Annotated in this window: 90 protein-coding genes, 4 tRNA genes and 2 pseudogenes (2 of these 96 only partly in view); 61 read left to right on the top strand and 35 right to left on the bottom strand. The window is 71.0% G+C overall.

The window, feature by feature from the left end; genetic code table 11:
- The 3 genes from ABZ471_RS06255 to fabF all read left to right on the top strand — a co-directional run.
- Positions 1–782 carry the 3' portion of a ketoacyl-ACP synthase III gene (locus ABZ471_RS06255; RefSeq protein WP_359062980.1) on the top strand. The gene continues 250 nt to the left of window position 1, outside the view, so only the last 782 of its 1,032 coding nucleotides appear in the window; its start codon lies off the left edge, out of view; the stop codon is at positions 780–782.
- Positions 783–888: 106 nt separating this feature from the next.
- Positions 889–1,137: an acyl carrier protein gene (locus ABZ471_RS06250; protein ID WP_359062978.1), complete on the top strand. Its 249-nt coding sequence runs from the start codon at positions 889–891 to the stop codon at positions 1,135–1,137.
- A gap of 87 nt (positions 1,138–1,224) precedes the next feature.
- On the top strand, positions 1,225–2,487 hold the full coding sequence (gene fabF, locus ABZ471_RS06245) for a beta-ketoacyl-ACP synthase II (protein WP_359062976.1): 1,263 nt from the start codon (positions 1,225–1,227) through the stop codon (positions 2,485–2,487).
- A 55-nt stretch (positions 2,488–2,542) separates the two neighbouring features.
- Here fabF and ABZ471_RS06240 read toward each other — a convergent pair whose 3' ends face one another.
- Entirely contained in the window at positions 2,543–3,037 is a 495-nt protein-coding gene (locus ABZ471_RS06240) for a DUF3145 domain-containing protein (protein WP_359062974.1), read from the bottom strand.
- A 255-nt stretch (positions 3,038–3,292) separates the two neighbouring features.
- Here ABZ471_RS06240 and ABZ471_RS06235 point away from each other — a divergent pair, with 255 nt between their 5' ends.
- On the top strand, positions 3,293–4,189 hold the full coding sequence (locus tag ABZ471_RS06235) for an SGNH/GDSL hydrolase family protein (RefSeq protein WP_359062972.1): 897 nt from the start codon (positions 3,293–3,295) through the stop codon (positions 4,187–4,189).
- Between the two features lie 15 nt (positions 4,190–4,204).
- The gene (locus tag ABZ471_RS06230; protein ID WP_359062970.1) at positions 4,205–5,212 is read left to right on the top strand and encodes an aldose epimerase family protein; all 1,008 of its coding nucleotides are present in this window, start codon (positions 4,205–4,207) and stop codon (positions 5,210–5,212) included.
- Positions 5,213–5,288: 76 nt separating this feature from the next.
- On the opposite strand, the gene ABZ471_RS06225 is transcribed toward ABZ471_RS06230, so the two are convergent.
- Complete coding sequence (locus ABZ471_RS06225) at positions 5,289–7,733, bottom strand: glycoside hydrolase family 3 C-terminal domain-containing protein (RefSeq protein WP_359062968.1); 2,445 nt, start codon at positions 7,731–7,733, stop codon at positions 5,289–5,291.
- Between the two features lie 105 nt (positions 7,734–7,838).
- Here ABZ471_RS06225 and ABZ471_RS06220 point away from each other — a divergent pair, with 105 nt between their 5' ends.
- Positions 7,839–8,420 carry a TetR/AcrR family transcriptional regulator gene (locus tag ABZ471_RS06220; protein ID WP_359062966.1) on the top strand — a complete coding sequence of 194 codons (582 nt, stop codon included), beginning with the start codon at positions 7,839–7,841 and terminating at the stop codon, positions 8,418–8,420.
- A gap of 3 nt (positions 8,421–8,423) precedes the next feature.
- Here the strand turns inward: ABZ471_RS06220 and ABZ471_RS06215 are convergent, their stop codons facing one another.
- Entirely contained in the window at positions 8,424–8,756 is a 333-nt protein-coding gene (locus ABZ471_RS06215) for a YrdB family protein (RefSeq protein ID WP_359062964.1), read from the bottom strand.
- Between the two features lie 121 nt (positions 8,757–8,877).
- Here ABZ471_RS06215 and ABZ471_RS06210 point away from each other — a divergent pair, with 121 nt between their 5' ends.
- A complete protein-coding gene (locus ABZ471_RS06210; protein WP_359062962.1) occupies positions 8,878–10,167 on the top strand; it encodes a pyroglutamyl peptidase in 1,290 nt (429 codons plus the stop codon).
- A 23-nt stretch (positions 10,168–10,190) separates the two neighbouring features.
- Here the strand turns inward: ABZ471_RS06210 and ABZ471_RS06205 are convergent, their stop codons facing one another.
- Both ABZ471_RS06205 and ABZ471_RS06200 read right to left on the bottom strand, forming a co-directional pair.
- Positions 10,191–10,982 carry an EI24 domain-containing protein gene (locus ABZ471_RS06205; protein ID WP_359062960.1) on the bottom strand — a complete coding sequence of 264 codons (792 nt, stop codon included), beginning with the start codon at positions 10,980–10,982 and terminating at the stop codon, positions 10,191–10,193.
- A gap of 71 nt (positions 10,983–11,053) precedes the next feature.
- Complete coding sequence (locus ABZ471_RS06200; RefSeq protein ID WP_359062958.1) at positions 11,054–11,491, bottom strand: MarR family transcriptional regulator; 438 nt, start codon at positions 11,489–11,491, stop codon at positions 11,054–11,056.
- An 89-nt stretch (positions 11,492–11,580) separates the two neighbouring features.
- Between ABZ471_RS06200 and ABZ471_RS06195 the strand changes: the two genes are divergently transcribed.
- Positions 11,581–12,582: an NADP-dependent oxidoreductase gene (locus ABZ471_RS06195; protein ID WP_359062956.1), complete on the top strand. Its 1,002-nt coding sequence runs from the start codon at positions 11,581–11,583 to the stop codon at positions 12,580–12,582.
- 106 nt (positions 12,583–12,688) lie between these two features.
- Positions 12,689–13,108, top strand: a complete 420-nt coding sequence (locus tag ABZ471_RS06190) for an organic hydroperoxide resistance protein (RefSeq protein ID WP_359062954.1) — start codon at positions 12,689–12,691, stop codon at positions 13,106–13,108.
- Between the two features lie 70 nt (positions 13,109–13,178).
- On the opposite strand, the gene ABZ471_RS06185 is transcribed toward ABZ471_RS06190, so the two are convergent.
- Together ABZ471_RS06185 and ABZ471_RS06180 are read right to left on the bottom strand one after the other, a co-directional pair.
- Complete coding sequence (locus ABZ471_RS06185; protein WP_359062952.1) at positions 13,179–14,342, bottom strand: serine hydrolase domain-containing protein; 1,164 nt, start codon at positions 14,340–14,342, stop codon at positions 13,179–13,181.
- 230 nt (positions 14,343–14,572) lie between these two features.
- On the bottom strand, positions 14,573–15,586 hold the full coding sequence (locus ABZ471_RS06180; protein WP_359062950.1) for a hypothetical protein: 1,014 nt from the start codon (positions 15,584–15,586) through the stop codon (positions 14,573–14,575).
- A gap of 327 nt (positions 15,587–15,913) precedes the next feature.
- Between ABZ471_RS06180 and ABZ471_RS06175 the strand changes: the two genes are divergently transcribed.
- The 10 genes from ABZ471_RS06175 to ABZ471_RS06130 all read left to right on the top strand — a co-directional run bounded on the left by ABZ471_RS06175 (position 15,914) and on the right by ABZ471_RS06130 (position 27,966).
- Positions 15,914–17,071 carry a mandelate racemase/muconate lactonizing enzyme family protein gene (locus tag ABZ471_RS06175; RefSeq protein WP_359062948.1) on the top strand — a complete coding sequence of 386 codons (1,158 nt, stop codon included), beginning with the start codon at positions 15,914–15,916 and terminating at the stop codon, positions 17,069–17,071.
- Positions 17,068–18,072 (top strand): alcohol dehydrogenase catalytic domain-containing protein, encoded by a 1,005-nt coding sequence (locus ABZ471_RS06170; protein ID WP_359062946.1) that lies wholly within the window; start codon positions 17,068–17,070, stop codon positions 18,070–18,072. The genes ABZ471_RS06175 and ABZ471_RS06170 overlap by 4 nt, the downstream gene beginning before the upstream one ends.
- A 114-nt stretch (positions 18,073–18,186) precedes the next feature.
- Complete coding sequence (locus ABZ471_RS06165) at positions 18,187–19,155, top strand: hypothetical protein (protein WP_359062944.1); 969 nt, start codon at positions 18,187–18,189, stop codon at positions 19,153–19,155.
- A gap of 37 nt (positions 19,156–19,192) precedes the next feature.
- Positions 19,193–20,302: a multiple monosaccharide ABC transporter substrate-binding protein gene (chvE, locus tag ABZ471_RS06160; RefSeq protein WP_359062942.1), complete on the top strand. Its 1,110-nt coding sequence runs from the start codon at positions 19,193–19,195 to the stop codon at positions 20,300–20,302.
- Between the two features lie 50 nt (positions 20,303–20,352).
- A complete protein-coding gene (gene mmsA, locus ABZ471_RS06155; RefSeq protein ID WP_359062940.1) occupies positions 20,353–21,903 on the top strand; it encodes a multiple monosaccharide ABC transporter ATP-binding protein in 1,551 nt (516 codons plus the stop codon).
- Positions 21,900–23,144 carry a multiple monosaccharide ABC transporter permease gene (mmsB, locus tag ABZ471_RS06150; RefSeq protein WP_359062938.1) on the top strand — a complete coding sequence of 415 codons (1,245 nt, stop codon included), beginning with the start codon at positions 21,900–21,902 and terminating at the stop codon, positions 23,142–23,144. Before mmsA ends, mmsB begins: the two co-directional genes overlap by 4 nt.
- Positions 23,145–23,202: 58 nt before the next feature.
- The gene (locus ABZ471_RS06145; protein WP_359062936.1) at positions 23,203–24,366 is read left to right on the top strand and encodes an aldose epimerase family protein; all 1,164 of its coding nucleotides are present in this window, start codon (positions 23,203–23,205) and stop codon (positions 24,364–24,366) included.
- Positions 24,367–24,486: 120 nt separating this feature from the next.
- Positions 24,487–26,277 carry a histidinol-phosphate transaminase gene (locus tag ABZ471_RS06140; protein ID WP_359062934.1) on the top strand — a complete coding sequence of 597 codons (1,791 nt, stop codon included), beginning with the start codon at positions 24,487–24,489 and terminating at the stop codon, positions 26,275–26,277.
- A 54-nt stretch (positions 26,278–26,331) separates the two neighbouring features.
- A complete protein-coding gene (locus ABZ471_RS06135) occupies positions 26,332–26,910 on the top strand; it encodes a TetR/AcrR family transcriptional regulator (RefSeq protein WP_359062932.1) in 579 nt (192 codons plus the stop codon).
- Positions 26,911–27,069: 159 nt separating this feature from the next.
- Positions 27,070–27,966: an SDR family NAD(P)-dependent oxidoreductase gene (locus ABZ471_RS06130; protein WP_359062930.1), complete on the top strand. Its 897-nt coding sequence runs from the start codon at positions 27,070–27,072 to the stop codon at positions 27,964–27,966.
- 241 nt (positions 27,967–28,207) lie between these two features.
- On the opposite strand, the gene ABZ471_RS06125 is transcribed toward ABZ471_RS06130, so the two are convergent.
- Together ABZ471_RS06125 and ABZ471_RS06120 are read right to left on the bottom strand one after the other, a co-directional pair.
- Positions 28,208–28,969, bottom strand: a complete 762-nt coding sequence (locus ABZ471_RS06125) for a hypothetical protein (protein ID WP_359062928.1) — start codon at positions 28,967–28,969, stop codon at positions 28,208–28,210.
- Positions 28,970–29,188: 219 nt separating this feature from the next.
- Positions 29,189–29,605, bottom strand: coding sequence for an ATP-binding protein (locus ABZ471_RS06120; protein ID WP_359062926.1), 417 nt, complete (start codon positions 29,603–29,605; stop codon positions 29,189–29,191).
- 171 nt (positions 29,606–29,776) lie between these two features.
- Here ABZ471_RS06120 and ABZ471_RS06115 point away from each other — a divergent pair, with 171 nt between their 5' ends.
- From ABZ471_RS06115 to ABZ471_RS06105, 3 genes are read left to right on the top strand one after another with little or no spacing between them, the layout of a single operon-like run.
- Positions 29,777–30,562 (top strand): helix-turn-helix transcriptional regulator, encoded by a 786-nt coding sequence (locus ABZ471_RS06115; protein WP_359063037.1) that lies wholly within the window; start codon positions 29,777–29,779, stop codon positions 30,560–30,562.
- Entirely contained in the window at positions 30,559–30,741 is a 183-nt protein-coding gene (locus ABZ471_RS06110; protein WP_359062924.1) for a DUF397 domain-containing protein, read from the top strand. The genes ABZ471_RS06115 and ABZ471_RS06110 overlap by 4 nt, the downstream gene beginning before the upstream one ends.
- Positions 30,742–30,752: 11 nt before the next feature.
- Positions 30,753–31,514: a hypothetical protein gene (locus ABZ471_RS06105; protein WP_359062922.1), complete on the top strand. Its 762-nt coding sequence runs from the start codon at positions 30,753–30,755 to the stop codon at positions 31,512–31,514.
- A 9-nt stretch (positions 31,515–31,523) separates the two neighbouring features.
- On the opposite strand, the gene ABZ471_RS06100 is transcribed toward ABZ471_RS06105, so the two are convergent.
- Positions 31,524–32,174, bottom strand: coding sequence for a DUF4360 domain-containing protein (locus ABZ471_RS06100; protein WP_359062920.1), 651 nt, complete (start codon positions 32,172–32,174; stop codon positions 31,524–31,526).
- Between the two features lie 183 nt (positions 32,175–32,357).
- Between ABZ471_RS06100 and ABZ471_RS06095 the strand changes: the two are divergent.
- Positions 32,358–32,551, top strand: a pseudogene (locus ABZ471_RS06095) (tyrosine-type recombinase/integrase); the annotation flags it as partial.
- A 136-nt stretch (positions 32,552–32,687) separates the two neighbouring features.
- On the opposite strand, the gene ABZ471_RS06090 reads toward ABZ471_RS06095, so the two are convergent.
- The 3 genes from ABZ471_RS06090 to ABZ471_RS06080 all read right to left on the bottom strand — a co-directional run bounded on the left by ABZ471_RS06090 (position 32,688) and on the right by ABZ471_RS06080 (position 34,716).
- Complete coding sequence (locus tag ABZ471_RS06090; RefSeq protein WP_359062918.1) at positions 32,688–33,011, bottom strand: hypothetical protein; 324 nt, start codon at positions 33,009–33,011, stop codon at positions 32,688–32,690.
- 512 nt (positions 33,012–33,523) lie between these two features.
- Positions 33,524–33,994 (bottom strand): NUDIX domain-containing protein, encoded by a 471-nt coding sequence (locus ABZ471_RS06085; protein WP_359062916.1) that lies wholly within the window; start codon positions 33,992–33,994, stop codon positions 33,524–33,526.
- A gap of 2 nt (positions 33,995–33,996) precedes the next feature.
- Positions 33,997–34,716 carry a helix-turn-helix transcriptional regulator gene (locus tag ABZ471_RS06080; RefSeq protein ID WP_359063035.1) on the bottom strand — a complete coding sequence of 240 codons (720 nt, stop codon included), beginning with the start codon at positions 34,714–34,716 and terminating at the stop codon, positions 33,997–33,999.
- A gap of 273 nt (positions 34,717–34,989) precedes the next feature.
- Here ABZ471_RS06080 and ABZ471_RS06075 point away from each other — a divergent pair, with 273 nt between their 5' ends.
- A complete protein-coding gene (locus tag ABZ471_RS06075; RefSeq protein ID WP_359063033.1) occupies positions 34,990–35,241 on the top strand; it encodes a hypothetical protein in 252 nt (83 codons plus the stop codon).
- Complete coding sequence (locus ABZ471_RS06070; RefSeq protein ID WP_359062914.1) at positions 35,229–35,474, top strand: hypothetical protein; 246 nt, start codon at positions 35,229–35,231, stop codon at positions 35,472–35,474. Before ABZ471_RS06075 ends, ABZ471_RS06070 begins: the two co-directional genes overlap by 13 nt.
- Before the next feature lie 583 nt (positions 35,475–36,057).
- Here the strand turns inward: ABZ471_RS06070 and ABZ471_RS06065 are convergent.
- Positions 36,058–36,927, bottom strand: a complete 870-nt coding sequence (locus tag ABZ471_RS06065) for a GntR family transcriptional regulator (protein WP_359062912.1) — start codon at positions 36,925–36,927, stop codon at positions 36,058–36,060.
- Positions 36,928–37,122: 195 nt separating this feature from the next.
- On the opposite strand from ABZ471_RS06065, the gene ABZ471_RS06060 reads away from it, so the two are divergent.
- From ABZ471_RS06060 to ABZ471_RS06025, 8 genes are all read left to right on the top strand, one after another.
- Positions 37,123–37,476: a hypothetical protein gene (locus ABZ471_RS06060; protein ID WP_359062910.1), complete on the top strand. Its 354-nt coding sequence runs from the start codon at positions 37,123–37,125 to the stop codon at positions 37,474–37,476.
- On the top strand, positions 37,473–37,661 hold the full coding sequence (locus ABZ471_RS06055; protein ID WP_359062908.1) for a hypothetical protein: 189 nt from the start codon (positions 37,473–37,475) through the stop codon (positions 37,659–37,661). The genes ABZ471_RS06060 and ABZ471_RS06055 overlap by 4 nt, the downstream gene beginning before the upstream one ends.
- A gap of 1 nt (position 37,662) precedes the next feature.
- Entirely contained in the window at positions 37,663–38,319 is a 657-nt protein-coding gene (locus ABZ471_RS06050) for a hypothetical protein (protein ID WP_359062906.1), read from the top strand.
- A gap of 3 nt (positions 38,320–38,322) precedes the next feature.
- Positions 38,323–39,060 (top strand): hypothetical protein, encoded by a 738-nt coding sequence (locus ABZ471_RS06045; RefSeq protein ID WP_359062904.1) that lies wholly within the window; start codon positions 38,323–38,325, stop codon positions 39,058–39,060.
- A gap of 36 nt (positions 39,061–39,096) precedes the next feature.
- On the top strand, positions 39,097–39,843 hold the full coding sequence (locus ABZ471_RS06040) for a DUF2637 domain-containing protein (protein ID WP_359062902.1): 747 nt from the start codon (positions 39,097–39,099) through the stop codon (positions 39,841–39,843).
- A 149-nt stretch (positions 39,844–39,992) separates the two neighbouring features.
- Complete coding sequence (locus tag ABZ471_RS06035; RefSeq protein ID WP_359062900.1) at positions 39,993–41,438, top strand: replication initiator; 1,446 nt, start codon at positions 39,993–39,995, stop codon at positions 41,436–41,438.
- The gene (locus tag ABZ471_RS06030; RefSeq protein WP_359062898.1) at positions 41,438–41,662 is read left to right on the top strand and encodes a helix-turn-helix domain-containing protein; all 225 of its coding nucleotides are present in this window, start codon (positions 41,438–41,440) and stop codon (positions 41,660–41,662) included. The genes ABZ471_RS06035 and ABZ471_RS06030 overlap by 1 nt, the downstream gene beginning before the upstream one ends.
- Positions 41,662–42,969 (top strand): site-specific integrase, encoded by a 1,308-nt coding sequence (locus ABZ471_RS06025; protein WP_359062896.1) that lies wholly within the window; start codon positions 41,662–41,664, stop codon positions 42,967–42,969. Before ABZ471_RS06030 ends, ABZ471_RS06025 begins: the two co-directional genes overlap by 1 nt.
- A gap of 114 nt (positions 42,970–43,083) precedes the next feature.
- Here the strand turns inward: ABZ471_RS06025 and ABZ471_RS06020 are convergent, their stop codons facing one another.
- Positions 43,084–43,473 (bottom strand): hypothetical protein, encoded by a 390-nt coding sequence (locus ABZ471_RS06020; protein WP_359062894.1) that lies wholly within the window; start codon positions 43,471–43,473, stop codon positions 43,084–43,086.
- Positions 43,473–50,177 carry a polymorphic toxin-type HINT domain-containing protein gene (locus tag ABZ471_RS06015; RefSeq protein WP_359063031.1) on the bottom strand — a complete coding sequence of 2,235 codons (6,705 nt, stop codon included), beginning with the start codon at positions 50,175–50,177 and terminating at the stop codon, positions 43,473–43,475. Before ABZ471_RS06015 ends, ABZ471_RS06020 begins: the two co-directional genes overlap by 1 nt.
- A 968-nt stretch (positions 50,178–51,145) precedes the next feature.
- Here ABZ471_RS06015 and ABZ471_RS06010 point away from each other — a divergent pair.
- Positions 51,146–54,616 carry a DNRLRE domain-containing protein gene (locus ABZ471_RS06010; protein ID WP_359062892.1) on the top strand — a complete coding sequence of 1,157 codons (3,471 nt, stop codon included), beginning with the start codon at positions 51,146–51,148 and terminating at the stop codon, positions 54,614–54,616.
- Positions 54,617–54,702: 86 nt separating this feature from the next.
- Here ABZ471_RS06010 and ABZ471_RS06005 read toward each other — a convergent pair whose 3' ends face one another.
- Entirely contained in the window at positions 54,703–55,161 is a 459-nt protein-coding gene (locus tag ABZ471_RS06005) for an Rrf2 family transcriptional regulator (protein ID WP_359062889.1), read from the bottom strand.
- A 73-nt stretch (positions 55,162–55,234) separates the two neighbouring features.
- Between ABZ471_RS06005 and ABZ471_RS06000 the strand changes: the two genes are divergently transcribed.
- Positions 55,235–58,204 carry a beta-galactosidase gene (locus ABZ471_RS06000; protein ID WP_359062887.1) on the top strand — a complete coding sequence of 990 codons (2,970 nt, stop codon included), beginning with the start codon at positions 55,235–55,237 and terminating at the stop codon, positions 58,202–58,204.
- 6 nt (positions 58,205–58,210) lie between these two features.
- On the opposite strand, the gene ABZ471_RS05995 is transcribed toward ABZ471_RS06000, so the two are convergent.
- Positions 58,211–59,725 carry an alpha-N-arabinofuranosidase gene (locus ABZ471_RS05995; protein WP_359063029.1) on the bottom strand — a complete coding sequence of 505 codons (1,515 nt, stop codon included), beginning with the start codon at positions 59,723–59,725 and terminating at the stop codon, positions 58,211–58,213.
- Between the two features lie 242 nt (positions 59,726–59,967).
- Between ABZ471_RS05995 and ABZ471_RS05990 the strand changes: the two genes are divergently transcribed.
- From ABZ471_RS05990 to ABZ471_RS05980, 3 genes are read left to right on the top strand one after another with little or no spacing between them, the layout of a single operon-like run.
- Positions 59,968–60,573 carry a toxin-antitoxin system, toxin component family protein gene (locus ABZ471_RS05990; RefSeq protein ID WP_359062885.1) on the top strand — a complete coding sequence of 202 codons (606 nt, stop codon included), beginning with the start codon at positions 59,968–59,970 and terminating at the stop codon, positions 60,571–60,573.
- Positions 60,570–61,808 carry an MAB_1171c family putative transporter gene (locus ABZ471_RS05985; protein ID WP_359062883.1) on the top strand — a complete coding sequence of 413 codons (1,239 nt, stop codon included), beginning with the start codon at positions 60,570–60,572 and terminating at the stop codon, positions 61,806–61,808. Before ABZ471_RS05990 ends, ABZ471_RS05985 begins: the two co-directional genes overlap by 4 nt.
- The gene (locus ABZ471_RS05980; protein ID WP_359062881.1) at positions 61,801–63,213 is read left to right on the top strand and encodes an FAD-dependent monooxygenase; all 1,413 of its coding nucleotides are present in this window, start codon (positions 61,801–61,803) and stop codon (positions 63,211–63,213) included. The genes ABZ471_RS05985 and ABZ471_RS05980 overlap by 8 nt, the downstream gene beginning before the upstream one ends.
- A gap of 36 nt (positions 63,214–63,249) precedes the next feature.
- On the opposite strand, the gene ABZ471_RS05975 is transcribed toward ABZ471_RS05980, so the two are convergent.
- Together ABZ471_RS05975 and ABZ471_RS05970 are read right to left on the bottom strand one after the other, a co-directional pair.
- The gene (locus ABZ471_RS05975; protein WP_359062879.1) at positions 63,250–64,095 is read right to left on the bottom strand and encodes an SMP-30/gluconolactonase/LRE family protein; all 846 of its coding nucleotides are present in this window, start codon (positions 64,093–64,095) and stop codon (positions 63,250–63,252) included.
- Positions 64,092–64,865: an IclR family transcriptional regulator gene (locus tag ABZ471_RS05970; protein WP_359062877.1), complete on the bottom strand. Its 774-nt coding sequence runs from the start codon at positions 64,863–64,865 to the stop codon at positions 64,092–64,094. The genes ABZ471_RS05975 and ABZ471_RS05970 overlap by 4 nt, the downstream gene beginning before the upstream one ends.
- Before the next feature lie 97 nt (positions 64,866–64,962).
- On the opposite strand from ABZ471_RS05970, the gene ABZ471_RS05965 reads away from it, so the two are divergent.
- Positions 64,963–65,553 (top strand): hypothetical protein, encoded by a 591-nt coding sequence (locus tag ABZ471_RS05965; RefSeq protein WP_359062875.1) that lies wholly within the window; start codon positions 64,963–64,965, stop codon positions 65,551–65,553.
- A 6-nt stretch (positions 65,554–65,559) separates the two neighbouring features.
- Here the strand turns inward: ABZ471_RS05965 and ABZ471_RS05960 are convergent, their stop codons facing one another.
- Complete coding sequence (locus ABZ471_RS05960; RefSeq protein ID WP_359062873.1) at positions 65,560–66,390, bottom strand: oxidoreductase; 831 nt, start codon at positions 66,388–66,390, stop codon at positions 65,560–65,562.
- A gap of 97 nt (positions 66,391–66,487) precedes the next feature.
- On the opposite strand from ABZ471_RS05960, the gene ABZ471_RS05955 reads away from it, so the two are divergent.
- A complete protein-coding gene (locus ABZ471_RS05955) occupies positions 66,488–67,417 on the top strand; it encodes a LysR family transcriptional regulator (protein ID WP_359062871.1) in 930 nt (309 codons plus the stop codon).
- Here the strand turns inward: ABZ471_RS05955 and ABZ471_RS05950 are convergent.
- Positions 67,414–68,292 (bottom strand): hypothetical protein, encoded by an 879-nt coding sequence (locus ABZ471_RS05950; protein WP_359062870.1) that lies wholly within the window; start codon positions 68,290–68,292, stop codon positions 67,414–67,416. The genes ABZ471_RS05955 and ABZ471_RS05950 overlap by 4 nt on opposite strands.
- Before the next feature lie 153 nt (positions 68,293–68,445).
- Between ABZ471_RS05950 and ABZ471_RS05945 the strand changes: the two genes are divergently transcribed.
- The 4 genes from ABZ471_RS05945 (at position 68,446) to ABZ471_RS05930 (ending at position 73,062) form a co-directional block, all read left to right on the top strand.
- Positions 68,446–69,519: a MerR family transcriptional regulator gene (locus ABZ471_RS05945; protein ID WP_359062868.1), complete on the top strand. Its 1,074-nt coding sequence runs from the start codon at positions 68,446–68,448 to the stop codon at positions 69,517–69,519.
- Positions 69,520–69,529: 10 nt separating this feature from the next.
- Positions 69,530–70,135: a class I SAM-dependent methyltransferase gene (locus ABZ471_RS05940; RefSeq protein ID WP_359062866.1), complete on the top strand. Its 606-nt coding sequence runs from the start codon at positions 69,530–69,532 to the stop codon at positions 70,133–70,135.
- A 118-nt stretch (positions 70,136–70,253) separates the two neighbouring features.
- Positions 70,254–71,708, top strand: a complete 1,455-nt coding sequence (locus tag ABZ471_RS05935) for an acyl-CoA synthetase (RefSeq protein ID WP_359063027.1) — start codon at positions 70,254–70,256, stop codon at positions 71,706–71,708.
- Positions 71,701–73,062, top strand: coding sequence for a carboxyl transferase domain-containing protein (locus ABZ471_RS05930; RefSeq protein WP_359062864.1), 1,362 nt, complete (start codon positions 71,701–71,703; stop codon positions 73,060–73,062). The genes ABZ471_RS05935 and ABZ471_RS05930 overlap by 8 nt, the downstream gene beginning before the upstream one ends.
- 1 nt (position 73,063) lies before the next feature.
- Here the strand turns inward: ABZ471_RS05930 and ABZ471_RS05925 are convergent, their stop codons facing one another.
- The gene (locus ABZ471_RS05925; protein WP_359062862.1) at positions 73,064–76,681 is read right to left on the bottom strand and encodes a S8 family serine peptidase; all 3,618 of its coding nucleotides are present in this window, start codon (positions 76,679–76,681) and stop codon (positions 73,064–73,066) included.
- A 208-nt stretch (positions 76,682–76,889) separates the two neighbouring features.
- Between ABZ471_RS05925 and ABZ471_RS05920 the strand changes: the two genes are divergently transcribed.
- The 6 genes and pseudogenes from ABZ471_RS05920 to ABZ471_RS05895 all read left to right on the top strand — a co-directional run.
- Complete coding sequence (locus ABZ471_RS05920; RefSeq protein WP_359062860.1) at positions 76,890–77,264, top strand: CU044_2847 family protein; 375 nt, start codon at positions 76,890–76,892, stop codon at positions 77,262–77,264.
- Positions 77,261–78,925 (top strand): trypsin-like peptidase domain-containing protein, encoded by a 1,665-nt coding sequence (locus ABZ471_RS05915; protein ID WP_359062858.1) that lies wholly within the window; start codon positions 77,261–77,263, stop codon positions 78,923–78,925. The genes ABZ471_RS05920 and ABZ471_RS05915 overlap by 4 nt, the downstream gene beginning before the upstream one ends.
- A 24-nt stretch (positions 78,926–78,949) precedes the next feature.
- Complete coding sequence (locus ABZ471_RS05910; RefSeq protein WP_359062856.1) at positions 78,950–79,987, top strand: MoxR family ATPase; 1,038 nt, start codon at positions 78,950–78,952, stop codon at positions 79,985–79,987.
- Positions 79,977–84,671: an SAV_2336 N-terminal domain-related protein gene (locus ABZ471_RS05905; protein WP_359062854.1), complete on the top strand. Its 4,695-nt coding sequence runs from the start codon at positions 79,977–79,979 to the stop codon at positions 84,669–84,671. The genes ABZ471_RS05910 and ABZ471_RS05905 overlap by 11 nt, the downstream gene beginning before the upstream one ends.
- A gap of 151 nt (positions 84,672–84,822) precedes the next feature.
- Positions 84,823–85,860 (top strand): rod shape-determining protein, encoded by a 1,038-nt coding sequence (locus ABZ471_RS05900; RefSeq protein ID WP_359062852.1) that lies wholly within the window; start codon positions 84,823–84,825, stop codon positions 85,858–85,860.
- A gap of 16 nt (positions 85,861–85,876) precedes the next feature.
- Positions 85,877–86,017: pseudogene (locus ABZ471_RS05895) on the top strand (histidine kinase); the annotation flags it as partial.
- Between the two features lie 282 nt (positions 86,018–86,299).
- Here the strand turns inward: ABZ471_RS05895 and ABZ471_RS05890 are convergent.
- Positions 86,300–87,295, bottom strand: coding sequence for a translation initiation factor 2 (locus tag ABZ471_RS05890; RefSeq protein WP_359062850.1), 996 nt, complete (start codon positions 87,293–87,295; stop codon positions 86,300–86,302).
- Positions 87,296–87,369: 74 nt separating this feature from the next.
- Between ABZ471_RS05890 and ABZ471_RS05885 the strand changes: the two genes are divergently transcribed.
- Together ABZ471_RS05885 and ABZ471_RS05880 are read left to right on the top strand one after the other, a co-directional pair.
- The gene (locus ABZ471_RS05885) at positions 87,370–91,875 is read left to right on the top strand and encodes a peptidase C14 caspase catalytic subunit p20 (RefSeq protein WP_359062848.1); all 4,506 of its coding nucleotides are present in this window, start codon (positions 87,370–87,372) and stop codon (positions 91,873–91,875) included.
- Positions 91,876–91,920: 45 nt separating this feature from the next.
- A complete protein-coding gene (locus ABZ471_RS05880; protein WP_359062845.1) occupies positions 91,921–93,351 on the top strand; it encodes a hypothetical protein in 1,431 nt (476 codons plus the stop codon).
- Between the two features lie 87 nt (positions 93,352–93,438).
- Here the strand turns inward: ABZ471_RS05880 and ABZ471_RS05875 are convergent.
- The 4 genes from ABZ471_RS05875 to ABZ471_RS05860 all read right to left on the bottom strand — a co-directional run bounded on the left by ABZ471_RS05875 (position 93,439) and on the right by ABZ471_RS05860 (position 93,919).
- Positions 93,439–93,512 (bottom strand) — tRNA-Ile (locus ABZ471_RS05875).
- 176 nt (positions 93,513–93,688) lie between these two features.
- Positions 93,689–93,761, bottom strand: a tRNA-Asn gene (locus ABZ471_RS05870).
- Positions 93,762–93,767: 6 nt separating this feature from the next.
- Positions 93,768–93,840: transfer RNA gene (locus ABZ471_RS05865), tRNA-Asn, on the bottom strand.
- 6 nt (positions 93,841–93,846) lie between these two features.
- A tRNA-Asn gene (locus ABZ471_RS05860) sits at positions 93,847–93,919 on the bottom strand.
- Positions 93,920–94,077: 158 nt separating this feature from the next.
- Between ABZ471_RS05860 and ABZ471_RS05855 the strand changes: the two genes are divergently transcribed.
- The 4 genes from ABZ471_RS05855 (at position 94,078) to ABZ471_RS05840 (ending at position 99,705) form a co-directional block, all read left to right on the top strand.
- Entirely contained in the window at positions 94,078–94,383 is a 306-nt protein-coding gene (locus tag ABZ471_RS05855; protein WP_359062843.1) for a YtxH domain-containing protein, read from the top strand.
- 83 nt (positions 94,384–94,466) lie between these two features.
- On the top strand, positions 94,467–95,921 hold the full coding sequence (locus ABZ471_RS05850) for an FGGY family carbohydrate kinase (RefSeq protein WP_359062841.1): 1,455 nt from the start codon (positions 94,467–94,469) through the stop codon (positions 95,919–95,921).
- A 122-nt stretch (positions 95,922–96,043) separates the two neighbouring features.
- Positions 96,044–97,777 (top strand): ABC transporter ATP-binding protein, encoded by a 1,734-nt coding sequence (locus ABZ471_RS05845; protein WP_359062839.1) that lies wholly within the window; start codon positions 96,044–96,046, stop codon positions 97,775–97,777.
- Entirely contained in the window at positions 97,777–99,705 is a 1,929-nt protein-coding gene (locus tag ABZ471_RS05840) for an ABC transporter ATP-binding protein (RefSeq protein ID WP_359062837.1), read from the top strand. The genes ABZ471_RS05845 and ABZ471_RS05840 overlap by 1 nt, the downstream gene beginning before the upstream one ends.
- A 50-nt stretch (positions 99,706–99,755) precedes the next feature.
- Here the strand turns inward: ABZ471_RS05840 and ABZ471_RS05835 are convergent, their stop codons facing one another.
- Entirely contained in the window at positions 99,756–100,973 is a 1,218-nt protein-coding gene (locus tag ABZ471_RS05835) for an RNA polymerase sigma factor (protein ID WP_359063025.1), read from the bottom strand.
- Positions 100,974–101,191: 218 nt separating this feature from the next.
- On the opposite strand from ABZ471_RS05835, the gene ABZ471_RS05830 reads away from it, so the two are divergent.
- Together ABZ471_RS05830 and ABZ471_RS05825 are read left to right on the top strand one after the other, a co-directional pair.
- A complete protein-coding gene (locus ABZ471_RS05830) occupies positions 101,192–101,818 on the top strand; it encodes a hypothetical protein (RefSeq protein WP_359062835.1) in 627 nt (208 codons plus the stop codon).
- Complete coding sequence (locus tag ABZ471_RS05825; RefSeq protein ID WP_359062833.1) at positions 101,815–102,801, top strand: nucleotidyl transferase AbiEii/AbiGii toxin family protein; 987 nt, start codon at positions 101,815–101,817, stop codon at positions 102,799–102,801. The genes ABZ471_RS05830 and ABZ471_RS05825 overlap by 4 nt, the downstream gene beginning before the upstream one ends.
- Here ABZ471_RS05825 and dnaG read toward each other — a convergent pair.
- The 4 genes from dnaG to ABZ471_RS05805 form a co-directional block, all read right to left on the bottom strand.
- Positions 102,798–104,690 carry a DNA primase gene (dnaG, locus tag ABZ471_RS05820; RefSeq protein ID WP_359062831.1) on the bottom strand — a complete coding sequence of 631 codons (1,893 nt, stop codon included), beginning with the start codon at positions 104,688–104,690 and terminating at the stop codon, positions 102,798–102,800. The two genes, ABZ471_RS05825 and dnaG, sit on opposite strands and share 4 nt — an antisense overlap.
- A 38-nt stretch (positions 104,691–104,728) precedes the next feature.
- Positions 104,729–105,994 (bottom strand): FAD-dependent oxidoreductase, encoded by a 1,266-nt coding sequence (locus ABZ471_RS05815; RefSeq protein WP_359062830.1) that lies wholly within the window; start codon positions 105,992–105,994, stop codon positions 104,729–104,731.
- Positions 105,995–106,098: 104 nt separating this feature from the next.
- The gene (locus ABZ471_RS05810) at positions 106,099–107,376 is read right to left on the bottom strand and encodes a deoxyguanosinetriphosphate triphosphohydrolase (RefSeq protein ID WP_359062828.1); all 1,278 of its coding nucleotides are present in this window, start codon (positions 107,374–107,376) and stop codon (positions 106,099–106,101) included.
- A 146-nt stretch (positions 107,377–107,522) separates the two neighbouring features.
- Positions 107,523–108,377: a sirohydrochlorin chelatase gene (locus ABZ471_RS05805; protein ID WP_359062826.1), complete on the bottom strand. Its 855-nt coding sequence runs from the start codon at positions 108,375–108,377 to the stop codon at positions 107,523–107,525.
- Between the two features lie 153 nt (positions 108,378–108,530).
- Here ABZ471_RS05805 and ABZ471_RS05800 point away from each other — a divergent pair, with 153 nt between their 5' ends.
- The 3 genes from ABZ471_RS05800 to ABZ471_RS05790 all read left to right on the top strand — a co-directional run bounded on the left by ABZ471_RS05800 (position 108,531) and on the right by ABZ471_RS05790 (position 112,358).
- Complete coding sequence (locus ABZ471_RS05800; RefSeq protein WP_359062824.1) at positions 108,531–109,208, top strand: ElyC/SanA/YdcF family protein; 678 nt, start codon at positions 108,531–108,533, stop codon at positions 109,206–109,208.
- A 103-nt stretch (positions 109,209–109,311) separates the two neighbouring features.
- Positions 109,312–111,471, top strand: a complete 2,160-nt coding sequence (locus tag ABZ471_RS05795) for a molybdopterin oxidoreductase family protein (protein ID WP_359062822.1) — start codon at positions 109,312–109,314, stop codon at positions 111,469–111,471.
- A gap of 56 nt (positions 111,472–111,527) precedes the next feature.
- The gene (locus ABZ471_RS05790; RefSeq protein ID WP_359062820.1) at positions 111,528–112,358 is read left to right on the top strand and encodes an arylamine N-acetyltransferase; all 831 of its coding nucleotides are present in this window, start codon (positions 111,528–111,530) and stop codon (positions 112,356–112,358) included.
- Between the two features lie 17 nt (positions 112,359–112,375).
- Here ABZ471_RS05790 and ABZ471_RS05785 read toward each other — a convergent pair whose 3' ends face one another.
- Both ABZ471_RS05785 and ABZ471_RS05780 read right to left on the bottom strand, forming a co-directional pair.
- The gene (locus tag ABZ471_RS05785; protein WP_359062818.1) at positions 112,376–114,280 is read right to left on the bottom strand and encodes an SPFH domain-containing protein; all 1,905 of its coding nucleotides are present in this window, start codon (positions 114,278–114,280) and stop codon (positions 112,376–112,378) included.
- 8 nt (positions 114,281–114,288) lie between these two features.
- Positions 114,289–115,343, bottom strand: partial view of a TIR domain-containing protein gene (locus ABZ471_RS05780; protein ID WP_359062816.1) — the 3' portion only. The gene runs 376 nt beyond the window's last position; 1,055 of the gene's 1,431 nt are visible here — the last part of the coding sequence; its start codon lies off the right edge, out of view; its stop codon occupies positions 114,289–114,291.

Genomic DNA, 115,343 nt, shown 5'->3' with positions numbered 1-115,343 from the left:
GTGCCGTGGTCGTCTCGACCGTCTCGCACTTCAGCCAGACGCCGGCCGTCGCCACCGAGATCGCCGACAAGCTGGGCACCGACAAGGCCGCCGCCTTCGACATCTCGGCGGGCTGCGCGGGCTTCGGCTACGGCCTCACGCTCGCCAAGGGCATGGTGGTGGAAGGTTCCGCCGAGTACGTGCTCGTCATCGGCGTGGAGCGGCTGAGCGACCTGACCGACCTGGAGGACCGGGCCACGGCCTTCCTGTTCGGTGACGGTGCCGGCGCGGTCGTGGTCGGCCCCTCCCAGGAGCCGGCGATCGGCCCGACCGTGTGGGGCTCCGAGGGCGACAAGTCCGAGACCATCAAGCAGACCGTCCCGTGGGACCGGTTCCGGATCGGCGACGTGTCCGAGCTGCCCCTGGACAGCGAGGGCAACATCAAGTTCCCTGCGATCACGCAGGAGGGCCAGGCGGTGTTCCGCTGGGCCGTGTTCGAGATGGCGAAGGTCGCCCAGCAGGCGCTGGAGGCGGCCGGAATCACCCCGGACGACCTGGACGTCTTCATTCCGCACCAGGCCAACGTGCGGATCATCGACTCGATGGTGAAGACGCTGAAGCTGCCGGAGCACGTCACGGTCGCCCGTGACATCCGCACCACCGGCAACACCTCGGCCGCCTCGATCCCGCTCGCGATGGAGCGGCTCCTGGCGACCGGGGAGGCGAAGAGCGGCGACACCGCGCTCGTCATCGGATTCGGGGCGGGTCTCGTCTACGCCGCCACGGTCGTTACCCTCCCCTAGGCACTCCGTGCCGGATCACGCGATCCGGTACGGGAGCCGCACCACCCCGCCGCTCACGCGGCGGGCGCCACAAACCGTCTGGAATATCGAAGAAGGAGCGCCTGACATGGCCGCCACCCAGGAAGAGATCGTCGCCGGTCTCGCTGAAATCGTGAACGAGATCGCCGGCATCCCGGTTGAGGACGTCCAGGTGGACAAGTCCTTCACCGACGACCTGGACGTCGACTCGCTGTCCATGGTCGAGGTCGTCGTCGCCGCCGAGGAGCGCTTCGACGTGAAGATCCCGGACGAGGACGTCAAGAACCTCAAGACCGTCGGTGACGCCACCGACTACATCCTCAAGCACCAGGCCTGAGCCACCCCTTAGGCCCTCAGGCTGCGAGGCCCCGCCACCCGGCGGTGGCGCCGTATGAATCCCGTATCCGTTGGAGAAAGAATTCCCGTGAGCCCGACCAATCGCACCGTGGTCGTCACCGGTATCGGCGCAACCACACCGCTGGGTGGCGACGCAGCCTCGTTCTGGGAGGCCCTCGTCGCCGGCACGTCCGGCGTCAGCCTTCTCGAGCAGGAATGGGCGGCCGAGCTGCCGGTCCGTATCGCCGCGCAGATCGCCGTCGAGCCGGGTGAGATCATCCCCCGCCCGCAGGCCCGCAAGCTGGACCGGTCCGCGCAGTTCGCGCTGATCGCCGCTCAGGAGGCCTGGAAGGACGCCGGTTTCACCGCCAAGGCCGGTGAGGACGCGTCCGTGAACCCCGACCGTATGGGTGCGGTCATCGCCTCCGGTATCGGCGGTGTGACGACGCTCCTCGACCAGTACGACGTGCTCAAGGAGAAGGGCGTACGCCGTGTCTCCCCGCACACCGTGCCGATGCTGATGCCCAACTCCCCGGCGGCCAACGTCGGTATCGAGCTGGGTGCCCGCGCCGGTGTGCACACCCCGGTCTCGGCCTGCGCCTCGGGCGCGGAGGCCATCGGGTACGCGATCGAGATGATCCGCACCGGGCGTGCGGACGTGGTCGTGGCCGGTGGTACCGAGGCCGCCATCCACCCGCTTCCCATCGCCGCGTTCGGCAACATGATGGCGATGTCCAAGAACAACGACGACCCGCAGGGCGCCTCGCGTCCCTACGACGCCGGCCGTGACGGCTTCGTGCTCGGCGAGGGCGCCGGTGTGATCGTCCTGGAGTCCGAGGAGCACGCGAAGGCCCGCGGTGCCCGGATCTACGCGGAGGCGGTCGGCCAGGGCATCTCCGCCGACAGCCACCACATCACGCAGCCCGAGCCGTCCGGCAACGGCATCGCGCACGCGCTGCAGAACCTGCTGGACAACACCGACCTCAAGCCGGCCGAGATCGTGCACGTCAACGCTCACGCCACGTCCACGCCGCAGGGCGACGTGGCCGAGATCAAGGCGCTGCGGAAGGTGTTCGGCGACGACGTCGACCACATGGCGATCTCCGCGACCAAGTCGATGACGGGTCACCTGCTGGGCGGTGCCGGCGGTATCGAGACCGTCGCGTCGATCCTGGCGCTGGTGAACCGGACGGCTCCGCCGACGATCAACGTGGAGAACCTCGACCCCGAGGTGAACGCGGACGTGGTGGTCGGTGAAGCCCGTCAGCTGCCCGAGGGCCGTATCGCCGCGCTGAACGACTCGTTCGGCTTCGGTGGGCACAACGTCGTCCTGGCGTTCCGCACCCTCTGAGAACGTGAATGAAGGGCCCCCACCAGCTGGTGGGGGCCCTTCTTCGTACGCGTGCTCAGACCACCTGGTGCAGCCAGCGCACCGGTGCTCCCTCTCCCGCATAGCGGAACGGCTCCAGTTCGTCGTCCCACGGCTTGCCCAGCAGCTTGGAGAGTTCCGCTTCCAGGTCGGTCTCTCCTCGCCGGCTGCGGAGGAGGGCCGCGCGCAGGCGGTCCTCGGGGATGAGGATGTCGCCGTGGATGCCGGTGACGGCGTGGAAGATGCCGAGGTCGGGGGTGCAGCTGTAGCGCTCGCCCTCGGCGGTGGGACAAGGCTCGGCGGTGACCTCGAAGCGCAGCAGGTGCCAGCCGCGCAGCGCGGAGGCGAGCTTGGAGGCCGTACCGACCTCGCCCTGCCAGGAGAACTCCGAACGCCAGGTGCCGGGGGCCGCGGGCTGCCGGATCCAGTCCAGGCTGACGCGCGTACCGAGCACCCCGGCAACGGCCCACTCGACGTGCGGGCACAGCGCGCGCGGCGCGGAGTGCACGTACAGAACTCCACGTGTCGTCACCGGAACCTCCGGGCAGAGCGGGACATCTTGCGGACTGGCTGGGCGGCTGTGGCACGACGGCCGCGTTGATGGCGAGGCTACCCTGCGGCGGCGCAAGGAGTGTGACGTACCGTCGCTCCCGGTGCCAGGAAACCCCCGCCATTCACCCAGGGGGACGCTTGTACGGGGGTGAGCCGTTCCCAGGTCCCCGGCCGGGAACTCCCGCGCGTTGTTATGGGAGGGAGCACTGCACGTCGAGCGAGGGGATCAGCAGGGATGCGGAAGCGAAGCCACCGAGCGCGGGTCGCCCTCGCCGTCGTGACGGCGGCCGTGCTGAGCACGGCGGGGTGCGATGCCTTCGGTGGCGGCGGCGGTACGAAGGACTCCGGGGCGGGCGTGTCCCGTCCTTCGGCCAGGCCGGCGCCGGTGTGGGACCGCAGCCCGGATTCGATCGCCGCGGTGGGCGACTCCATCACCCGCGGATTCGACGCGTGCGCGGTGCTCTCCGACTGCCCCGAGGTGTCGTGGGCGACGGGCAGCGACGCCAAGGTCGACAGCCTGGCGGTGCGGCTGCTGGGGGTGACGGGGGCGGCGGAGCGCAGCTGGAACTTCGCGGTGACCGGCGCCCGGATGTCCGATCTGCCGGAGCAGGTGGCGCAGGCGGCCACCCGGGGCCCCGCGTTGGTGACGGTGATGATCGGGGCGAACGACGCGTGCCGTTCGTCGGCCCGGGCGATGACGTCGGTGGCCTCCTTCCGCGCGGACTTCGAGGAGTCGCTGGCCACCCTGCGCGCGGCGCAGCCGAAGTCGCAGGTGTACGTGGCGAGCGTGCCGAATCTGAAGCGGCTGTGGTCGCAGGGCCGCTCCAGTGCGCTGGGCAAGGAGGTGTGGAAGCTGGGTGTCTGCCCGTCGATGCTGGGCGACGCGGACGACCTGACCAGCGCGGCCACGCGGCGCCGGGAGAAGGTGCAGCAGCGGGTGGAGGCGTACAACGCGGTGCTGAAGGACGTGTGCGCCAAGGACCGCCGCTGCCGTTTCGACCGGAACGCGGTCTTCGACTACCGCTTCGACACGGAACAGCTCAGCCACTGGGACTGGTTCCACCCGGGCCGAGGCGGCCAGGCCCGGCTCGCCGAGATCGCCTACCGCACGGTCACGGCAGAGAGGCCGTGACCTAGGGTTTCCCACATGAGCGAACTCTTCGGCACACTTTCCGACGGCACCCCGGTGCACCGCTGGACGCTGGAGCGTGCCGGGGTGCGGGTGCGGGTGCTGTCGTACGGCGGGATCGTGCAGTCGGTCGAGATCCCGGACCGATGGGGATCCCCCCGCTCGAGCGAAGCCGAGAGTGGGGGAGGGCGGGCAGCGAACGTGGTGCTGGGGTTCCCCGGGCTCGACGGCTATGTGCGGCACCCGGAGCCGTATCTCGGCGCACTGGTCGGCCGGTACGCCAACCGCATCGCGGGCGGCAGCTTCTCCCTGGACGGCCGGGCGTACACGCTGGCGCGCAACAGCGGTCCCAACTCGCTGCACGGCGGGGAGCGGGGCTTCGACAAGCGGGTGTGGGAGGTCGCGCCGCTGGAGCACGGGCTGCGGCTGAGCCGGGTGAGCCCGCACGGCGAGGAGGGGTTCCCGGGCCGTCTCGACGTGACGGCGACGTACACGCTGGATGCGTCCGGTGCGCTGCGGATCGCCTACGAGGCGGTCACGGACGCGCCGACCGTGGTCAACCTCACCAACCACACGTACTGGAACCTGAGCGGCTCCGGCAACGCGGGCGGCCATGAGCTGCGGCTCGCCGCCTCCCGGTACACCCCGGTGGACCCGGACCTGATCCCCGACGGAGCGCCGGCGGACGTGTCCGGCTCCCGCTTCGACTTCCGTACGGCCCGCACGGCCGGCTCCGGCTACGACCACAACTTCGTGCTGGACAAGGGCGTGACCGGGACGCCCGAGGAGGTGGCGGAGCTGTACGACCCGGCGTCCGGGCGGGTGCTCACGGTGGCCACGACCGAGCCTGGCCTCCAGCTCTACACCGCCGACCACCTGGCGGACCCCTTCGCCCCCGGTGACGGCATCGCCCTGGAGACCCAGCACTTCCCGGACTCCCCCAACCGCCCGGACTTCCCGAGCACCGCGCTGCGCCCGGGGCAGGTCTTCCGCTCGGAGACGGTGTACGGCTTCTCGGTCCGCTAGGGCCTGCGGACGCCACGAGCCCCGGTCCAGGGGTCAGGTCCTGGACCGGGGCTGTTCGTGGGGGGCTTGTCCCGGATCAGACGTTAATCGGCGCGGTCAGCCTGCGGTCCGCGATCGAGCGGCCGGCGGTGATCTCGTACGAACCCTTCACAAACGCCCACGACTTCGCCGTGTCGTCCCAGGCCTCGAAGGTGCGGCGGGGCAGTTCGACGGTCACCTCGACGCTCTCGCCGGGGCCGGCCTCGGCGCCCGCGAATCCGGCCAGCCGACGTGCCGGGCGCTCGGCGTCAGGGCCGGCCGGGGAGACGTAGACCTGGACGACCTCACGGCCGGGCCGCTCGCCGGTGTTGCGCAGGCGGATACGGGCGGTGGTGCCGTCGACGTGGAGGGACTCGTAGGTCCAGTCGGTGTAGCCGAGACCGTGTCCGAAGGGGTACGACGGGGTCCGGCCGGCCCGCTCCCAGGCCCGGTAGCCGATGAACACGTCCTCGATGTAAGGCAGTTCTCCGTCGACGGGGACGACCTGGGAGACGGGGGCGTCCGCGAGGGAGCCCCAGGTGGTGGGGAGCCGGCCGCCGGGCTCGTGGGCGCCGGTCAGCACGTCGGCGAGGGCTGCGCCGCCCTCCTGGCCGGGGAACCAGGTCAGCAGCACGGCGGCGACCTCGTCGCGCCAGGGCAGTTCGACCGGGGAGCCGGAGTTGACGACCACGACGGTGTTCGGGTTGGCGGCGGCGACGGCGCGGACCAGGTCGTCCTGGCGGCCGGGCAGGCGGAGGTCGGTGCGGTCGAAGCCCTCGGACTCGACGCGGTCGGTGGTGGCGACCATGACGACGGCCGTGTCGGCGGCGCGGGCGGCCAGGGCGGCCTCGGCGATCAGCTCGTCGGCATCGCGCTGCGGGGCGGCGTGGGCGAGGGCGAGGGCGACGACCTTCATGGGGATGTCGTCGTCGGGGAGCCGGACGACGTGGGTGAGGGAGACGTCGACGGTTTCGCCCGCGGTGAGTTCGGCCTGGGCGCGGGGTGCGGGAGCGGCGAAGAAGGACTCGAAGGGGTCGTCCCGGCCGGGGAGCTGGACGTCGTCGTAGTACGTCGTCCCGTCGATGGTGAGCGTGAAGGCGCCCATGCCCTTGATGCCGAAGGTGTGCGGGCCGGACTCGCGCGGGGTGAAGGTGCCGGTCAGCTCGACCGTGTGGAGGGTGTCGTGGGTGACGCCTTCGGGGAGGTCGGAGCCCATCCACTGGATCTGGCCGTTCGGTGCGGAGCCGGTGCCGATGACGTTGCCGGCGGCGTCGCGGCAGACCGCGCGGAGCGCGAAGCCCTGGCCGGCGACGGCGAGTTCGGTGGCCGGGTCGGCGCCGACGGCGTAGATGAGGGCGCCTTCGGGGAGGGCGGCGGTGAGGCCGTCGAGCGGGGAGACGATCCGGGCGGGGAAGACGGTGGCGGAGCCGCCGCCGAGGACGCGGGCGTCGCGGGCGGCGGCGCCGATCAGGGCCACGGTGCCGTGCGGCCCGAGCGGCAGGGTGCCCCGCTCGTTGCGCACGAGGACGAAGGAGCGGCGGGCGATCTCGCGGGCCAGGGCCTCGCCGTCGACCGGCGCGGGCGGCTCGGCGACGACCGGGTCGGCGCCGTCCAGGATGCCGACGCGGGCCGCGAGGCGCAGCACCCGGCGCACGGCCGCGTCGACGGTGGCCTCGGCCACCTCGCCGGCCCGGACGGCCCGGGCCAGGGCTTGGCCGTAGACGGTCCGGGGGCCGGGCATGGCGACGTCGAGGCCGCCCTCGACGGCGCCGACGGTGTCGCGGGCGGCCATCCAGTCGGAGACGTTGAAGCCGTCGAAGCCCCATTCGCCGCGCAGGACTTCGTTGACCAGGTAGTGGTGTTCGGTCATGGTCGTGCCGTTGACCGTGTTGTAGGCGGTCATGATTCCCCAGGGGCGGGCGTTCGCGACGATCGCCTCGAAGGGGGCCAGGTACAGCTCGCGCAACGCGCGTTCGGAGACCAGGTTGTTCACGGTGAAGCGGTCGGTCTCGGCGTCGTTGGCGACGAAGTGCTTGACGGTGGTGCCGACGCCGCCGGACTGGACGCCGGTCACATAGCCGGAGCCGATCTCGCCGGTCAGGTACGGGTCCTCGCTGTAGGCCTCGAAGTGGCGGCCGCCGAGCGGGGAGCGGTGCAGGTTGACGGTGGGGGCGAGCAGGACGTGGACGCCCTTGCGGCGGGCCTCCTGGGCGAGCAGGACGCCTGCCCGGCGGGCGAGTGCGGGGTCCCAGGTGGCGGCGAGCGCGGTCGGCGAGGGCAGGGCGACGGAGGGGTCGTCGGCGGTCCAGCGCACGCCGCGGACGCCGATCGGGCCGTCGGACATGACGAGGGACTTCAGGCCGATCTCCGGCAGGGCGGGCAGGGTCCACGTGTCCTGGCCGGCCAGCAGCCGCGCCTTGGCGTCGAGGCCGAGCCGCTTGAGCGCGGCCTCCACGACCGCCTCGCGGGCCTGGTCTGCGTGTGCCTTGTCCGTCTTCACCACGGCGGTACCTCCTCGTTGAAGTTCCCTGGGGCCCTCTCATCCTGCATCCCGCCACCTGTAGAGCGGTAGGTTTCGTTATCTTGCCGTTATATCGAGTGAAGGGGGATGTCGTACGGTGACGTCATGAACGCGAGGGCCAGGAGCGAGGAGCGGCGCGCGGAGATCGTGGGCGCGGCCCTGGAGGTGATCGCCGAACGCGGTTACCGGGGAGCGAGCCTGGCCGCCGTGGCCGAGCGGGTCGGGCTGACCCAGCAGGGGCTGCTGCACCACTTCCCGACCAAGGACGCCCTGCTGGTGGCCGTCCTCCAGGAGCGGGACCGATGGGACGCGGTGCCGGACACACAGTGGCGGGTCGACCTGCTGGCCTCGCTGGTCGAGTACAACGCGATGCGCCCGGCCATCATCCAGACCTTCTCGGCACTCCTCGGCGAGAGCGTGACCGAAGGGCACCCGGCGCGCGGCTACTTCACCGAGCGCTACGACAGGGTCCGCGCGAGCATGGCGGCGGTGCTGCGCGCCGAGTACGGCGACCACCTGCCGGGCGGCCTCACCCCGGAGCGCACGGCGCCGCTGCTCGTCGCGGTGATGGACGGTCTCCAGTACCAGTGGCTGCTGGACCCGGAGTCGGTCGACATGCCGGGCGCGTTCCGGGACTTCCTGCGGCTGCTGGGCGAGCCCGTGGAGTGAGGGTCACTGGTCCCAGGCGTAGGCGAGGGCCTTGGCGGCCAGGCACACGAGGGCGAGCGCGAGGGCCCACGCGTACGCTCCGGCGGCGTACAGCGCCACCACACCCAGGCCGAACCAGAGCGACTCGAAGACGCCCCGGGCCGCGCCCTGGAGCCTGAACCTCGCCTTCGACGCTCCGAACAGCCCCCACACCTCACCGAGGAGGGCCGTCCCGAAGACGGCTGTCAGAAGGCCGCTGGTGCCGCCACGCTCGTAGCCCCAGTACCAGACGGCCCCCAGGACGCCGAGCGTCAGCAGGAGTTCGACGCCGAGGTTCACGGCCTTCACTGTCTTCACGCGCGGCAGTATCACCTGCCGCGCAGCCGCCCCGCACCATGGCGTAGACCACTCACCTCACGCGATACTTCCGCCGTCCCCGCACCACGCGCCCCACAGCGACGGAAGGACCCGAACTCCCGTGACCTCGCTCCGCATACGGACCGCCGTCCTCGGCATGACCCTGCTGGCCGGCCTGTCGGCACCCACCACGACGGCCACTGCCGCCGGTACGGCCCCCTCCCCCACCGTCGAGGAACAGCGGCTCGACCGCACCGTGCCGCAGGAGATCCTCTCGCGGTCCGGATTCGACGACGTGGCACCGGACTTCACCCGGGAGCTGACGAGCGCCCGTTCCTACGCACAGGCCCACCGCATCGTCGTACGCGAAGGATCGGCGCTGTGGCGGCGGGCCGTGGCGCGGGCGCAGGGGCGAGGGCCGACGGGCGGCGACCTGAGCCGGGACGACGACCGGCCGCTGTACTGGGCGCGTCTGGGCATGACCAGGGAAGTGCATACCTGGCAGCCGGAGTTCCCGCTGGCCGACGGCCAACGCTCAGCCCTGCTGGACCAGTTGGAGCGCACCTCCCGCGGCCAGACGGACATCCGCTATCCCGGGCAGCGCTCGCACCTCAGGCGCGTGCTCCTCACCGGCTTCGACCCCTTCACCCTCGACCGGGACATCCGTATCTCCAACCCGTCCGGGGCGAGCGCGCTGGCGCTGGACGGCACGGTGATCGAGACGGCGCAGGGTCCGGCACGGGTGGAGACGGCCATGTTCCCGGTGCGCTGGGCGGACTTCGCTGGGGGCACCTCCCAGCCATTCGGCTCCGGGGGAGGGACGGTGGAGCGGACTCTGCGGCCCTACCTGCCGAAGGTCGACCTGTTCACGACCGTGAGCCAGGGCCGGGTCGGGCGTTTCGACATCGAGCGCACCAACGGGGCCTGGCGGGGCGGCTTCCCCGACAACGACAACGTCTCCCGCACCGAGACCGTCCCGGTCGCCGACCCGGCCACGCAGCCGCAGTGGACCACGACGACCCTCCCCTACGCTGCCGTCACGGCCGCGGACACGGGCCGGTTCCCGGTGTACGACCACACGGAGGTGACCGAGATCCCGGCGGGCGGCACCGGTCCCGTCGTCCGTCCGGACGGCCCGACCGCCGGCTCGACGGCCCGGGCGGGAGGCGGCGGCGACTACCTCTCCAACGAGATCGCCTACCGCGCAACCCTGCTCCGGGACCGCCTGGGACTGCACGACACGCTGCCCGGCGGCCATGTGCACACCCCGGTCCTGCAGTTCGGCGCGGGCAACACCGACCCGGCGACGGGGAAGGTGACCGACGCCGAGTTCGTGCGCAACCGGCTGGACATCATCGCGCAGGTGCGGTCGATCGTGGCGGTGGCGGCGGAGGCCACCTTCAGGAAGTGACCCGGCTCAGCAGGTGACCCGGTTCACCAAGCGACCTGCTCGCCGTCGTCCGCGGACTCCTCCTCGGCACTCTCCTCGCCCAGCAGCTCGCGGGCGAGGAGGGTGGCTCCCGCGACCGCGCCCGGCATCAGGAACACCGCGACGAACGGGACCAGGAAGGCCAGGCCGAGGGGCGTACCGAAGCCCCAGACCAGGGTCTTGCGCGAACGGAGCAGGGCGAGGCGGGCGCGGAGTTCGACACCGCGGCGCTGCAGGGCCACGGCGGCCAGTTCCTCGGTGAGGAAGAACCCGGTGACGAAGAAGCCGACCACCGGGACGACCGTCTGGCCGACCACGGGCACGAAGCCGAGCGCGAAGAGCAGGACGCCCCAGAGCAGGGCGCGGACGAGGATGCGGAGGCTGTCGCGGGCGGAGATCCACAGCTCGCGCCAGAGGGGCAGGCCGGACCGGGGTGCGGTGCCGTCGGGCGAGACGTCCTCGTCGACCTTCTCGGAGAGGCTCTCGTAGAAGGGCTGGCCGATCAGCAGGGTGACGGCGGTGAAGGTGAGGACGGACAGCAGCAGGCCGAGGGCGAAGAGGACGGCGGTGAGGAAGCCGCGGAACAGCCCCTGCCAGGGGCTCGACCAGTCGTCGGCGAACGGCGTCGCCCAGGCGACCCCGTCCTCGCCCCACACGCCGAGCGCGACGAGCGCCGCCGCGTAGAGGACCAGGGTGATCAGGCCGGGCAACAGGCCGAAGCCGTACTGCTTGCCGTGCCGGCCGACCCATCGCTGGCCCTTGAGGAGATAACCGAAACCCACCCCGAGATCACGCATGGGGGAACCCTATCGGGGCAACCGTGGCCGGCCGGTTCGGGACCTCGCGCGGTCGTCGGCCGCGGCGAGGGCTACGCGTCCAGCATCCGGCGCAGCAGGTCCCGCAGGGAGCCGCGTTCCTCGTCGGAGAGGCCGGCGAGGGGAGCGCGGGCGAAGCGCAGGCCCTCGCGCAGGTCGCGCGCGACCCTGAGGCCCTCGTCGGTGGCCGCGGCCAGCTTCACCCGGCGGTCGGCGGAGTCGGGGCGGCGCACCACCAGGCCGCGGGACTCCAGACGGTCCACGATCCCGGTCACGTTCGACGGCTCGCACTTCAGCTTCTGGGCCAGCTTCCGCATGGGCAGCGGCTCCAGCGCGAGCAGGCTGAGCAGGCGCGCCTGCGGGCCGGTCAGCGCGTGCTCGCCCGCCGCCAGCTCGTAGTCCGCGTAGAACCGGGCCACGACGTCACCGATCAGCTCGACGACCTCCATGGTCAGGGCGTCGGGCCGGCCGGGCTTCTCTTGGGTGGACATGCGCTCCAGGATACCGCGTTACTTGACATCGTGAAATATTCAGGCGCATGGTTGTTTTAGGTACTGAAGTAAATCCGAAAGGCACGATCATGATCAACCGTGAATGGCACCTGCTCAGCCGCCCGGTCGGCTGGCCGAAGCCCGAGGACTTCGCCCTCGTCGAGACCGAGGTCCGGGAGCCGGGCGAGGGCCAGGTGCTGGTGCGGAACAAGTACCTCTCCGTGGACCCGTACATGCGGGGCCGAATGAGTGCCGCCAAGTCGTACGCCGCCCCGTTCGAGCTGGGCAAGGTCATGCAGGGCGGCGCCGTCGGCGAGGTCGTCGCCTCCAACGCCGAGGGCATCGAGCCCGGCGACCACCTCCTGCACTTCTTCGGCTGGCGCGAGTACGCGGTGCTGGACGCGCAGCACGGCGGCGTCAAGGTCGATCCCGAGGCGGCACCCCTGTCGACGTACCTCGGCGTGCTCGGCATGACCGGCCTGACCGCCTACGCCGGCCTGCTGCGCACCGCCTCCTTCCAGGAGGGCGACAGCGTGTTCGTGTCCGGCGCCGCGGGTGCCGTGGGCAGCCAGGTCGGGCAGATCGCCAAGCTCAAGGGCGCCTCGCGGGTCATCGGCTCGGCCGGCTCGGACGAGAAGGTCAAGCTGCTCGTGGAGGAGTACGGCTTCGACGCCGCGTTCAACTACAAGAACGGCCCGGTGGGCGAGCAGCTGCGCGAGGCCGCTCCCGACGGCATCGACGTGTACTTCGACAACGTCGGCGGCGACCACCTGGAGGCGGCCATCGGTTCGCTGAACCAGGGCGGCCGGATCGCCGTCTGCGGCATGATCTCGGTCTACAACAACACCGAGCCCGCCCCCGGCCCGCGGAACCTCGCCCGCCTCATCCAGACCCGCGGCCGCATCGAGGGCTTCCTGGTCGGCGACCACTACGACCTCCAGCCGCAGTTCGTCCAGGAGGTCGGCCCCTGGGTCGCCTCGGGCGCGCTGAAGTACCGCGAGACGGTCGTCGAGGGCATCGAGAACACCCTGGAGGCGTTCCTCGGGGTACTGCGCGGGGACAACACCGGCAAGATGATCGTCAAGCTCTGACAAGCCCTGCCCTGGCCCGAGCTTTCCGGCATGCGGTAACTTCATTCCGAAATCTGCCGTCGATCGCGGGCGCGAGTCACGGCGGACCGAGGAGGAGGACAACCGCATGCCCATCCAGCAATCCGACGTCCTGTACACCGCCGTCGCCACCGCCGAGAACGGCCGCGACGGCCGCGTCGCCACCGACGACGGCAAGCTCGACGTCGTCGTGAACCCGCCCAAGGAGATGGGCGGCAACGGCGCCGGCACCAACCCGGAGCAGCTGTTCGCCGCCGGGTACAGCGCCTGCTTCCAGGGCGCGCTCGGTGTGGTCGCCCGGCAGGAGGGCGCCGATGTCTCCGGCTCGACCGTCACCGCGAAGGTCGGGATCGGCAAGAACGACGAGGGCTTCGGGATCATCGTGGAGATCTCCGCGACCATCCCGAACGTCGACGAGACCACCGCACGGGACCTGATCGAGAAGGCTCACCAGGTGTGCCCCTACTCGAAGGCGACCCGCGGCAACATCACCGTGACGCTGGCCTAGCACCGTCGTTGCGTACAACGGCAGCCGCATCCTTGGACGTGGGATGCGGCTGCCGTGTCCGTTCCGGGCGTCATCCGGTCGCCAGCGCCGCCCGGTGCGCCGCCGCCGCCAGGCGGTCGTTCTCCGGTGCCGCCCCGCCCGGAAAGGCGAACCGGCGCCGTGTGTAGCCGTAGGCCAGGCCGCTGCGCGGGTCCGCGAAGGCCTGGGAGCCCGCTGCGCCGCTGTGGCCGAGCGCGCCGGCGCCCAGGAAGGCGTACCAGGTGTCGGCCACGGCCTGGAAGCCGAGGCCGAACGACTTGTGGGCGCGGGCCACCAGGTCGTACCCGACGGAATGCAGCTGGCCGAACTCCGCGACCGTGTCCTCCTTCAGCAGCGGCGCCTTGCCCTCGACCTCGCTGATCATCGCCGCGTACATGCCCGCCAGGCCGCGCGCCGAGGCGACGCCACCCACCGACGCCGGGCCCTGGGCGCGGACACAGCGCTCGTTCGGCAGGCCCGCGAGGTCCGTCGGCTCGGGCGTGTGCCGGTTGAAGGCGATCGAGGTGAGGGTGTGCGGTCCGGTCGGCAGCGCGTCGAGCACCGCCTGCTGCTCGGGCGTCGGCAGCATCGGCTGGACCGTGCGGAAGCGGGACTCGCGGGAGACGGGCAGGCCCAGGTGGAAGTCCAGGCCGTAGGGGGCACGGACCCGCTCCTCGTACACCTCCTGGATCGTACGCCCCGTCGCCCGCCGGACGACCTCGCCGGTGAGTGCGCCGATCACCAGGGCGTGATAGCCGAAGGCCGTGCCGGGCCGCCAGAACGGCCGCTGGTCGGCGAGGCGTTCGGCCATCGCCCGGTCGTCGGCCAGCTCCGCCGCACTGAAACCGGTGTCGGTGCCGACCAGCCCCGCGCGGTGCGCGAGCAGGTCACGCAGGGTCAGCGCACCCTTGCCCTCGGCGCCGAACTCCGGCCAGTAGTAGGTGACTTTGCGGTCCAGCTCCAGCGTGCCCTCCTGCACGAGCAGGGCCACGACGAGATGGGCGGCACCCTTGGTGGACGAGAACACGCCGTACAGCGCGTCCCCGTCGACGCCCTCGCCCGCCCACAGGTCGACGACCCTTCTGCCGTGGACGTAGGCGCACAGCTGTCCCTCGTAGTCGTCCCGCTCCTCGGCGACGAAGGCGGCGAACTCCTCGCGCACCGCTTCGAAGCCCTCCGCGACCGTGCCGTGCACGGTGGTCTCCTGCGTCGTCATCCGCTCTCCTCAAACTGAGCCGCTGCTCGCTGCTCCCCCTGTGCACAACGCCCGTTCCGCCGTCGGGCGTTCCCGAGATCGTGTACGGCGAGATGTACCTGTCCGACTCAACCGCCAGAAGGGCGGGTTGGTGTCACCGATGCCCCGGATGGCCGATGGCGCAGGGTGGTGCGGGACGGCACGGAGCCGGCGGGGTGCTCAGCGGTGCGGCGCTCCGGGGAGCGGTGCGGCTACGTGCACCACCACAGGAAGCGGTTGCACGTCTTCGTCGGCGACGGCTGGGGCGTCGGGTCCGCGGTCGTCGGGGCGGACGTCGGCGTGGAGGCCGGCCGGGACGTGGCCGGGGCGGTGGGAGCCGAGGTCGTGGTGCCCGCGCCGGTGGTGGCCGACTGTTCGTCCTTGTCCGTGGCGGACGGGGACTTGGAGGCCTTGTCCTTCGGGGACTCGGAGGCGGAGGCCGAGGCCGAGGCGTCGGGGGAGGCGCCCGGCTTCCCCGTGGTGCCCGCGGTGTCGTCGATCGGGTCCGCCGTCCGGCCCGGGGACGCGGAGGCGCCGCCGTCCACCGACGTGTCCCCGGACGCCGCCGGCTTGTCGCTGGTGAACGGGGAGAAGGGGGCGTCCGTGCCGAGTTCGGCGATGCTGAGCCCGCCGGCCGCCAGCACGAAGCCGGCCGCGATCAGCACGGTACGGCGTCGGCGGCGCCGGTGCGCGGCGGCCTTGCGGTCACGCCGACTGGCGTCGGCGGCAGCGGGGCCGCTGCCTGCCTCACCGTCGCCCGTGGCCCCGCCGCGGCCCCGGCCGCGCGACTGGCGCCGGGCGGCACGGCCACCGCGCCCGTCCGGGTCGTCGTGGCCGTCGTGACCGTCCTCGTCGTCATGGTCGTACTCGCCGTACTCGTCGTCACGGCCGTCGCGATCCGCGTACCGGTCGTCAGGGGCGTCGCGATCCGCGTACTGATCGTCACGGTCGTCGCGACCCCCGCGGGCGTCGCCCCCGTCGGAGTAGTTGCCGCCTCCGTCGGCGTAGTCGCCGCCCCCGTCGGCGTAGTCGCCGCCCCCGTCGGCGTAGTCGCTTCCCCCGTCGGCGTAGTCGCTTCCCCCGTCGGCGTAGTCGCTTCCCCCGTCGGCGTAGGCCTCCGCATTTTCGTACGCGGCCCCGGACTCGGGGGCGTAGTAAGCGGCCTGCGGGCCGTAGGGGTGGCCCGGGTTGCCGGGGTAGGCCGCCTGTCCGTACGGATGGGCCACCGCACCCGCGTACCCGTGTGCAGCGGGCGCGTTCGCGCGCGCGGCGAGAGACTGCGCAGGAGCGCCGCACCCGGGACAGGCCAGGGCGCCGTTGAGGTGCCGTTGGCACGGGTGGCAGAAGTCCATGACGCCGGAAGACTAGATTCCCCGTCGGTCACGTTCCTAGGCGCCCTTGTGAAGGTTTCGTGCGGGACCGAAAACGTTCTCGAAAGCCTTGTCGAAACTGTTACCTGTTCGCCCCATTGACACCCCCGCCGCCCCGTCCTTACTGTCACGCCAGCATTTCGAACGTGTGACGAAATCTCGAACAGCTGAGGGGCAACTGCCGTGCGCATCACCGGAATCAGCACACACGTGGTCGGGACGCCGTGGCGCAATCTGACCTACGTCCAGGTGCACACCGACGAGGGGATCACCGGTGTCGGCGAGACCCGGATGCTCGGTCACACCGACGCGCTGATCGGCTATCTGCGGGAGGCCGAGACCAACCACATTCTCGGATCCGACCCGTTCGCTGTCGAGGACCTCGTACGCCGGATGAAGTACGGCGACTACGGACGGGCCGGCGAGATCGTCATGTCCGGCATCGCGGTCGTCGAGATGGCGTGCTGGGACATCAAGGGCAAGGCCCTCGGCGTTCCGGTGTGGCAGCTGCTGGGCGGCAAGGTGACGGACAAGGTCAAGGCCTACGCCAACGGGTGGTACACGACCGAGCGAACGCCCGAGGCGTACCACAAGGCCGCACAGCAGGTCATGGCGCGCGGGTACAAGGCGCTCAAGATCGACCCCTTCGGCACCGGGCACTTCGAGCTGGACCATCAGCAGAGCCTGTACGCCGTCTCCCTCATCGAGGCCGTGCGTGACGCGATCGGTCCGGATGCCGAGCTGATGCTGGAGATGCACGGCCGCTTCTCCCCCGCCACCGCCGTGCGGCTCGCGCACGAGCTGGCGCCGTTCAAGCCGGCCTGGCTGGAGGAGCCGGTGCCGCCGGAGAACCTCAAGGCGCTGGAGAAGGTCGCCGCGAAGGTGGACATCCCGGTCGCCACCGGTGAGCGCATCCACGACCGCATCGAGTTCCGGGAGCTGTTCGAGAGCCAGGCGGCGGACATCCTCCAGCCCGACGTCGGCCACATCGGCGGCATCTGGGAGACCCGGAAGCTCGCCGCCACCGCCGAGACCCACTACATGCTCGTCGCCCCGCACAACGTGGGCGGGTCCGTGCTGACCGCGGCCTCGCTCCAGGTCGGATTCACCTCCCCGAACTTCAAGATCCTCGAGCACTTCAACGACTTCGCGGACGCGGAGATCAAGAAGGTCGTGAAGGGGGCGCCCGAGGTCGTCGACGGGTACTTCCACCTCTCCGACGCGCCGGGCCTCGGCGTCGAGCTGGACACCGACGCGGCCGCCGAGTTCCCGCAGCAGCAGGCGCGGTTCGACCTGTGGGCCGAGGGCTGGGAGCAGCGCAAGCCGAAGGGCGCGAAGTGAGTTCCCAGGTTCTGATCGAGGCGCCGGGCGTGCATCGGGTCGAGGCCCACACGCCTCGGGACCCCGGTCCCGGCGAGGCGCTGGTCGCCGTGCACGCGGTCGGCATCTGCGGCAGCGACCGCGAGGTGTACCAGGGCAACCGGCCCGAGGGGTACGTGCGGTACCCGCTCACGCCCGGCCACGAGTGGTCGGGGACCGCGCGCGCGGTGGGTGCGGGCGTGCCGGAGAGCCTGGTCGGCCGCAAGGTCGTCGGCGAGGGCTTCCGCAACTGCCAGGTGTGCGACCGCTGTCACGCGGGCGAGACCACGCTGTGCACGGCCGGGTACGAGGAGACCGGCTTCACCCAGCCGGGCGCCATGGCCGCCACGCTGACCCTTCCCGCCCGGCTGCTGCACCCGCTGCCGGACGGCGCCGATCTCACCGCCGCCGCCCTCCTGGAGCCGGCCGCGTGCATCGCGGCCGCCGCACTGAAGGCGAAGGCCCAGCCGGGCGAGCGGGTCGCGGTGGTCGGTACGGGCACGCTCGGGATGTTCGCCGTGCAGTTCCTGAAGGCGATCTCGCCGGTGGAGCTGCTGGTCGTGGGCACCCGGGGCGACCGGGAGGCGCTCTCCCGGCAGTTCGGAGCGACCGACTTCCGGCTCAAGGACCAGGAGTTGCCCGACGACTTCGACGTCGTGATCGAGACCGCCGGGTCCGCGTCCGCCGCGCGCACCGCCGCCTCCCTGCTCAGGCGCGGCGGACGCCTGGTCCTGACGGGCATCCCGGCGCCGGGCGCGGACGGGCTCGACCCCACCGACCTGGTCGTACGGCAGCTGGAGGTGCACACCGTCTTCGGGGCGCCGCCGGACGCCTGGGCGCACACCGTGCGGGTGTTCGGCGCCGGGCTGCTCGACCCGCTGCCGCTGGTCACGCACGAGCTGCCGCTGACCGAGTTTCCGCAGGCCATCGAGCTGGTGGGAGCCGGCGATCCGAAGGTGGGCAAGGTGCTGCTCCGCCCCTGACCGTACGCCGGTCAGGGCGTGACCTGACGGCGCCCTGACCGGCGTACACCCAAGGCCTTTTTTCTGCCCCGAGCCGCGAACCTTGTCCGAAATACCGAACACAAAGGACAGCTTGTGACCGACGCTTCCGCCCCGGCAGCCCGCAGGCCCGGCGAGCAGGTGCTCGCCGAACTCGGCCTGGGCGCGCCCGCCCTCGACCCCGCCGACACTTCCGCCCACAGCTTCCCGGGCGGCGGCCGCTGGCGCACCGAGATCCCCTCGTGCGAGGGTCCCGAGGCGCTGGCGGTCGTCCTGAAGGAGGCCTCCCGCCTCGACGTGCCGATCCACCGGATCAGCCAGGGCAGCGGCGTGTGGATGCTCACCGACGACGAGATCACCGAGATGGTCGAGGCGACCGACGAACGTGACATCGAACTCTGCCTGTTCACCGGCCCGCGCGGCACCTGGGACATCGGCGGCTCGGTGCGCTCCGACTCGCGGGGGGCCGGACTGCGCGCCCGCGGCCACGACGCCGTCGCCGGATGTGTCGAGGACGCCGTCCGGGCCACCGAACTGGGCGTCAAGTGCCTGCTGGTAGCCGACGAGGGCGTGCTGTGGACCCTGCACCGGGCGCGCGAGGCGGGAATCATCCCGGCCGACACCACCCTCAAGGTGTCCGCGCTCATCGGCCCGGTCAACCCGGCCTCGTACGCCGTCTACGAGCGGCTCGGCGCCGACTCCGTCAACGTGCCCAGCGATCTGACGCTGGATCACCTCACCGAGATCCGCCGGGTGTCCGGCGCCCCCATGGACATGTACATCGAGGCCCCCGACGACCTCGGCGGCTATGTGCGGATGTACGAGGTCGCCGAGCTGATCCGGCGCGGCGCACCGCTCTACCTGAAGTTCGGCCTGTCCAAGGCTCCCGGCATCTACCCGTGGGGCACCCATCTGCGGGACGTGACCCTGGACACCGCCCGGGAGCGGGTGCGGCGCGGCCGGCTCGCCCTGGACCTGCTCGCCCGGCACGGCGCCGACGGCGAGATGGCGCCGCTCGGCTCCCGGCTGCCCGGCACCCTCAACCGCTTCCCCACCACCGCGTGACCCCTCTCGACGTCGAGAAGAACAAGGACGGATGACCATGCGCAACCGCAGAGCCGCACTCACCGCGATAGCCGGAGCCGCGTCGCTCGCCCTCACCCTGACCGCCTGCGGCCAGAGCGGCGAGGGCGGCAGCAAGGAGAAGGCGGGCGATGCCAAGGGCGGCACCATCGGCATCGCGATGCCGACCAAGTCCTCCGAGCGCTGGATCGCCGACGGCAAGAACGTCGTCAAGGAGCTCGAGGCCAAGGGCTACAAGACCAAGCTGGTCTACGGCGAGGACGACCCGGAGACCCAGGTCTCGCAGATCGAGAACCTGATCACGCAGGGCGTCAAGGGCCTGATCATCGCGGCCATCGACAACAAGTCCCTGAACAGCGTGCTCCAGGAGGCCGCGGACGCCAAGATCCCGGTCATCTCCTACGACCGCCTGATTCTCGGCACCAAGAACGTCGACTACTACGCGTCCTTCGACAACGAGAAGGTCGGCAGGCTGCAGGGCACGTACATCGTGCACAAGCTGGGCCTGGACAGCGGCAAGAAGGGCCCGTTCAACATCGAACTGTTCGCGGGCTCCAACGACGACAACAACACCCGGTACTTCTTCAACGGCGCGATGAGCGTCCTGAAGCCGTACATGGACAAGAAGCAGCTGGTCGTCCGCTCCGGCCAGACCGCGCTGAACCAGGTCACCACCCTGCGCTGGGACGGCGCGACCGCGCAGCGGCGCATGGACGACGTCCTCACCGCGTCCTACAAGTCGGAGCACGTCGACGCGGTCCTCTCCCCGTACGACGGCCTCTCCATCGGCATCCTGTCCTCGCTCAAGTCGGACGGCTACGGCTCGGGCAGCAAGCCGCTTCCGGTCATCACCGGCCAGGACGCCGAGCTGGCCTCGGTGAAGTCGATCATCGCCGGTGAGCAGACGCAGACGGTCTACAAGGACATCCGCAAGCTGGCCCAGGTCGCCGCGACCATGGTCGACGACGTGCTCGACGGCAAGAAGCCCGAGGTCAACGACACCAAGTCGTACGACAACGGGACCAAGATCGTGCCCGCGTACCTGCTCCAGCCGGTGAGCGTCGACAAGACCAACTACGAGGACGCGCTGGTCAAGACCGGTTACTACACCGACTCCCAGCTCAAGTGATCCCCGCCGACCGACCCACTCTCTGGCCCCACTGACTGGAAGGCACGACCATGGCGGGACCCGTCCTGGAAATGCGCTCGATCGTCAAGACCTTTCCCGGTGTCAAGGCGCTGTCGGACGTCACCCTGACCGTCCGGCAGGGCGAGGTCCACGCCATCTGCGGGGAGAACGGCGCCGGCAAGTCCACCCTGATGAAGGTGCTCTCCGGCGTCCACCCGTACGGCAGTTACGAAGGAGACATCCTCTTCGAGGGAGTGGTGTCCCGGTTCAAGGACATCCGGGCGAGCGAGCAGCACGGCATCGTCATCATCCACCAGGAGCTGGCACTGGTGCCGTACCTCTCCCTCGCGGAGAACATCTTCCTCGGCAACGAGCACGCCAAGGGCGGGCTCATCAACTGGAACGAGACCCTCAGGCACGCCACCGAACTGCTGCGCCGGGTCGGTCTGAACGACCATCCGGAGACCCGCGTCGCCGACATCGGCGTGGGCAAGCAGCAGCTCGTGGAGATCGCGAAGGCCCTGTCGAAGAAGGTGAAGCTGCTCATCCTCGACGAGCCGACGGCGGCCCTGAACGACGAGGACAGCGGCAAACTCCTGGACCTCATCCTGGAGTTGAAGAACCAGGGCATCACCTCGATCATCATCTCCCACAAGCTGAACGAGATCCGCAGGGTCGCCGACTCGGTGACGATCATCCGGGACGGCCGGTCCATCGAGACCCTCGACGTGAAGGCGCCGGAGACGACCGAGGAGCGGATCATCGCGGGCATGGTCGGCCGCGACCTCGACAACCGCTTCCCCGAGCGCACCCCGCACCAGCCGGAGGAAGGTGCGGCCCCGGCGCTGGAGATCCGCGACTGGACCGTGCACCACCCCATCGACCAGCAGCGCAAGGTCGTGGACGACGTGTCCCTCCAGGTGCGCCGCGGGGAGATCGTCGGCATCGCGGGCCTGATGGGTGCCGGCCGCACCGAACTCGCGATGAGCGTCTTCGGCCGCTCCTACGGCCGGTACGCGGGCGGCACGGTCCTCAAGGACGGCCAGGAGATCCGGACCAGGACCGTCGCCGAGGCGGTCGGTCACGGCATCGCCTACGTCACCGAGGACCGCAAGCACTACGGCCTCAACCTCATCGACACCATCAACCGCAACATCTCGCTGACCGCGCTGAGCAAGGTCGCCAAGCGGGGCATCGTCGACGAGCACGAGGAGCGGCAGGTCTCCGAGGGATTCCGCAAGACCATGAACATCAAGGCGCCGACCGTCTTCGAGCCGGTGGGCAAGCTGTCGGGCGGCAACCAGCAGAAGGTCGTCCTCAGCAAGTGGATCTTCGCCGGCCCCGACGTGCTGATCCTGGACGAGCCCACGCGCGGCATCGACGTGGGCGCCAAGTACGAGATCTACACGGTCATCGACCAGCTCGCCGCCGAGGGCAAGGCGGTCGTCTTCATCTCCTCCGAGCTGCCCGAACTGCTCGGCATGTGCGACCGCATCTACACCATGGCCGCGGGACGGCTGACCGGAGAGGTGCCGCGGGCCGAGGCCACGCAGGAAGTGCTGATGCGTCATATGACAAAGGACAAAGAGGTAACGCGATGAGCACGGATGTGACCGCCAAGAGCCCGGCCCCCGCGCCGCCGGGCAAGAGCGGATCGGCCGCCGAGGGGGGACTGCTCCAGCTGATGCTGGACGGCCTGCGCCGCAACATGCGCCAGTACGGCATGCTGATCGCGCTCGGCCTGATCGTGGCCCTCTTCGCGATCTGGACCGACGGGGACCTGCTGCTGCCGCACAACGTCTCCAACCTGGTGCTGCAGAACGCCTACGTCCTGATCCTCGCGATCGGCATGATGCTGGTGATCATCGCCGGGCACATCGACCTCTCGGTCGGCTCGCTGACCGCGTTCGTGGGCGCGTTCGCGGCCGTGCTGACGGTGCAGCACAGTGTGCCCTGGCCGATCGCCGTGGTGCTGTGCCTGCTGGTGGGCGCGGCGGCGGGCGCGGCACAGGGGTTCTTCATCGCGTACCTCGGCATACCGTCGTTCATCGTCACCCTCGCCGGGATGCTGATCTTCCGCGGATTCACGGAGATCCTGCTCAAGGGTCAGACCCTCGGCCCCTTCCCGGGCGGCCTGCAGAAGACGTTCACCGGCTTCCTGCCCGAGGTCGGCCCGAACACCAACTACCACAACCTCACGCTGCTCCTCGGCCTCGTCCTGATCGCCGCCGTGGTGTGGCAGGAGGTGCGGGACCGCCGCCGGCAGCAGGAGTTCGCCCTGGACGTCCTGCCCACCCGGCTCTTCCTGCTCAAGCTGGTCGCCCTGGTCGCCGCGGTCCTCACCCTCACGCTGCTGCTCGCCAGCTACAAGGGCGCTCCGATCGTGCTGATCATCCTGGGCGCACTGGTGGTCGGCTACGGCTACATGATGCGCAACGCGGTGTTCGGCCGCCACGTCTACGCGATCGGCGGCAACCTGCCGGCGGCCAAGCTGTCCGGCGTCAAGGACAAGAAGGTCACCTTCTACGTCTTCCTGAACATGGGCGCGCTCGCGGCCCTGGCGGGCCTGGCGATCGCCTCCCGCCTCAACGCGGCCTCGCCGAAGGCCGGCCTGAACTACGAACTCGAGGCGATCGCCTCGTCGTTCATCGGTGGCGCGTCCATGAGCGGCGGTGTCGGCACCGTCCTCGGCGCGATCATCGGCGGTCTCGTCCTCGGTGTGCTGAACAACGGCATGAACCTCCTCAGCGTCGGCACCGACTGGCAGCAGGTCATCAAGGGCTTCGCCCTGCTGCTGGCGGTCGGATTCGACGTGTGGAACAAGCGCAAGTCCGGTTCGTAAGTCAGATCGGGCCCCACCGGAAAGCCGGTGGGGCCCCTCCTTTGTGCAGGAGCCGCACATGGAACTGAACAGACGTACGGTCATCGCAGGAGCCGCGGCCGCAGGTGTCGCCGCCACCACCCTCGGCACGGGCAACGCCCAGGCCGCTACCGGTTCGGCCCCGGGAAGGAAGCCGGTGAAGGAACCCTTCGGCAAGCTCGCCGACGGCACGAAGATCTACCGCTGGTCGCTGGAGAACGGCGGCACCCGACTGAAGGTCCTCAACTGGGGCGGCGTCGTCCAGAGCCTGGAGATACCCGACCGGCACGGCCACTACGCCAACGTCTCGCTGGGCTTCGACGACATCGACGACTACGTGGCGAAGACGCCGTACTTCGGCGCCCTGATCGGCCGCTACGGCAACCGCATCGCCAAGGGCCGGTTCACCCTCGACGGCAAGAGCCACCAGCTGTCCGTCAACGACGGCGTGAACAGCCTGCACGGCGGCAGCCAGGGCTTCGACAAGCACGTGTGGGACGTGGAGCCGTTCACCAAGGGCTCCGACGTCGGCCTGCACCTGCACTACACCAGCGTCGACGGCGAGATGGGCTACCCGGGCACGCTCAGGACGAAGGTGACGTACACCCTCACCCGGCACGGCGAGTGGCGCATCGACTACGAGGCCACCACCGACAGGGCGACCGTCGTCAATCTCACCAGCCACGTCTACTGGAACCTGGCCGGCGAGGGCAGCGGCACGATCGAGGACCACGAACTCCGCATCGCCGCCGCCCGCTACACCCCCACCGACTCGGGCCTGATCCCCACCGGCGAACTGGCCGGGGTCGCGGGCACCCCCTTCGACTTCCGCCACGCCAAGCCGATCGGCCGGGACATCCGCGCCGGCCACGAGCAGCAGGTGCAGGCCAAGGGCTACGACCACAACTGGGTGCTGGACAAGGGCATCACCGCGAAGCCCGAGCACATCGCCACGCTCCGCGACCCGCGCTCCGGCCGCACCCTGAAGATCGCCACCGACCAGCCGGGCCTGCAGTTCTACTCCGGCAACTTCCTCGACGGCACCCTGACCGGCACCGGCGGCCGCACCTACCGCCAGGGCGACGCCCTGTGCCTGGAGACCCAGCACTTCCCGGACTCGCCGAACCACGCCGGCTTCCCGACGACCGTGCTGCGCCCCGGCCAGACGTACCGAACGACGACAATTCACACCTTCGGGGCCTGAGGATCACACCGGGAGTGAACTGGCTCACGTGCCCCGTGAGTTGAACACCATCTCCGCCGCCTCCGTATGCATGGGTGGCCCGTGCTCCCCCGCACGGGCCACCCTTCGACGGAGGTTCCCTTGCCCGACAACGTCACCTCGTTGTTCCGCGGTACCGCCGCGCACAGCCCCTCGATGGCGGCGCTGACGCGCGAGGGCGGCGACGGGTCGGGCCCGGTGGACTTCTGCATCCCGTGCAACCCGTACTTCCCCACCCCCGCCATGTTCGAGGACCTGGCGATCCGGCTGCGCGAGATCATCACGTACTACCCGAGCAGCGCCGACACCATCACGGCCGAGCTGTGCAGCCTCCTCCAGCTGCCGCCGCAGTGCGTGGCGATGGGCAACGGCTCCACGGAACTCATCACCTGGATCGACCACCTGCTGGTCCGCGAATCGCTCGCCATCCCCGTCCCCACCTTCGGCCGCTGGACCGACCAGCCGATGGAGACCGGCAAGCGGGTCGACATGTTCCCGCTCCAGGAGGCGAACGGCTTCGCGCTGGACCTGGCCCAGTACGCGGACTTCATCCGCGCCCGAGGCACCCGCGTGGCGGTCATCTGTAATCCGAACAACCCCGACGGCGGCTATCTGCGCAAGCAGTCGGTGGTGCAGTTCATGGACGCGATGGCCGATCTGGACCTGGTGGTCGTGGACGAGTCGTTCCTGGAGTTCGCCGACGCGGAGGCCGACCCGAGCGTCGTCCAGGAGGCGATGCTCCGCCCCAACGTGGTGGTGCTCCGCAGCCTCGGCAAGAACTTCGGCCTGCACGGCATACGCTTCGGATACCTGGTGGCGAACCCCGCCCTCGCGGGCCGCGTCCGCTCGATGCTCCCGAAGTGGAACCTCAACTCCTTCGCCGAACACGTGGTGTTCATGCTGAAGGAGCACGGCCCCGAGTACGCGCAGAGCCTGATGCAGGTACGCCGCGACCGCCTGGACATGGCCAGCCACCTCTCCGCCCTGCCCGGTCTGACGGTCTACCCCTCCCAGGGCAACTTTCTCTTCGTGCGCCTTCCCGTCGGCGCCGAGGGCACCGTGGTCCGGGACCGGATGCTCACCGAGCACCGGATCCTGGTTCGCGAGTGCGGCAACAAGATCGGCTCCTCCAGCCGCTTCCTGAGACTCGTGGTGCGCCCCCAGGTCGACGTGCGTCGCCTGGTGTCCGGCCTGGAGCAGGTGCTCTACGGGACCAGGAGGGGAGCCGCCGTACCCGAGCTGGGCACCGGGACCAGCTACAGCTCGGGTACGGCGGCGATTGACCGGCTGATGAGCGAGACCAACGGCGCCGGGATGCCGGGGCTGGCCGCGCAGGCCCTCGGCGCCGGCGCCGCCCCGGGCCTCGCCGCCGCTCCGGCCGCCGGCACCGGCATGCCGCTCCCCGCCGCCGCAGCGCCGACCGGCGGCGGGATGCCGATGCCGGCGGCAGCCCAGGCCGTACCGATGCAGCAGCCTGTCGCGGTACCGATGCAGCAGCCTGCCGCGGTACCGATACAACAGCCGATGGCGGCACCGGCCCAACAGCCGATGGCGGCGCCGGTCCAACAGCCGATGGCAGTACCGGTCCAACAGCCGATGGCCCCGGCCCCCGCACCCGCCCCGATGTCGGCCCCTGTCCCGTCAGCCTTCCCCACACCGGTACCGGCACCCGCACCAGCCCCTGCACCCGTCCCCGTCCCGGCCGCTGCCGCCCAGGTCGGGCCCACCCCGCCGGGCGTTCCGGCCCGCGGGGGCCTCACGGCCGCCCAGGTACGCGGTATGACCGCGCCCGGCACCCCGGTTCCGGCCACCGGTCTGGCCCCGGCCCCGGCTACCGGCTGGCCCAACGCGCAGAGCTGGCCGAACGCGGCGGGGATGGGGCAGGCGGGCTAGGGCGCGAGGGCCTCGCCGGCGGCCTGGCGCCGGCAGCCACTTATGCTGGGCCCCGTGACACCGAGAGCCGGGCAGGGGCCAGCGCTGCGAGCGGACGCCGCGCGCAACCGTGCCCGGGTGTTGCAGGTAGCCCGCGAGCAGGTGGCCGCCGGTGACGACTCGCTCCAGCTGAACACCATCGCCCGGCTCGCCGGTGTGGGCGTGGGAACCGTGTACCGACACTTCCCCAACCGCCATGCGCTGGTGGAGGCGCTGTCGGCGGAACGCTTCCGGGAACTGGTCGCCGAGGCGCAGGCCGCGGCCGACGAGGAGGACGCCCTCGCAGGCCTGCACCGCCTGCTGCGCTTCGCGCTCGACCGCGCCCTGCACGATCCCGGGTTCGCGGCCGTGCTGGAGTCCCCGCGCGATGCAGAGGCGCAGACCTCGGCGATGAAGGCCGAGCTCGACCAGGCCGTCGCGGACCTGCTGGGGCGCGCCCGCCTGGCCGACGCCATCCGGGGCGGCATCGAGGCGGACGACGTGCGCCGCCTGCTCTGCGGCGTCGAGCATGCCGTGCGCTCCGGCGACAGCGACCCCGCACGCATCGAGGTCTACCTCGACGTCCTTCTCGAGGGCCTGCGCCCGCCGCGCTGACGGCAGCACGCCCACTTCCCGCACCGCCCGGCACCGAGGACGCCGCCCCGTACACCACACCAACCGGATAGTTATCCGATTTCGCTAGCATGCCCCCCATCGAAACGGATAGTTATCCGATTTGCTATCCGATTTTCCTCGACTCGGGAGAGCAGAGCTGTGAGCGCACGAGCAGTGGTGACGGCGGGAACCGGGGGCATCGGCCTGGAGACCGCGATGGGGCTCGCGGCGCGCGGGTTCACGGTCACGGTGGTGGGCCGCAACGCCGAGCGTGGCGCCATCGCGGTCGACCGGATCGCGGAGGTCGCCACCGGTGGTCCCACCCGGTTCGTGGCCGCCGACCTCGCATCGCTCGACGCCGTACGCGGGCTCGCCGCACACCTGGCGGCCGAGGGTCCGCTGAAGGTCCTGGTCAACAACGTGGGCGCGATGTTCGCGGAGCGGCAGCGGACGGTCGACGGCATCGAGGCGTCCTTCGCGGTCAACCACCTCTCGCCGTACCTGCTGACCGAGTTGCTGCTCGACCGGCTCCGGGCCGGCGGGCCGAGCCGGATCGTGAACGTCAGCTCCGGCGCGATCAAGGTCGCCAAGCGCACCTTCGACGCCGTCGAGCCGCCGGGCGGCTACTACGGCTTCCACTGGTACGGCCGGGCCAAGCTCGCCAACCTCGCCTACACCCTGGACCTGGCCGAGCGCCTGCGCGACACCGGTGTCACGGTCTTCGCGGCCGACCCGGGCGGCGCGGCGACCGACATGACCAACGGCACCATGACCTCACCGAAGATCGTCTCCCCGGGGCTGCGTCTGATGTGGCCGCTGGTCCGCCGGGCCTTCGAACGCTCCACCGCCGGCCCCGCGTTCCTGGCCGCCCGCTCGTCGATCGTCGCGGCCACCGACCCCGCACTCGACGGCCGGACCGGCCTGCTCATAGGCCCGGAGGCCCTCCCCGTCCCCGCCTTCCGCGGCTCCACGGACCCCCGGATCGTCGCCGACGTCCTCAGGCTCAGCCGCCGGTCGGCACCCCTGCACGGTCACGCCGACGCCCAGCCGGGGTAAGCCCCCGAAGGGGGCACGGTGGTCGTTCGGCCGCTGGTGAACGTTCCTGCTCCGGCAGGCCGTTCCCGCCGACGCTCCCGGCATGACCGATCATCACTCGGTCGACGTGGGAGGGGCCCGGCCGATCCGTCAGGTGTCAGGGGGCCACCGGATGCTCCGCCGCTCGTCCTGGACGACGTGCCGTTCCCCCGGGGCCCGGAAACGCGGCACGAGGACCCCGGGAACTCGACCGGCGGGAGGCTCAGGACAGGGGCAGGGCCTTGACGCCCGAGAGGAGGGGGATGGGGGCGAAGGCGGTGGTTCCGGTGCCGCAGACGGGTGCCGTGTCGGCGGTCCCGGAAACGTTGGTCCCGGCGCGATACGGCCCGCTGTCCCCCTCCACCGTGGTGAAGTGGTCGGTGCTCGCGGCCGAGTAGTAGAGGCACTGGTGCAGGTTCACGTACGTCCCCGAGGTCAGGTCGAGTGCCTTGGCGAAGGACAGGGCGGGCACGAGGGCGTAGTTCCCGTCGCCGCTGCCGCAGGAAGGTGTGCGGTCCGCCGTGCCGGAGACGTTCGTGCCGGCGGCGAAGCGGCCGTCGCTGCTCGTCACCACTGTGTTGAAGTAGTTGTTGGCCGATGGCGAGTAGTACGTGCACTGGTGCAGGTTCAGGTACCGGCCGGCACGCAGGTCCAGCGCCTTGACGCCCGACAGAAGCGGGATGAGGCCGAAGTTTCCGTCGCCGCTGCCACAGGTGGGTGCGCGGTCCGCCGTGCCGGAAACGTTCGTCCCGGCGAGGAACCGGCCGTCTCTGCTCGGCACGAATGTCGTGAAGTGGTCGGCGGCGGACCCGGAGTAGTACAGGCACTGGTGCAGGTTCAGGTACGGGGCGGCGGCAACACCCCGGGCGGCGGGGACGGGGGTCGGGCCGGCTGCGGCGACGGTGACCGCACCCGGCCCGAACGACAGTGCGACGGCGCTGAGGGCGGCGGTGAGCCACTTCCGGAGGTGTCCCTGGTGAGGCACTGCTGTCTCTCTTTCTCGGTGGGGCCCTCGGCAGAGCGAGGAGCGAGGCGGAGGAGCAGGAGTCAGGACAGCACATGACGGTGAGCGCAGGGACGGACACGGCCCGAAACCGTCCGAAGGCATGGCGCGGGTGCACGCGCGCCGCCCGCACGGCGCTGATGCGCGGCCCGCGCAACACATCAACTCACCTGTCTCAACTGCTCCTTGACGAGCGACGCCCTATCGAGGTCGGGACGGCGGCAGGTCGACCTCGGCCCGCACCGTCTTCCCGGGTGGCTCCCGGTCGACCACCTCCCACCGGTCGGCCAGCGCATCGACCAGCACGAGCCCGCGCCCCACATCCGCGAGGGGCGCGGGCTCGCGCACGTCCCGGGGACCGGGCGGCCACCTTTCGGCACGGGTGTCGGCCACCTCGATCCGCACGCTCCCCACCAGGAGCGCGAGCCGCAACTCGAAGTCCCGTCCGGGTACGCGCCCATGGGTCACGGCATTGGCGGCCAGCTCGGCGACGATCACAGCCACGGCGTCCGCGGTGTCGGTGCCGTGCGGGATGCCCCAGGCGTCGAGCTGAGCGAGGGCGAGGTGCCTGGCCAGGCGGGCGCCGCGGGGAGTCGGGCTGAGGCGTTGGGTGAGCATGAGCCCAATGTGGGGTGCGTGAAGGGGGCTCCACCAGGTGCGGCGCGCGTACGCTGCGCGAGCGTACGCGGTGACGGACTGGACAGTACTCATTACTGACCGTGACCATGGGTGCGGGAGGTGACCGCGGTGGTCGACGGGCGGGTGGGCGAGCCGGAGTCTTCGGACAGCATGCGGACGTTCGGGGCGGTGGTGCAGGCGCTTCGCGAATATCACCGGCTGAGCAGGGAGGAGTTCGGCCGGCATGTGGGGTTCTCCAAACACACGGTGGCATCGGTGGAGTTGGGGAGGCGAATGCCGGACGTGGGGTTCGTGGAGGCGGCGGAGGGGGTGTTGGGGAACACGGGGGCTTTGAGGAGGGCGGCGGGGTTCCTGGAGCGGCAGCCGGGCCTGGCTTCCTGGTTTCGGCGGTGGGCAGCATGGGAGAAGCTGGCAATCACGCTCTACACGTACGAGTGCCGCATGATTCCGGGACTGTTGCAAACGGAGGCGTACGCGCGACAGCTGTTCATCGACGAGTTGCCACCGCTGACCGACGAACAGATCGAGACCAACTGGACCGCGAGGGCAGAACGTCAGCGGCTCTTTAGGGAGCGGCCGAACACCGCGTTCAGCTTCATCATCGAAGAGCAACTGTTCCTGCGCCGGACCGGCGGCAGGGAGGTCACGCGCGAGGCCATCGCCCACCTGCTGGACGTCACCCAACTGCGGAACGTCGAGGTCCAGATCATGCCGCTGGTACGGGAATCACATGCTGGGCTGCACGGACCCATGCAACTCCTGGAGAGCCCGGACAACAAATGGTCTGCCTACATGGAGGCCCCAGAGTGCGGTCAGCTCGTCTCCGACCCAAAGGTGGTCAGCGTTCTCAACCGCCGGTATGCCAGGATGCGTTCACAGGCTCTATCGGCCGAGGACTCAGCGAGCCTGCTGGAACAGATGCGAGGAGACCTATGAGCACCTCCGAACTGGCCTGGGTCAAAAGCAGCTACAGCAGCAGTGGTTCCGGCGACTGCATCGAGGTCGCCCACACCCCCACCACCGTCCACATCCGCGACTCGAAGGCCAAGCAGGGCCCCCAGCTGACCCTCTCCCCCACCACCTGGGCCGACTTCCTCACGTACGCCGTGAAGTGACCATGGGGGGCATGATGATCAACACGGTCCTCGCCGACATCCTCGACCGTGGCGCCGCCGCGACGGAGTCGCAGCACCTGCTCGCCGCGCTTGCCGACCACGGCGTCCACATCCCCGTACAGGCGAACGGCTCCGTGCTGTTCCTGCGGAACAGCGAGGACGGCTCCCCCGTTCTCCCCGGCTACGTCAGCGAAGCGTGCTGTGCCGAGCGATTGCCTCAGGCCGCCGGAGCGGTTCACTGCGACCCCCTGCGGCTGCTGGACATCTCCCAGCAGACCGGCGTCGGCGTCCTTGCGCTCCACTCGGCCGCGAACTGGGCGCGCGTGCCGCTGCCGTTGCTGTCCGAGACGCTGCGCGAGCGAGGCCAGCAAGCCGGAGGGCAGCAGCTGAAGCTCACCTGGTCGACCCAGCCCGTCGCCGTGGCGCTGCGGAACGCCCTCGCCCGACGGATACGGGAGTTCCCGGCTGTCCGTACGGTCTGGGTGTCGCAGGCGCGCCGCACGGACACCGGGTTCGAACACCTGATGCTGCACATGGCCGTCGATGAGCCGCTGCCCTCGGCCTCCGCACACCGGCTGACAGAGCTGCTGCTCGGCGAAGAGGTGGTGCTCGGGGAGGGCAGCCCACAGGTGGGCATGCTCGCCCTGAACACCACCCTGCACGCGGGGACGCTCGCCGAGCTGGAGCGCATGGGCCTGGACACCGTGCGGTCCGACCCTGCCACCGGGCGCGTCGAAGTGGTCTCGCGAGAGTTCGACGCGCCACGGCGGTAGCCGGCTACGTCACTTGGCCGGGCAGTGCTTCCAGGCCATGTGGTACACGGTGCTGATGTCCCCGTCGGTCGAGTCCATCGTCATGAAGCTGACCTTGCTGGGCGTCGAGCTACCCGCGCTCACCCGCAGCTCGGTGTTGATGTTGAAGTTGCGCAGCACCCCGCAGGGCGCCCAGACCATCTGGGCCCAGTCGGTGCTGTCGGTGGCCTGCCAGTCGTCGTTGTAGGGACCGTTGAAGGGGTGGGTCTTGGACGCGGTGTTCGGGGACCCCTGGAAGTAGTACGACGCCTTCTGCGTGCTGGTGGCGCCGGACTGGAGCGAGAGGAAGCCCCGGTAGTCCGCGCTGGCGATGGCGTAGGTGAAGCCCTGCGGGACGTGGACGACCAGGTTGAGCTGGCAGTTCTTGCGGAATGCCGTGGGGTCGGAGTTGCCGCCGACCTGGGCCAGGTAGTTGCTGTAGGTCACCGTGAAGGCGGTGTTGTCCGGGGAGACGGCGACTGCGGCCGTGCCCTGCGGACAGCCTGAGCCATTCACGGTGGCGACGTCGATGACGATCTTGTCCGGGGGCGGGTCGTCGAAGACGGGCGAGGAGCTGGAAGCGGGTATCGCGGTGGTGAGCAGAGCGGCTACGGCGCCGCTCAGCAGGAGTCCACCAGCCATGGTTTCTCCAGGTTGTCGAGTGGGGGGTTCAGCCTCCGACCCGTCCGTTCAACTTTGAAGGATCTGTGTGGAACCTGTGAAGGAGGAGGAGGCGAGGGAATCGTAGGAAGCCCTACTCCCACCCGGGAGGGCGAACTCCGGCCATTCACACCGGGCTTTTCACGACTTCGATCCACCCCCGCCCGCCGCACCCGCTTCCACGACCTCCGCCACTCGACCGCGCCCCTGCTCCTGGAACAGGGAGTCGACTCGTCGTGATCAAGGAACTCCTCGGCCACGCCCACATCGGCGTCACCGCCGGCGTCTACGCCCACGTACGCATCCGCCTTCAGCGAGACGCCATCGACCTGCTCGGCCACGCGCTCGACCGCCCCTGACAGCCAGACGGCGGCGGACACCACTGTGTCCGCCGCCGTTGCCGTCAACTACTGCCGTCAGGCGGCAAAACGGCCCCTGCAGTGACATCCGCAGGGGCCGCATCTTTGCGCCTGAACGCGTAGTGAATCGGAAGCCTTAAATCGGCTCTCCCGCCACTCCGCTAAACCCGACGAGGCCGTTCCTCTTCGCCATGTCAAGAATCTCGGGGAGGTAATCCAGTTGGCGAACCGAAAGGGTCAGGAGGACGTACTTTCCTGCGTCATCCGGTTCCTCTTCAAGGTCGAACCGTGACGGCTCCAGAACGTCTTCGACATCCGGCCACCGAGTCAGCAATTCCTCCCGGAACCGCAATACGTCAGGGCTCACGACAAGGTCGCCGGTGTCACCTTCAGCGATGTTGTCGAAGACTTCCTCAGGGTCTCCGGTGCTGCGCTTCCAGAAACCGAAGTCGCTGCTCACGGGCCGTCCTCTCAGGTTAGGGGTTGCAGATTGGACACTCTGTGCCGCGACGGACGACTGACGTTTGGAACCCGTACGTCTTCGCTAGCCATTCGTCCTTCCTGCGCTGACCCTTCGTGTAGTTCGATTTGTTCACCTTCACCTCGTAGAGGTGAAGATTTCCGTCTGGATTCCTAACTGCGATATCTACTTGACGAACGCCATAAGGGGTCCAGAGCTCAAGCCCGTTCCCATAGCTCTCGCTATAGATATCAGACTTCTTGTAGAACTTCTCAAACGTCTCCGTCATTTCATCTACGCCTGCAGCACCCCGGACTTTGTCATGCTTCCGAATGCCGCAGTTGCTGTTGTGAACGAGTACCGGTGTCTCGCCCGCAAGCACATAGTACGTGTGCTACGCGAAGCCTTCGACCTGCTTTTTCGCAGGTCAAGTACGGTTTGCTGGTCCGGTGAGGTGCGTGGGTGTCCGTGGTTGTGCGGGGTTGTTGCCGTCGCTACTGCCGTCAGGCGGTTCAGCCCAGGTACGGCTTCTCGCGCTGTTCCAGGAAGTGCTGGAGCCTGAGTCGTTGGGTGTGGTGCATCGGCAGCTGTTCGATCTCTTCCGGCGGCACGAACCGGAGTTCGGTGGACTCGTCGGAGATCTCCAGTTGGCCGCTGGTGATGCGGGCGGTGAAGCAGACGTTGAACTGGCGGCGGACCTCGCCGTCGGTGTAGGCGATGATGTGTTTCGGGTCGGTGTAGGTGCCGACCAGGCCGGTGATCTCGACGTCGAGGCCGGTCTCTTCCTTGACCTCGCGGACGGCCGTGCCGGGCAGGGAGTCGGTGAGGTCCATGCCGCCGCCGGGCAGGGCCCATAGGTCGTTGTCGCGGCGGCGCTGGAGGAGGATGCGCCCGTGGTCGTCGGTGACGACGGCGGATGCGGCGACGACCATGCTGTTCGGCTTGGGCGCGTTCGGGTCGTCGTAGTACTCGGTGCGAACCACGGTCAGCCTTCCTCTCGTACGGGGGTTGCCGTCGCCCACACGGCGTCGAAGCTCTCGGCGTAGGTGTCGAACATGCCGCCTGTCTCGTGTCGGCGAAGATGCCATACGGGGGCGGCGTACGCGTTGACGCCCCAGACATGGGCGTTGACGAGTTGCTGGTCGTCGGCGCGGTAGAGGGAGTTGTAGAGCGTGGTGCCGTGGGTGCGGACTTCGATGCCGGGGGTGCCCGTGAGTGGCCTGTAGTGCATGAGGGCGAGGCGGCAGCGGGATTCGATGCCGTGGCCGAACCGCTCCTCCTGACCGCGGGCTTGGACGTTGTCGCTGCCGGCGTCCCCGATCGCGACGCGGACGGTGCAGCCTTCGGCGGCGCGTTCGGTGAGGAGTTCGTTCAGCCGCGGGTAAGCCTCGTGGAGGAAGACGGCCGCGTAGACGAGGATGTCGATCCGTTCCCGGGCCTGGGCCATCAGGTCGGTGAACGCCGAGACGGGGATGTCGGCCCGCTGCTCGTAGAGCGCCACCAGTTCGGGGCTGATGGCGCGGGCGGGGCGGGCCTGGCGGAGCGCCGGCCAGAGTGCGTGCACATCTTCTCCCAGGGCCTTGGCCGCCTGGAGGGCGGTGGCACGACGTGGGATACGCCCGAGGTTCACCCAGCGCTCGACCGACTTGGGGTCGACCTCAACCTGCTGAGCGAGTGCGGCGTACGTCCAGCCTCCCGCCGCCATGACGGCTCGTAGTCTCTCGTTCGGCACGAGTCTCCCCCTTCGTCTCAGGACGGCACTAGGGACGTTCTACACGGTGCAGGACGTCCCGAAGTGGGGTTTGGTGGAGGTTCCTTCGTCCCGGTGACCGGCGTGAGGATCGGTGCCCACCCTGCGGCACCAACAGGCCCAGGGGCACGCATCAACGCCGCCGAGGAGCGTCACCGTGCGAATGAGCGCCACCCCATGTGTTCCCGCCCTGCGACTGGACGCCCGGTCGCGCACCGCCTCGCCGGGGTGGTCACGTTGACGGCCCCCACCCCAGATACCGGCGGGCAGACCGTCTCGCCCGGTACCGGTGCCCTGGTGGTCGACCGGCGGAGCGGCAAGGTGGGCGTGGTGATGGGGCATGTGGGGCCGTACGTGCAGCTTCGACCGCCACGCGGTGGCCTGGAGTGGGACGTGCCGCCCGAGGACGTTCGCCTACCGACTCCGACGGAGGAGTTAAGCGCGAAGGTGGCCGTGGCCAACCGGAGGTGGGGACGGTGACCCCTCGCTCGGTCCTGCGGTACGAGACCTGGACGCTCCAGCCCGACCGCGAGCCGGACGCGGAGCCGGTCCTGTACGCGATGCAGTGCGCCGTGGACGGCGAGACGTCTCCGGCAAGTGAGGACTTCGCCGACCCGCAGGACTGGGTGCTGCGGCACTGCGGCCAGAACCCGTCCCACCACACCTACCGGGAGATCATCACCCGGCCCTGGCGGGCCTGGCGGCGGACGTGACCCGTCCCGCTCGCTCAGGAGCCGCACCGCGCTGACCTACCCAACTCCCGTCCCTGCCGGGCGCGGCCGATCGAGGCTCCCCCTACTCGTCAGCCCTGGCAGGGGCGGGCCTTACGTGCGTGCCGTGCCCATGGCCATGAGGTTCTGGCCTCAGCCACAGAAAGTCAGCCACGACGGCGGGCGCGCCGACCGATCACCCGTCACGTGTGTCTCGCTCAACCCCGCACCGGCATCAGCCCAGTTATCTCCATCGTCACGGCCCCAGCCAGGCACCACGGCCGGTGTTCCGGACGACAGCGCCGCCGCACGGTACGAGCTTGCCGGACGGCCTCTCGGGTGCCCGGCCGGTCTGCTGCTGAGTGGTCGGACAGCGGGGCTCTCGGTTGGCAGTCCGGCCTATGCTCCCGGCTCTGCGCGCCGAGTGGTCGGCGGCCGTCGCCAGCGGGGCGGCAGACAGGAGCGGGCGGCGGTCACCGACCGCCGGCGCGCGGCGGCCCGCGTCAGCGGGACGCCCTTGATCAAGTAAAGAAACTCTGAACAGCTCACCCCGTCGAACCCACCGGCCGGGCTGCCGGGTCGAGGGTCACGGCCGCTGTTGCCGGCGCTTCTTCGATTCGGCCAGTGCGGTCTTCAGCTTCTCGCTCGGCGATACGTCCGGATCGGCTTCGTCGTCGTGGAGGGGTGGCAGGAACAGGCCGCGGCGGCTCTTCTCTCGCTTGACCTTCCGGCGCTCGTTGAAGAGCCGCTGATGCTCCTCCCGGACCATGACCCATCGCCGGTCCAGGTCTGCTTCTCGTTCCAGAAGTTCGTCATCGCTGAGGTCGGCGAACTCGGTGGCGGCTGCGCGCGCCTCGCGGTCGATCTCCTCGCGCAACAGGTAATTCGTGATGGGCCCATAATGCTTGCCCGGTTCCGGCACTTGACGGACGAAGACGCCGCGTCCCTTGACCGCGTACGCCAGCCCGTCCTGCTTGAGGCGTCGATAGGCGTTCTGCGCGGTGGAGTTGGCGACTTTGAACCGCTCTTGGATCTCCCTGGCGGGCGGGAGCTGGGAACCCGGGGGGTAGGTGCCTTCCACGATTTCCCGGCGGAGGATGTCGGCGACCTGGGCATACGGCGGTCGGGCGTCGTCGTTGCGGATGACGTCGAGTGGCCAGTCAGGCCCCTCGCCGTCGGCTTCCTCCTGATCGCTCTCGGCCTCGCCGTCGCCCCCTTTGACGGAGGTGCTGACGTAGCTGCCCCGGCCGAGCTGGGAGTAGACCAGGCCCTCTTGCTTGAGCACGCGCAGGGCGTTCTGGACGGTGGAGCTGGAGACACCGAACCGGTCACCCAGCACGTTGGCCGATGGCAGCCGCTCGCCGGGGCGGAACTCACCGTTCAAGATCGCATCCCGCAGTGCCTCAGCGGCCTGGAGGTACGGCGGCCGAGAGTCCTCGTCCAAGGGCAGGGTCATGCCCCCACGGTATCGCCAGCAGGCCGTAGCGCTACAGGCACATCCCCAGGTTCTCCACCTGACCGCCCACCAACCTGACCGCCCACCAACCTGATCGAAGTCGCAACCTAATCGCTCTTGCAAGTTGAGCGATTATCTCCCTATGCTCCATGTCGAGCCGATCAAGCGGCTCTATCGAACAAGGGGTGTGACGGCATGGCCATGACTCGAATCCGCGTTGCCCTGCTGCCGTCGGCGGTGTGCATCGCGGGCACCGAACCGGCACTGAAGATCAAGGACCAGCAGACCGGGGAGGTCGCCACCGACCGGGAGACCGGTGCGTCGCTGTACACGGTGACCGTGATGCTCATGGAGGACGGCCGGGCCGAAGTCCTGAAGATCACCGTCCCGGAGACTGGCCTGGCGACTGGGCTCAAGTCGGGGGCGATGGTACGGCCGGTCGAGCTGTTCGCGACACCGTGGGCGCGGATCTTCAACGGTCAGCTCTCCGACGGTGTCGCCTACCGGGCTTCCCGCCTGGAGCTGGTGACGGTGGAGGCGGCCCAGTGATCCGCCTCGAACACCGCACACCGGAACGGGAATTGCACCCGATCCGTCCCCTCCCTGGGACCGAGGACAAGGCCACGTTCGCCGTCTCGGCGGCGGTACTCGATCTACTCGGCCTGAGCCCGGAACAGGCGGCCCGCCTCGACCTGGGCGATGTGTTCCGCCGGATACACGAAGAGGGGGCCTGACGTGGAAGTTGTGACGGAATACGCGTCGTACGCGCTGCCGATCGCTACAGCGCTCATCGGTGTGTGGCTGCTCGTGACGGTGGTGCGCTACGTCCGGGCCGACCGGGGCACGCGGGTCAGCATGCGGCAGGCCGTCCGGGTCCGCTGGGGCTGGGTACGACTCGCGAGGATGGCCGGGCTGACGGTCACGGACAAGACCCCGAGCCTGCTCGCGCAGATCACTGCCCAGAAGGACAGTCCCCCGCCCGCGCCCCGGGTGCTGACTCCGAAGATCAAGGTCAAGCCCGACCAGTTCGGCGTGATCGTGCGGGCGCGGACGCTGCCGCAGGTCGGGCTGGAGGAATATCAGAAGGCGGCGCGGTTCCTGGCGGACGCCTGGCGGTGCACGCGGGTCTCCGTGCTGCCGGACGGCCCCGGCAAGGTGGTCATCCGGGGCGTGCGCTCCGACCCGCTGACCACACCGACCGCCCACCGGCCCACTGGCCGCCCACTCGCGGACCTGACGCGCTGGGAGCTGGGCGTGGACGAGTACGCCGCCCGGGTCTGCGTGTCCCTGGCCAACGTGCCCGGGGTGACGGTGGCCGGCGTCCCGGGTGCGGGCAAGACCTCGGGGGTCAACAAGTTCATCTGCGACTTCGCACCGTCGGCCGCCGTGTAGATCGTGGCGGCGGACGGGAAGGTGTCGCGGGCCTCGGAGGGCGACTACGCCGACCTGGTCGAGCGGATGTTCGCGTTCTGTGGTGACGACCTCGACGAAGCGAACGCGCTGTTCAAGCGCCTGGTGGAGCTGCGCAAGCGGCGCTCGGCGACCATCCGGGACGTGCTGGGCGTGAAGAACATGTGGCACCTCGGCCCCTCGCCGGAGTGGCCGCTCACGGTCCTGATCATCGATGAGGCGCACACGTACTTCCGCGAGTACAAGGGCAGCGACGCCACCACCAAGCAGCTCGGCGCGCTGACGGCGGAGAATGCGCGCTTGGTGGAGGACCTGGTCAAGAAGGGCCGCAGCGTCGGCATCCTGGTGATCCTGATCAGTCAGAAGACCACCGGGGATGCCATCCCGACCTTCATCCGCGACGTGTGCCCCATCGGGCTGTCCTTCGCGCAGAAGACCGTGGAAGCCGCGGTGGCCGCGCTGGGTGAGGACATCCGCAACTGGCCCGACGCCAGCCCGGTCACCTTGCAGGACCCCGCCTACGTCGGCGTCGCGGTGATGGCGATGCAGGGCCGCCCCGGCTACACCCGCATCCGCACCCCCTACGTCTCCGACACCGACGCCGCCCGCATCGCGGACGCCACCTCGCACCTGACCGCCGATCCCGCCTTCCTCCTGGACGCCCTCCTCGACACCGCCGGCCGTACGGCACCCGACGACACCCCGGTTCCGCTCAACAAGTAGCTCCGAACACCCTTTATCCGAAAGCAGGTTGAGATCATGGCGGAGGAACAGTTCACCCGGCGCACCGTGACCGTGGTCATGGCGGTCATCGCGGGCCTGGCCTTCGTCTTCTCCTTCGGCAACGTCTGGGCGCTCGCCCTGCGCCTCGGTGTTCCGCACCCGATCGCGCCGCTGATCGCACCCATGGTGGACCTGTCCGTCGTCGGGTTCCTGGTCGCACTCCGGTTCCTGGCCCTGCGCGGCGTGGCCAAGGCGGAGTTGCGGGCCGGTACCCGGCTGCTGCACCTGTGCGGGCTGCTCACCCTCGCCCTGAACACCGCCGACCCCCTGCTGACCGGACGATACGGCCGGGCCTGCCTGGACACCGTCGCCCCGCTCCTGCTCCTCGGCTGGGGCCACGTCGGCCCCGCCTTCCTCGCCCAGTTCCACACCCTCACCCACCCCACTCCGCACCTGGAGACCACGCCCACCCCCGTCTCCGAACCGGTGCCCGACGAAGCACCCACACCCGAAGCGACACCCGCCCTGGTCGTCGGCGACTCCCGGCCCGAGGAACCACAACCCGCTCCGACTCCGACCCCGGCCACTACCCCGCCCATCACCGTCGCCAGGACGATCCGACCCGCCTCCGGTCCGGCCTTGCCCGCTGCCCTGCTGGACGCGGCCCGGCGCATCGCGGACACCCACCGCACCGAGCACGGAACCCCCATCACCGCCGCCCATCTGGGCACGCGCATGGGCGTTGCCCTGCCGGTGGCCACCGCCGCACTCGCTCAACTCTGAGCCCCGCGCCCACGCGGTCCGCATCACCCCTCGCTGAACCCACCCCCGCCCATGGGCTGGTTCGTCATGCCCCGAGCAGCACCAACACGCCTTCCTGTCTGGCTGGTTGCTGCTCGGAGCCCCCACCCGACAGAAGGGACACGCCCCGAATGGTCACCCTGGACCTGCGCCACGTGGCAAGCCCCGCCGTGCGGGATCTGCTCCACCTGGTCAACCACCCCGACTTCGACCGCGCACAGCAGCAGATCGAACGCCTCGGCGGCTGCACCGAACCCATCCGCCTGACCGGCCACACCGCCACCGTGGACACCACGACCGGTGAGGTGCTGCGCTCCTACGCCACGTCCGACGAGCCTGCGGGCAGCCTGCTCACCGGGTGCGGCAACCGCCGCTCCTCGCGCTGCCCGGCCTGCTCCCGCCTCTACGCCGCCGACACCTACCACCTCATCCGCGCCGGCCTCTCCGGCGGCAAGACCGTCCCCGACACCGTACGCACCCACCCCCGCGCCTTCGCCACCCTGACCGCTCCCTCGTTCGGTCCCGTCCACAACCGCCCCGCCACCCCGGGCGGCGATGTACTGCCCTGCCGCTGCCGCAAGCTCCACGAAGCCACGGACGCCCTGCTGGGGATGCCGCTGAACCCGGCGACGTACGACTACGCGGGCGCGGTCCTGTTCAACGCCCACGCGGGAGCCTTGTGGGCCCGCTTCACCACCTACCTGCGCCGGGAACTCGCCGCCCGGCTCGGCATGACCCAGAAGGCCGCCCGCTCGGTCCTGCGTGTGTCCTTCGCGAAGGTCGCCGAGTACCAGAAGCGCGGCCTGGTCCACTTCCACGCCGTGATCCGGCTCGACGGCCCCGACGGCACCCACCAGCCCCCACCTCCGTACGCCACCGTCGCCGTACTCGCCGACGCCATTAGGGCCGCCACCTCGCGGGTCCGCGTCAGGATCGAGTCGGACGCGGTCGGAGAACGCGAACTCGCCTGGGGCGAACAGCTCGACGTACGCGAGATCGCCGCCTTCGGCACCGACACCGAACTGACCGACCAGGCCGTGGCCGCCTACGTCGCGAAGTACGCCACCAAGTCTGCCGACGCCTCCGGCACCCTCGACCGCTCCCTGTACTGCCGCCCCTGCCAGGGACGCGGCGCCACCCTCCTGCCCCACGGCACCTCGCTCCCCTGCACCGCCTGCGACGGCACCGGACAGGCCCGGCCACTGCCCCGCCTCGCCGTCGCCCGCCACGTGCGGCAGATGATCCGCACCTGCTGGGAACTCGGCAGGCTGCCCGAGTTCGCCGACCTGAAGCTCTGGAAGTGGGCGCACATGCTCGGCTTTCGCGGCCACTTCTCCACCAAGTCCCGCCACTACTCCGTCACGCTCGGCGCGCTGCGCGACGCCCGCCGCACCTGGCGCACCGAACAGGCCCGCGCCCACGCCGGCCTCCCCGAACCCGACCCGACAACCACGCTCGTCGTCGGCCACTGGGACTACCTCGGCTCGGGCTACAGCCCCGGCGCAACACTCCTCGCGGCCGCCGTCTGGCACCGCAAGGAACAGGAACGGCAGTTCACGGCCGAAGGGGGCAGCTGATGACCTCGCCCCCGCTCACAGCCTTCCACGCAGAGGCGGTCCCGGCGCTGGATCTGCTCACGGTCCCCCAGGTGATGGCCCGCCTCCAACTCGGCCGCTCCGCCGTCTACGACCTGCTCCGCACCGGCCAGCTCGCCTCGATCACCCTCGGCCGCGCCCGCCGCATCCCCACCCACGCCCTCACCGACTTCATCCGCACCCGCCTCGAACAGGAAGCCGCCTGATGACCACGCCCCGCGACACCCCCGCCTCCCGCCGTACCCGCGCCAACGGCGACGGGACCGTCTACCAGCGCAAGGACAGCCGCTGGGAAGCCGCCGGATACGTCCTCGCCCCCGGCAACACCCGCAAGCGCGTCCGCGTCTACGGCAGCACCCGCAAGGAAGCCCTGGCCAAGCTCACCGAGAAGATCGCTGCCAGCAACCGCGGACTCCCCGTCCCCTCCGCACAGGGCAGCCTGGCTGCTTACCTGACGTACTGGCTGGAGAACGTCGCTGTACACCAGCTCCGTGAGAACACCCACACCCGCTACACAGCCTGCGTCCACCGGTATCTCATCCCCGGCCTGGGCAAGAAGAAGCTCACCAAGCTCACCGCCAAGGACGTCCGCACCTGGCTCAACCAGCTCCGCGTCACCTGCCAGTGCTGCACCCGCGGCCTCGACACCGCCCGCGACCAGCCTGTCTGCTGCGCCACCGGAAAGTGCTGCTCCAAGCGCCTCTCGCCCCTGACCCTCGCCTACGTGCACTCCGTCCTCAAGTCCGCCCTGGAGCACGCGGTACGCGAGGAGGAGATCCCCCGCAACATCGCCCGCAACGTCCGCACCGGCACATCCCGCCCCCGCCGCTTCGAACCCCTCACCGCCGACGAAGCTCACACGTTCCTGGCCGCCACCAGCGGGCACCGATTGCAGCCGCTGTTCGAACTCGCTCTGCACACCGGGCTCCGCAAGGGCGAACTCCTCGGCCTGCGCTGGGAAGACCTCGACCTGGCCGGCGGAACCGCCAGCATCCGACGCACCCTCCAACGCACCAACTCCGGCGGTCTGACCGCCTTCCCGACCAAGACCCAGAGTTCCGAACGGCGCATCGCCCTACCGACGCCGTGCCTGCGCTCTCTCAAACAGCACCGCGACCGACAACTCCAGGAACGCGAGGCAGAGGGGACGGGCTGGAAGGGCAGCGGCTATGTCTTCACCCGCCCGGACGGTGCTCCGATCGAGGGGTCCACCCTCACCCGGCACTTCAACACCCTGCTCCATCAGGCCAGACTCCGCCGCATCCGGTTCCACGACCTCCGCCACTCGACGGCGACCCTCCTCCTGGAGCAGGGAGTGGAACTCGTCGTGATCAAGGAGCTGTTGGGCCACGCCCACATCGGCGTCACCGCCACCATCTACGCCCACGTCCGGCTCCGCCTCCAACGCGACGCCATCGACCTCCTCGGCCACGCCCTCCGCAACCCCGCCGAGACCACCAGCAAGCCCGACGACGGCGACGAACCACCCCTCGTCGGAGCCGCTGTCCGCTGACGTTGCCGTCAACTACTGCCGTCAACCACCCCAGAAGCCCCGCCAGGACGCACCTGACGGGGCTTCCGCTTTGCTGAAGCTATCCAGCAAAAGGGTTACGGAATCGGGCAGAGTTCACAGGCTCGGCCGCTTGCCAAAGTACGGTCTTACCACTCTGGCCAACTTGAACTGGATTGCACGCAGAGTCCGAATGCTCGACTCGTCGCTAAATCCTGTGGTTGTCGTCCATTCGCATCCCGAACCTGCAAGATCGCTAACGAAGACAATCTCTACGGCCAGCAATACGCGCGCCCAATCGACCGGGGCTATCGGAACGCTTTCTCCGAGTTCGGCACGCAACCTGCCGCATTGGTCGAGCAGATCCTGCACACCTTCGAACCCCATGCCAATAGCGAGCTCATCGCCGCATCGAGCCGGACCACCCCATTCCAGGAGTGCGCGCCGCAGCCAGGCGACCTCGTCCGCGGTGAGCAGGTCACTCGCCGCTACAGGAGTTTCAGGCATCAGTTCAACCCGTCCCAGTAATCGTCAATCGTCGTCGGATCTCGGCGGAAGATAGTACCGCCATCCGGATGCATCGGGTCGTGAATCACGATCGTGGACCCGTCCTTCCCCTGATACGCTCTCCGCCCGCCGCCCAGCGGTTTCGTACGGGCCGGATTCTGCATCACGTCCCGGGCGAGGTCGCCAATATCCTTGGGCGACTGTCCCGGAAAGTCACCGGCATGCTTGCTTCCCGCGTGACCGTTACCGATGTCCGCAGCATCTTCGATGCGTTCCTCAGGGGTGCACCAGTCTGAATTGTGAACGAGGACCGGCGTCGACCCAGCGAGTACATAGTACGTGTGCAGATCTTCAACCGTGAGGTTGTACGTACGCGTACGTGCCGAATAAGACCGGTTCACCGTGACTTCGACGGTGGTGCCGTCCGGCTCACGCAGGTGCATGCCGGCCGTCAGGTCACCTGCGCTCACCCACTGGCCGAGTTCCGGCACCCAGAAGGGGTGCTCATGTGTGGCCGTGAGCTTGCGCTCGCCCGCCGGTGTTTTGATCGTGAGTTTGTTGAAGTGCTTGTCGTGGTCGTTGACGATCAGGCGGGTGACCTTGTGCGGTCCGGATTCTCCTGTCTTCGGATCCGTGGCCAGCACTTCGTCGCCGACCTTCATGTCCTCGATGTTCTTCGAGGATTTGTCCGCCAAGAGAACCTTGGTGCCGGCGAGGAAGCAGTTGCAGCCACCGGGCTTTTGGCGCAGGCGCAGTCCGCCGAGCCCGATGCCTCCCGGGCCTTCTCCGCCGTCGGCGGCGAGGGCGACCCCGTCCGCCATGGCCGCGCCTTCGCCCCAGCTGAGCCCTGCGGGGCACTTCCCGCCTACCGCAAGACAAGCGGCGCCCTTTGAATTATTGACATTCGACGAGTTCACAGGGAAGGACTGGTCGGTGCAGGCGTCGCGTCCGTACAGGTCGCAGAGGAAGTCGAGCTTTTTGTAGAACGCGTTGATATACGCGGGCGCCTTGCTCCAGTTGGCCTTTACCTTGACGGTGGGGAAGACGGATATGTATCCGTCCCCGTCGTAGTCGTACTGGGCTGTGCCTTCGTCCTTCCAGGTGACGCTAGGGCGTTTGTCGGTGGCATCGCGTACGCAGCCGCCGGGTTTGGTGCAGGGTGCCGTACCACCGGATTCAGCGTCCAGGATCAGACCGGTCGGGTCCGAATGGGAGACCGGGCCGTTGTTGCTGTAGGTGTACCCGTTGATCTGGAGCGGGTCCGCGATGTCGATGATCGGGTCCGCGGAGAGGAAGCGGCCGGAGTTCTGGTCGTACTCGCGGGCGCCCATGTGGGTGAGGCCGGTAGTGGTGTCGTCGATGCCGACGCCCAAGTAGCCGCGCTTGTTGGGCCAGTTCGACGCCTTGGGTCCGCGCAGTTCTCCGTAGGGCTTGAAGGCGCGGCGAGTGACCGGCTGGGAGCCGGACAGTTGGACTGTCGTGTTGGCCGTGCCGAGGTTGTCCGCGATGAGGGCGTTGAGCTGGTGGCCGGTCGTGGCGCCGTTGCTCGTCGTGCGCACGACCGTGGGTGCGCCGGCCTGTACGTAGGAGCGTGAGGCCTGGGTGATGGTGCCTGTCGCGTTCGTCGTCAGTTCCGTCTCGCCCAGGTACAGGGTGGACCCGGACGGGGAGTTCTCCAGCAGACGGTTGCCCGCGGCGTCGTAGACGTATGTCGTCGTCTTGCCGTCGCCGGTGATGGAGTCGAGTTTGTTCTCCGGGGACCAGCGGAGGTCTTGGGTGGTGTTGGGCAGGACACGGAGCCGGGTGTTGCCGGTGTTGTCGTAGGTGTAGGTGCTGCCCTTGCCCGACAGGGTGGAACTGATGCTCGTGACCGTGTGCGGCTGCTTCAGGTAGGACGGCGTGGTGCCGTTTCCGGTGACCGTCTTGCCGTAGCTGTAGGTGTAGGAGACGTTCTTGGTCGCGTCTGCCGTTGCCGTGTCGTGCTCGGTCATGGCGGCGCGGTTGCCGAGCCAGTCGAAGGTGAAGGACTGGCGGTAGGCGATGGCGCCCGTGGAGACGGTGGTGGTGTCCGGGGCCGCTGCCTTGAGGGTGGAGGTGAGCGACGTGTCCGGGCTCGTCGGATCGGCTGCGTCGTCCGAGGCGTCTGCGATGGGGCCTGAGGACGGCGCGTAGTCGGTGCGGTAGCCCCAGGTGGTGCCGTTGGAGGCCTTGCAGCCGGTGCCGCTGCCGGTCGGCGTGATCTTCGAGGTCCAGGCGTGGACCAGTTCACCCATAACGTCGTAGGTGAAGCACTGGGTGTCCCAGGTGTCACCGCTCGCCTCGCTGAGCTTGCGGGCGTTGGACGTGATGGTGCCGGACGTGTCGTAGGCGTAGTAGCCGTCGGCGATGCGGTGCGGGCCTGCTGTTTCGCGGTCTGCCACAGTCCGCTGGAGACGGCCGGTGTGCGGGTCGATGAAGTTGGTTGTCCAGACCCGGGACGGCTGGGATCCCGAGACGGTACGCAGGGGCTCGCCGTAGGGCGAGTAGGTGGCGTCGGCTGCGTACCAGGTCAGGCCGGAGGTCGATTCGGGGAGGCCGTCGGAGTTGTAGCGGGTGACGACCTTTTCCTTCGCCAGACCACCCGCGGCGGGCAGCGTGACCGACTGCTGCCGGCCGGTGGGCGTGTAGGCGTAGCTGTAGGTGTAGGTGCCGGTCAGCCCGGTGGTCATGGAGTTGGCCGGGATGACCGTCTCGTTGCCGGTGGGGTGGTAGTCGGCGTCGTAGCCGGTGACTCGGGTGACGTAGTCGCCGCCGTCGGTGTGCCGGGTGGCACTCCCGGGCCGACCGATTCCTCCGGGTGCGTCGTCGTAGCTGTATTCCGTGACCGGTGAGGAGGCGGCGGAGCCCTGGCGGACGTACTTCACCCGTCCGAGCAGGTCGTACTCGGTGAAGGTCTCCTGTTCGCGGGCGTTCTTGGTGTGGTTGGGCCGGTCTGCGTCGTCGTACCAGGTGTACGTCGTGCCTGTGTCGGGGTCAGTGGAGGAGGTGACCCGTCCCCGGGCGTCATAGGTGTAGGACCAGACGGTGCCCGCTGGATCGGTGACCGTGCTGCGCTTGCCCCGGGTGTCGTAGTCGTACCGCGTCGTACGGCCGGCAGTGGCGTCGGATGCCTCCTGCGTGTAGTGCTTGACGGAGGTGACCCGTCCGAGCGCGTCGTAGTACGTGCGGGTGGTGGGTGCGGTCGAACCCGCGGGGTTGATCAAGGTACTGGTGAAGCTGTAGCTGGTGGATGTCGCGTATGTGTAGTCGCCACCGTGGTACGCGGCGGCGCGGACCTCGCGCTCTCTGCCGTCGTAGCCGTATTTGACGGAGCTGGGGATCAACGCCTTGGACCGGGGAGCGAACAGCTGCGCCTCCGGTTCGCCCTTGGCCAGGTAGCCGCTGGTCTGCTCGTCGGCCAGGCCGTGGTCGTCGTAGGTCGTGTCGGTGATGATCCGGCCGGGTCCGTGGGCCTCGGACTGCGTCTGGACCGCTCGCGCGAGGCCGTCGTAGAGGGTGACCTGGCTGCCGTAGGTGCCGTCGTCCTTGAGCGTCCTGACCGCGACGGCGGCAGGACGGTTCTCCTTGCTCGTGGCGGTGGCCGACTGGTAGTCGATCACGACGTTCGGGGATGTGCCGCCCGATGCCCGAGAGGCTGACCAGCCCTTGATCAGGCGGCCGAGACCGTCGTACTCGTTGCGGGTGACACGGCCGTTGGGATCGGTGACGGTGAGCGGGAGACCACGGCCGGGGTCGAACGTCGTCGTGGTGGCCTGCTCCTGGGCATTGATCGCCTTGCTCTGGGTGACCGGGCCGCCCGTCTCGGGGGTGTACTGGGTCTCGCTGGTGCCCTCGCCGGGCTTGCTGACCTTGCGAACCCGGCCCAGATCGTCGTACTCGGTCTCTGTGACGTGGGAATAGGAGGTACCGGCCCCGTCGATCTCCGCCACGGAGGTGGGCCGGCCCTTGGCCGGCGCCGCCCCGAAGGCGAGCTTGTCGTAGCTGGTCCGCTGCGCCGACATCAGCTGGGTGGCGAGGTCGGCGTTCTCGTAGCCGGCGCACGACGTGCCGGTGGTCCGCTGCTCCTTCGGCAGGCCGATCAGCCAGGCGGTCGTGTTGTGGACGTACGACGTCACCGTGCAGGTCTGGTCGGTGAGTGTCTCGCCGCTGCCGTTGGGCTTGACGACCGCCGTCTCGACTTGGAGGGGCAGGCCGTAAGTGTCGTCGACGGTGGTGAACGTACGGACGGCCTGCCAACCGCCGGCGTCATCGGTGGTCTGGATGTCGTCCGTGCGCTTGATGCCTGTGCGGTGGGCGAGGAGCGGGTCCGACTCCGTCCCGTCCTCGTTCTCCCGGGCGCGGGACGCGGTCTGCTTGGACCAGGGGTAGTTCAGCGTGCGCCGGACGACGGGGCCCGCGGAGTCGCGGTAGGTGAGGGTCTCCGCGGTCATGCCCGCGTACTGCGGGGCGTCGTCGGCGAGCAGTGTGCGCTCGTTCTTGGAGTCCTTGACCTCGCCGCCCGTGCCCTGGAAGTAGCGGGTGACCGAGTACGACTGAGGGTTGACCCCGCCCGGTGCCGGGGCAGTCTTGCTGCCCTTGGTGACCGAGATCTTCCGATAGCCGCGCCAGTCGCTGTACGTGCGCAGGGACGGCCGGGTGAACTCGTCGTCTCCCTTGGACCAGGCCGGGGCGTCGTAGGCGTACTTGGTGACGACGGGCTTGCCGTGCGAGGTGACCTTGTCGGTCTCGATCACCGAGGCGACGACGTACTTGTTGAACCACGCCTTGGCGGGGGTCTTCTCGTCGCCGTCCGGTGACCAGCGGACCGGGTAGCAGGTGCCGTTGGCCTTTCCCTTGTCGTCCGCGGGTTCGGTCCGGCAGCCGCCCGTGTACTCGACCTCGATGTCACCGCCGTACTCGGTGGAGACGGTACCGATGCGTGGGCGGGTGAAGCCCGGCCGCTGGTCGTTCTTGCCGGAGAGCACCAGGTTCGGCAGCTGGCGGTCCTTCAGCCAGGCGTGCAGAGGCGAAGTGGAGCCAACGGTGTACCTGGTGAAGCTGATGCCGTCGGCGGACTGCAGAGTGCCGCTGGTGTCGCCGGGGCCGTAGCCGGTGCGGGTGATCGAGTTCAGCCACAGGCCGGGTGAAGTGTCGTACCAGTCCTCCGGGAAGGACTGGTGGAGGGTGTAGACGTCCACCTTGCCCAGACCCTGCTGTCCCGCGCGGGCGCCCTTCGTGGTGATCGTGTCCAGACGCATCTGCGTCCAGAAGGACGGGAAGGCCGGGCAGAGCTTGGAGGTGGACTTGCAGTTGAGGTTGCCGGGGGTGTCCCACCAGGGCCGGTAGGCGCCCGGGTCGCTTGTCTTGTCGAAGTTTCCCGCAGCACACGCGGTCGCGGACTTCAGGCAGCGCTGCTGGGCACCGAACTCCACAACGGCGGACGGCTTGGTGAGGCTGTCCGGGCGCATGCCGTACTCGATGGTGGTCGGGTACTGCGCGCGGTCGTACTGCTCGGGCGACTTGTACTTCTTGCGGACGGCGTAGTAGTTCGTCTCCTGCCTGTAGTTGACGATCATGAGGTTGCCGTTGACGTCGATGACCTTGTCCAGGCCCCAGCGCCACGCCTGCTGCTTTCCCGCACCGCAGCGTGAGTCCGCGAAGGAGTCGGCGTGGCAGGGCTCGCCGGGGTGGTTGCCGAAGACAGGGACGGTGGAGACGGAGTTGGTGTCCGCGTGACCGCCGCCGACCTGGTTGACGCCGTAGTAGTACTGGGTGCCGTCGCGGGTGGTGACCACCCAGTATTCGCCGTTGTTGTCGTCGTTGCCGCCGCCGACGCGGTGTTCGATGCGGGTGCCGTCGTCCTGTTGCGGCCGATAGAACTCGCTGTCCTTCTCCGGATCGCTTCCTGAGGCCGGCACCCGGACCAGCTCGGTGGTCTTGCCCGCCAGGGACATCACAGCGTTGTACGACACCCAGCACAGGTCTGTTGTCTTGTCCTTCTTGGCCGTGTTGTTGGGTGTGCCGGCGTTCAGCTTCTTGCGGTCGTCCTGGCAAGGTCGGTAGCGGCGCTCGATGTAACCCGGGTCGTAGGACCAGCCCTCACCGATCCACGACGACTGCCCGGAGGAGACGGCCGTCCGCCCGTCCACCGTCTGCGAGTTGTAGCTGAGCGAGATCTCGGGTGCGGGGCCGGCGGGTGGACTGGGCACAGTCAGCGGGTAGGACCAGGTGAACGCGCCCGATGATCCTCCCGCTTCCCACTTTCCGTCGGAGGCGAGTGGCGTCGCCTTGAACGTGCCGCCTGCCCCGGCGCCCGAGTCGACGGCGGCGACGACCGCGGCACTGGGGCCTGCCGCCACGGGAGTCGCGGACGTGGTCCTGCGGTAGGCCGCCTGAACCACACCGGAGCGCTCGGACCGCGCGGATGTGGTGGAGGCCTGTGTCACCCCGGCTTCGGCCGCGGGGTCGACGGTCGCAGTCAGAGTTTTCGACGCTGTGTCGTTGGTCGTGTCCAGTTCCTCGTAGGCCTGGCACGCCTCGTCGTCCGGCGTCGTCAGATAACAGTCGGGAAACTGGACGAGCCGCAGCCGCGAGGCCCAGTCGGCGCCGTAGAGGCTCTTGAACTTGGAGTAGTCCAACTTCACCGACACCGGAACGGAGCCGGTGTCGGGGGCCTGGACCACCATGACGGCCCCGTCGATTCCCTGGCTCACTGCTGCCGCACGGTCGGGAATGGAGACCTGCCAGGTGCCGGTGGGAGCCGGCTGATCCTGGGCCTGGCCCAGGCTGACCGGCAGAGCGCCGACGGGGCTCAGACCTGCCTGGTCGGCCGTCACGACGGCCGTGTGTGCGGAGGCTGCCGAAGCCGTGGAACCGAAAGTGACCGAACCGGAGAGATTCGACGGCGGAGAGACCGTATTCGTGGCGGCGGACAGCTGTTCCTTGGGAATCTCCGCTCCGAGGCTGACCACCTTGGGCTTGACCGTCTGGCCCGGCACCGGCTGATCACGTTCCAGCGCCTCGAGGTCCAACGACTCGCGCGCGACCTCCGCCTTCGCCGGGTCCGGCGGCAGCGCCACCGCCTGAGCGGGCAGCAGACCGATCAGCAGCGCCGCCGCAGTGACGGGCACCGACGTTCGCACGATTCGACGCTTACGGACCGTCAAGAAGCGATCGAACACAGCGAGATCCCCCCGGACCACTTGCAGCGGGACCGGGCATGGGCCACGCGTGACGACATATCAAACAGCGGAGATTCTGTGATCAACCTGTGAGTGAATGCCAGCGACCAGCAGGCGATGTGAGGATCATCACGGTGCGTAACGACTCGCTACGCATTGAATGCAACCTAGCCGAAGGAAAACCCCTGAGAGGGAATTGATCGGGCGACCGAGAAGTATTGGACATTATGTACACAGGCCTTCAAATAGGGCATCATTTTCCCCTCCCTTGATGCCAGTTAATCCAATTTATTCCCTGGAAGCGGCTCACTCGTTTTGTGCGCCTGGCCACGAGGGATTCAAGAGCGGCGTCCCGTCAGCCCGCATGCCCAATTCGTTCACAAGATGACGACAGATTGCTCATAGGTCATCATCGGCTCGCCCGGCCGCGCGCTCTCATGCGATGGCCGCGAGGGGGAAGGGGAACCCGGTCGATGACACTCAACTGGCGCCGCAGATTCGGCCGTCGGACGAGCGCTGTACTTGCCGCGAGCGTGCTGGCCACGTCCGGGATCGTCTACGCGGGGCTACGGCTGGACGCCGACACGGGGCCCGCCGATGGCCACGACCGCCACCCCGCCAAGGCCGTCTCCGAGAGCGCTGCCCTGGCGCAGGCTGCGCGTACGGGGAAGAACGTCGAGGTCACCGCTGCCCGCACCGCTTCGTCCACCACCTGGGCCCGCCCCGACGGGCGTATGCAGAAGCGGCTCTACTCGTCCCCCATCCGCGCCAGGGTGGGCGGCGAGTGGAAGAAGATCGACCCGGGGCTGCACCGTACGAAGGCCGGGTGGGAGCCGAAAGCGACCAACACTCGGGTGGTCTTCTCCGCCGGCTCCCGCGGAGGCGGCGAGCAGCACAGCGGCCGTTCCATTGTGCGCCGCGTCTCCCTGTTGAAGGGGTCGGCCGCCGACTCGGGAACGCCCCTGGTGACGTTGCACGTCGGTGACCATGACATCCAGCTCACGTGGCCGGGTGCTGTCCCGACCCCGGTCATCGACGGCAACCGCGCTCTGTACCCGGACATCTTCCCGGGCGGTGACCTCGTGCTCACCGCCGACGACGACGGCTTCGCCCAGCTCGTCGTGCTGAAGAACCGCCAGGCGGCCTCTGATCCTCGCGTGCAGCAGCTGGCCTACGGCCTGAACTCCGCCGACCTCACCTTCCGGCTGGACCCTGTCACCGGCATCGTCAGCGCGGAGGACGCGGGCGGCGATGAGGTCGCCATGTCGCCCACGCCGCTGATGTGGGACAGCAACGGCACGCCCGCCGTCACGGACGGCACCGTGGGCGCAAGCTCCCAGCCGACCGAGCCCGAGACGCCCGACCCGACGGACTCAGCCTCCGCCACCCCCAGCGACAGCCCCGCTCCCACCGACGAAGCGCCGGTCCAGTCCGACGAGCAGAGCGACACCGACGTCGAGACGCTGCCCCCCGCAAGTGACGGCCCGGCGCCTTCGGTATCCGAATCCCCCCTGCCCTCCCCGCCGGCGGAGCCGTCACCGGCGCCCTCGCAGCCGGGCTCGGCGGCGACGCTGCGCCTACCTCTGCTGGACGGCCCTTCGCCCGACTCCCATGGAGCGCTGGTCGACACCGACTTGTCCCCGGGACAGTGGACCCTCACCCCGGACCAGGACTTCCTGGCCGATCCGGACACCACGTACCCGGTATTCATCGACCCGTCGGTCAAGAAGCACATCCAGCACTGGACCACTGCCTACGATCGCTTCCCCAAGGCCACGTTCTACGACGGCAAGGGCTTCAACAAGGGCGGTTCCCACGAAGCCCGCGTCGGTTTCGAGTCCGACACCTGGGGCACCTCCCGGTCCTTCTTCAACATCTCCTTCGACAAGGACCTGAAAGGCACCCAGATCACCGGCGCGAAGCTGCGTATGCTGGAGACCTACTCCTGGTCCTGCAGCAGCCGCTCCATGAGCGTGCACCTCACCGGAGAGATCGACTCACACACCAACTGGAGCAACGCGCCCAAGCTCCACGACGGCAACAAGCTGGCCACGAAGACCTTCGCACACGGCTGGAAGGCCTCCAGCTGCCGCGACGCGTACGAAGCCTTCGACGTCAGGCATGGGGCGCAGGAGGCGGCCGACGACGGCGACGACACCATCACCTTCGGGCTGCGCGCCCGCGACGAGGACTCCCAGTACGCGTGGAAGAAGTTCCAGGCCGACGGTGACAACGCCCCTGTCCTGGAACTGATCTACAACCGCAGACCCACCATCGTGTCCAACTCCCTCGATCTGGGACCGGACGCCCGCTGCACCACCACCAAGCCCTACGCCCGTATGGGGTCGGGCGACCTGACCTTCACGGCCAAGGCCACGGACAAGGACAAGAACCTCGACTTCCTCGACTTCGACCTCTGGCCCATGGGCAAGTGGGACACGACCGGTGACCTGCTCCGCTCCGCCGGCAAGAAGTCCGTCGGCGGCGACACCGACACTGCCCTGGAAACCGCCACCTTCTCCACCAGCAGTCTGACGAACGGCACCGTCTACTCCTGGCGCGTGCGGGCCCTCGACGACGACGGCAGCTCGTCCTCCTATGCTCCGGCCACAACCCCCTGCCGGTTCGTCCTCGACACTACGGCGCCGAAGCCACCCAAGGTCACCTCCACCGACTTCCCGGACGCCGATGGCACCGACGACGGCTTCGGCAATGAGGGCGAGGACACGAGCTGGAGCACCAAGAAGTTCGGCACTCCCGGCTCCTTCACCTTCCGTGCGCTCAACACCGACGTCGTCCGCTACGAGTACGGGTTCAACACCACCAGCTTCCCCTTCTCCCTGGACCGCAAGACGGGCACCGCCACCTCGGTCAGCGCCGCGATCACCAACGCCAAGCCTCCGGCCGCCGGCCCCAACGTGCTCTACGTCCGCGTCGTCGACGGCGCCGGAAATCCCTCTGAGGCGACGAAGTACTTGTTCTACGTGAGCCCGAGGGACCAGGCCGACAAGCCCGGTGACTTCACCGGCGACGGCATGCCCGACCTCATGGTCGTCAACGAAGACGGCAACCTCGCCCTCTACCCCTCCGAAGCTGACAGGAACGACCCCACCAAGCCGATCGGCGACCTGGACTTCGCCATGCCCGGCGCCTACCGGTCCAACCCCGACAAGGACCCCAGCGGCGACGACCTGCCACCCTTCACAGGACTTCCCTCGGGCCACTTCAAGGGCGCCCTGATCACGCACAACGGCGACATCTACGGCGGTGACGGCCTCCAGGACCTCGTCGTACGCGTCGGCGGCAAACTCTGGGTCTACCCCGGAGACGGCTACGGCGCCGTCAACGCCGACAAGCGCCGCGAGATCCTGCTCCCCGATGGAGCGCCCAGTCCCGCTGACTTCACCCAGATCATGAGTGCCGGAGACGCCACCGGCGACAGCCGTAGCGACTTCTTCGCCACCGTCAAGAACGGCACCGACGACGAACTCTGGGTCTTCACGGGCTATCACGGGGCCACCGTCGACCAGGTCGTCCGGCTCTCCGCCTCCGCCTGGAAGGACCGCGACCTCGTCACGGCCCAGGACATCAGCGGCGACGGCGTCACAGATCTCCTCTACCGCAGCAACACCTCCGGCCGCCTCTGGCTCCGCAAGGGCATCACAGACGGCAAAGGCGGAGTTGACCTCGACTCCCTCACCTACGGGGTCAATTCCGCAGGCGGCGCCGATACGGAATACGCCGCGTCCGGTTGGCTCACCAGCGACGTCCCGCTTCTGATCGGCATACCCAGCGCAAACGGAGACACCATCCCCGACATCTGGGCCGTCCGGTCCGACGGATCCGTCCGTTTCTACCCAGGCGGCAAGACCACCCTCAGCAGCTCCGGAACGGAAGTCATCCCGCCCAGGGACTACTGGAAGACCCGCATCGCCATCGGCTGAGCGGCGGACGGTGCGCTACCGGCCTTCGCGGTTGGTTCCCGATCGGTACGCCACGCCCCAGCCGGCCGTGCCGATCGGGGCGAGACTCACGGGTTCTCCCAAGCCGCCGGCTCCGCCGCCAGTGCTCGTACCGGCTCGGGCAGTGTGTCCGCTGCGAGGTCGGCGATCGTGACGCCCTCCAGGATCCGGCGGACGTTGGCACGGAGAGCGATCCAGAGGGGGAGGAGGGGCTGGGCCGTGCCCGTGTAGGACAGGCCGGTCGGGCGTTCGCCGCGTACGGAGACGATCGGGCCGTCCACCGCCCGGATGACGTCCGCCACGGTGATCGCCGCCGCGGCCCGGGCCAGCCGGTAGCCGCCGCCCCCGCCACGCCGGCTGTCGACGACTCCGGCGCGCCGGAGATCGCCCAGGATGCCCTCCAGAAACTTGTGCGGAATGTCCTGCTCGGCGGCGATCTCCTCCGCCTTGACCGGGCCGTCACCCTCCCGTACGGCCAGCTCCAGTACCGCCCGTACCGCGTAATCCGCCCGCGCCGAGATCCTCATACGTCCATTGTGGGGCGTACCTCCATGGACAATGGCCGCACCCGCGCCCCGTAAGATCGCCCGGGAGGAACCCTTGGCGCTCAGCAGACGTACTTTCAGTGGCCTGGCCGGCTCGGCCGCGCTCGGCTTCGCCCTGGGCGGCAGCGGCGGCCCAGGAGCCTCTTCGGCCTACGCGGCACGCAGCGTGCCGACCGGCCCGGCCCCCGCCCCGCCGCGCGCGGACGGCGCGACGCACACCATCGGGTACGACCCGTACTCGCTGCTGGTCGACGGCCGCCGGCTGGTGGTGTGGTCCGGCGAGATGCACCCCTTCCGGCTGCCGAGTCCCTCCCTGTGGCGGGACGTGCTCCAGAAGATGCGGGCGCACGGGTACAACGCCGTGAGCATCTACGTGTCGTGGAACTACCACTCCCCCGCGCCCGGCCGGTACGACTTCTCCGGCGTCCGGGACCTCGACCTGTTCCTGCGTACGGCCACCGAGACGGGTCTGTACGTCATCCTGCGGCCCGGCCCGTACATCAACGCCGAGATCGACGGCGGCGGCTTCCCGGGCTGGCTGACGGCGACGAAGGGCACGGCCCGCACCGCCGACCCGACCTATCTGTCGCACGTCGACGAGTGGCTGACCCAGGTGAACCGGATCGCCCGCCGGCACCTGTTCACCCAGGGCAGGGGAACCGTCCTGCTCTACCAGATCGAGAACGAGTACGACGCCCACGTCAAGGAGGCGACCGGGCGGGACTACATGTCCCACCTGTACAAGAAGGTCAGGGCGGACGGGATCGACGTACCGCTCTTCCACAACGACAAGCACCGCAACGGCTACTGGGTCCCGGGGTCCTTCGACACGGGCGGGGAGCGGGGCGGCTGGCTGTACGGGTTCGACGGGTATCCCTCGCCGTCCGAGGTGCCGCCGGACTGGGGGGACTTCGGGCGCGGCGGTGCGACGGGCGGGGCCACCGCCTCGCCGCACACGCCCGGGTTCGTACCCGAATTCGGCGGCGGCTGGTTCGATCCGTGGGGCGGGGCCGAGTTCGACGGCAAGGGGTACGCCGAGTCACGGCGCACCCGGGACGCGGCCTACGAGCGCCGCTTCTACCTCACCAACCTGGCCAACGGCCTCACCCTGCACAACGTGTACATGACCTTCGGCGGGACCTCGTGGGGCTGGCTGCCGGCGCCGATCGTCTACACGTCGTACGACTACGGGGCGGCGATCGACGAGGGACGCAACGTCACCGGCAAGATCGCCCCGATGCACCAGCTGGGGCATCTGCTCCAGCGCGTGCCCGACTTCGCCCGTCTGGACCGGGCGGCGGAGGTCAGGGCCGAGGGGCTGAAGGTCTACCACCTGACCAATCCGGACACCGGCACCCATGTGTACGTGGCCCGCAACGACGGCGCGGACCCGGTCACCACCGAGCTGCCGACGGACGCCGGGAAGCTGCGGATCACCGTGCCCGCACACGACGCCCGCCTGCTGACCACCGGGCTCCCCCTCGGCAAGCGGACGCTCAAGCACTCCACCGCGCAGCCCATGATGTGCCTGAAGGTCGGGCGGCAGGACGTCGCCGTGTTCACCGGGCGCCGGGAGGACATGGCGGACCTGGTCCTGAAGTGCCCCGTGGAGCCGTCCGTCATCCGGCTCGACCCGGAGGCCGCGTGGGCGTACGACAGGAACGAACTGCACGTCGACGCGCCGCTCGGGCAGGGCGGTCTCACCCGGGTGCTGGTCGACAAGGGCGAGAGCGACACCCCGCTGCTGCTGCTCTTCGCCGACGACGCCACCTCCGTACGCCTCTTCCCGTACGACACCCCGTCCGGCACCGTGCTGGTGTACGGCCCCCAGTTGCTGCGCCACGCCGAAGTGCGCGGCTCCGAGGTGCGTCTGACGGGTGACATCACGGGCGCGACCAGCGTGGAGGTGTGGGGGCCGCGCGGGATCACGAGCCTGGTGTGGAACGGGCGGAAGGTGGCGACCCGGGTCACCCTGTCCGGAAGCCTGATGAGCACCGGGATGCTGCCCTCCGTGCCGGAGGTGCGGCTGCCCGCGCTGGGCGGCTGGCGGATGCGGACGGAGAACCCGGAGGCCGGTCCGGGCTTCGACGACTCGTCCTGGAGGACGGCCGACAAGACGTCGTCGTACAGCGTCACCCCGGTCCCCGAGGGGCAGCCGGTGCTGTTCGCTGACGACTACGGCTTCCACTACGGAGACGTCTGGTACCGGGGCGCGTTCAGCGACTCCTCGGGCGTCGAGGAGGTCTCGCTCGCCTACACCACCGGCACCCAGGGCCTGCTGATGGCGTGGCTGGACGGGGAGCCGCTGGGCACCCACCGGATGCCCGTGCCCGACAAGACCACCACGACCAGGAAGGGCAGCTGGGACGCCACGGCCGTCTTCCCGGTACACGAGCGACTGCGCTCGCCCGGCCGGCACGTGCTGTCGGTCCTGGTCCGGCGCATGCAGCACGACCAGGATGGCAAGGCGCAGGACACCCACAAGGTGGCCCGCGGCCTCACCGCCGCCCTCTTCAAGGGGGCCGCGCCGAAGGTGAGCTGGCGCATCCAGGGCGAGGCGGCGCCGGACCCGGTGCGCGGGCCGCAGAACAACGGCGGTCTGTACGGGGAGCGGCAGGGCTGGCACCTGCCCGGCTTCCCCGACCGGGACTGGGAGGCGGTGACCTTCCCGCGGGCCGAGCGGCGCCAGGGCGTGACCTGGTACCGGACGGCCTTCCGGCTGTCCGTGCCGGGCGACATCGACGCCTCGGTCGGCCTGACCCTGGAGGACGACCCGTACCGGGCCTACCGGGCGCAGATCTTCCTCAACGGCTGGAACATGGGCCAGTACATCAACAACGTCGGCCCGCAGCACACCTTCGTCCTGCCGAACGGCATCCTGCGCACCCGCGGCACCAACTCCCTGGCGCTGGCGGTCCTCTCGGAGTTCACCACGCTGTCCGGCCCGGGGAAGGTCCGGCTGACCCTGCTGGGCCGGGCGACCGGAGGGGTACCGGTGACCCCGGTGCCCTCCCCCGGCCGCTGAGACCGCTCAGGCGAGCCTGATCACGTTCCAGGACAGGGGCTCCAGTACGGCGGTGAGGGTGCCCTCCTGGAGAGCGGTGCCCTCGACCGGGTGCGGGGCGACCCGCTCGGGGTCGTCCAGGGTGTTGCGGGCGCCGGGGTCGGCGTCCGCGAGGGCGCTGTGCTCGGTGACGGTCGTCAGATCGAGCCCGTGGAGGGCGACTTCGAGCGGGAGCGGCTCGGTGCGCCCACGATTGACGGCGAAGACGGTGACCGTGCCGTCGGCCGCGCGGACGGCGGTGGCGTGCAGCAGGTCCGTCTCGCCGTACTTCTTCGTCCCGTACGTCGGCGAGTCCACGCGGACGTCGAGGACCTCGCCGCGGCCGTACCGGGAGGCCTGCGCGAACGGGAAGAACGTGGTCTGCCGCCAGGCCGGTCCGCCCGGCTCGGTCATGATCGGGGCGATCACGTTGACCAGCTGGGCGAGACAGGCGACGGTGACGCGGTCGGCGTGCCGGAGCAGCGCGATGAGGAGCGAGCCGAAGACGACGGCGTCGGTGACGCTGTAGTTGTCCTCCAGCAGCCGCGGAGCCTCGGGCCAGCCGGTGCGCTCGACGGTCTTCGCGTACTTCTCCCACCGGGAGAGGTACCAGACGTTCCACTCGTCGAAGGAGAGGTTGATCCGCTTCTTCGACTTGAGGCGGGCGCCCACGTGGTCGGCGGTGGCCACCACGTTCTCGATGAAGGACTCCATGTCGACGGCGGAGGCCAGGAAGGAGTCCAGGTCGCCGTCGACGGGCTCGTAGTAGGCGTGCAGGGAGATGTGGTCGACCAGCTCGTACGTCTCCTGGAGGACGGTCGCCTCCCACGCGGCGAACGTGGGCATGGACTGGCTGGAGGAGCCGCAGGCCACCAGTTCCACGGACGGGTCGAGCTGGCGCATGGCCCTGGCCGTCTCGGCGGCGAGGCGGCCGTACTCCTCGGCGGTCTTGTGGCCGGTCTGCCAGGGGCCGTCCATCTCGTTGCCCAGGCACCAGAGCCTGATGCCGAAGGGCTCCTTGTCGCCGTGGGCGGCGCGGAGGTCGGACAGGGCCGTACCGGAGGGGTGGTTGGCGTACTCCTGGAGTTCCAGGGCCTCGGCGACCCCCCGCGTGCCGAGATTGACGGCCATCATCGGTTCGGCCTGGGGGCCGATCTTCTTCAGGAAGGCGATGTACTCGGAGAGGCCGAAGCGGTTGGTCTCGGTGGAGTGCCAGGCGAGGTCGAGGCGGCGGGGGCGGTCCGCCACGGGGCCGACGGAGTCCTCCCACCGGTAGCCGGAGACGAAGTTGCCGCCGGGGTAGCGGATGGTCGTGACGCCGAGTTCGCGGACGAGGTCGAGGACGTCGGTACGGAGGCCTTCGGCGTCGGCGGTGGGGTGGTCCGGCTCGAAGACGCCGGTGTAGACGCAGCGGCCCAGGTGTTCCACGAAGGAGCCGAAGAGCCGGGGACTGACCTCGCCGACGGTGAAGGCCGGGTCGAGGGTGAAGCGGGCGGTGCGCATGGTCGCCTCTCGGGGTGGATGGCCGTGATCGTCCGGCATCTCGAACGATGCGCGCAACTTCGAACGGACCGTAGAATCGGAGCACTTGGCGCGTCAATGGGTCGGACACACGGTTTCCCCCGCCCGGGTCCGGCGGAAGCGATCGTTCCCTGTTGAACAACGGTCGTCGGATCGCATGACGTGAACACACCCGGGCGCGTAGGCTCGGACGAGCCGCACACCGGCGGTGAGAAAGGGGAACGATGGTCATCGGGGGCGTGCGACAGCGGGCGGCACAACTGGCCGCACGACTGAACCGCTCCCGTCCGGGCTCGGCGAGGCGCTCCCTGGCCGCCGACCTCGCCGCCGCCGTCCACGCCCGGCCCGAGGCGCCGGAAGGCGTACGGGACCTGTGCCGGGTACTGTGCGAGGAGATGACCGCGCGGCGGGCCGGACGACGCGTGGAGCTGCGCTTCGAACGCTTCCCGGACGAGATCGAAGTCACCGGCCTGTGGGTGGAGTTCCAGGACTTCGATTTGGTCATCGTGGAGGAGCGAGCCGAAGCCGTGCAGCAACTGGTCATCCTCGGCCACGAGTTGTGGCATCTGCACGCCGGGCACCGGGACCACCACCTGGCCGGCTCCGCGGCCGCCCGCGCGCTCGCCGGCGAGCCCCGCTGGCGGGACATGGCCCTGACGGTGGCCGCCCGCGACGGCTCCCGGGAGACCGACGAGGCCGCGGCCGACGACTTCGGCCACCGCCTCGCCACCCTGTTCCGGCCCTACCTCGCCGGCCCCGGTCCCGGCGCGCCCCTCGACCCGGTCCAGCGCACCCTCGGCTATCGCGGACGTGGCGGAGCCGCGCGGTGACCCAGTCGGCCCTGAACCCCTCCGACTTCCTCAGCGAGTTCTACATCTCCTTCTGGATCCCGACGGCGGTGCTCACCGCTGCCCTGGCGATCAAGCTGCCCACGATCATCCGGTTGTGGCGGGACCCGCTGCTGCGCGCGGTCGGCGGACTGCTGCTGCTCGCCTGCGCGGTGTTCGTGTTCTGCACGCCGTCCACGATCGCCGCCGTCAACCGGCTCACCGGCGTCCCCAACGTCTCGGCGCCCTGGTGCTATTCGCTGATCACCGCGTTCTGCGGGTCCTGTCTGCTGCTGATCATCACCTGGCGCAACGGCCTGTCCGACCGCTCGGCCGCCACCCGCCGCGCGATGCGCTGGGTGATCTCGGTCTACTCCGGGGTGATCGTCGCGCTGTGGGTGCTGTTCCTGCTCGCCGACGCGCCCACGGAGCGGCTGCGGGACCTGGACACCTACTACGCCACCACCCCGTTCATGCGCGAGGAGATCCTGCTCTACCTCGTCGCGCACGCCGTGGCCTGTCTGATCACCTCCCGGCTGATCTGGAACTGGGTGCGCACCGAGGGCCTGGACGCCTGGCTGCGCTGGGGACTGAAGCTGCTGGGCGCCGGCTATGTGCTGAACCTGATCTTCGACGCGACCAAGCTGATCGCCGTCACCGCACGCTGGTTCGGGCAGGACCTGGACTGGCTGAGCACCAACCTCGCCCCGCCGGTCGCCGCGCTGTCCGCCATCGTGATCGCGGTCGGGTTCATCCTTCCGCACGCCGGCCAGTACCTGCACGACCGCTGGCGGGTCCGGCTCGCCCACCGCGAACTGCGGCCGCTGTACCAGCTGATGCGGTCCGCGAGCGGGGAGGGCGTGCCGTTCGTCCTGCGGGCCACGCCCGAACTGCGGCTGACCCGGCGCGAGACGTTCATCCGGGACGTGCTGCTGCCGCTGGCCCGGCACCTCGACACCGGGCTGGGCAGGCGGTCGTACGACGCCGCGCTCGGCCTCGGGCATCCGCCGGAGCGGGCCCGGGCGCTGGCGGCGGCGGTGAGCATCCTCGACGCGATCGAGGCGAAGGGCCGTACCCCCGAGCCGCCCGAGCCGCCCGAGGACGACGCCGGGCCCGACACGACGAACCTGCTCCAGGAGATCGGGGCGGTCTCCCGAGCCCTCCGCCGTCCCGACGACATCGAGGCGGTCCGCGCGCGTGCGGCCGCCCCTGCAGAGAGCGTTGCCGTACATGAGTGATCGGAAGCCCACCGCCGTCGTGCTCGGCGGCTCCCTCGCCGGCCTGCTCGCCGCGCGGTCCCTGGCCTCCACGGGTGCCCGGGTCACCGTGGTCGAGCGGGACGCGCTGCCCGCGGGTCCCGAACCGCGCAAGGGGCTGCCGCAGGCCCGGCACGTGCACCAGCTGTGGTCGGGCGGCGCGCGGGCGCTCGAGGAACTGCTGCCCGGGGCGATCGGGCGGCTGCGGGCGGCCGGTGTGAGCCGGGTGCCGATGACCACGGACATGGTGGCACTGTCGCCGCACGGCTGGTACCGGCGCTGGGCCGAGTCGGCGTTCATGCTGCCGGCCAGCCGTGACCTGCTGGACTGGGTGGTACGGCAACTCGTGCTGGCCGAGGGGGACATCGAGCTGGTGGAGCGGGCCGAGGCGGTCGGTCTCGCGGGGACGGACGCGGTGGTGACCGGCGTACGGATCCGGGCCCGGACGAGCCGGGAGGAAGACGCCGCCGAGCGCACCCTGGCCGCCGACCTGGTCGTGGACGCGACGGGCCGCGGCTCCCGGGCCACCCGCTGGCTGACCGAGCTGGGGCTGCCCGGGCCGGAGGTGCGGGAGGTCGACTCGGGGCTGGTGTACGCCAGCCGGCTGTTCCGGGCGCCGGAGGCGGCGCGGAAGGGTTTCCCGGTCGTCAACATCGAGCCCGATCCCCAGGGTGCGGGGACCGGCCGTGGGGGCGTGCTCATGCCGGTCGAGGACGGCAGGTGGATCGTCACGCTCTTCGGTGGCAGAGGCGATGAAACACCCAAGGACGCCGATGACTTCGCCCGGTACGCCCGCGAGGAGCTGCGCCACCCGCTCATCGGCGAGCTGCTGGCGAACGCGGAGCCGCTGACCGAGGTGGCGATCACCCGGACCACCGCGAACCGCCGCTCCTTCTTCGAGCGGATGCCGGCGTGGCCGGAGAACTTCGTGGTGCTCGGGGACGCGGTGTGCGCGCTGAACCCGGTGTACGGCCACGGAATGGCGGTGTCGGCCCAATCCGCCCTGGCCGTGCGGGATGTGATCCGCCGTCAGGGCCCTCTCGGCGCGCCGGGCCTGTCGCGGCACATCCAGAAGGCGGTGGGGCGGACCGTGCGGGCGGCGTGGGACCTGGCGATCGGGGCGGATGTCTTCTACCCCGGCGCGACGGAGGCGGGCCCGACCCTGCGGGACCGTCTCCTGTCCGCCTACGTCGGCCGCCTGCTGTACACCGCGACGGGGAACGGCCGCGTGGCCCGACGGGTGACGGACGTGACGGCGCTGCAGCGGGGGGCGGAGGCACTGCTGGCCCCGAGCGTGTTGGTCGCTGCCGCGGTGGGGCCCCTGAAGCCTCCGCTCACTGCCCCGCCGCTGACCGTGGAGGAACGGAAGGCGGCGGGGGTTCCGTAGGAGGGTTCAGGTCGGCTGCCTGCGACACACCGGCGGTCAGCCCTCGAACGCCGGCTGCGGCAACCCCTTCCCCGCCCCCGGTACCACCAGTACCGAGCCCGACATCGGATGGGGTGCCGACAGCCCGACGCGGGCCGTCGTGATGTACAGGTCGGTCAGGTCCGGGCCGCCGAACGTACAGGCCGTGGTGCGTGGAGCGGGCAAGGAGATCACCCTGTCCAGCTCACCGGACGGCGTATAGCGGCGCACTGCTCCCCCGTCCCACAAGGCCACCCACACACACCCCTCCGCGTCGACCGTCAGTCCGTCGGGGAAGCCGACGCCCTCCTCGATCTCCGTCAGGGTGCGGCGGTCGTGGATGCCCTCGCCGTCGTGGTCGAAGACGTCCACGCGCCGGGTCGGGGTGTCGGCGTAGTACATCAGGCGGCCGTCGGGACTCCAGCCCGTGCCGTTGCTGACCGTGACGTCGGGGAGGACGACCCGTACGTCTCCGTCGCCGGTCAGGCGGGACAGCGTGCCGCCGCCCGTCGCCTCGTCGTAGCGCATCGTGCCCGCCCACAGGGACCCGTCGGGGGCCACGGCCGCGTCGTTCGCGCGGCGGCCGGGCACCGGCTCGTGGTGCAGCCAGCGGAAGGCGCCGTCGGGGTCCAGGAGGCCGACGCCGTCGCGCAGGTTCAGCACCAGGCCGCCGCCCGCACGGGGCTTCGCCGCGCCGATGTGCTGCTCCGTCGTGCGCACGGTCCGGCGGCCGGAGGCGGGGTCGTACGTGTGGATGCGCATGCCGAGGATGTCCAGCCAGACGAGGCGGCCCGTCGCCGGGTCCCACGTCGGGCCCTCGCCGAGCGCCGCCTGCGCCTGTACGGCGACCTCGTAGGCCGTCATGCCGGGCTCCGGTGGCCCAGCAGCTCCGACAGCTCCGCCGCCCCCTTCGCGGCCAGTTGCTCCAGCTCCGCCCGCCGCTCCTCGCTCCAGCGGATCATGGGGACGGAGATGGACAGGGCGGCGACGACCTGGCCGGCCCGGTCGCGCACCGGCGCCGCCACACAGGACACGTCCGGGTTGGACTCACGGTTCTCCACCGCGATGCCCCGCTGCCGGATCTCCGCCAGGGCCTCGCGCAGGGCGGCGGGATCGGTGATGCTGTTGGGCGTCATCGCGGTCAGCTCGGCACCGTCCGGGATCCGCGCCGCCAGCTCCTGCTCCGGCAGCGAGGCCAGCAGCATCTTGCCGACGGAGGTGCAGTGCGCGGGCAGCCGGCGGCCGGCGGCCGAGACCATGCGCACCGCGTGCGTGGAGTCGACCTTGGCGATGTAGATGACGTCGGTGCCCTCGAGAATGGCCACGTGGACCGTCTCGTCGCAGGTCTCCGCCACCGAGCGGGCCACCTGCTGTCCCTCGGCCGCGAGGTCGAGCTGCTCGGCGTAGCGGCTGCCGAGCTGGTACGGGCGTACGCCGAGCCGGTACCGTCCGGGCTGTCCCGGCACCTGCACGATGTACGAGCGTGCGGCGAGCGTGGTGACCAGCTCGTGCACGGTGGTGCGCGGCAGCTGGAGCTTGCGCACGATGTCGGGGGCGGAGAGCGTCCCGTCCCCGTCGAGGAACAGCTCAAGAATGTCGAGAGCCCGGGTCACGGCAGGCACGAGGCGTCCCACGTCGGCCCCCTCCCTTGGGTCTAAGCGCCTGCGTTCGATATTTCAACAGGCGATCGGCATGACGAACACAGGCTAGTCATGGACGGTAGCGCGGGCAATGGCCGGGAGCGAGCCGGGCACCATGGGTGCCATGCCACTCGACTTCCAGCTGGTGCTGCTGCGCCGCATGGCCGACCACAATCCGGACCTGGTCGAGGACGCCCGGCGCGCCCTGGGCGTCTCGATCGCGGACATGCGGGAGGCCAACAAGCGCTGGCAGGCCATGGTCCGCTCGCCCCGGTCCCGGTCCGCCGCCGCCCGCTACCGCTCGCTCCTCGGCGAGCCGGCGGCCGTCGTGCCGCGCCGCCTCGGTGACGTCGACTGCGAGGCCCGGCAGTGGACGCTGCCCCTCTGGCCCGGCCTGCGCTTCGAGGTGCTGGTCTCCCCCGACGGCGCCGTCTGGAACGAGTGGCTGGTGCGCGCGCCGGGCACCCCGCCCCCGGCGCTGCACACCCTGGACGACCTCACCCCGTGGTCCTGCACCGTGGACGAGGCGGCCCGCGCCTTCGCCCCCGCCCGCCCGCTGGAGGGCACGGCCCCCACGCGCTGGGGCCTGGCCTTCACCGCCCCTGACCGGGACGGCGTACGGCACGAGGTCGTCGCCGAGTTCACCTGGGGGCTGCTCCAGCGGACCGCGATCCGCGCGTAAAGGGCCTTACGCGTCGAAGGCCGTGGCCCTGGCCTGCTTCTCCCAGGCGGCGACGTCCTCCCGGACCTGGTCGAGATGGGCCAGGACGGCGCTCACCCCGTCGTCGCCGAGCGGCAGCCGGAGCGGGGTCTGCTCGGCCTCCAGCGCGGCCAGGATGAGGGCCGCCGCCTTGGCCGGGTCACCGGGCTGCGTACCGTCGCCGTCGGCCACGAACCCGCGGGTCACGCCCACCTTGGCGTACACCCCGCTGTCGGCGCTGACACCGGCCCGGCCGGGGTCCATCAGCGAGGTCCGGAACCCGCCCGGCTCCACGATCAGCACCTTGATGCCGAACTCGCGCACCTCGTCCGCGAGCGCCTCGGACAGGCCCTCCAGCGCGAACTTCGTCCCGCTGTACGCCCCGAAACCCGCGAAGGACATCTGCCCGCCCATGCTGCTCATCTGCACGATCGCGCCCGAGCGCCGCTCCCGCATGTGCGGCAGCACCGCCCGCACCAGGGCCGCCGGACCGAAGAAGTGCAGGTCGAACAGGTCCCGCAGCTCCTGCTCCGTGGTCTCCTCGACGGCGCCGACGTGGGTACGCCCCGCGTTGTTGACCAGCACGTCGATCCGCCCGTGCCGGGCCACCACATCACGTACGGCCTCCTCCACGGCGGCCAGGTCGGTGACGTCGAGCCGCAGCGCCTCCACCTGGTCGGGATGCGCGGCCACCAGCTCGTCCAGCGCCTCCGGGCGCCGTGCCGCGCCGACCACCACGTCCCCGGCGGCGACCGCCGCTTGCGTGATCGCCCGCCCGAAGCCGCTGCTCGCACCGGTCACCAGCCATACCTTGTTCACGGCAACTCCCCGTAAGTCCTGTGCTCTTTCCTGACAGGAACCAGCCTGCCGCCGAATGCCGTTGCCCGTCCAAGACCCTCGGTGATAGCCAACGGTTATGACGAGGGACGTACACGCCCGGGACCTGCGCTACTTCGTGGCGGTCGCCGAAGAACTGCACTTCACCCGCGCCGCCGAGCGGCTGTACGTGTCGCAGCCCGCGCTCAGCAAGCAGATCCGGGTGCTGGAGCGCCAGTTGGGGGCCGAGCTGCTGCACCGCGACCAGCACGGGGTGGCGCTGACGGCCGCGGGCGAGGCGTTGCTGCCGCACGCCCGGCAGGTGCTGGCCGCGTGGGAGGCGGGCGCGGCCGCGGTGGAGGCCGCCAAGGCGGCGCAGCGCAGCACGCTCGTGGTGGGCATGAGCACCAGCCCGGGCCGGGGCGGGCTGCTCCCGGCCATCCGCTCCCGCTTCACCGCCGCCCACCCCGGGGCCACTCCCCGGCTCCGCCAGGTCAGCTGGGAGGACCCCACGGCGGGGCTGGCGGACGGCAGCGCGGACGTCGCCTTCGTGTGGCTGCCGCTGCCCGACGAGGAGCGCTTCGCATGGACGGTGATCGCCGAGGAACCCCGCCTGGTCGCCCTCCCGGACACGCATCCGCTCGCCGCCCGCACCGAGGTCGACTTCGCCGACCTGCTCGACGAGCCGTTCCTCGCCCTGCCGAGGAGCGCGGGACCGCTGCGCGACTACTGGCTCGCCCTGGACGCCCGGGCGGGCCGCCCGCCGCGCGTCGGCGCGGAGATCGCCGGGGTGGAGGAGACGTACGAGGCGCTGGTCGCCGGTCTCGGCGTCTGCCTGGTCGCCACGGGCAACGCCCCGCTGATCACCCTGGGCGGCGTCACCACCCGCCCGGTCCGCGGCATCGCCCCCAGCCGCTACGCCCTGGCCTGGCGCCGCGAGGACGGGGAACGCCCACTGGTACGCGCGTACGCCGAGGCCTGCCGGGCCACGGTGGCCGACCTAGGGCCTGTCCGGCGGATCAGGCCCTAGTCTTCTGCGGCCGCCGTCAGGATCGCCTGGGTGACGTGCGGCAGTGAGGCCGGGTGCAGGAACAGGAACAGGTTGGGCTCCACCAGCTCCAGTTCCATCACCCGCGGCTGCCCGTCCTCCCCGTCGACGAGGTCCACCCGCGCGTACAGCAGCCCGGACATGCCGCCGGGGACGGCGGCCAACGCCTTGTCGGCGACGGCGCGTTCGGCGTCCGTGGGCTGCCAGGCCTCCAGATCGGGGTGGGCGACCTTCTCGGCGTCGTACGGGGTTCCGGAGGAGAGGACGGCGCCCTTGCGGCTGGCGTGCAGCAGGCGGCCGCCGAAGAACTGCAGCGCCCGCTCCCCGCTGACGTCGATGCCCCGCACATACGGCTGCACCATCGCGGTGAAGCCCTCCGCGTGCATCCGCGCCAGCTGCCGTACGGCCGTCTCGTGCTCGGCGGGTGTGTAGCGGGCGGCGAACCGGGCACCCGCGCCGGAGGTCGGCTTGATCACGTACTCGTGGCCGACAGGCAGGTCGGCGGGCTCGCCGGGGGCGATGTAGCGGGTGGGGACGGTGGGCACACCGGCCGCCGCCAGCTCACCGAGGTAGCGCTTGTCGCTGTTCCAGCGGACCACGGCGGGCGGATTGGCGAGGCGCGTCACGGCACCGACCCGTTCCACCCACGCCCCGAACTCCTCGGCGCGCCAGCTGTAGTCCCACGTCGACCGGATGACGACGAGGTCGTAGGCGCCCCAGTCGGCGTCCGGGTCGTCCCAGTACCGGCTGACCGCCTCGGCCCCCGCCTCCCGCAGGGCCCGCACCAGCACGGGCAGGTCGCTGTCCATGCTCGGCTCGGCTCCGGGGTCGTAGGTGGCGAGAGCGATACGGGACACGGCGGACTCCCTGTCGTACGACGGTTCGATCACCGGCGAGGCTAACAATGGCCCGCGGAACCGGGACAGCACATTTGACCTTCACCTTTGGTGAAGCCCCAGCATCGGTGGCGGAGGCGAGGAACGCGAGGTTTCGATGACGCCGAGGTTTTCATGGAACTGCTGACGATCGGGGCCTTCGCCAGGGCGAGCAGGCTGTCGCCGAAGGCACTGCGGCTCTACGACGAGCTGGAGTTGCTGCGGCCCGCGCGGGTCGACCCGGCCACCGGCTACCGGTACTACGCCGTGCGGCAGCTGGAGCAGGCCCGGCTCGTGGCCTGGCTGCGCCGGCTGGGCATGCCCCTGGCCGGGATCCGCACGGTGTGTGCCCTCGACACGGAGGGTGCCGCGCGGGAGATCCGGGCGTACTGGGCGCGTGTCGAGGCCGAGACCGCCGTACGACGGGATCTCGCCGCGTTCCTCGTCGACCAGCTGACCGGCGAATCGAGAAGGGACCACACCACCATGCTGGAACTGCGCTATTCCGCCCACTCCGACCGTGGGCACGTCCGCCCGGCCAACCAGGACACCGTGTACGCGGGCCGCAGGCTGCTCGCCGTCGCGGACGGTTGCGGGCCGGCGGGGGCGTCCGCGAGCGGCGCCGCCGTGGAGGCGCTGAAGTTTCTGGACTCGGGAGAGGAGCTTGCCGCCGGCAGCGTGCTGAACGTGCTGGAGGATGCGGTGCGGGAGGCGAACGAAGCCGTCCAGGAGCTCGCCGGGGGCGGCGAGGAGACCGGCACCACGCTGACCGCGCTGCTGTGGACGGGGTCCAAGCTGGCGCTCGTGCACATCGGGGACTCGCGGGCGTATCTGCTGCGGGACGGTGAGCTGTTCCGGATCACCCATGACCACAGTGTCGTCCAGTCCCTGATCGACGAGGGGCGGCTGACGCCGGAGGAGGCGTCGAGTCATCCGCAGCGGGCTCTGCTGCTGAAGGCTCTCGGCATCGGTACGGCGCCGGTTGCGGATCTGCGGCTGCACGAGGCTCGGGTCGGTGACCGGTATCTGCTGTGCTCCGACGGGTTGACCGGGGTGGTGGCGGACGAGCGGATCAAGGAGCTGCTCGGTGGGGAGGATGCCGTTCATGCGCTGATCGACGAGGCCAACGCAGCGGGCGGTCCCGACAACGTGAGCTGTGTCGTCGCCGACGTCGTCCCGTCCGCCCGCCCACCCGTATCCGTGGGATAGAAGTATCCCCATGGCGACCCTCGGCACCGACGCGTACACCGGCATCGACGAACTCCCGCCCCTGGTGCGGGATGCTCTGACCGCCGCCCGCGCCTCCGGCTTCCCCTACTCCTGCCGCCCTGAACAGGGCCGTCTGCTGCACGCGTTGGCGGCTGGCGCCCCGGCCCGGATCGGCGAGACCGGTACCGGGCTCGGGGTGGGGCTCGCTTGGCTGGCGTCGGGGGCCGGGCCGGGGGTGCGGCTGTACAGCGTGGAGCGGGACCCGGAGCGGGCCCGGCTCGCCGCCGGGGTGTTCGCAGGGCGTCCCGACGTCACCGTGCTCACCGGCGACTGGCGGCGGATCGAGGAGTACGGGCCCTTCGACCTGCTCGTGCTCGACGGCGGCGGGCAGGGCAAGGTGCCCGGGGACACGCCCGCCGCCGTCGAACGGCTGCTCGCGCCCGGCGGGACGGTCGTCGTCGACGACTTCACCCCGGCGACCGGCTGGCCGCCGCTGCACGAGGGCGCCCCCGACCTGGCCCGGCTGCACTGGCTGGAGCATCCCGCGCTGCGGGCCGCCGAACTGCGACTCGCCCCCGATCTGAGCACGGTCGTGGGGACGAGACTCCTGGTGTAGGAAGGGTGCTGTGGGTCCACGGCAGTTGTCGCCCGACAGCTTCCCCGACAGCCAAGGAGTGCGCCGCGTGTCCTCCCTCTTTCCCGCCCTGGCGGACGGTCCCGGCGAGCGCAGCGAGATGGGGGTCCCCCCGGACGAAGTCCGGGGGAGGGTCGCCCTGCGGTTCGGCGAAAGGTCGTTGACGTACGGCGCACTCGCGGGCGCGGCGGGCGCGCTCGCCGCGCGGATCCGCGGTGCCGGCCGGGTGGCCGTGTGGGCGACCCCGGAGCTGGAGACCGCTGTCGCGGTGACGGGCGCGCTGCTCGCCGGGGTGGCCGCGGTGCCGCTGAACCCGAAGTCGGGCGAGAAGGAGCTGGCGCACATCGTCGGCGACAGCGCGCCGGACCTGATCCTGGTTGCGCCCGGTGCGGAACTCCCCTCCGTCCTCGCCGACCTGGCCCGGCTGGACGTGGACGCATCCGCCGCATCCGCCGCGTCGGCCACCGGTGCCGCTCCCGCGGCGGAGGTCTCCGACGCCGACCCGGCGCTGGTCGTCTACACCTCCGGCACCACCGGCCCGCCCAAGGGTGCGGTCCTCCCGCGCCGGGCCCTCGCCACGACCCTGGACGCGCTCGCCGACGCCTGGCAGTGGACCGCGGACGACGTACTGGTGCACGGGCTGCCCCTGTTCCATGTGCACGGGCTCGTGCTGGGCATCCTCGGCCCGCTGCGCCGCGGCGGCTCGGTGCGGCACCTGGGGCGGTTCGACACCGAGGGTGTGGCCCGGGAGCTGAACGGCGGGGCGACCATGCTGTTCGGGGTGCCGACGATGTACCACCGCATCGCCGAGGCCCTGCCCGGCGACCCGGAGCTGGCCAAGGCCCTGGCCGGGGCCCGGCTGCTGGTCTCCGGCTCGGCCGCGCTGCCCGTGCACGACCACGAGCGGATCGCGGCCTCGACCGGCCGACGGGTGATCGAGCGGTACGGCATGACCGAGACGCTGATGAACACCAGTGTCCGGGCCGACGGGGAGGCACGCGCGGGCACGGTCGGTGTGCCGCTGCCCGGGGTCGGGTTGCGGCTGGTGGAGGAGGACGGCACGGAGGTGGCCGGGTACGACGGGGAGACCGTCGGCGAGATCCAGGTGCGCGGCCCGAACCTGTTCACCGAGTACCTGAACCGGCCCGACGCGACGGCCGCCGCCTTCACCGCCGACGGCTGGTTCCGCACCGGCGACATGGCGGTCAGGGAGCCCGACGGATACGTCCGCATCGTCGGGCGCAAGGCCACCGATCTGATCAAGAGCGGCGGCTACAAGATCGGGGCGGGCGAGATCGAGAACGCCCTGCTGGAGCACCCGGGGGTACGGGAGGCGGCGGTCACCGGCGAGCCGGACGCGGACCTGGGCGAGCGGATCGTGGCCTGGATCGTCCCGGCCGACCCGCAGTGCCCGCCGGCCGCCGCGGAGCTGGCCGACCATGTTGCCTGGCGACTGGCCCCGCACAAGCGTCCCCGCGTGGTCCGTTACCTGGACGCCCTCCCCCGCAACGACATGGGCAAGATCATGAAGCGGGCACTGGTGGCCGATGCCTGAGCGACTGTCGGCACGGGAGTTCCTGACCCTCGTCACGGACGAGGAGACCTTCCGTGAACTCCCTTGCGACATAAGGCGCCCGACCGTCGACGGCCCCCTCGGCTGGCAGGGGTACGACGCCTCGCGCGCCCGTGCCGCCGAACGCACCGGCGAGGAGGAGTCCGTCGTCTGCGGCACCGCGAGCGTCGGGGGCACCCGAGCCGTGCTGATCGCGTTCGAGTTCGGCTTCCTCGGCGGCTCCCTGGGCGAGCGCACCGGCGACCGCCTGGAGTCGGCGTACCACCACGCCCGTGCCCACCGGCTGCCGGTCGTGCCGCTGGTCGCCACCGGCGGCAGCCGGATGCAGGAGGGCATGCTGGCGCTGACCCAACTGCAGCGCGTGGCCCGTGAGTCGGCGCTCACCCGGGAGGCGGGCCTGCCGCAGATCGCGGTCCTGCGGGACCCGACGACCGGCGGCGGCTGGGCCACCCTCGGTGCCGGGGCCGATGTGATCCTGGCGCTGCCGGGCGCCCAGGTCGGCTTCGCGGGTTCCCGGGTCCGGCCCCCGGACGCGGATCCGTCCGCGTACACGGCCGAGGCGCAGCTGGCGGCGGGTTCGGCGGACGCGGTGGTACGGCCCGAGGAGCTGCGGGAGACGCTGGGGCGGTGGCTGCGGCTGCTCACCGCGCCCGCACCGGAGGCCCCCGCGCCCCACGCCCTCGGCGCCGCCGGCCTCCCGGCCACCGGCTGGGAGGCCGTCCGCCGTGCCCGCTCCCCCGAACGCCCTCGCGCGCACGCCTACTTGGACGCGTACTTCGAGCACCGGGTCGCCCTCGACGGCGACCGCTGCGGCGGCAGGGACCCCGAGGGCATGCTGTGCGGGTTCGGTGAGCGGGGCGGCCGTACCGTGGCGTACGCGGCGCAGACCGGGGCAGCGACCCGGCCCGCCGGGTATCGCACCGCGGCCCGGCTGATCCGGCTCGCGGACCGGCTCGACATCCCGGTGCTGACGCTGGTGGACACGCCGGGCGCGGCCAACGACGCCGAGGCGGAGCGGCAGGGCACCGGGGCCGCGATCGCCGAGGTGTTCGGGGCGGTGGCCGCCGCGCGGGTGCCGATCACCACGCTGGTCATCGGCGAGGGCGGCTCCGGCGGGGCGCTCGCGCTGGCCGCGCCCGGCAACACCTGGGCCACGCCGGACAGCTACTTCTCGGTGATCGCCCCCGAACTCGCGGCGGCGATCCTCAAGCGGCCGCCCGAGGAGGTGGAGGCGACCGCTGGGCAGCTGCGCATCCGGCCGCAGGACCTGGTGGAGCTGGGGGTGGTCCGGGGCATCGTCGACATGACGACCGCCGCGGACCACCCCAGGACCTGAGCTACTTCACTTCGACCGCCCGGATGATCTCCTGGGTCACCGAGCCGCCCTTGTCGTCGTGGGCCGAGGCCCGCAGGGAGACATGGGCGGCATCGCGGGGCACGGTGAGCGTGCCGTGCCAGGAAGCGCCCCGGCCGACGGTCAGGGGAACCTTGCGCCAGGTCGTGCCGTCGTCGTACGACACCTCCAGACGGCCGCCGCCGAGGATGCCGGCGCCGGCCGCCTTCGCCACGTACTCGGCGCCGAGCCCGACGGGTATGCGCTGCCCGCCGCGCACCTTGCCGGAGAGGTCGGTGTCGATGTCGAAGGCGAGGTTGATCAACGGAAGGTAGGTCCAGCGGTCCTCCGGGGTGGCCGCGGACCGGAAGGTCCACTCGCTGTGGCCCCGGGTGGCGGGCTGCCAGTGGCCGGCGTCCAGGGCGGTGTCGGTGACCACCTTGTAGGTGTGCTCGTCGGCGGGCGCGTCCCAGACGTAGGCGGCCGAGCTGGTGCGCCGGTCCACCAGTGTGCCGTCGAGGTAGACGGCGGTGGTCTGGCTCATCCCGCTGCCGTCGCTCCACACGTCGCCGAAGCCGGTGTGGTCGGGCCCGGAGTCGCCCCAGCCGGGGGTGTTCAACTGGATCTGGTTGCCGGCGCGTTGCTGCCCCCAGCCCAGCCCGGTGCCCAGCCACGGGTGCCACACCGGACGGAACCAGTCCAGCTCGGGCCGTGACCCGCCGTCGTACCGGACCAGTCCGCTGCGCTCCTCCAGTGCACCGTCGCGGGCGGTGACGGACTCGTGCCACAGCTGGCCGGGGCCGGTGGAGACGTAGTCGGTGCGCTCGGCGGGCAGGTCGACGCGCTCCTGGAAGCCGAGGCCGATCGGGAAGGTGTCGGTGATCGAGTACCGGAACTCGCCGCCACCGACCGGCTGGGCGGCGTGGAACCTGACGCCCACGGCGGCGAGTCGGCGTCCGGAGGGGGCGTAGGTGAGGTCCCGGTCCGGTATCGCGTCCCGGTGCCCCTCCGACAGGTCGTACACATAGGGCGAGTTACGGGTGCCGGTCATGTCGACGCGTCCCGCCGCCCGCAGCCGTGCCGCGTCCGCCCTGTTCACCGTGGCGATCTGGAGCGGCCGGTCGGCGTTGTCGTCCGTGCCCCACCAGGCCATCAGCCGGCCGGGCGCGTCGTCCGTCACGAACAGCGCCCTGGCGCCCGCGTCCTGGGCGGCCCGGGCCAGCGCGGCCGGGTCGGCGCCGTCGGCGAGGTGCGCGAGCACCGCCTTGCCGGACACCCCGGTCAGCGGCCCGTCCCCGACGTCGACCAGCGGCAGCCTGGTCCTTCCCCCGATCAGCGTGCCGCCCGCCTGTACGGTCGCCTCGCCGACCCCCTTGACCTCCAGCAGAGGCTTGGCCAGCCGCCACACGGTCCGGTACTCGAAGCCGCCCCGGGTGACCTTCTCGGTGGGAGCGGCGAAGATGCTGTCGTAGGTCAGGGGCACCTGGACCGCGCCGAACAGGTCGGCTCCGTTCGCCTTCCTGTCGTACTCCATGAGCAGTTGGTGCGTCTCGGTGCGCCGGTCGACGTCCGCCTTGATCTCTCGCAGCTTCCGTCCGTCGAGGGTGACGTCGCGGTCCCGGTCGAGGGTGATCTCGGGGGCCGCCAGGAAGCCGAGGCCGAGCGAGTCGGCGCCGTGGCTGCCGCGCACGTCGAGGAAGGAGGCCAGGCTGTAGCTGCCCGGCTTCAGACGCAGCTTCAGGGTGCCGGAGTCGCCGACGTGGGCGGGCTGAGGGTCCTCGCCCGCTGCGAGCCGCTGCACGACGAGGTCGGCGGCGGTGGGCGTGCCGTCGCGGTCCTTGACGTGGACGGTGAGCGTGTACCGCTCCTCCTCCTTGACCAGCCCGAACGCGGTGTGCGCGACCGCCGTGCCGTCCGGCCCGGTGGCCACGATCTGCCCGCTGCTCTCCCCGACCGGCGCCTTCGACCCGTCACCGGTGACGGTGGTGGACGCGGTGCCGTGCGCGGGAACGGTGAGGGAGGAGTCGGCGAGGGTGGCGACACCGGCCGGTCCGCCCTGCACGGAGAGCTTCAACTGCAGGGCTTCGTCGGACGAGTTGCGGTAGCCGAGGGTCCGGGTGACCGGCTGGTTCGCGTCGTAGGGCCAGCTGTAGAAGCCGAGATCGGCGCTGCCGGTGGCGGTGACGTCCGCCTTGACGGCGCCGGGCACGCTCAACCGGCCCGCGCCCAGCACGTAGGCGGAGGCGTCGAGCTGCTTCGAGCCGGACATCAGCGCGTCCTTCAACTGCGCGCCGGTCCAGTCGGGATGCTCCTCGGCGAGCAGGGCGGCCGCTCCCGCGACATGCGGGGTCGCCATGGACGTGCCGCTCATGGAGGTGTAGGGGCCGCTGCCCGGGACGAGCTGGGAGCGGGCGGCGAGGATGTCGACACCGGGCGCCGAGAGGTCCGGCTTCAGGGCGTTGTCGCCGTAGCGGGGCCCGGCGCTGGTGAAGTAGGCCGCCTGGTCGCCGGAGTCGACCGCGCCGACGGTGAGGGCCGCGTCGGCGGCGCCGGGCGAGCCGATGGACGACGGGGCGCCGGTGTTGCCGGCGGCGACGACGAAGAGGGAGCCGGTCTCTTCGGAGAGGATGTTCACCGCCTGCGCCATGGGATCGGTGCCGTCGCTGGCCTCGGTCGAGCCCAGGCTCATGGAGATCACCCGGGCGTGCACGTCCCGCGCCGCCCACTCCATGCCCGCGATGATCTGGGACTCGCTGCCCGAGCCCTGGTCGCTGAGCACCTTGCCCACGGCGAGCGTGGCGCCGGGCGCGACCCCCTTCTCCTTGCCGTCGGAGGCGGCGCCGCTGCCGCCGACGGTGGAGGTGACATGGGTGCCGTGCCCGTTGCGGTCGGCGACCTCCTGCCCGTCGATGAAGCTCTTGGTGGCGGTGACCCGGTCCTTCAGGTCGGGGTGGCTCAGATCGGCACCGGTGTCCAGGACGGCGACCGTGACGCCCTTGCCGGTGAGCCCCGCGTCCCAGGCGGCTTGCGTGCCGATCTGCGCGTTGCTCTCGGCCATGTCGGCCCTGACCCGCCCGTCGAGCCAGACCTTGCCGACACTCCTGCGCCGGGTGAAGGACCGCCAGAAGGTGCGCCCCCGGTCCGCCTCGACGGCGGCCCCGCCGAGACTCGGCAGCGCCCGGGTCCGCTCGGCACCGGCGGGGGCGGCGGCGCGGGCGCCCTTCCCGTACGTCACGATCAGCGGCAGCGCGTCCACCTCGGCGTCCGTGAGCCCCTGCCGGATCAGCCCGCTCACGTCGAACAGCCGCCGGTCCAGGGTGCCGGCCCGCAGATACGGCAGCGCCTCGTCCGGTACGACGGTGATGTCGCCGTCGCTCACCTGCGTCCGTACGGCACCGGTGGCCCCTCGGGGCCGCTGCACGGCGACCGTCCTCCTCCCCTGCCCGAGGCCGGTGACGGTCACCCGGTCGCCCGTGACGAGGGTGACGGTGGTGGCGGTGTCCGGGGTGCGCCGGTCCGCGGTGGCGGCCGTTCGCGCGCCCGCCGGGGCCGTCGGCAACAGGGCGATCACAAGCCCCGCCGCCATCAGCGCCGCCCCGCGACTGACTGGTCCTCTGGTCATCCACGCCTCTTCTCGTGTCGAGCGCGTCGAGTGCTGGGACGAGTGTCATGTGCCGTGTGTTGCAGGGGTGTTGACCGTCGGTGGCGGGAAAGCGCCCTGGCGGCTTTCCGCCAACGGCCGTACGGGGCCGGGGTCGAACCGGGGACAGCCCCACCCCCCGTCCGCCACAATGGACCTGGTCGTGGATCAGAAAACGGGGGACTGCGCCATGAACAAGCTGATGGAGTTCACCACGGAGGACGGCGCCGTCGTGGCGGTGGAGGCCACGGACGGCGCGAGCGGCACCCGGCTCGTCGGCCGCGGCGAGGGCGGCCCGGCGGCCCAGGCCGCCCGCACCTTCGAGGGCACCCTGGACGGCGTCCGCTCCGCGGCCCAGTCCGCGCTCCGTGTCTTCCGCGACGGCAGCCTGCGCCCCGACTCCGTGGAACTGGAGTTCGGCGTGAAGCTGACCGCGGAGGCCGGGGCGGTCATCGCGAAGGGGGCGGCGGAGGGTCAACTGGTCGTCAAGCTGAGCTGGTCGTCGAAGGACGCGGCACCGGCGGTCACGGACGACACGGATCCGGAGCCGGCCCCCCGGTCATGAGCGGCGACGCCTGGCATGCCCGGATCGAGTGCGGGGGCGCGGTCGCGGGTGCGGGCTTTCTGGTGGCTCCCCGTACGGTGCTGACCTGTGCGCATGTGGTGCGGGACAGCGAGCCGGGGCTGCTCACCGTGTCGTTCCCGAACCGCCCGGATCTCGGCGTGCTGCCCGCGGTGGTGTCCGCGCACGGCGGCTGGGCGGGCGGCGCCACCGACCCCGGCGACCTCGCCGTACTCGAACTGGCCGGTGAAGTGCCGCTGAGCACCGCCCGGTTCGCCCCACCGGGCGAGGACCTCGGCCTCGTCTCCCAGGTACTGGTCGCCTACGGCTTCCCGGAGGGGTACGACGAGGGGCAGCTGGCCGAGTACCGAGCCGTGTCGGCCACGCGGATCGCCGACGAGTGGGTGCAGCTGGAGGCCGTCACGGCACACGGGCAGCCGCTGACGCACGGCTTCAGCGGCGCCGCGGCCACCCTCCCGGACGGCAGGGTGGTCGGCATGGTCGCGCAGGTGGCCGGCGAGCACGGCGTACGGGTCGCCCGGATGCTGCCCACCGAGGTGCTGGCCCGCCACTGGCCCGGACTCGGCGAGCTGGTCCCGGCCCACGGCGACGCCCCCGACGCGGCGAGCCGGCTGTACGGGCTGGTACGACGGGCGGCGGACGCCGGTCTCGACTGCGACCCGAACCGGCTGTACCGGGATGCCGTGGGCCCCTTCGGTCCGCCGCTGCCCCCGGAGGGCTTCGCCTCGCTGCGGTCGGCGGCCGGATACGTGCACTGGGAGGTCGAGGACGCGGACGCGATGACGAGGTTCGCCGACCGGCTGGAGCAGCTGCTGTCCGCGCCTTGCGCCTCCGCTGCCGTCTCCTGGTCCCCCATCCTGGTCGAGCTCGACCGCAGCGGCGCCGGCGCCGACCAGGTCACGGTCGAGGTGTCCGCGTACCGCGACGGACTGCGCCGGCCCGTGGGCGCGGTCCGGCTGCCCCGGGCCCGCGTACGGGCCTACGTCCAGGGGTGTGTGGACGAGGCGTTCACCCACCTCGCCCCCGGAGCCGACGAGTTGATCACCTTCGTCCTGCCGCGTGAGTGGCTGAACGAGCCGGTGGCCCAGTGGGAGTGCGGCCCCGACGACTCCACGCCCCTGGGCTGTGCCCACCCCCTGGTCGTCGCGGACCGGTCCCGGCACCGCAGTGCCCGCCTGCGTCACCAGCTGAGCAAGAAATGGCAGAAGTCGGGGACCGGATTCACCTCCCCCGCCCTGCACCGCGTCGACTGCGGCCGCCGGGAACGCCCGGCCGGCCTGCGCAAGCGGTTCCGGGACAAGGAGGCCGAGCTGGCGGTCTACGCCACCCCGCCCGAGGCTGCGCCGGACCACTTCGAGGCCGGCCTGAACACCCCGGTCCCGGTCCTCCTGTGGCCGCGCACCGGCTGCCCCGGCACCGACCACGGCACACCCTGCACCGGTACTGCCTTCCTCGACGGACTCGTCCCGTACCTCCACGGCGCCCCGCCCGCCGAACTCCCCCGCCTCATCCAGATGTTGCGGGAGGAGGTGGAGGCCGCCGACGACCCGGACCACCACTGGGCCCGGGACGTCCAGCTTCTGTGGGACGACCCGCGCTGCTTCCCCGAGCCCCCGGCCAGCCTGCACACCCCCGTCGCCTGAGCAGCCCCAACGGAGAAGGAACCCATGCCCCTGTGGCCCGTGTACACCGGCACGAAGGAGCCGCACGACGGCATCACCGAGCTGCCCGCTCCCCCGCCCTGGCGGGCCTTCGACGGCGGCCCCGCGCTGGACACGCCCGCCGCCGACGCAGACACCGCGGCCACGTCCCCCGACCGCACCCACCGCGCCGCGTCCTACCGGGCCACCCCGCAAACCGTCCAACTGGTCAACGCGGCCCTCTACCTGCGCCGCCCCCTGCTCGTCACCGGCCCGCCCGGCACCGGCAAGTCCTCCCTGGCCTACGCGGTCGCCCGCGAGCTGCGGCTCGGCCCCGTCCTACGCTGGAACATCACCAGCCGCAGCACCCTGCACGACGGCCTCTACCAGTACGACCCCCTCTCCCGCCTGTACGCGGCCCGCCAGGCGGCGGCCGACCGGATGCCCGGCGCCCCCGCGCCCGAGTCCGGCATCGAGGACCATCTGCGCCTCGGCCCCCTCGGCACCGCGCTCCTCCCCTACGCCCGCCCGCGCGCCCTGCTCATCGACGAGATCGACAAGAGCGACCTGGACCTGCCCAACGACCTGCTGAACGTCCTCGAAGAGGGCCAGTACGAGATCCCCGAACTGGTCCGCTCGTCCGGGTCCGGCGACGAGAACACGCGGGCCATGGTCATGGTCGACGGCACCCGCGAACGCGTCCCGGTCGCACGCGGCCGGGTCCGCTGCCGGGCCTTCCCCTTCGTCGTCCTCACCAGCAACGGCGAGCGCGAGTTCCCGCCCGCCTTTCTGCGCCGCTGCGTCAGCCTGCACCTGCTCCAGCCCGACGACTTCCAGCTCGCCGACATCGTCCGCGCCCACTTCGACGGCGAACCCGACGTCCGCGCACGGGACTTGATCGACCGGTTCCTGTCCCGGGCACGCGGCGGCGAACTGGCCACCGACCAGCTTCTCAACGCGATCTACCTGGCCCGTTCCTCGGACCTGTCCGCGGACTCCCTGGACGAACTGGCGGAACAGCTCATGCCGTACCTCGGCGAGGCCCAGCGCCCCGATGCCTTCTGACCTCCCCCACGCTCGGCTCCGCTCGCGCGGGGGGACCCCCACCGGCTCCCCGGACCCGCTCGCCCGCCTGGCCGCCATACTGGCCGAGGCGTCCGGCGGTGTGCGCCCCACCCCGCTGGAGCTGGCGGAAGTACTGTGGCTGGCAAGGCAGTTGGAGCCGGTCGACGAGGAGCGGCGGACCTCATCTCAGGAGCCCGCACCGTCCGTCCCGCCCGGACCATCCGCCACGCCCGGCCCTGACGTACCGCCGGAACAGCCCCAGACACCTCAGGAGGACCCCCCGACCGTCCGACCGGCGCCGGATCCCGCCCCGGCCGTACCCCGGGAGTCCTCCCGCGCCCCGCTCCACCTGCCCTCCCCCGCCCCCTCCGCACCCGGCACGCACGCCTCCCTCCTGGCACCGGCGCCCCCGATGCTCCGGCACCCGCTGGGACTGCAACGCGCCCTGCGCCCCCTCAAACGCCGTACCGACGCCCCCACCGGTCACCGGCTGGACGAACCCGCGACGGCCGACCGCATCGCCCGCCTCGGCGCGGCACCCGAGTGGTGGCTGCCGGTACTGCGCCCCGCCCGGGAACGCTGGCTGCGCCTGCACCTGGTGTACGACACCGGTCCGACGATGCCCGTCTGGCGCCCCTTGGTCCACGAACTGCACACGGCGCTGGCCCAGTCGGGCATCTTCCGCACGGTGATCCCCGCGCGCGTCGCACCCGACGGCACGGTCCACGGCCACGGCGCGCACGCTCCCGGCGACGGCCGCACGGTCACCCTCGTGATCAGCGACTGCATGGGCCCGCAGTGGCGGCCGGGCGAGGCGGGACGGCGCTGGAACGGCACCCTGCACCGGTGGACCCGGCAGATGCCCGTCGCCGTCGTCCAGCCCCTTCCCGAACACCTGTGGCGCGACACGGCGCTGCCCACCGCATCCGGCCTCTTGTCGGCGCCGTATCCGGCCGCCCCCACGGCTGCCCTGACCTTCGCACCCTACGACGCGTACGACGACGAGCCCGCCGACGGCGTGCCGCTGCCCGTGCTGGAGCCGGACCCGAGGTGGCTGGCGAACTGGGCGGGCCTGCTGACCTCGGCGGGCGGAACCGCGCACCCCGGCTCGGCGGCTCTGCTGGGCCGGCCCCTGGACCCGGAGACCCGTACGGACGTGTCACGGCTGTCCCCGGAGGAACTGGTCCTGCGCTTTCGCGCGACCTCCTCCCCGGAGGCGTTCCGCCTGGCCGGGCATCTGGCCCTCGGCCGGCCGGACCTGCCGGTGATGCGTCTGGTGCAGCGTGCGGTGGAGGCCGACCCGCGCCCGCAGCACCTGGCCGAGGTGATCCTCGGCGGCCTGCTGACCTCGGTCTCCGGCCCGCCGGGTTCCTACGCCTTCCGGCCGGGTGTGCGGGACCTGCTGCTGCGCAGCCTGCCGCGCTCGTCCCGGGGCCGCACGACAGAACTGCTCGCCCGGCTGGGCGGGTTGATCGAGGAGCGGGCGGGAGCGGCACCCGGCGAGTTCCCGGCGGTGACGCCCGCGCCGGGCGGTACGGGAAGGGCGGAGGCCGACGGGGAGCCGTTCGCGACGGTCCGGCCGGAGAGTGTGCGCCGGCTGACCGGGCAGGCCGCCGCACCGGCCGGTCTGTTCGGCGGATACCGGCTGGTGCGGCGGCTCGCTCCGGGCGGGTCCGTGTGGCTCGCCGAGAGCGTGGCGGACCGGGGCCGGGTGGCGTTGCGTCTGCTGGAGCCGGTCACCGAGCCGGCCCGCCGCGAGGCCTTCGTGCGGGATGCGGCACGGCTGCAGGAACTGGCACACCCCGATGTCGTGGCCGTCCGTGGCTACGGCTTCGAGGGCGATGTCCCGTATGTCGCCATGGAGTATGTGGACGGCATCCCCCTCAGGGCACTGGCGGCGCTCAACGCCTACCTGCTGCCGATGCCGTTGGTGGTATCGGTCGGAAGCCGGCTCGCCCACGCCGTCACGGCCCTCCACCGCGCCGGCGTCACCCACGGTGGGCTCGGCATGTCCCGGATCGTGCTCCTGCCCGACGGCACCGCCAGACTCGGCGTGTTCGAGCCCGGTCGTGCCTCCGGTCCCGACGGGCGGGCCAAGGATCTGCGGGCGCTGTGCGAGGTGATGCTGCGGCTCACCGCGGGGACCTCCCGGTTGACCCTGCCCATCGGACCCGACGAGCTGGGACGCCTGCCGCAGGCCTTGCGGATCACCTACGCCCATGCGTTCAACCTGCTGATGTCGCCGTCGCTGAAGGACCAGGAGCGGGGCTCGGCCCTGCTGATGCACGAGGAACTGCCGCTGGGGGCCCGGGAGACGTACGACCAGCGGTTCTACTACGTCCTGGGCCCGCTGCACGTGGAACTCCCGGACAGTGCGCCTGAGTTCTCGCCCCTCGAACGGGCGGCCCTCGCCCTGCTGCTGCTCAGGAACGGCCGCACGGTGACCCTCGACCAGTTCAGGGCGGGCCTGTGGGACCGGGGCGAGGAACCGGAGGACGCCCTGGCCGTCCTGGCCAGGGTCACCTCCCGGCTGCGGCACGCCCTGGGTCCCGGCACCCTGGCGACCCTCCCCGACGGCTACGCGCTGCACACCAGCGCCGACTACGTCGACCTGGTCCACCGCGAGGAACTGGAGCGCACGGCCACCGTCCTGGCCGAGCGGGGATCCCCGCTGGAGGCACGGGAGCACCTGGAGACGGCGCTCGGCCTGTTCCGCAGCGGGCCGTCCTTCGCGGACGTCCCCGGCCCCGCGGCCCGCACGGCGCGCACCAACCTCGCGCAGCTCCGGCTCGACCTGTACCGCAAGCGGTCCGAACTCGACCTGGACATCGGAGAGTACGAGCGCGCGGCCGCGGATCTCGGCGATCTCCTGCGTGCGCACCCGGACCGCGAGGACTACCGCCGGCTGCTGCTGATCGCACTGCGGCACCTCGGCCGTGTCGAAGAGGCGCTGGAGGTCTACCAGGAGTACGAGTGGTCGGGCGGCGAGGACCCCGACCTGCTGGCCCTGGGTCACGAGCTGCGGGGCGAGTACTACGACGACCACGAGGACGCGGGGGCGCCGGAATACGATCCGGGCGCTGACTACACCGCCGTGTCCGCCCCGGACGAACTACCGGAGGAGGGCCTCTACCCCACCGAAGGACCGTCGCTCCTCTACGGCCCCGACGACCCGGCGGAGGAGAGGCCACTGCCACGGGACGAGGTGCCGGAGAGCCTGTTCACCGCGGAGGACGGCACCGACGATCACCCGGCTCCCGCCCCTCGCCTCGTGGCCGTGTTCGAGTGCGCGGGCGGGCCCGGGAACGCGGACGACCGGGCGACGCTGGGCCGGGCGGTCGCACGGCTGCTGGTGGCGAGCGGGCTGGATCCGGGCCGTTACGACCTGGAGGCGCGGGAGAACGGCTGGTCCGTGCGGCTCGAACGCGGCGTGCCGGAGCTGCCGTTGCTCGCCGTCACCCTTCGTGAGTTCACGGACCGGGTCGCGGAGACGGGCGGCATCCGCTGGCTGGTGACGTTCCCCGGCGAGGACGGGGAGGCATGGCATCCCCCCGGCGAACTCGTCGACCGCTTGCGGGACGTCAACGGCGCCCGGGGCATCGTCTGCGTCTCCGATGCGCTCCGCAACAGGCTGGTCGGCAGCGGCCACGCGGTCCCGGGTCTGCGGAGCACAGCCTTCCGTCACCCCGATGACGTCTGGTACCGGCTCGCGTATCCCCCCTCCGCCGACACGGTCCATCCGGTCCAGGGCCCTTTCCGTCTGCCGGAGGGGGTTCCGCTCCCGGAGCCCGCGGGCAGTACCAGGGCCGTCGTGTACACCGCGTACGGCACGGGACTCACCCTCGCCCGGCCGCCGGGAGCGACGTTCTCCTACGAGGTCGACCTGACCGAGCGCCGCCTGGTGCTGGACGAAGCCGGGCCACCGGTCGACGAGTTGCCGGTGCTAGATGCGAAGGGCACGGCGGTCTGGCGGATCACCGAACCGGTCGACGGCGTGCTGGCCCACGCGAGACAGCTCGCCTCCGACCATATCGCCCAGCACCTCGCCGACTGCCTGCGCGAGGTGGCGTACGTCTACCCCGCCCGTGGCCTGGCCCTGTCGCGCGCCATGCTGGAGGCGAGGCTGCCGGCCCTGTCGTTGCCGGGGCACGAGATCCGCTGGGCGGTCGACCTCGCACTCGTCCACCCGTCGCAGGCGACCTGGCCGCTGTGGCAGGCCGATCCCGCGCTGGTCGACGCGTTGCGGGAAGCGGACGCCGTCCTCTTCGGCTTCGCCGGCACGCTGATCCGGCCCGACATCGACACCGTGGAAGGTGCCGCCCTCGACGCGCAGCCCCTTCCCCACTCCGACCTGCTGCTGCGCATCCTGGCCGACAAAGGCCTTCCCCTGGCCGTGGTGACCGACTGCTCCACCGCGGCGGCCCTCACCTACCTGGACACGTACGGGCTCGGGGACAGCCTGCCCGGGGGTGTGCACGGCAGCGGCGGCCTCGGTCCGCCGATGCCCGACCCCCACCTCCTGCTCCGGGCCGCCCGCCGGCTCGGCGTCCCGCCGCGCGACTGCCTCATGATCGGCACCACCGTCCCCGAGCGGGACGCGGCGCTGGCGGCCGGTATCGGGTTCGTCCACGTCGACTCCTCCCTCGGTCTCCTCGCCCTCCTCCGCGCCGCACGCACCCTCTGACCCCCGAAACGGCCGAAACCCTCCATTCAGCGGCACCCCACCCGGCCCCCTCCAGAAGGCGGCCGCCCCCGGCGCCACCGCAGGATGCAGACAGGGGAACGCCCGCCGAACCGGCGGCACCGCTCGGCCCGCGCACTCGGAAGGATCTGCCGTGACCGTCAGTCTGGATCAGTTGCGCCGCTGTCACTTCGCCGTCGACCTGGGCGCGGCCCGCACCCGGGTGTATGTGAAGGGCACCGGTCTCGTCGTGGACCAGCCCTCGGTCGGTGCCGTGAACACCCGGAGCGGGGCTCTCATCGCGGTGGGCGAGCTGGCGGAGAGGATGACGGGGAAGACGCCGAGCTACATCAGGGTCGTACGGCCCGTCTCCGGTGGCACGATCGTCGACATCGAGATGGCCCAGCGCATGCTGCGGCACCTGCTCGGCGACAGGGTGCGCCGGGCCCTGCGCCGCAAGCCCCGGCTGCGCGCGGCGGCCTGCACCCCGCACGACGCGGACCCACTGGCCCAGCGGGCGACGATCGAGACGCTGGTCGGGCTGGGCGCGCGGCGGGTGGAGCTGGTGGACACGCTCATCGCCGCCGCCGTGGGCTGCGGGCTGCCCGTGGAGCGCCCCGAGGCAACCATGATCATGGTGTGCGGGGCGGCGGCCACGCAGTTCGCCGTGCTCTCGCTCGGGTCCATCGTGACCGCCGCGCGGATCCCGATCGGCGGGGAGGCCGTGGACCGGGCGATCGTGCAGCACCTGCGGCACGAACACGAGCTGATACTGCCCAGCCAGGCCGTACGGCCGCTCCAGGCCGCCCTGTCCGAGACCGGGCTCACCCCGGACGGCCCGGCCTCGACCGTGATCCACGGGCGGGACGTGGCCACCGGGCTCCCCCGCAGCGTGCGCGTCGACACCGCCGCCATACGCGACACCATCCAGACCCCGCTGACATCCGTCCTGGACGGGATCGGCAAAGTGCTGCGTGACTGCCCGCCCGACCTCGTGGCCGACCTCGCCGATCGCGGGATCGTGATGGTCGGCGGCGCCGCCCTGCTGCCCGGTCTCGACCAGATGCTGCGCCGGGCGACCGGCGTTCCGGTGCACATCGCCGAACGGCCCGACATGTGCGCCGTGGAGGGGCTCGGGGCGATGATAGAAGGCCGGGTCGATCCGCTGGTCCTCAATCCGCTGGCCGCCTGAAGCAGCCCGGCACCACGTGCCCGACGACCCGGTCCCCCGTCTGCCGCCCCTGCTCGAAACCGTGCTCGGCGTCGGCTCCGGACTGGAGCTGCGCACCACCCTCCAGCGCATCGTGGACGGCGCCGCCGAGCTGACGGGCGCCCGGTACGCGGCGCTGAGCCCCGCCGATACGGGGAGCGCGGGGAGGCGGATGCGCGCGGTACGCGCGTGACGTGGCAGGCTCCGCTGTGATCAGTACGGCAGGATGCGCCCCGAGGGCGTCCGGCGGTCGATTTCCTGGCCGCGTGGGGCAGCGGGCCGACGACTGACACGTACTCGGATCCGACGGTCCATGACGCCTCCTCCTGCTCACACCGCCCGACGGCGGCTCCCGGTAGGAGGTCCGTGCCCAGGAAAGGACATGTCCAAGCCAAGCAGGAGGCAAGTCTTCGCTCCGCGCTCAGAGCCCCCTGCTCTCGATGACCCGCTGTTCCGCCTCCTCCACCAGGAAGCGGGCCGCGGGGTCACCGCCCGCACGCCGTACGGCGCCCCGCACCAGGGCGAGGTAGAAGAGGGCGGGGGCGCACGGGGTCCAGCTCTCGGCCGGCTGTTCCGCCACGAAGTCGAGCACGGCGTCGGGCTCGGAGGGCACGAAGGCGAAGCGGTCGTGCTCCCACTTGTCGCCCACGCCCCGTGTCCAGCGCAGCCGCAGGGCCTTCTCGTCGAGTTCGGGCAGCTCCGCCCGGAAGAAGGCCGCCCACTGGTTGTTGCGCAGGTCGAGACCGAACCCGAGGAGTTCCAGGTCGAGTTCGTCGCTCGTGTGCACCGCCAGCTCCTCGTACAGAGCCCTGCGGGCCACCGCGTACAGACTGATCGGGCTGCCGTCCTCGGGGAGGTCGTGATCGCGGGCCAGCCCCTCGTTCGCGGAGGAGTTCCAGCGGGAGCGGTTCGGCCCGACCACCACGGCGCTGCGATGGGAGAACACCATCTTGCCGTCCCGGCCGGTCTCGAGCGCCACGTTCACGCCGAAGCTGCAGGTCATGAACGGGGGTGCCAGGGCCGGGTCCCGGCTCTCCAGATACTGCTCGCGCAGGGTCAGTCCGTTCTTCTGCCGGCGGTCCAGGTTGATCGACGTCGTGAGGAAGTCGTAGTAGTCGGCGTCCTGGAGCGTGAGCGTGACGACGGGGTCCTCGGCCAGATGGGTGCGGGTCACGACGACCCGCTCGACGGCGAACCGCTTGTTGTTCCAGCGATGCGGCTCGCCGAGGGCCTCCTTGCGCTCCTCGGCCTCCTGGATGGCGTGCCGCCAGCCGCCGATCTCCTCCGGGAACTCGACCCGCTGCGGCCGGTACTTGACGCGGACGTCGTCCTCCTTGATGGGACGGGTCCCGTCACCCTCGTAGATGTGGCAGTCCGTCTCCCGGCCGAGCAGCGTGAACCTGTCCCGATGAACCATCAATCTTCCTTCGAGCGATGCGAGTTGATGCTGGTATGCACACGGACCAGACGGGGACATGATACGAACGTGCCGTGGTCGAACACCCGGCGTTGATCAGACCCGAGCGACGCGTCTCCACTCTGGCAGGTACGGTCGCGGTGTCCCGGTACGCCCATCCCGCCGGAAGCCGTCCCCTGCTTCCGGATCTGAGGAACGTGGAGGATGTGCGCCGCCGGTTCGGCGAAGTCGCCCGCACCAGACTGGGGTTCGGTCAGAGCGTCCGCGTCGACGCGGAGGGTGGCACCCGTCGGCGGCTCTGGGAGGGGCTGGAGAGCTTTCTGGCCCATGAGGCCGACCGGAAGATCCTCTACTGGACGGGCCACGGGATCGACAAAGGCCGCGAGGGCTACTACCTCGCCTGCGAGGACTCCTACGCGGACGGCGTCTTCGACCCGCAACGGGCGATCGCCCTGACGGACCTCGTGGACCGGCTGCTGCGACCGGACTGCGAGGCGGACACGCTGCTCGTCGTCGACGCCTGCTTCTCCCACGGCCACCTGTCCGCTGCGCTGGACCGGGCCCTGTCGGTGGAACGGAACAGCGTGGACTGGGCCCGCAGGAACCGGAGAACCGGCTTCGTCGTCATCGGCACGTCCGGGATCGACGCATCCGTGCCCGACGGGCGCTGGGTGAGATGGCTGGAGGAGGTCCTCGCGGCACCGGACTTCGTCGCGACGGATCACGCCCGCCCCTTCGACCCCGCCGCGCGCTACCTGCCCGTCCCGTACCTGATCGAGGCCGTCGACGCGGCAGCCGCGGCCTCCGGCCTCGACGAGCCGGCCCAGCGCCCGGGTCACACCGAGGTGCGGTCGCTGCCCAACAGTTTCCTGGACAACCCGCACTTCGTCGCCGGGAACCGCAGGATCTACAGCCCGGCGGTCCTGAGGGGCCGGAATCCGTGGCTCGGTGCCGAGCAGTTCGGCCTCGAGGACGACAGTCATCTCAGGCGCCACTTCGCCGGACGGCACCGGGCCCTCGGCCGGGTGGTGCGCTGGATGGACACCCACCCCAAGGGGCTGCTCGCGGTGACCGGGCCCGCGGGCACCGGCAAGACGGCCCTGCTCGGCCGGCTCGCCCTGACCTCGCTCCCGGACTGGCGTGACGCCGTCGGACCGGAGCTGCTGCCCTCGACCCTGCCGAGAACGGGAACGGTGCACGCGGCCCTGTCCTGCCGGGGACAGTCGCTCCACTCGCTCACCGCGGCGCTGTGGCACGTACTGTCCCGGCTCGAGGGGATGGACCCGGTTCCCGACGGGACGGTCACCCCGGCGCGGTGCTGCGACGCGGTCGACGAACTCGTACAGCGGGCGGGCTCCCTGAACCTGCTCTTCGACGCCCTGGACGAGGCGATGCCGGAGCAGGGGCACGACATCGCACGGCATCTGCTGAACCCGCTCTCCGCACTGTGGGGAATCCGGGTGGTCGTCGGCACGCGCCCGCAGCCCCGGCGCCGTACCACCGCGCACGTCCTGGAGGAGACGCTGCTCGACGCGCTGGACCAGAGCGTCGCCCCGCTGCTCCTGGGGGACGACGAGGAGGCGAGAGAGAGCATCGCGGGCATGGCCGCGTCGGTCCTCGCCGGCGCAGGCTCGCCCTATCGGGGTGAGGCCCACCTGGACGAGCGGGACTGGATCGCCCGGCTCGTCGCCGCCGAGAGCCACGGCTCGTTCCTGGTGGCCCGGCTCACCGCCCGGGAACTCGCCCGGCGGCCGCGTGCCGTGACCGAGGCGGAACTCGCCGACTGGATGAGCGAGGGCGGAATGGACCTGGGCGAGCGCCTCGCCGAGGAGGTGGGACACCTCACCGCCCAGCGGGGCGCAGAGCGCGCGGCGGAGCTGCTGCGTCCGCTCGCCGTCGTCCAGGGGCGCGGCCTGTCCCGGCGGGGGCCGTGGCTGGTGCTCGCCAACGCCCTGCGTGACGAGGGCAGTCCCGAGCTGACGGCCGGGGAGCTGCGGCGGGCGGTGCTGAGCGCGGCGGGCGGGATCGTCTCCGCCCAGCCCGCACCCGACATCGAGGACACCGTCCATCACCTGGCCCACCCCAGTTACGGGGCCTACTTCCTGCGGCAGGCCGGCCTCGACTCGGCGCAGGCCCACCGCAAGGTGGTGGCGGCGCTTCGCGCGCGGGCCGGGGACGGCTGGGCCGACGCGGACGCGTACACCCGGGACCATCTGGGCGCCCACGCCGCCCAGGTGGGCACGGAGGAGTTGCGCACGCTCTTCGACGACATGGAGTTCCTGCTGCTGACCAGTCCGGACGTCATGCTGCCGCTGGCGTCCACGCTCGCCCGGGACTGCGACGGGGCGGCCCTGTACGGGCGCGTGGGAGACGCCTTCCGCGACTCCGAGGACCCGACGACCCGCAAGGCCCTGTTACGGGCGACCGCGTTCGTGAGCCACCGCGAGCGGTCCTATCCGGTCCTGGAGCGGATCGGCGGGTTTCTGCCGTGGCAGGAGTACTGGACGGACCTGCTGCCCGATCCGGTCGAGTGGCGCCGGCCCGCTCCGCTGGGCGGGGCGAGGACGCTGAGCTGGCGCGGCGGCGCGGGGGCGGCGGAGCTGCTGGCCGGGGACACGCTGGCCGCGGGGGGCCGGGGCGAGGTGGTGGTGCTGGACCCGGCGTCGGGCAGACGGCTGCTGACTCGTCGTACGCAGGGGGCGGGCCGGGGGCGGGGCGAGGCGCTCACCGAGGTACGGGAGGTGGGCCGCGGGCCGCACTGGACCACCGTCGCCCGTGACGACCGGGCCCTCTACTTCTGGCGGTCCGGCTCCCGGCTTCCCGAGTACGTGTATCAGTGGGGCGGAGCGGTGCGCACCCTCGCCACTGCCGAACGGACCACGGAGACCGTCGTCCTGGCGTCCGACGGCCGGCATGTGTGGGTCTGGCGCTGGGGCCGTGGCGGCATGCACCGCGGGGACCAGAGTCTGGTGGAGATCCGCATGTCGGACGCCCAGACACTGGCGGCCCTCGCGCTGGGCCCCCGTCTGTTCGCCCTGGCGGTGGGGGAAAGAGCGGTGCTGTACGAGGTCGACCGGGGGATCCGCAGGTCCGGCGGCCTGCTACCCGAAGGGGTGGACCTGGGCGAACTCGGGGCGCCCGCGATGGCCGCCACGGCGGCACCGCAGCCGCCCGGCACGGCACGGGGAGAGGGGAACGGGCGGGACGGCTGGCTCGCGGTCGCGGACGGCAGCCAGGTCCGGGTCTGGCGGTGCACGACGGACGACCGGGCGCCGTCCGCCCCGCCCGTGGTGGACCTGCTGTGGCGGTTCGACTCCCCGGCACGAGGACTGGCCTTCGGACACCACCGCGGCGACACGCTCCTGGCCGCGCAGGAGAGTCTCACGGTCCGCGTCCTGAACCTCACGGCCCATGCCCCGACGGCAGAGGATCCGCCACCCGAGGCGCGGTTCCGGCTGAGCGCGCCGCGGGACGGGGCGATGGCCTTCGAGCCCGGCGGACAGGGTGTACTCGCCGTGGCCGACGGCCCGGACATCCGGATGGTGGAGGTGGGACCCGCGATCTCGTCGGGGCACGGCATGCCCAGGCGCGCCCACGACCAGAAGCCGGTCGTCGCCCTGGCAGGGGCGCCGGAGGGTCCGCCACTGCTGTGCCGGGTGTGGGGCGAACAGATCCTGGTGTCACGGCCCGAGCGCGGTGCGCCGCCCGACGTATTGGCCACGGTCCTCGGTCACTTGGCCCCGGTGACCGCCGTCCGGGCGGTGCGCTGCGACGATGCCTGGATCGTGGTCGCCGCGGCGCAGCGGACCGTGCGGCTGTGGCGCCTGTCCGAGGATCTGTCCGTGCGGACCGTTCATGATCTGGGGCTCGGAGGGGACGCCGGGGACCGGGTGCCTGCGCTCGGCCTGCTCGTCGACCGCGTCGCCGGGAGCCTGCGGGTCTACACGCCGGACGGGCAGCACATCGATCAGGCGGAGCTGCCTCTCGACGGCTCCCGTGACTGGCGGTGGGGCGAGCCGGTCCCGGCAGGGGTGCGCTCCGTCGCGGTCGACGCCCGGGCCCTGCGGGACGAAACGATGTGGCTGACGGCCGACCTGGGCGACGAACTGCTGCTGTGGGAACACCGGGAAGGCCGGCTGGAGATCGCCGCGCGCGTCGGGCTGCCCGGCCGGGGCGAGGACGCCCAGGCCACCCGTGTCGTGCTGGGCGAGCTGTACGACCCGGACGACGAGGAGTCCTTTCCGCTGCTGGCGTGGGTGGACGGCGGCGTCGTCAAAGTGGCCGAGTACTCCGGCGGAAGCGAGAAGCGGACGACGCTGCCGGGCGGGGCGCGGGACGTGACCTCGCTGGTCTTCTGCGGTGCGCCGGAACGGCCGCTTCTGCTGGTCTGCGACGAACAGCGGGCGCCGGCGGTGTGGGACGTGCAGGCCGGGACGTGGCTGCAGGGCGCCGGAGTCCCCTTGCGCGGTTACCCGGTGCAGGTCGCGGACGCCGCCCGGGACCCGGAGGGCCTGGTGGTGGCGCTTCAGGGAGACCACCGCTGCGACCTGATCCGGCTGCCCGGCGACTTCTTCTCATGACAGTACGTCAGACCCGCCCAGAGATACGTGACGGAGGAAAACGCAGTGAAGCACGACCTCGTGGTGTTCGTACCCGGGATCCTCGGCAGCCGGCTGACCAGGGACGGGAGTGACGTCTGGAACCAGTCCCGGCAGGCTCTGTTCCAGCTCCGGCACCCCGGGCGGGCGCTGGCGGGCATCGCCCTGCCGCCGGACATCGGCGACCACCGGCCCGAGGGGGACCGCCGGCTCGTCGCGGACGGGCTGCTCAAGTCCCCGGACGCGATGCCCGGGCTGCTCTCCTGCCTGGGCTATCCGGACGTCCGGGCGGCGCTCGGGGACCTGGCCGAGGGCCAGTACGTCCCCTTCGCCTACGACTGGCGGCTCTCCAACCGGCTGACCGCCCAGGACCTGAAGGAACGGATCGGGCGTGAACTCTCCCGGTGGCGCGAGCAGGTCGACCGGCACTACCCGGACCGGGCGGACGAGCCGAAGGTCATTCTGGTCTGCCACTCGATGGGAGGTCTGGTCGGCCGCTACTACCTGGAGTGCCTGGGCGGCAGGGAGACCGCGCGCACCCTGGTCACGCTGGGCACACCGCACCGGGGCGCCGCGAAGGCCGTCCGGTTCCTGACCGGCCACGGTGTCGGACCGGTCGTCGGCGACGGCCGGCTGCGCCGCGCGGGCACCGGCGCGATCGGCCGTGTGGTGAACGAGGCACTGCGCGAACTCGCCCTCACCCTTCCGTCCGTGGGACAGCTGCTGCCCGTGTACGAGGCGGTCACGATCCCGGGCAAGAGCCGTCGCCGCACGCTCGCCGACCGCCGCCACCAGGTGCCCGACCTGCCCACGGCCGTGGTCGAGGACGCCTTCGCCTTCCACCGGGAGTTCGAGGAGGCGCGCGACGCGAACCGCCGCGGCGACGCCGGCGGCCGGCTGCCCTACCGGGTGCACAGCCTGGGAGGCATGGCGCACCCGACGGTGCACGGCGTCGAACTCTCGCCCGACGGACTACGGTTCACCACGGAGCTGGATGCGAGCCGCCCCTGGTCCGGTGACGGGACCGTGCCGCAGGAATCCGCCTTCGCCGGCTGGGCGCTCGACTACAAGGAAGACGGGATCTGGAACGGCTACCGCCACGCGGACATGGCGGGCGGCGGATCGGTGGGCCATCAGCTCGCCGTCATCAGGGAGGGCCTTCCGGCCGGCGACATGCTCGCTGCCGACGAGGAGTTCGGACTGGAGGTCCCCGAGTATGCGGCTGCCGGAGCGCCCTTCGAGGTGCTGGCCTCCGGGACCGGCCTGGTCGACCGGAACCTGCGGGCGGTGCTGCGGCAGGACGGAGTTCCGTACGGGGAACCGGTCCCGTTCGTCTCCGACGGCGCGGGCGGCCTGCGGGCGGAGCTGGAGGGCGGTCCGGGTACCTGGGTGCTGGAGGTGCTGTCCGAGCGGCCCCGCATGCTGTGCCGGGAGGTGGTCACGCTCGCGGGCGCGTGATCGAACGGATATTCGATCAATCCGCTCCGGGACGGGCCGCTCTCGCGTTCCCGCAGACCACATCGTTTCTGCACGCGTAGCTAAGAGTGGGGCGGGTGGGACTCGAACCCACGGCCGACGGATTATGAGTCCGCTGCTCTAACCGGCTGAGCTACCGCCCCATAGCGGCGTGTCGCGTACAAGTGTGCGCGCCGTCTGCCGCAGCATAGCCGCTCATACGATCTCCTGCTTCGGATGGTCGGCTTCTGCGCTGCTTCCTGACCTTGAGGACTTCGGCGCAGGCACCGTGGTTCCCCCGGACATGAAAAAGGACCCCGAAGGGTCCTCGTTCGCCGTGCTCCCCCGACTGGACTCGAACCAGTAACCTGCCGGTTAACAGCCGGCTGCTCTGCCAATTGAGCTACGGAGGACCGAAGCTCCCCCGACTGGACTCGAACCAGTAACCTGCCGGTTAACAGCCGGCTGCTCTGCCAATTGAGCTACGGAGGACCGAAGCTCCCCCGACTGGACTCGAACCAGTAACCTGCCGGTTAACAGCCGGCTGCTCTGCCAATTGAGCTACGGAGGATTGCCTCGTTGCATCGAACGTACCTACCTGGGTATTCGCCAGGGGGCGGGCGCTCGCTGCGACACATACATTAGCGCAAGTAGGGGGGTGCTCCGCCAATCGGAATCCCCTGGCGCCGACGCCGCACCAGAGACCTAGACAAGGGAAGGGTGGCAGCCATGCGCTACCGGCTCACGTTCGTCGCCGGACTGGCCCTCGGTTACGTGCTCGGCACGAGGGCCGGACGCGAGCGCTACGAGCAGCTGAAGAAGTCCGCTCGCCAGATCGCGCAGAACCCCGCCGTCCGCAACACCGCCGAGACCGCCGCCCAGCAGGGCCGCCAGTACGCCGGCAAGGCCTTCCACACGGTCGGCCACAAGGTCGGCGACCGCGTCCCGGAGTCTGTGGCCCAGCGGGTGCGATCCCTCCGGGAACGCACCATCAACGGCGCGGACGAGGACGACTGGGGCACCAGCAACACCTAGGCCGGCAGCGCGACGCCTCCTTCAGGGGAACGGGGCACCGCCCTGGGCCAAAACAAGCGCAGCGATACGGCAGAATTTTCGCCATGGGGATAGTCGCCGGGTTGGACAGCTCGCCCGATTTCACGCGCATCGTCGTCTGTGACGCGGACACGGGAGCCGTGCTCAGGCAGGGGTATGCGCCGCATCCGGTGGACGCGGCGGACGGGGCCGCACGCCCCAGCGACGTGGACCCGCAGGCGTGGCTGCTGTCCCTGGGCGAGGCCGCGGGGGGCGGGCTGCTGGAGGGCGTGCAGGCCATCGGCGTCTCCGCGCAGCAGAATGCCCTGATCCCGCTGGACGCACAGGGCAACACCGTGCGGCCGGCGCTGGTCGGCGGCGACAAGCGGGCGCAGGTCGCGGCGGCCGACCTGATCGACGCGCTCGGCGGCCGGGAGGCCTGGGCGCAGGCGGTCGGCTGTGTGCCGCAGGCCGCGCAGCCGGTCACCAAGCTGCGCTGGCTCGCGAAGAGTGAGCCCGAGAACGCGCTGCGTACGGCCGTGCTGCTGCAGGCCCACGACTGGCTGGTGTGGCAGCTGCTAGGGCGGCCCGTGCGCCGGACCACCGACCGCGGCGGCGCCTCCGGCACCGGGTACTGGTCCGCCGCGACCGGTGGCTACCGGCCCGACCTGGTCGAGCTGGCGCTCGGCCACCAGGCGATGCTCCCCGAGGTGATCGGCCCGTCGGACGCGGCCGGTACGACTCCGGAGGGGCTGCTGATCTCGGCCGGGACCGGGGAGACCATGGCCGCCGCGTTCGGGCTCGGGATCGGGCTCGGGGACGCGGTCGTCTCGCTCGGGGCCTCCGGTTCCGTGATGGCCGTGCACCGGGAGGCGCTCACCGACCAGGCCGGGATGATCACCTCGTTGGCCGACGCCACCGGCATGCACCTGCCGGTCGTCACCACCCTGAACGCCGTACGCACCCTGCGCGGCGCCGCCGAACTCCTCGGTCTGTCCGACCTGGAGGGCCTGTCGGACCTGGCGATGAAGTCGACGCCGGGTTCGCACGGGCTGGTGCTGCTGCCCTACCTGGAGGGCGAGCGGACGCCGAGTCTGCCGCACACCGCCGGGACCCTCGCCGGGCTGCGGCGCGAGTCGATGAAGCCCGAGCATCTGGCGCGGGCCGCGTTCGAGGGCATGCTGTGCGGGCTCGCCGACGCACTGGACGTACTGCGCGGGCGGGGCGTGGACGTGCGGCGGATCTTCCTGCTGGGGCCGGCCGCCGAGCTGCCCGCCGTGCAGTCCGCGGCGCCCTCGCTGTTCGGTGTGCAGGTCGTCGTACCGCAGCCCGCCGACTACGCGGCGATCGGCGCGGCGCGGCAGGCCGCCTGGGCGCTCGGTGTGTCGCAGGGCGCCCTCGACCCGCGCACCCCGCCGGCCTGGCAGGGCGCGGCCGCGCAGGTCCTGGAGCCGGGCGACGAGCTGGCCGTGGGTCAGGCCGTACGGCAGCAGTTCGTGTCGGTGCGGGAGCAGACCCACCCTGGTGCGTTCCGCCTCTGAGGACCGCGCTTCCCGGGGTTCATCGGTTGGCTTAATGGGTTGAGGTAACGCGGGTGGAGTGTCCGACGATAGGGGCCAGGGGCAACCGACCGGCCCCCCTCGCCGACTCCGAGAGACGTAGCGTGCTCATACGACTTCTGCGGACCTATCTCAGGCCCTACAAGAAACCCATAGCCCTTCTGGTGCTGCTGCAGTTCCTGCAGACCTGCGCCACCCTCTATCTGCCCACCCTCAACGCGCACATCATCGACAACGGTGTCGTGAAGGGGGACACGGGTTACATCCTGTCGTTCGGCGCCCTGATGATCGGCATCTCACTGGCGCAGGTCGTCTGCAACATCGGTGCCGTCTACTACGGCGCCCGGACCGCCTCCGCGCTCGGCCGGGACGTGCGCGGCGCCGTCTTCCACCGGGTCCAGTCCTTCTCCGCCCGTGAGATGGGTCACTTCGGGGCACCCACGCTCATCACCCGTACGACCAATGACGTACAGCAGGTCCAGATGCTGGTCCTGATGTCGTTCACCCTGATGGTGTCGGCGCCCATCATGTGTGTCGGCGGGATCGTGCTGGCGCTCGGCCTGGACGTGCCGCTGTCCGCCGTGCTCATCGCCGTCGTCCCCGTGCTCGGCATCTCCGTGGCGCTGATCGTGCGCCGGCTGCGGCCGCTGTTCCGGTCCATGCAGGTCCGGCTGGACACGGTGAACCGGGTGCTGCGCGAGCAGATCACCGGCAACCGGGTGATCCGCGCCTTCGTCCGGGACGAGTACGAGCAGGGCCGGTTCGGGAAGGCGAACGGCGATCTGACCGAGATGCAGATGGCCACCGGCCGGATGCTCGCGCTGATGTTCCCGATCGTCATGACCGTGGTGAACGTGTCGTCGATCGCGGTGGTGTGGTTCGGCGCGCACCGCATCGACAGCGGCGGGATGCAGATCGGCGACCTGACCGCGTTCCTCGCCTATCTGATGCAGATCGTCATGTCCGTGATGATGGCCACCTTCATGTTCATGATGGTGCCGCGCGCCGAGGTGTGCGCCGAGCGCATCGAGGAGGTCCTGGACACCGAGTCGAGCGTGGTGCCGCCGCTCGCGCCGGTCGTCGAGCTGCGCCGGCACGGGCATCTGGAGATCCGGGGCGCGGGCTTCCGCTATCCGGGTGCCGAGGAGCCGGTGCTGAAGGGCATCGACCTGGTGGCCCGGCCGGGTGAGACGACCGCCGTGATCGGCTCCACCGGCAGCGGCAAGTCGACGCTGCTCGGGCTGGTCCCGCGGCTGTTCGACGCCACCGAGGGCGAGGTCCTGGTGGACGGCGTCGACGTCCAGGAGGTCGAGCCGCGGCTGCTCGCGAAGACCGTCGGGCTCGTGCCGCAGAAGCCGTACCTGTTCGCGGGGACGGTCGCGACCAACCTGCGCTACGGCGATCCGGACGCCACCGACGAGGAGCTGTGGCACGCGCTGGAGGTGGCGCAGGCCAGGGACTTCGTGCAGAAGCTGGAGGGCGGTCTGAACGCCCCGATCGCGCAGGGCGGCACGAACGTGTCGGGCGGTCAGCGCCAGCGCCTCGCCATCGCCCGCACGCTGGTGCAGCGTCCGGAGATCTATCTCTTCGACGACTCGTTCTCCGCACTCGACTACGCGACCGACGCGGCGTTGCGCTCCGCGCTCGGCGAGGAGACCGCCGAGGCGACCGTCGTCATCGTCGCCCAGCGAGTGGCGACCATCCGGGACGCGGACCGGATCGTCGTGCTGGACGAGGGCCGGGTGGTCGGCTCCGGCCGGCACCACGAGTTGATGGCGACCAACGAGACCTACCGGGAGATCGTGCTCTCCCAGCTCACGGAAGCGGAGGCTGCCTGATGGCCGGGCCCATGGGACGCATGATGGCCGGGGGCGGCCCCGACCAGCGCTCGATGGACTTCAAGGGGTCGGGCAAGCGGCTCGTCGCCCGGTTCAGGCCCGAACGGGTCACCATCTACGTCCTGCTGCTGTGCGTGGTCGTCAGCGTGGCCCTGAGCGTGATCGGCCCGAAGATCCTCGGCCGGGCCACCGACCTGGTGTTCGCCGGCATCGTCGGCCGGCAGATGCCGGCCGGGGCGAGCAAGGAGCAGGTGCTCGAATCGATGCGCGAGCGGGGCCAGGGCACCGTCGCGGACATGCTGCAGAGCACCGACTTCACCCCCGGCAAGGGCATCGACTTCACTGCCGTCGGGAACGTCCTGCTGCTCGCGCTCGGCACCTTCCTGATCGCCGGTCTGCTGATGGCGGTCGCCACCCGGTTGGTCAACCGGGCCGTGAACCGCACGATGTACCGGATGCGCGAGGACGTGCAGGCGAAGCTGTCGCGGCTGCCGCTGTCGTACTTCGACAAGCGCCAGCGCGGCGAGGTGCTCTCCCGGGCCACCAACGACATCGACAACATCGGGCAGACGCTGCAGCAGTCGATGGGTCAGCTCATCAACTCGGTGCTGACCATCGTCGGCGTGCTCGTGATGATGTTCTATGTCTCGTGGATCCTGGCGCTGGTCGCGCTGGTGACCGTGCCACTGTCGTTCGTGGTCGCCACCCGGGTCGGCAAGCGGTCGCAGCCGCACTTCGTGCAGCAGTGGCGCTCCACCGGCAAGCTGAACGCGCACGTCGAGGAGATGTACACCGGGCACACCCTGGTCAAGGTGTTCGGCCGGCAGGAGGAGTCGGCGAAGCAGTTCGCCGAGCAGAACGAGGCGCTGTACGAGGCCGGGTTCAAGGCGCAGTTCAACAGCGGGGTGATGCAGCCGCTGATGATGTTCGTGTCGAACCTGAACTACGTGCTGGTGGCGGTCGTCGGTGGTCTCCGGGTCGCGTCGGGCGCGCTGTCCATCGGTGACGTGCAGGCCTTCATCCAGTACTCGCGGCAGTTCTCGATGCCGCTGACGCAGGTCGCGTCGATGGCGAACCTGGTGCAGTCGGGTGTCGCCTCGGCCGAGCGGATCTTCGAACTCCTGGACGCGGAGGAGCAGGAGGCGGATCCGGTGCCGGGCGAGCGGCCGGAGCAGCTGCGCGGGCGGGTGCGGCTGGAGCACGTGTCGTTCCGGTACGACCCCGAGAAGCCGCTGATCGAGGATCTGTCGCTGACGGTGGAGCCCGGCCAGACGGTGGCGATCGTCGGTCCGACCGGTGCGGGCAAGACCACCCTGGTCAACCTGCTGATGCGGTTCTACGACGTCTCCGGCGGGCGCATCGCCCTCGACGGCGTGGACATCCGGAGGATGTCCCGGGACGACCTGCGGTCGGGGATCGGCATGGTGCTGCAGGACACCTGGCTGTTCGGCGGGTCCATCGCGGACAACATCGCGTACGGCGCCTCGCGCGAGGTCACCCGGGGGGAGATCGAGGAGGCTGCGCGGGCGGCCCACGCGGACCGGTTCATCCGTACTCTTCCCGACGGTTACGACACCGTGATCGACGACGAGGGCACGGGGGTCAGCGCCGGTGAGAAGCAGCTCATCACCATCGCGCGGGCGTTCCTGTCCGATCCGACGATCCTGGTGCTGGACGAGGCGACCAGCTCCGTCGACACCCGTACCGAGGTGCTGATCCAGAAGGCGATGGCCAAACTCGCCGACGGGCGGACCTCGTTCGTCATCGCGCACCGCCTCTCCACCATCCGGGACGCCGACACGATCCTGGTGATGGAGAACGGCTCGATCGTCGAACAGGGCGCGCACGCGGAGCTGCTGGCGGCCGACGGGGCCTACGCGCGGCTGTACAAGGCCCAGTTCGCGCAGGCCGTGGCCGAGGTCGACTGATCCTCGGGTGATCCTCGAAGGGGCCGCTCACCTCGGGTGAGCGGCCTCTTTCAGTCCAGGTATCCCCTCAACTGGTCCGCGAAGGCGTGGTCCCTGAGCTTGTTCAGGGTCTTCGACTCGATCTGCCGTATCCGTTCCCGGGTCACGCCGAAGAGGCGGCCTATCTCCTCCAGGGTGCGGGGGCGGCCGTCGGCGAGGCCGTAGCGGAGCTGGACGACCTTGCGTTCCCGTTCGCCGAGGGTGGAGAGCACGGCCTCCAGGTGCTCCCGGAGCAGCAGGAACGCGGCCGATTCGACGGGGCTCGTGGCGTCGCCGTCCTCGATCAGGTCACCGAGGGCGACGTCGTCCTCCTCGCCCACCGGGGCGTGCAGGGACACCGGCTCCTGAGCCAGGCGCAGCACCTCGCCGACCCGTTCCGGGGGCAGCTCCAGATGCGCGGCGACCTCGTCCGGTGTCGGCTCGTAGCCGCGTTCCTGGAGCATGCGGCGCTGGACGCGGACGACCCGGTTGATCAGTTCCACGACGTGCACGGGAACGCGGATGGTGCGGGCCTGGTCGGCCAGGGCGCGGGACATGGCCTGCCGGATCCACCAGGTGGCGTAGGTGGAGAACTTGTAGCCGCGGGCGTAGTCGAACTTCTCCACGGCCCGGATGAGTCCGAGGTTGCCCTCCTGGACCAGGTCGAGCATGGTCAGGCCGCGGCCGACGTACCGCTTGGCGACGGAGACCACGAGCCGCAGGTTGGCCTCGATGAGGCGGCGCTTGGCCATCCGGCCCATGACGACGAGCCGGTCCAGGTCGAGTGCGAGCTGGCTGTCCAGGTCGGGGGTGCTGGTCAGCTTCGCCTCGGCGAACAGCCCGGCCTCGACACGGCGGGCGAGTTCGACCTCCTCGGCGGCGGTGAGCAGCGGGATGCGGCCGATCTCGCGCAGGTACTGGCGGAAGAGGTCCGAGGAGGGCCCGCTGGTGTCGGCCCGGGCGGCGGGCGGCGCCTCGACGGGCTCGGCGGCCTCCTCGGGCGCTTCGGGGTCCTCCGTCAGCGCCTCGGCAGGCGGCTCCGCCGGCTCGGCGGCCGTCTCGGCAGCCGGCCCCTGGGCCGCCTCCGGGACGGTCTCGGGGGTCGCCTCCGGGTGGCGGTGGGCGCGGCCCTGCGGGGGCACGGCCACGAGGACGTCGGGCTCCGCGTCCGGCTCGTCGGCGGTGGCGCTGGTGTTGCTGTCGGTCTGGGTGAGGGTCTGGGTCTGCACGGGGGCGACCTCCAGGATGATCGCTGCTCAAGGTGTGCGGCAGCGGTACTTCGGGAGCGGAGAGTCGACGGCCTGCGCTCCTGAGGCCTGGGACTCGGGCACCGCACCCCAGTGTGGGGGAAGACACATCCCCGCCACGAGGGGCTTGCGGTGACTTTTTGCGTCCGGTCCGTGACCGGCTGGTGACCGGGGCCGGAAACCCGGGTGCCGCGCCCCGGCCGGTCTGCGACGATCTCCCGGTGTCCGGGCTCCTGTACGAAACCCATGTGACCGTCGCCTGCGCGAGCCAGGCCGAGGCGGAGCGGCTGCATGTCTGGGCCGGTGCCACGGGGCTGAAGCTGACGCACATCGTGCTGGCCCGCGGCCGGATGCGGCACCAGCCGATGCTCACCCTCGCCGGCTCGGCCTCGTACGCCGAGGAGTCGGCGCGGGCGGAGCGGACCGTGGCGGCGCTGCGGGCGGACGGTTTCGCGTCGGTCCGGGTGAAGATCGAGTCGGTGCCGTGGGCGCCCGAGGTGCCGGACGGGCCGTGCGGGGGCGGTCAGTACTTCGAGCATCACGTGGAGCTGCTGCTGGACGCGGACACCGACCTCGGCACGCTGGCCGGACGGGTCGTCCCGCACGGCGCGCATCTGTCCTGGAACGCCCGGCGGGTGCACGGGGCCGGACGGCACGAGCGGTTCGTGACCCAGCGGTGCCGAGACGTCTGCGACGCGGAGGCCGAAAGGGCGCTGGGACGGCTCCTGGCAGAGCTGGACGGGCACGAAGTGCTGGGCGTGGAGCGGGAGTTCGTGCTCCACGACAGCGACGAGTCGGTGGACGAGGGGTGGCTCGGGGAGCCGACGACCCAGGGAGCGGGCGTATGAGCGGCACATGGCGGAACTTCGGGTGGCAGGCGGACGAGGTCCCGCGCGAACCTCTGGACGAGACGACGCGCCAGGCCAAGGACCTGCCCAGAACGCTGACCCGGGTGCCCGGCCGGGACGTGACGCAGCGGCCCGTCTTCGAACCGGCCCTGAAGCACTACCGGAACGCCTACCGGGCCACCGACCCCGTGTTCACCGACCCGGCGCGCGGCGTCGCCTGGCGGGCCGCCCGGCAGCGGGCCCAGCACCTGGTGCTGGGCGGCATCGCGGCCTCACCCTGGGCGGACGCCCTGGTGCTGCGCGGCAGCGTGCTGCTGTCGGCGTGGTTCGGGGAGGCCGCCCGCGAACCCGGTGACCTGGACTTCGTCGTCGTACCGGCCTCCTGGCGGATCGACGAGGAGCGCACGGAGAGGATGTTCGCGGGCGTGGCCGAGGCGGCCGAGGCGGCCGAGGCCCAGGGAAACGAGGTCCGTTTCCATCCGCGCACCGCGGTCGTGGAGGACATCTGGACCTACGACCGGGTGCCGGGCCGCCGGATGGTCCTGCCCTGGTCGGCGCCGGGGCTGCCCGGCGGGCACGTCCAGCTCGACTTCGTCTTCAACGAGCCGCTGCCCGAGGAGCCCGAGCGGTTGGAGCTGCCGGGCGGGGCGGTGCTGCTCGCGGCGACGCCCGCGCTGTCGCTCGTCTGGAAGCTGATGTGGCTGCTCACCGACGTGCACGGCCAGGGCAAGGACCTGTACGACGCCGTCCTGCTCGCCGAAGACCACCCTCTCTCCTGCGAGCTGCTGCACGAAGTGTTCCGGTTGTCGGGCGAGTGGCCGTATCCGTACCGGCAGAAGATCCTGCTGGAGGACGTCGTGGAGGCGGCCGGGGAGGTCGAGTGGAACCACTTCGTCACCGAGTACCCGCAGTTCGCCGGTAGGGAGCGGGAGTTCGCGGACCGCCTGGTGCGGGCGGTTGCCCCCGCTTTCCCGGAGGACTAGAGCGCCTCCGCGCCCCGCTCGCGCAGTGCCTGGTCGTACTGCTGCAGGACCCACAGTTCGTTCTGTACGGCGGCCAGCTGGGCCGGGTCGCCCACAGCGGCGATGCGGGCCAGCTGGGACTGGACGTCCCGGACGCGGCGCTCGACGGCCCGGCGACGGACCGCCACCAGCTGCACACCCGCGTAGATCTCGTCGACCGTCCTGCGCATGATCGGCTCGACGGCGAGTTCGGTGACCATCGCGCGGACCGTGTCGTCGGGGGCGGCCTCGCGGACGCGGACCAGGTACTCCTGGGCGTCCTGTACGCCCCACTCGGCGCCGCCCGCGTCCAGGACGGCCTGGCGTACGGCGGCGTAGGGGGCAGCTGTGAATTCGTCGGCGCCGTACGCGTCGAAGGCCGGGGAGACCAGCTCCGGGCGCTGCAGGGCGAGTTTCAGCAGCTCGCGCTCGGTGGCGTAGACGGGGTTGCGCAGGGTCAGAGCGGGGCCTGCGGCGGCCGGGCGAGGGGCGGCCTCGTACGGCTGGGGTGCGCGGTGGTCGGGCGCCGGGGCCCTGCCGCCGCCGCGCCGGTGAAGGTGACCGACACGGTCCACCACGAACTCCGGGTCCAGGATGCCGACCAAGCCGGCGAGCTCCACCGCCATCTCACGCCGCGCGGTGCGCTCCTTGATCCGGGCTGCCACCGGGGCTGCCTCGTCCAGGGCCGCCGCTCGGCCCCCGGGAGTTTCCAGGTCGTAGCGCTTCACGATCTGCTGCAGCGCGAACTTGAACAGCGGGGTGTGCGGTTGGACCAGTTCCGCGACGGCGTCGTCCCCCTTCGCCAGGCGCAACTCGCACGGATCCATGCCGTCGGGAGCAATCGCGATGTAGGTCGAGGCGGCGAACTTCTGGTCGTCCTCGAAGGCGCGCAGGGCCGCCTTCTGGCCGGCCGCGTCGCCGTCGAAGGTGAAGATCACCCGGGCCGAGCCGTTGTCCATGAGAAGACGGCGGAGGATCTTGATGTGGTCGCCGCCGAAGGCGGTGCCGCAGGTGGCGATCGCGGTCGTGACGCCGGCGAGGTGGCAGGCCATGACGTCCGTGTAGCCCTCGACGACGACGGCCCGGCTGGCCTTGGCGATGTGCTGCTTGGCGAGGTCGATGCCGTACAGCACCTGGGACTTCTTGTAGATCGCCGTGTCGGGCGTGTTCAGGTACTTCGGGCCGTTGTCCGCCTCGTACAGCTTGCGGGCGCCGAAGCCGACGACCTCCCCGCCGATGTCCCGGATGGGCCACATCAGACGGCCCCGGAACCGGTCGATGGGGCCGCGGCGGCCCTCCTGCGACAGTCCGGAGAGGACCAGCTCCTTGTCCGTGAAGCCCCTGCCGCGCAGGAAGCGGGTGAGGTGGTCCCAGCCCTGGGGGCTGTAGCCGACGCCGAAGTGGACGGCGGCGGCCTGGTCGAAGCCGCGCTCGGCGAGGAAGATCCGGCCGGTCTCGGCCTCGGGGCTGGTGGCGAGCTGCTCGGCGTACCACTGGGCGGCGATCTTGTGTGCCTCGACCAGGCGGATGCGCTCGCCGCGCTGGTGGGCGGGGTTGTACCCGCCCTCTTCGTAGCGCAGCGTGATGCCGGCCTGGGCGGCCAGGCGCTCGACCGCCTCGGAGAAGGAGAGGTGGTCCACCTTCATGACGAAGGTGATGGTGTCGCCGCCCTCCTGGCAGCCGAAGCAGTGGAAGAGTCCCTTGCTCGGGCTGACCTGGAAGGACGGCGACTTCTCGTCGTGGAAGGGGCACAGCCCCTTGAGGTTGCCGCCACCGGCGTTGCGCAGCTGGAGGTACTCGGAGACCACGGCGTCGATCGGGACCGCGTCCCGTACCGCCTTCACGTCCTCGTCGTTGATCCGTCCTGCCACGCGTGAATTCTACGGGGCCGAACCGACAGTCCCGGTGCTCAGGAGACGAGGCTCTCCAGAGGTACGTGCGGGTCCGCCAGGGCCTCCGTGTTCACCGGGGTCCGGGAGCGGATCAGCTGCTGGATCGGCTCTGTGACGTCCCACACATTCACGTTCATCCCGGCCAGGACCCTCCCCTCCTTCACCCAGAACGCGATGAACTCCCGCTTGCCCGCGTCACCCCGGATCACCACCTCGTCGTACGACCCCGGGGGCGCCCATCCGCTGTACTCCATCCCCAGGTCGTACTGGTCGGTGAAGAAGTAGGGCACGCGGTCGTAGGTGAGGTCCCTGCCGAGCATGGCGCGGGCCGCCGCCGGGCCGCCGTTCAGGGCGTTCGCCCAGTGCTCCACCCTGATCCGCGTGTCGAAGAGGGCGAGCGGGAAGGAGGCGACGTCGCCGGCCGCGTGGATGTCGGGGTCGGAGGTGCGCAGCCGCTCGTCGACCGCGACGCCGCCGCCGTGCACCCGGCCGGCGATCTCCAGTCCGGACGCCTCCGCGAGGCCGATGCGGGGGGCCGCGCCGATGGCGGCGAGGACGGCGTGCGCCGGGTGCTCCTCGCCGTCGTCCGTGCGCACCGCGAGAACCATGCCGTCCTGGCCGACGATCTCGGTGAGCCGGGTACCGAAGGAGAAGCGGACGCCGTGCTCGCGGTGCAGCTCGCCGAAGACGTTGCCGAGCTCCGGGCCGAGGACGCCGTGCAGCGGGGTGGGCAGCGGCTCGATGACGGTGACCTCGGCGCCGTACTCGCGGGCCGCGGCCGCGACCTCCAGGCCGATCCAGCCGGCGCCCGCGATCACCAGGTGGCCGTTGTCCCGGCCGAGGGAGGTGAGGACGCCCTTGAGACGCTCGGCGTGGGCGAGGCGGCGCAGATGGTGGACGCCCGCCAGGTCGGTGCCGGGGATGTCCAGGCGGCGGGGCTCCGCGCCGGTGGCCAGGAGGAGCTTGTCGTAGTGGACGAGGGTGCCGTCGTCGCCGAAGCGCACGGTCCTCGCGGCACGGTCGATCCGGTCGACGGTCTGGCCGAGGTGCAGCTCGATGTCGTTCTGCGCGTACCAGGCGGGCTCGTGCACGAAGACGCTGTCGCGCTCCTCCTTGCCGAGCAGGTACCCCTTGGAGAGCGGCGGGCGCTCGTACGGGTGGTCGCGCTCGTCGCAGATCAGTATCACCCGCCCGGTGAAGCCCTCCGCCCGGAGCGTCTCGGCCGCCTTCGCGCCGGCGAGACCGCCTCCGACGATGACGAATGTCTGATCCGCGTCGACCACTTGATGCCTCCTCTTAAGGGTGCCGCCACATGCGAGCGTCCCGCACGCAGCGTGATGCGGGAAGAGGGAGTGACCCGATCAGGCCACCCAGGGTCACTTTCCTTTCACATATGCCCCGTCAGTCTCGCGTGCAGCGAGCGGGCGGAGGCATCGGTCAACGAGGCGATCTGGTCGACGATCACCCGCTTGCGGGCGTTGTCGTCGGGTGCCTCCTCGAACAGCGCCCGAAACTGCGGTTCCAGACCGTCCGGCGCCCGGGCGGTGAGCGCCTCGGCCAGCTCGGCGACGACCACCCGCTGGTCGGCGCGCAGCCGTTCCTGCTCGGCGCGCTGCATGACGTACCGGTCGGCGACCGCCTTGAGCACCGCGCACTCCATGCGTGTCTCGCGGGGTACGACGAGTTCGGCGTCGTAGCGGGTGAGCCGGCCGCTGCCGTACGCGGCGCGGGTGCCGACCTCGGCGGCCAGGCAGAACCGGCCGATGAGCTGGCTGGTGGCGTCCTTGAGGCGGGCCTGGGCGACCGCCGTGCCGTCGTAGCCGTGCGGCCACCACTCCTGGTCCTGGAGGCGGTCGAGGGCGGCGGCGAGTTCGGCCGGGTCGGTGTCCGCCGGGACGTACCGCCCGACGGCGACCTCGAACACCGCCTGCCGCTCGGGGTCGGCGTGCAGGCAGTTGGGGTCGATGTGCCCGGCGTGCAGGCCGTCCTCGACGTCGTGCACCGAGTAGGCCACGTCGTCCGACCAGTCCATGACCTGGGCCTCGAAGCAGGTGCGGGTGCCGGGGGCGGTCTTGCGGACCCAGTCGAACACCGGGCGGTCGTCCTCGTACACACCGAACTTCGAGGACGCCGGGTCGGTGGGGTGGTCGCCGCGCGGCCAGGGGTACTTGGTGGCGGCGTCCAGGGCGGCGCGGGTGAGATTGAGGCCTACGGAGCCCTCGGGGGTGAAGCGCTTGGGCTCGATGCGGGTGAGGAGCCTGAGGGACTGGGCGTTGCCCTCGAAGCCGCCGCAGTCGTCGGCGAACTCGTTCAGCGCCTGTTCGCCGTTGTGGCCGAAGGGCGGGTGGCCGAGGTCGTGGGAGAGACAGGCCGCTTCCACCAGGTCGGGGTCGCAGCCGAGGGCTGCGCCCAGTTCGCGGCCGACCTGGGCGCACTCCAGGGAGTGGGTCAGGCGGGTGCGGGGGCTGGCGTCCCAGGCCTGGCTGCGGGTCCCTGGGGTGACCACCTGGGTCTTTCCCGCGAGGCGTCGCAGCGCCGCGGAATGCAGGATGCGGGCGCGGTCGCGCTGGAAGGCGGTGCGGCCCGGGCGTTTGTCCGGTTCGGGTGCCCAGCGTTCGGCTGACGCCGGGTCGTAGGCGTTCTCGGTACCTGCGGTGCCTTCCATGATTCGACAGTACGGGTCGGCAGTGACAATCGGGGGGTGGCGGTGCGCCAAGTCGCCTGCCGAGTCGGGGTGCGTGCCGGGTGCGGAAGCGTTGTGGCTTGTCTCGCCCACGCGGCGGAGCCGCATGTCGATACAGCCCTGCGCCCCTAGGCAGCCTCGGTGGACCGTGTTGCCAAGTTCTGGTCGTAGCGGTGAAGGATCAGGCGGGCCATCGCCTCGTGGGCTCCCAGGGGAGCGGATGCGATCCACGGGGCCTGCTCCGCGCACTGTGTCGCGAAGCGGCCAGGGGCCGTGAAGTACGAGGCGACCGCCACTCGGTCGCGGCCACTCGCCGCAAGGGCCTGCAGAGCCGCCGGAACCGTCGGCGTTGCCGCCGAGGCGTATGCCGGAACCACCGGGACGCCCAGGCGTGCGGCCAGGAGGCGGGCCGTGCGGCGGGTGTCGGTGGCCGAGTCGGGGTCGCGGGAGCCCGCCCCGGCCAGGATGACCGCGCTCGTGCGGCGGGTGGCGTCGTCCATGGTCGTGTGCCAGCCGGCCTCGACCAGGCGGGCGTGCAGGGTCTCCACGAGCAGCGGGTGCGGGCCGAGCGGTGCGGCCAGGCGGGTGCGGGCGGACGCGGCGGCGGCCATCTCGGGGATGTCCTGCTTGACGTGGTAGCCGCGGCCGAGGAGCAGCGGGACGAGGACGACGGAGGTGTCGCCGAGGGCGGCGAGGGTGTCCGGGAGCAGGGGCTCGTTCAGCTCGATGTGGCCCAGGTGGAGGGGGAGGCCGGGGCGCAGCTCGCGGACCCGGTCCATCAGGGCCCGGACGGTGTGCAGCGCGCGTGGGTCGCGGCTGCCGTGGGCGACCAGGACCAGGGCGGGCGGGGCCGGGCGGCGGCGTCCGCTCGGCGAGACGAGCCGGAGCCGGTCGGCGAGCTGGGTACTGATGCTGTTCATGAGGTGCGCCGTGCTGTCGAGGTGGCTGAGGGACTCGTCGCGAGGAGGGTTCGACGCCGTCATGGAAGGATCCTGGCGGGGGGAGGTTGCGCCGCCGTTGCCGGGCCGTCACGGGTATTTTCCGTACCATCACGGCGGGCGGACACGGAGTGTGAGGCGAACCGGACAGGTCTCCCTCGCGTCCTCCAAGGTCGGAACCGATCCATGGGGGACCGTATGAAGATCCGTCGTCCGCGGCTGCCGCGCACCCGCAGGGGGCAGCGGCGGCTGGTGCAGGCCGTGATGGCCGGGTGTGTGCTGGCGCTGCTGCCGGCCACCTGGCTGTTCGTGTCGACGGCCGACCGGTTGCGGACGACGGCCGACGCGCCGCACACCGATGTCGCCGTCGTGTTCGGGGCCGGGCTGTGGGACGGGGAGCCGTCGCCGTATCTCGCGCACCGGCTGGACGCGGCGGCGAAGCTGTACCGGGCCGGTCGGATCAAGGTCGTGCTGGTCACCGGGGACAACAGCCGCAAGGACTACGACGAGCCGGACGCCATGCGCGCCTACCTCGTCGAGCACGGGGTGCCGGACACGCGGATCGTCAGCGACTACGCCGGTTTCGACACCTGGGACTCGTGTGTGCGGGCCAGGAAGATCTTCGGGGTGAAGCGTGCGGTGCTGATCAGCCAGGGCTTCCACATCCGGCGGGCGGTGGCGCTGTGCCGGGCGGCGGGCGTGGAGTCGTACGGGGTCGGCGTCGACGCCAAGCACGACGCGACCTGGTACTACGGCGGCACGCGCGAGGTGTTCGCGGCGGGCAAGGCGGCACTGGACGCGGTGTTCCGTCCGGATCCGACGTTCCTCGGGCCGAAGGAGCCCGGCGTGGCGCGGGCGCTCGCCGCGGGGCGGTGACCGTCGCCTCACGGCGGTCGGACGGCGGCGGGGAGGTCGGCTTCCCGGCCGTGTAACAAGGAGCCGACACGGGTCGTAACACGCCCGAAGCACGCTGGTCGGTATGGAGACCACCTCGACGCCCACCCACTGCCCGTACTGCGCCCTGCAGTGCGGGATGAACATCACGCCCCTGCCGCAGGGGGGCGTCGAGGTGACCGAGCGGCCCGACTTCCCGGTGAACCGGGGTGCGCTGTGCGGCAAGGGGCGGACGGCGCCCGAGGTGCTGTCGTCGGCGGTGCGGCTGACCTCGCCGCTGGTGCGGTCCGGCGACCGGCTGGTGCCCGCCTCCTGGGCCGAGGCACTGGACCTGGTCGCCGAGCGGCTCGGGCGGACACGGGAGCGGTACGGGCCCGACGCGCTGGGGGTGTTCGGCGGGGGCGGGCTGACGAACGAGAAGGCGTACACGCTCGGCAAGTTCGCGCGGGTGGTGCTGGGCACCTCGCAGATCGACTACAACGGCCGCTTCTGCATGTCGTCCGCGGCGGCCGCCGGCACGAAGGCGTTCGGTCTGGACCGGGGGCTGCCGTTCCCGCTGGAGGACATCCCGCGCACGGGCTGCGTGATCCTGGTCGGCTCCAACCTCGCCGAGACCATGCCGCCGTCGCTGCGCTTCTTCAGCGAGCTGCGGGAGAACGGCGGCACGCTGATCGTCGTCGACCCGCGCCGTACGAAGACCGCCGAGCAGGCGGACCTGCACCTGGCGCCCCGCCCGGGGACCGATCTGGCGCTCGCGCTGGGCCTGCTGCACCTGGTGGTGGCCGAGGGCCGGACCGACGAGGACTACATACGGGAGCGCACGGCCGGCTGGGAGGAGGCCCGGGCTGCGGCGATGGCGCACTGGCCGGAGTACGTGGAACGGATCACGGGGGTGTCCGTACCGCAGCTGCGGGACGCGGTACGGCTGTTCTGCGAGCCGGAGTCGGCCATGGTGCTGACGGCGCGCGGACCGGAACAGCAGTCCAAGGGGACGGACACGGTGGGCGCGTGGATCAACCTGTGCCTGGCGACCGGCCGCGCGGGCCGACCGCTGTCCGGGTACGGCTGCCTGACCGGGCAGGGCAACGGGCAGGGCGGCCGGGAACACGGGCAGAAGGCGGACCAGCTGCCCGGCTACCGCAAGCTGGACGACCCGGCGGCGCGGCGGCACGTGGCCGAGGTGTGGGGCGTGGACCCCGACGCGCTGCCCGGGCCGGGGCGCAGCGCGTACGAGCTGCTGGACGCGCTCGGCACGGACATCCGCTCGCTGCTGCTGATGGGGTCCAACCCGGTGGTGTCGGCGCCGCGCGCGGCCCACATCGAGGAGCGGCTGCGCTCGCTGGACTTCCTGGCCGTGTGCGATGTCGTCCTCTCGGAGACGGCGGAGCTGGCGGACGTCGTGCTGCCCGTCACCCAGTGGGCCGAGGAGTCGGGCACGACGACCAGCCTGGAGGGCAGGGTCCTGCTGCGCCGGCAGGCGATCGCCCCGCCTTCGGGCGTCCGCAGCGACCTGTACGTCCTCCACGAGCTGGCCGCCCGGCTGGGCGTGGAGAAGGGCTTCCCGACCGACCCCGAGGAGGTCTTCGACGAACTGCGCCGGGCCAGCGCCGGCGGCCCGGCGGACTACTCGGGGATCACCTACCGGCGGCTGGCGGAGGAGAGCGGGGTGTTCTGGCCGTGTCCGGCGGCCGTGGGCGGGGCCGAGGAGGACGGCGAGGACGCGGTGCTCGACTCGCTCCCCGACGATCCGGCCCAGGACGCCGGGACCGCCGTACACCCCGGCACCCCCCGCCTCTTCCTCGACCGGTTCGCCACCGCCGACGGCCGGGCCCGGTTCGCGGCGGTGACCCATCGGGCCAGTGCCGAGGAGCCGGATGCGGACTATCCGCTGCTGCTGACGACCGGCCGGGTGGTGTCGCAGTACCAGTCGGGGGCGCAGACGCGGCGGGTGGCGGAGCTGAACGCGGCCGCGCCCGGCCCGTTCGTGGAAGTGCACCCGCGGCTCGCGGCCCGGCTCGGGGCGGCCGAGGGCGACCCGGTCGCGGTCGTCTCCCGGCGCGGCCGGGCCGTGGCGCCCGCGCGGATCACCACCGCCATCCGCCCCGACACCGTCTTCATGCCCTTCCACTGGCCCGGCGAGGGCCGCGCCAACACCCTCACGAACCCCGCCCTGGACCCGACCTCGAAGATGCCGGAGTTCAAGACGTGCGCGGTGCGGGTGGAAGCCCTAGGACCACAGGAGTAGTCCGGTTCCGTCCGTGGGACGCGGTGGTGGAGGGCAGGCCGGCGTAGGTTCGCCCTATGTCCGATATCACAGAGTCCGACCTCGGCGCCTACCTGGAGCGCATCGGGTGGGAGGGCGGCAGGCGGGCCGATCTGTCGACCCTGCGGGGTGTGCATCTGGCGCACGCCCTGTCGCTCCCCTTCGAGAACCTGGAACCCGTGTCCGGCAGGGCCCCGTCGCTCGCCCCGGCCGACCTGATGGCCAAGCTGGTCCGCGGTCGCCGGGGCGGCTACTGCTACGAGCACAACACCCTGCTGTGGCTGGCCCTGGACGCGCTGGGCTTCGGGGTGACCCCGCTGGCGGGCCGGGTCGTGCTGGGTGCCGAGACGGTGGAGAGCCGTCCGCGGACGCACATGATGCTGCGGGTGGCGGTGCCGGGTGATCCTCAGCCGTACCTGGCCGACGTGGGCTTCGGCGCGGCCGGGGCGCTGCTCCAGCCGGTTCCGCTGCGGGTCGGCGGGGAGTTCGAGGGCGCGGGGCGCCGGCACCGGTTCGTGCACCTGCCGCACGGCGGGCCGCTCGACCTGTGGGCGCTGCAGGCGTACGAGCGGGAGGCGCGGGACTGGGTGAGCCAGTACGCGTTCACGCTGGAGCCGTTCGCCGCGCCCGACTTCGAGGTGTTCAACTGGCACGTCGGCACCAACCCCCGCTCCCCCTTCACCCGGCGCCCCTACCTCCAGCGGACCACCCCGGAACGGCACCTCTCCCTCGACGGCGCGCGGTTGGTCGAGTCCCGTGCCGACGGCACGGTGACCGAGCGCAAGCTGACGGAGGAGACGGAGGCGCGGCGCGTGGTGGAGGAGGAGTTCGGGATCGAGGTGCCCGAGGGGATCACACTGCTGAGCTGACGACCACGGCCACCGGCTCAGCGCCCCTCGTCCGGTTTACGGGCCGACGGCACCTCGCCCTCGACCGCGGTCGTGGTACCGAAGGCGTCCTCCGTCGCGTCCTCCACCGCCGTCACATCGGCGTCGTCGTCCCCGCCGCCGGAGCCCCCGGTGTCCCCCCGTACGGCCTGGGTCAGTTCCTGCCGTCCCGGTCCCGGGGTGAGCTGCTGGTCCGTGCGCAGCTGCCGCAACCGGGCCAGGAGGTCCTGCACCGCGGGCAGGGGCAGCGTCGAGAGGTAGGCCGAGATGTCACCGCCGCCGCCGATGTACTTCGGGACGTCGAAGCCGGCGAACTCACGGACGATGCGGATCATCGCCACGTTGTCCTGGCCCAGCGCTTCCACCTCCGCCTTGAGCTCGAGTCCGGCACGGCGGGCCTCCGCACGCGCCATGTACTGGTCGATGGCGTCCTCCCGCTCGGCGTTCTTGACCGCCTCATCGAGTTTCTTGCCCCGCATCTCCTCCATGAGCTCCGCCTTGAGGGCGTCGAGCATGGACGGATCGGTGGGCTCGAAGTCGCCGAGGTTGGTCTCCAGTGTCTCCACGCCCCACTTGCCCAGCGCGTGCTTGACCCGGTCGGTGAGGTTCTTGCGGACGTCCTCGTAGCTGTCGAGAAACTCGAAGACGGAGTTCGTCATGGCGATCTCGTTGAAGTACCCGGTGACGGCCACCCCGAGCACGTCCCGCACGAACCGCTTCATGGGGGCCGGGTCGTCGACGAGGCCGCCCAGTCCGGCGGTGCTTGCGCCGCCGAACTGGCTGACCAGCGTCGGCGCCACCTGTTGTGGGATCTGGAGGTTCTGCCAGAGGTCCACGGACAGCTCGAAGCGGCCCTGGACCTTGACGGTGATCTGCCCGAGGTCCGCGTCGTAGTTGTCGGCCTCGGACGTCTGCTTGTTGTGCCACTTGAGGATCAGCACCCGGGTCGGGATCACCATCACGCGTACGAACCAGGGGTTGAGCGCGTAGGAGGGGCCCTTGCCGAGCGTCTCCTCCTGTACGCCGCGCTGCCCGCCGTTCGCCAGGAAGACCCAGGGCAGCCGGAAGCTGCTGTGCCCGGCCACCCGCGGTGCCACGGCACCGTCCAGGTCCCGTTCGGACTCGGCTCCGTCCAGCGTGATGACCACCCCGGTGTAGTCCTCCTCGATGGAGACCTCCCGGAGGTGCGCCTCGGTCAGTCCGTCGCGGGAGTCGGTCACGTTGTCGACCGTGATGACGTCGAAGAGTTCCGGGTTGATGTCGTAGTACGCACCGCCGCCGAGGATGGCCAGTTGCCGGCCCTGCTCGCCGTCGCCCGCGAGGAAGGCCTCGCCGTCCTGGAAGCTGTCGCACTCGACGTGCCGGCCGAACCTCCGGTCCGGCGGCCGGACGCCGCCCTCCCGGGCCTGGACCACGCCGATCGTGCCCGGCGGCACATAGGTGCGCGGCCTCATCTCGACACGGAACAGCCGGGGGTTGATGTAGTACGACTGACCGCCGGCCAAGGTCGTCACCTGGACGCCCTGTTCCCCCTTCCGCTTGCCGTCGCCGAGCAGGAACTGCTCGCCGTCCTGGAAGTCGTCGCAGTCGACGTGCCGCGCCAGCCTGCCCCGGCCGGACCGGCTGTGTCCTTCCAGGGCCGTCACGACGCCGATCATGTCCGGCGGCACATGCACCCTGGGCACGCAGTCCACCGAGTTGATCACCGGCCACATCCAGTGGGTGCCGGGGAGCAGCGTGCGGGCCAGCACTCCGCGCGCGTTCTCCGGGTTGACGTGCCGGAAGGCGCGGTCCGTATGCGGGCGGACATACCGCCGGGTGATGATCCCGACGTGGTCGGCGTGCACCACGACGCGGCCCTTCCAGGCCACCGCCGCGGCAACGGCCAGTGGGATCAAGAGCATCAGAACGATCACGGGTCAGTCCCCCATTCCCGTAGCCGTGCGTGCAGTCCCAGCACGGTCGAGCTCCAACGGTCGTACCAGTCCGGGTCGTTCTCGTGGCCCGGGTCGCGCAGCGTCGGGTAGAACCCGGCCCGTCTGCCGGGTTCCGCGCGCCGTGCGAAGTCGCGGTAGAGCCGGGGCACGGCGGACTCGGCCGTGTCGCGCCAGCCCAGTGCGGCGCCCAGCTCGGGGAAGCGCGGGCCGCGCCGTCCGCCGGCCGGGGCGAGCCCGAGCTGGCGCCGGAAGCCCTGCCGGCCGTGGGAGTGACGGGCCCATAACGCGTCGATGCCGGCCAGCAGTTCGTGCGGAACGGCGGCGGCGTGCCGCACGCTCAGCCATCCCTCGGTGAGCCGGCCGGCCGCCTCCATGACGAGCCGGGTGGTGAGCAGGTCGGCGTGCTCGTACTCGTCCTCGGCGAGGTGGGTGCGCAGCCGCTCCAGACCGGCGGAGGACGTCAGCCGCAGGGCCGGAGCCGGGGTGCGGGGTGTGCGAAGCGGTTCGGGCAGCCGGGGCGGGCGGTTCCGGGTCGCGTCCTCCCGGAGCCGGCGCAGCAGGTCGAGGACGGGCGCGTCGAGCAGGGCGCCGTCGCGGGCGTCGGCGTACCAGCCGGCGGCGAGGTGGTAGTTGACCTCGCCGTCGAGCAGGACGGGGACGAACGGCCGCCCGTGCACCTGGCCTTCGAGGATCATGCGGGTGATGTCGTCGGAGTCCTGCGACTGGGGGGTCATCACGACGACGACCGCGACGGCGTGCCGCAGCTGCTGCCGGATCGTCCAGAAGTGCGCGTCCCCGGGCCGCAGGTCGCCGACCGACCAGACCGGCAGCCCCTCCTCGCGCAGTTGCCCGGCCAGGGCCCTGCCGTACTCGGCGTCGGCGGGGGCGTAGCACACGACGAAGGCGGGGCGGTCCGGTGGGGTGACGGGGCGGGGCGGGGAGCGATGGGTGACGGTGAGGTTGTCCCGGGCGGCCGCGGTGCCGGGCCCGGCGGGGCCGCCCGCGATGACGGCGGCGAGTTCGGCCGCCT

This window comes from Streptomyces sp. NPDC005728, from assembly GCF_040630895.1.
Taxonomy (GTDB): Bacteria; Actinomycetota; Actinomycetes; order Streptomycetales; family Streptomycetaceae; genus Streptomyces.
The sequence above is the reverse complement of the archived record's forward strand: the minus strand, read 5'-3'. Positions and strand labels throughout refer to the sequence as shown.

Bases quoted from the DNA above. Each gene is read 5' to 3' on its own strand.
- ABZ471_RS05805 (WP_359062826.1), bottom strand. From the start codon at position 108,377: ATGACGGCGTCGAACCCTCCTCGCGACGAGTCCCTCAGCCACCTCGAC.
- mmsA (WP_359062940.1), top strand. From the start codon at position 20,353: ATGGCGGGACCCGTCCTGGAAATGCGCTCGATCGTCAAGACCTTTCCC.
- ABZ471_RS06235 (WP_359062972.1), top strand. From the start codon at position 3,293: ATGCGGAAGCGAAGCCACCGAGCGCGGGTCGCCCTCGCCGTCGTGACG.
- ABZ471_RS06065 (WP_359062912.1), bottom strand. From the start codon at position 36,927: ATGACCCTGCCCTTGGACGAGGACTCTCGGCCGCCGTACCTCCAGGCC.
- ABZ471_RS06250 (WP_359062978.1), top strand. From the start codon at position 889: ATGGCCGCCACCCAGGAAGAGATCGTCGCCGGTCTCGCTGAAATCGTG.
- ABZ471_RS06035 (WP_359062900.1), top strand. From the start codon at position 39,993: ATGGTCACCCTGGACCTGCGCCACGTGGCAAGCCCCGCCGTGCGGGAT.
- ABZ471_RS06190 (WP_359062954.1), top strand. From the start codon at position 12,689: ATGCCCATCCAGCAATCCGACGTCCTGTACACCGCCGTCGCCACCGCC.
- ABZ471_RS06060 (WP_359062910.1), top strand. From the start codon at position 37,123: ATGGCCATGACTCGAATCCGCGTTGCCCTGCTGCCGTCGGCGGTGTGC.
- ABZ471_RS05990 (WP_359062885.1), top strand. From the start codon at position 59,968: ATGGTCATCGGGGGCGTGCGACAGCGGGCGGCACAACTGGCCGCACGA.
- ABZ471_RS05965 (WP_359062875.1), top strand. From the start codon at position 64,963: ATGGCCGGGAGCGAGCCGGGCACCATGGGTGCCATGCCACTCGACTTC.
- ABZ471_RS05920 (WP_359062860.1), top strand. From the start codon at position 76,890: ATGAACAAGCTGATGGAGTTCACCACGGAGGACGGCGCCGTCGTGGCG.
- ABZ471_RS05810 (WP_359062828.1), bottom strand. From the start codon at position 107,376: ATGGAAGGCACCGCAGGTACCGAGAACGCCTACGACCCGGCGTCAGCC.
- ABZ471_RS05975 (WP_359062879.1), bottom strand. From the start codon at position 64,095: ATGACGGCCTACGAGGTCGCCGTACAGGCGCAGGCGGCGCTCGGCGAG.
- ABZ471_RS05850 (WP_359062841.1), top strand. From the start codon at position 94,467: ATGGGGATAGTCGCCGGGTTGGACAGCTCGCCCGATTTCACGCGCATC.
- ABZ471_RS06185 (WP_359062952.1), bottom strand. From the start codon at position 14,342: ATGACGACGCAGGAGACCACCGTGCACGGCACGGTCGCGGAGGGCTTC.
- ABZ471_RS06105 (WP_359062922.1), top strand. From the start codon at position 30,753: ATGATGATCAACACGGTCCTCGCCGACATCCTCGACCGTGGCGCCGCC.
- ABZ471_RS06100 (WP_359062920.1), bottom strand. From the start codon at position 32,174: ATGGCTGGTGGACTCCTGCTGAGCGGCGCCGTAGCCGCTCTGCTCACC.
- ABZ471_RS06120 (WP_359062926.1), bottom strand. From the start codon at position 29,605: ATGCTCACCCAACGCCTCAGCCCGACTCCCCGCGGCGCCCGCCTGGCC.
- ABZ471_RS06010 (WP_359062892.1), top strand. From the start codon at position 51,146: ATGACACTCAACTGGCGCCGCAGATTCGGCCGTCGGACGAGCGCTGTA.
- ABZ471_RS06015 (WP_359063031.1), bottom strand. From the start codon at position 50,177: ATGGTGGTCCAGGCCCCCGACACCGGCTCCGTTCCGGTGTCGGTGAAG.
- ABZ471_RS06030 (WP_359062898.1), top strand. From the start codon at position 41,438: ATGACCTCGCCCCCGCTCACAGCCTTCCACGCAGAGGCGGTCCCGGCG.
- ABZ471_RS05840 (WP_359062837.1), top strand. From the start codon at position 97,777: ATGGCCGGGCCCATGGGACGCATGATGGCCGGGGGCGGCCCCGACCAG.
- ABZ471_RS06110 (WP_359062924.1), top strand. From the start codon at position 30,559: ATGAGCACCTCCGAACTGGCCTGGGTCAAAAGCAGCTACAGCAGCAGT.
- ABZ471_RS05795 (WP_359062822.1), top strand. From the start codon at position 109,312: ATGGAGACCACCTCGACGCCCACCCACTGCCCGTACTGCGCCCTGCAG.
- ABZ471_RS05905 (WP_359062854.1), top strand. From the start codon at position 79,977: ATGCCTTCTGACCTCCCCCACGCTCGGCTCCGCTCGCGCGGGGGGACC.
- ABZ471_RS05800 (WP_359062824.1), top strand. From the start codon at position 108,531: ATGAAGATCCGTCGTCCGCGGCTGCCGCGCACCCGCAGGGGGCAGCGG.
- ABZ471_RS05935 (WP_359063027.1), top strand. From the start codon at position 70,254: ATGGGGGTCCCCCCGGACGAAGTCCGGGGGAGGGTCGCCCTGCGGTTC.
- ABZ471_RS06025 (WP_359062896.1), top strand. From the start codon at position 41,662: ATGACCACGCCCCGCGACACCCCCGCCTCCCGCCGTACCCGCGCCAAC.
- ABZ471_RS06230 (WP_359062970.1), top strand. From the start codon at position 4,205: ATGAGCGAACTCTTCGGCACACTTTCCGACGGCACCCCGGTGCACCGC.
- ABZ471_RS06115 (WP_359063037.1), top strand. From the start codon at position 29,777: ATGCGGACGTTCGGGGCGGTGGTGCAGGCGCTTCGCGAATATCACCGG.
- ABZ471_RS05825 (WP_359062833.1), top strand. From the start codon at position 101,815: ATGAGCGGCACATGGCGGAACTTCGGGTGGCAGGCGGACGAGGTCCCG.
- ABZ471_RS06200 (WP_359062958.1), bottom strand. From the start codon at position 11,491: ATGTCCACCCAAGAGAAGCCCGGCCGGCCCGACGCCCTGACCATGGAG.
- ABZ471_RS06220 (WP_359062966.1), top strand. From the start codon at position 7,839: ATGTCGTACGGTGACGTCATGAACGCGAGGGCCAGGAGCGAGGAGCGG.
- ABZ471_RS06020 (WP_359062894.1), bottom strand. From the start codon at position 43,473: ATGCCTGAAACTCCTGTAGCGGCGAGTGACCTGCTCACCGCGGACGAG.
- ABZ471_RS05785 (WP_359062818.1), bottom strand. From the start codon at position 114,280: ATGCTCTTGATCCCACTGGCCGTTGCCGCGGCGGTGGCCTGGAAGGGC.
- ABZ471_RS05930 (WP_359062864.1), top strand. From the start codon at position 71,701: ATGCCTGAGCGACTGTCGGCACGGGAGTTCCTGACCCTCGTCACGGAC.
- ABZ471_RS05995 (WP_359063029.1), bottom strand. From the start codon at position 59,725: ATGCGCACCGCCCGCTTCACCCTCGACCCGGCCTTCACCGTCGGCGAG.
- ABZ471_RS05855 (WP_359062843.1), top strand. From the start codon at position 94,078: ATGCGCTACCGGCTCACGTTCGTCGCCGGACTGGCCCTCGGTTACGTG.
- ABZ471_RS05910 (WP_359062856.1), top strand. From the start codon at position 78,950: ATGCCCCTGTGGCCCGTGTACACCGGCACGAAGGAGCCGCACGACGGC.
- mmsB (WP_359062938.1), top strand. From the start codon at position 21,900: ATGAGCACGGATGTGACCGCCAAGAGCCCGGCCCCCGCGCCGCCGGGC.
- ABZ471_RS05890 (WP_359062850.1), bottom strand. From the start codon at position 87,295: ATGGTTCATCGGGACAGGTTCACGCTGCTCGGCCGGGAGACGGACTGC.
- ABZ471_RS05940 (WP_359062866.1), top strand. From the start codon at position 69,530: ATGGCGACCCTCGGCACCGACGCGTACACCGGCATCGACGAACTCCCG.
- ABZ471_RS05925 (WP_359062862.1), bottom strand. From the start codon at position 76,681: ATGACCAGAGGACCAGTCAGTCGCGGGGCGGCGCTGATGGCGGCGGGG.
- chvE (WP_359062942.1), top strand. From the start codon at position 19,193: ATGCGCAACCGCAGAGCCGCACTCACCGCGATAGCCGGAGCCGCGTCG.
- ABZ471_RS05945 (WP_359062868.1), top strand. From the start codon at position 68,446: ATGGAACTGCTGACGATCGGGGCCTTCGCCAGGGCGAGCAGGCTGTCG.
- ABZ471_RS06080 (WP_359063035.1), bottom strand. From the start codon at position 34,716: ATGGCGGCGGGAGGCTGGACGTACGCCGCACTCGCTCAGCAGGTTGAG.
- ABZ471_RS05980 (WP_359062881.1), top strand. From the start codon at position 61,801: ATGAGTGATCGGAAGCCCACCGCCGTCGTGCTCGGCGGCTCCCTCGCC.
- ABZ471_RS06195 (WP_359062956.1), top strand. From the start codon at position 11,581: ATGATCAACCGTGAATGGCACCTGCTCAGCCGCCCGGTCGGCTGGCCG.
- ABZ471_RS05790 (WP_359062820.1), top strand. From the start codon at position 111,528: ATGTCCGATATCACAGAGTCCGACCTCGGCGCCTACCTGGAGCGCATC.
- ABZ471_RS05915 (WP_359062858.1), top strand. From the start codon at position 77,261: ATGAGCGGCGACGCCTGGCATGCCCGGATCGAGTGCGGGGGCGCGGTC.
- ABZ471_RS06005 (WP_359062889.1), bottom strand. From the start codon at position 55,161: ATGAGGATCTCGGCGCGGGCGGATTACGCGGTACGGGCGGTACTGGAG.
- ABZ471_RS06040 (WP_359062902.1), top strand. From the start codon at position 39,097: ATGGCGGAGGAACAGTTCACCCGGCGCACCGTGACCGTGGTCATGGCG.
- ABZ471_RS06145 (WP_359062936.1), top strand. From the start codon at position 23,203: ATGGAACTGAACAGACGTACGGTCATCGCAGGAGCCGCGGCCGCAGGT.
- ABZ471_RS06205 (WP_359062960.1), bottom strand. From the start codon at position 10,982: ATGCGTGATCTCGGGGTGGGTTTCGGTTATCTCCTCAAGGGCCAGCGA.
- ABZ471_RS05955 (WP_359062871.1), top strand. From the start codon at position 66,488: ATGACGAGGGACGTACACGCCCGGGACCTGCGCTACTTCGTGGCGGTC.